The sequence below is a fragment of the Leptolyngbya sp. BC1307 genome (assembly GCF_002286735.1).
Taxonomy (GTDB): Bacteria; Cyanobacteriota; Cyanobacteriia; order Phormidesmidales; family Phormidesmidaceae; genus Phormidesmis.
This window is the reverse complement of record NZ_NRTA01000007.1, coordinates 56,381-144,132: the sequence shown is the minus strand read 5'-3', so window position 1 is coordinate 144,132 and position 87,752 is coordinate 56,381. Positions and strand designations below refer to the sequence as shown.

85 protein-coding genes and 2 tRNA genes (1 of these 87 cut by a window edge) are annotated in these 87,752 nt (G+C 53.1%); 40 read left to right on the top strand and 47 right to left on the bottom strand.

The window, feature by feature from the left end; translation table 11 throughout:
* Positions 1-499 precede the first annotated feature (499 nt).
* The 6 genes from CKL79_RS06645 (at position 500) to CKL79_RS06620 (ending at position 3,935) form a co-directional block, all read left to right on the top strand.
* A complete protein-coding gene (locus tag CKL79_RS06645; protein WP_121968796.1) occupies positions 500-772 on the top strand; it encodes a hypothetical protein in 273 nt (90 codons plus the stop codon).
* A 101-nt stretch (positions 773-873) separates the two neighbouring features.
* Entirely contained in the window at positions 874-1,521 is a 648-nt protein-coding gene (locus tag CKL79_RS06640; protein ID WP_240518718.1) for an ABC transporter ATP-binding protein, read from the top strand.
* 151 nt (positions 1,522-1,672) lie between these two features.
* Complete coding sequence (locus tag CKL79_RS06635) at positions 1,673-2,218, top strand: NYN domain-containing protein (RefSeq protein ID WP_240518717.1); 546 nt, start codon at positions 1,673-1,675, stop codon at positions 2,216-2,218.
* Positions 2,219-2,341: 123 nt separating this feature from the next.
* Positions 2,342-2,413, top strand: a tRNA-Asn gene (locus tag CKL79_RS06630).
* Positions 2,414-2,702: 289 nt separating this feature from the next.
* Complete coding sequence (locus CKL79_RS06625) at positions 2,703-3,434, top strand: response regulator transcription factor (protein WP_121968794.1); 732 nt, start codon at positions 2,703-2,705, stop codon at positions 3,432-3,434.
* Positions 3,435-3,512: 78 nt separating this feature from the next.
* Positions 3,513-3,935, top strand: a complete 423-nt coding sequence (locus tag CKL79_RS06620; RefSeq protein ID WP_121968793.1) for a hypothetical protein — start codon at positions 3,513-3,515, stop codon at positions 3,933-3,935.
* Between the two features lie 17 nt (positions 3,936-3,952).
* On the opposite strand, the gene CKL79_RS06615 is transcribed toward CKL79_RS06620, so the two are convergent.
* The 6 genes from CKL79_RS06615 to CKL79_RS06590 all read right to left on the bottom strand — a co-directional run bounded on the left by CKL79_RS06615 (position 3,953) and on the right by CKL79_RS06590 (position 8,993).
* Positions 3,953-5,278 carry a ribulose bisphosphate carboxylase small subunit gene (locus CKL79_RS06615; RefSeq protein WP_121968792.1) on the bottom strand — a complete coding sequence of 442 codons (1,326 nt, stop codon included), beginning with the start codon at positions 5,276-5,278 and terminating at the stop codon, positions 3,953-3,955.
* 144 nt (positions 5,279-5,422) lie between these two features.
* Positions 5,423-6,013 carry a GDSL-type esterase/lipase family protein gene (locus tag CKL79_RS06610; protein WP_121968791.1) on the bottom strand — a complete coding sequence of 197 codons (591 nt, stop codon included), beginning with the start codon at positions 6,011-6,013 and terminating at the stop codon, positions 5,423-5,425.
* 16 nt (positions 6,014-6,029) lie between these two features.
* A complete protein-coding gene (locus tag CKL79_RS06605) occupies positions 6,030-6,443 on the bottom strand; it encodes a hypothetical protein (protein WP_121968790.1) in 414 nt (137 codons plus the stop codon).
* An 83-nt stretch (positions 6,444-6,526) separates the two neighbouring features.
* Positions 6,527-6,883, bottom strand: a complete 357-nt coding sequence (locus tag CKL79_RS06600) for a ribulose bisphosphate carboxylase small subunit (RefSeq protein WP_121968789.1) — start codon at positions 6,881-6,883, stop codon at positions 6,527-6,529.
* An 81-nt stretch (positions 6,884-6,964) separates the two neighbouring features.
* The gene (locus CKL79_RS06595) at positions 6,965-7,429 is read right to left on the bottom strand and encodes a chaperonin family protein RbcX (protein ID WP_121968788.1); all 465 of its coding nucleotides are present in this window, start codon (positions 7,427-7,429) and stop codon (positions 6,965-6,967) included.
* Between the two features lie 133 nt (positions 7,430-7,562).
* Positions 7,563-8,993: a form I ribulose bisphosphate carboxylase large subunit gene (locus CKL79_RS06590; protein WP_121968787.1), complete on the bottom strand. Its 1,431-nt coding sequence runs from the start codon at positions 8,991-8,993 to the stop codon at positions 7,563-7,565.
* Between the two features lie 566 nt (positions 8,994-9,559).
* On the opposite strand from CKL79_RS06590, the gene CKL79_RS06585 reads away from it, so the two are divergent.
* From CKL79_RS06585 to CKL79_RS06570, 4 genes are all read left to right on the top strand, one after another.
* On the top strand, positions 9,560-10,594 hold the full coding sequence (locus CKL79_RS06585) for a two-component regulator propeller domain-containing protein (protein WP_346427052.1): 1,035 nt from the start codon (positions 9,560-9,562) through the stop codon (positions 10,592-10,594).
* Between the two features lie 104 nt (positions 10,595-10,698).
* Positions 10,699-11,484 (top strand): 3-methyl-2-oxobutanoate hydroxymethyltransferase, encoded by a 786-nt coding sequence (panB, locus tag CKL79_RS06580; RefSeq protein ID WP_121968786.1) that lies wholly within the window; start codon positions 10,699-10,701, stop codon positions 11,482-11,484.
* A 239-nt stretch (positions 11,485-11,723) separates the two neighbouring features.
* A complete protein-coding gene (gene ahcY, locus CKL79_RS06575) occupies positions 11,724-13,139 on the top strand; it encodes an adenosylhomocysteinase (RefSeq protein ID WP_121968785.1) in 1,416 nt (471 codons plus the stop codon).
* Between the two features lie 294 nt (positions 13,140-13,433).
* Entirely contained in the window at positions 13,434-14,063 is a 630-nt protein-coding gene (locus CKL79_RS06570) for an exopolysaccharide biosynthesis protein (protein ID WP_346427051.1), read from the top strand.
* On the opposite strand, the gene CKL79_RS24155 is transcribed toward CKL79_RS06570, so the two are convergent.
* Positions 14,060-14,188 carry a hypothetical protein gene (locus CKL79_RS24155; RefSeq protein WP_276299309.1) on the bottom strand — a complete coding sequence of 43 codons (129 nt, stop codon included), beginning with the start codon at positions 14,186-14,188 and terminating at the stop codon, positions 14,060-14,062. The genes CKL79_RS06570 and CKL79_RS24155 overlap by 4 nt on opposite strands.
* A 133-nt stretch (positions 14,189-14,321) precedes the next feature.
* Between CKL79_RS24155 and CKL79_RS06565 the strand changes: the two genes are divergently transcribed.
* Genes CKL79_RS06565 through CKL79_RS06555 form a run of 3 tightly spaced genes read left to right on the top strand, consistent with a single transcriptional unit; the run spans position 14,322 to position 15,606 of the window.
* Positions 14,322-14,981, top strand: coding sequence for an EcsC family protein (locus CKL79_RS06565; protein ID WP_121968783.1), 660 nt, complete (start codon positions 14,322-14,324; stop codon positions 14,979-14,981).
* A gap of 44 nt (positions 14,982-15,025) precedes the next feature.
* Positions 15,026-15,223 carry a DNA-binding protein gene (locus CKL79_RS06560; protein WP_121968782.1) on the top strand — a complete coding sequence of 66 codons (198 nt, stop codon included), beginning with the start codon at positions 15,026-15,028 and terminating at the stop codon, positions 15,221-15,223.
* Positions 15,220-15,606 carry a type II toxin-antitoxin system death-on-curing family toxin gene (locus tag CKL79_RS06555; RefSeq protein WP_170943992.1) on the top strand — a complete coding sequence of 129 codons (387 nt, stop codon included), beginning with the start codon at positions 15,220-15,222 and terminating at the stop codon, positions 15,604-15,606. The genes CKL79_RS06560 and CKL79_RS06555 overlap by 4 nt, the downstream gene beginning before the upstream one ends.
* Before the next feature lie 84 nt (positions 15,607-15,690).
* Here CKL79_RS06555 and CKL79_RS06550 read toward each other — a convergent pair whose 3' ends face one another.
* Positions 15,691-16,893, bottom strand: a complete 1,203-nt coding sequence (locus CKL79_RS06550; RefSeq protein WP_121968780.1) for a SpoIID/LytB domain-containing protein — start codon at positions 16,891-16,893, stop codon at positions 15,691-15,693.
* 275 nt (positions 16,894-17,168) lie between these two features.
* On the opposite strand from CKL79_RS06550, the gene CKL79_RS06545 reads away from it, so the two are divergent.
* Positions 17,169-18,017 (top strand): SDR family oxidoreductase, encoded by an 849-nt coding sequence (locus tag CKL79_RS06545; protein ID WP_121968779.1) that lies wholly within the window; start codon positions 17,169-17,171, stop codon positions 18,015-18,017.
* A gap of 248 nt (positions 18,018-18,265) precedes the next feature.
* Here the strand turns inward: CKL79_RS06545 and CKL79_RS06540 are convergent, their stop codons facing one another.
* Positions 18,266-20,044, bottom strand: coding sequence for an ABC transporter ATP-binding protein (locus CKL79_RS06540; protein WP_121968810.1), 1,779 nt, complete (start codon positions 20,042-20,044; stop codon positions 18,266-18,268).
* A 160-nt stretch (positions 20,045-20,204) separates the two neighbouring features.
* Entirely contained in the window at positions 20,205-21,275 is a 1,071-nt protein-coding gene (locus CKL79_RS06535; RefSeq protein ID WP_121968778.1) for a mannose-1-phosphate guanylyltransferase, read from the bottom strand.
* A gap of 534 nt (positions 21,276-21,809) precedes the next feature.
* Between CKL79_RS06535 and CKL79_RS06530 the strand changes: the two genes are divergently transcribed.
* A complete protein-coding gene (locus CKL79_RS06530; protein ID WP_121968777.1) occupies positions 21,810-23,342 on the top strand; it encodes an LCP family protein in 1,533 nt (510 codons plus the stop codon).
* A gap of 132 nt (positions 23,343-23,474) precedes the next feature.
* Here the strand turns inward: CKL79_RS06530 and CKL79_RS06525 are convergent, their stop codons facing one another.
* The 3 genes from CKL79_RS06525 to ychF all read right to left on the bottom strand — a co-directional run bounded on the left by CKL79_RS06525 (position 23,475) and on the right by ychF (position 26,841).
* A complete protein-coding gene (locus CKL79_RS06525) occupies positions 23,475-24,695 on the bottom strand; it encodes a 4-hydroxy-3-methylbut-2-enyl diphosphate reductase (RefSeq protein ID WP_121968776.1) in 1,221 nt (406 codons plus the stop codon).
* 83 nt (positions 24,696-24,778) lie between these two features.
* Positions 24,779-25,612: a GDSL-type esterase/lipase family protein gene (locus CKL79_RS06520; RefSeq protein ID WP_240518715.1), complete on the bottom strand. Its 834-nt coding sequence runs from the start codon at positions 25,610-25,612 to the stop codon at positions 24,779-24,781.
* Positions 25,613-25,749: 137 nt separating this feature from the next.
* The gene (gene ychF / locus CKL79_RS06515; RefSeq protein ID WP_121968775.1) at positions 25,750-26,841 is read right to left on the bottom strand and encodes a redox-regulated ATPase YchF; all 1,092 of its coding nucleotides are present in this window, start codon (positions 26,839-26,841) and stop codon (positions 25,750-25,752) included.
* Positions 26,842-26,958: 117 nt separating this feature from the next.
* On the opposite strand from ychF, the gene CKL79_RS06510 reads away from it, so the two are divergent.
* A complete protein-coding gene (locus CKL79_RS06510; protein ID WP_121968774.1) occupies positions 26,959-27,552 on the top strand; it encodes a hypothetical protein in 594 nt (197 codons plus the stop codon).
* A 23-nt stretch (positions 27,553-27,575) separates the two neighbouring features.
* Positions 27,576-28,133 (top strand): thylakoid membrane photosystem I accumulation factor, encoded by a 558-nt coding sequence (locus tag CKL79_RS06505; protein ID WP_121968773.1) that lies wholly within the window; start codon positions 27,576-27,578, stop codon positions 28,131-28,133.
* Positions 28,134-28,341: 208 nt separating this feature from the next.
* On the opposite strand, the gene CKL79_RS06500 is transcribed toward CKL79_RS06505, so the two are convergent.
* The 10 genes from CKL79_RS06500 to nagA all read right to left on the bottom strand — a co-directional run bounded on the left by CKL79_RS06500 (position 28,342) and on the right by nagA (position 35,635).
* A complete protein-coding gene (locus CKL79_RS06500; protein ID WP_121968772.1) occupies positions 28,342-28,686 on the bottom strand; it encodes a HepT-like ribonuclease domain-containing protein in 345 nt (114 codons plus the stop codon).
* Entirely contained in the window at positions 28,673-29,086 is a 414-nt protein-coding gene (locus CKL79_RS06495) for a nucleotidyltransferase domain-containing protein (protein ID WP_240518713.1), read from the bottom strand. Before CKL79_RS06495 ends, CKL79_RS06500 begins: the two co-directional genes overlap by 14 nt.
* 186 nt (positions 29,087-29,272) lie before the next feature.
* Positions 29,273-30,232 (bottom strand): L-histidine N(alpha)-methyltransferase, encoded by a 960-nt coding sequence (egtD, locus tag CKL79_RS06490; RefSeq protein WP_346427050.1) that lies wholly within the window; start codon positions 30,230-30,232, stop codon positions 29,273-29,275.
* A 79-nt stretch (positions 30,233-30,311) separates the two neighbouring features.
* Entirely contained in the window at positions 30,312-31,562 is a 1,251-nt protein-coding gene (locus CKL79_RS06485; RefSeq protein ID WP_121968769.1) for an SUMF1/EgtB/PvdO family nonheme iron enzyme, read from the bottom strand.
* Positions 31,563-31,584: 22 nt separating this feature from the next.
* Positions 31,585-32,382: an ergothioneine biosynthesis protein EgtC gene (gene egtC, locus CKL79_RS06480; RefSeq protein WP_121968768.1), complete on the bottom strand. Its 798-nt coding sequence runs from the start codon at positions 32,380-32,382 to the stop codon at positions 31,585-31,587.
* 78 nt (positions 32,383-32,460) lie between these two features.
* Positions 32,461-32,835 (bottom strand): DUF423 domain-containing protein, encoded by a 375-nt coding sequence (locus CKL79_RS06475; protein ID WP_121968767.1) that lies wholly within the window; start codon positions 32,833-32,835, stop codon positions 32,461-32,463.
* 11 nt (positions 32,836-32,846) lie between these two features.
* Entirely contained in the window at positions 32,847-33,296 is a 450-nt protein-coding gene (locus tag CKL79_RS06470; RefSeq protein WP_121968766.1) for a hypothetical protein, read from the bottom strand.
* A gap of 12 nt (positions 33,297-33,308) precedes the next feature.
* Positions 33,309-34,016: a magnesium protoporphyrin IX methyltransferase gene (gene bchM, locus CKL79_RS06465; RefSeq protein WP_121968765.1), complete on the bottom strand. Its 708-nt coding sequence runs from the start codon at positions 34,014-34,016 to the stop codon at positions 33,309-33,311.
* Positions 34,017-34,104: 88 nt separating this feature from the next.
* The gene (locus CKL79_RS06460; RefSeq protein WP_121968764.1) at positions 34,105-34,422 is read right to left on the bottom strand and encodes a DUF29 domain-containing protein; all 318 of its coding nucleotides are present in this window, start codon (positions 34,420-34,422) and stop codon (positions 34,105-34,107) included.
* A 43-nt stretch (positions 34,423-34,465) separates the two neighbouring features.
* Positions 34,466-35,635, bottom strand: coding sequence for an N-acetylglucosamine-6-phosphate deacetylase (gene nagA / locus CKL79_RS06455; RefSeq protein WP_121968763.1), 1,170 nt, complete (start codon positions 35,633-35,635; stop codon positions 34,466-34,468).
* Positions 35,636-35,660: 25 nt separating this feature from the next.
* On the opposite strand from nagA, the gene purE reads away from it, so the two are divergent.
* The 5 genes from purE to CKL79_RS06430 all read left to right on the top strand — a co-directional run bounded on the left by purE (position 35,661) and on the right by CKL79_RS06430 (position 42,934).
* On the top strand, positions 35,661-36,206 hold the full coding sequence (purE, locus tag CKL79_RS06450; protein ID WP_121968762.1) for a 5-(carboxyamino)imidazole ribonucleotide mutase: 546 nt from the start codon (positions 35,661-35,663) through the stop codon (positions 36,204-36,206).
* Between the two features lie 731 nt (positions 36,207-36,937).
* Positions 36,938-38,335 carry an ammonium transporter gene (locus tag CKL79_RS06445; protein WP_121968761.1) on the top strand — a complete coding sequence of 466 codons (1,398 nt, stop codon included), beginning with the start codon at positions 36,938-36,940 and terminating at the stop codon, positions 38,333-38,335.
* A gap of 294 nt (positions 38,336-38,629) precedes the next feature.
* The gene (locus CKL79_RS06440) at positions 38,630-40,705 is read left to right on the top strand and encodes a DICT sensory domain-containing protein (RefSeq protein ID WP_121968760.1); all 2,076 of its coding nucleotides are present in this window, start codon (positions 38,630-38,632) and stop codon (positions 40,703-40,705) included.
* A gap of 117 nt (positions 40,706-40,822) precedes the next feature.
* The gene (locus CKL79_RS06435) at positions 40,823-41,290 is read left to right on the top strand and encodes a photosystem I reaction center subunit II PsaD (RefSeq protein ID WP_121968759.1); all 468 of its coding nucleotides are present in this window, start codon (positions 40,823-40,825) and stop codon (positions 41,288-41,290) included.
* 114 nt (positions 41,291-41,404) lie between these two features.
* Positions 41,405-42,934 carry an anthranilate synthase component I family protein gene (locus tag CKL79_RS06430; protein ID WP_121968758.1) on the top strand — a complete coding sequence of 510 codons (1,530 nt, stop codon included), beginning with the start codon at positions 41,405-41,407 and terminating at the stop codon, positions 42,932-42,934.
* 21 nt (positions 42,935-42,955) lie between these two features.
* Here the strand turns inward: CKL79_RS06430 and mutY are convergent, their stop codons facing one another.
* The 4 genes from mutY to CKL79_RS06410 form a co-directional block, all read right to left on the bottom strand.
* Positions 42,956-44,167: an A/G-specific adenine glycosylase gene (mutY, locus tag CKL79_RS06425; RefSeq protein ID WP_240518711.1), complete on the bottom strand. Its 1,212-nt coding sequence runs from the start codon at positions 44,165-44,167 to the stop codon at positions 42,956-42,958.
* Positions 44,151-44,492, bottom strand: coding sequence for a DUF760 domain-containing protein (locus CKL79_RS06420; RefSeq protein ID WP_121968756.1), 342 nt, complete (start codon positions 44,490-44,492; stop codon positions 44,151-44,153). Before CKL79_RS06420 ends, mutY begins: the two co-directional genes overlap by 17 nt.
* A gap of 185 nt (positions 44,493-44,677) precedes the next feature.
* Positions 44,678-44,920, bottom strand: coding sequence for a 2Fe-2S iron-sulfur cluster-binding protein (locus CKL79_RS06415; RefSeq protein WP_121968808.1), 243 nt, complete (start codon positions 44,918-44,920; stop codon positions 44,678-44,680).
* Between the two features lie 54 nt (positions 44,921-44,974).
* Positions 44,975-45,280 (bottom strand): DUF2470 domain-containing protein, encoded by a 306-nt coding sequence (locus CKL79_RS06410; RefSeq protein WP_121968755.1) that lies wholly within the window; start codon positions 45,278-45,280, stop codon positions 44,975-44,977.
* A gap of 70 nt (positions 45,281-45,350) precedes the next feature.
* Here CKL79_RS06410 and CKL79_RS06405 point away from each other — a divergent pair, with 70 nt between their 5' ends.
* The gene (locus CKL79_RS06405) at positions 45,351-45,698 is read left to right on the top strand and encodes a hypothetical protein (protein WP_121968754.1); all 348 of its coding nucleotides are present in this window, start codon (positions 45,351-45,353) and stop codon (positions 45,696-45,698) included.
* 33 nt (positions 45,699-45,731) lie between these two features.
* Here the strand turns inward: CKL79_RS06405 and CKL79_RS06400 are convergent, their stop codons facing one another.
* On the bottom strand, positions 45,732-46,241 hold the full coding sequence (locus CKL79_RS06400) for a pentapeptide repeat-containing protein (protein WP_170943989.1): 510 nt from the start codon (positions 46,239-46,241) through the stop codon (positions 45,732-45,734).
* A 451-nt stretch (positions 46,242-46,692) separates the two neighbouring features.
* Here CKL79_RS06400 and CKL79_RS06390 point away from each other — a divergent pair, with 451 nt between their 5' ends.
* On the top strand, positions 46,693-47,979 hold the full coding sequence (locus tag CKL79_RS06390; protein WP_121968807.1) for a DUF3747 domain-containing protein: 1,287 nt from the start codon (positions 46,693-46,695) through the stop codon (positions 47,977-47,979).
* A 163-nt stretch (positions 47,980-48,142) separates the two neighbouring features.
* Here the strand turns inward: CKL79_RS06390 and CKL79_RS06385 are convergent, their stop codons facing one another.
* A complete protein-coding gene (locus tag CKL79_RS06385) occupies positions 48,143-49,021 on the bottom strand; it encodes a methyltransferase domain-containing protein (RefSeq protein WP_170943991.1) in 879 nt (292 codons plus the stop codon).
* Between the two features lie 191 nt (positions 49,022-49,212).
* Between CKL79_RS06385 and CKL79_RS06380 the strand changes: the two genes are divergently transcribed.
* Positions 49,213-50,547: a TrkH family potassium uptake protein gene (locus CKL79_RS06380; RefSeq protein ID WP_121968750.1), complete on the top strand. Its 1,335-nt coding sequence runs from the start codon at positions 49,213-49,215 to the stop codon at positions 50,545-50,547.
* A 30-nt stretch (positions 50,548-50,577) separates the two neighbouring features.
* On the opposite strand, the gene CKL79_RS06375 is transcribed toward CKL79_RS06380, so the two are convergent.
* The 3 genes from CKL79_RS06375 to gyrB all read right to left on the bottom strand — a co-directional run bounded on the left by CKL79_RS06375 (position 50,578) and on the right by gyrB (position 54,277).
* Positions 50,578-51,120, bottom strand: coding sequence for an NADPH-dependent FMN reductase (locus tag CKL79_RS06375; RefSeq protein ID WP_121968749.1), 543 nt, complete (start codon positions 51,118-51,120; stop codon positions 50,578-50,580).
* A gap of 189 nt (positions 51,121-51,309) precedes the next feature.
* Positions 51,310-52,026 carry a heme oxygenase (biliverdin-producing) gene (locus CKL79_RS06370; RefSeq protein WP_121968748.1) on the bottom strand — a complete coding sequence of 239 codons (717 nt, stop codon included), beginning with the start codon at positions 52,024-52,026 and terminating at the stop codon, positions 51,310-51,312.
* A 313-nt stretch (positions 52,027-52,339) separates the two neighbouring features.
* Entirely contained in the window at positions 52,340-54,277 is a 1,938-nt protein-coding gene (gyrB, locus tag CKL79_RS06365; protein WP_121968747.1) for a DNA topoisomerase (ATP-hydrolyzing) subunit B, read from the bottom strand.
* Between the two features lie 342 nt (positions 54,278-54,619).
* Here gyrB and miaA point away from each other — a divergent pair, with 342 nt between their 5' ends.
* Complete coding sequence (miaA, locus tag CKL79_RS06360) at positions 54,620-55,531, top strand: tRNA (adenosine(37)-N6)-dimethylallyltransferase MiaA (RefSeq protein ID WP_346427049.1); 912 nt, start codon at positions 54,620-54,622, stop codon at positions 55,529-55,531.
* Here the strand turns inward: miaA and CKL79_RS06355 are convergent.
* The gene (locus tag CKL79_RS06355) at positions 55,509-56,960 is read right to left on the bottom strand and encodes a DUF697 domain-containing protein (RefSeq protein WP_170943988.1); all 1,452 of its coding nucleotides are present in this window, start codon (positions 56,958-56,960) and stop codon (positions 55,509-55,511) included. The two genes, miaA and CKL79_RS06355, sit on opposite strands and share 23 nt — an antisense overlap.
* A gap of 322 nt (positions 56,961-57,282) precedes the next feature.
* On the opposite strand from CKL79_RS06355, the gene CKL79_RS06350 reads away from it, so the two are divergent.
* Positions 57,283-57,729, top strand: coding sequence for a YbjN domain-containing protein (locus CKL79_RS06350; protein ID WP_121968804.1), 447 nt, complete (start codon positions 57,283-57,285; stop codon positions 57,727-57,729).
* A 136-nt stretch (positions 57,730-57,865) separates the two neighbouring features.
* Here CKL79_RS06350 and CKL79_RS06345 read toward each other — a convergent pair whose 3' ends face one another.
* The 3 genes from CKL79_RS06345 to lepA form a co-directional block, all read right to left on the bottom strand.
* On the bottom strand, positions 57,866-59,251 hold the full coding sequence (locus tag CKL79_RS06345) for a UDP-glucose/GDP-mannose dehydrogenase family protein (RefSeq protein ID WP_121968746.1): 1,386 nt from the start codon (positions 59,249-59,251) through the stop codon (positions 57,866-57,868).
* A gap of 67 nt (positions 59,252-59,318) precedes the next feature.
* Positions 59,319-60,296, bottom strand: coding sequence for a UDP-glucuronic acid decarboxylase family protein (locus CKL79_RS06340; RefSeq protein ID WP_121968745.1), 978 nt, complete (start codon positions 60,294-60,296; stop codon positions 59,319-59,321).
* A gap of 532 nt (positions 60,297-60,828) precedes the next feature.
* Positions 60,829-62,643 (bottom strand): translation elongation factor 4, encoded by a 1,815-nt coding sequence (lepA, locus tag CKL79_RS06335; RefSeq protein ID WP_121968744.1) that lies wholly within the window; start codon positions 62,641-62,643, stop codon positions 60,829-60,831.
* A gap of 503 nt (positions 62,644-63,146) precedes the next feature.
* Here lepA and CKL79_RS06330 point away from each other — a divergent pair.
* The gene (locus CKL79_RS06330) at positions 63,147-64,973 is read left to right on the top strand and encodes an ATP-binding protein (RefSeq protein ID WP_121968743.1); all 1,827 of its coding nucleotides are present in this window, start codon (positions 63,147-63,149) and stop codon (positions 64,971-64,973) included.
* Between the two features lie 40 nt (positions 64,974-65,013).
* Here the strand turns inward: CKL79_RS06330 and CKL79_RS06325 are convergent, their stop codons facing one another.
* Positions 65,014-65,856, bottom strand: a complete 843-nt coding sequence (locus CKL79_RS06325; RefSeq protein WP_121968742.1) for a prephenate/arogenate dehydrogenase — start codon at positions 65,854-65,856, stop codon at positions 65,014-65,016.
* A gap of 246 nt (positions 65,857-66,102) precedes the next feature.
* Here CKL79_RS06325 and CKL79_RS06320 point away from each other — a divergent pair, with 246 nt between their 5' ends.
* From CKL79_RS06320 to xseB, 5 genes are all read left to right on the top strand, one after another.
* The gene (locus tag CKL79_RS06320; protein ID WP_240518708.1) at positions 66,103-67,623 is read left to right on the top strand and encodes a helicase C-terminal domain-containing protein; all 1,521 of its coding nucleotides are present in this window, start codon (positions 66,103-66,105) and stop codon (positions 67,621-67,623) included.
* A 225-nt stretch (positions 67,624-67,848) separates the two neighbouring features.
* On the top strand, positions 67,849-68,064 hold the full coding sequence (locus tag CKL79_RS06315; protein ID WP_121968740.1) for a DUF2839 domain-containing protein: 216 nt from the start codon (positions 67,849-67,851) through the stop codon (positions 68,062-68,064).
* Positions 68,065-68,676: 612 nt separating this feature from the next.
* Positions 68,677-69,021 carry a DUF1815 family protein gene (locus CKL79_RS06305; RefSeq protein WP_121968738.1) on the top strand — a complete coding sequence of 115 codons (345 nt, stop codon included), beginning with the start codon at positions 68,677-68,679 and terminating at the stop codon, positions 69,019-69,021.
* A 350-nt stretch (positions 69,022-69,371) separates the two neighbouring features.
* Positions 69,372-70,604, top strand: a complete 1,233-nt coding sequence (gene xseA, locus CKL79_RS06300; RefSeq protein WP_121968803.1) for an exodeoxyribonuclease VII large subunit — start codon at positions 69,372-69,374, stop codon at positions 70,602-70,604.
* Between the two features lie 15 nt (positions 70,605-70,619).
* Positions 70,620-70,856 (top strand): exodeoxyribonuclease VII small subunit, encoded by a 237-nt coding sequence (gene xseB, locus CKL79_RS06295; RefSeq protein ID WP_121968737.1) that lies wholly within the window; start codon positions 70,620-70,622, stop codon positions 70,854-70,856.
* Between the two features lie 7 nt (positions 70,857-70,863).
* Here xseB and CKL79_RS06290 read toward each other — a convergent pair whose 3' ends face one another.
* The 3 genes from CKL79_RS06290 to CKL79_RS06280 all read right to left on the bottom strand — a co-directional run bounded on the left by CKL79_RS06290 (position 70,864) and on the right by CKL79_RS06280 (position 74,663).
* Positions 70,864-72,465, bottom strand: a complete 1,602-nt coding sequence (locus CKL79_RS06290; RefSeq protein WP_121968736.1) for an ATP-binding protein — start codon at positions 72,463-72,465, stop codon at positions 70,864-70,866.
* 226 nt (positions 72,466-72,691) lie between these two features.
* Complete coding sequence (locus CKL79_RS06285) at positions 72,692-74,206, bottom strand: UDP-N-acetylmuramoyl-L-alanyl-D-glutamate--2,6-diaminopimelate ligase (RefSeq protein WP_121968735.1); 1,515 nt, start codon at positions 74,204-74,206, stop codon at positions 72,692-72,694.
* 193 nt (positions 74,207-74,399) lie between these two features.
* Positions 74,400-74,663 carry a glutaredoxin family protein gene (locus CKL79_RS06280; RefSeq protein ID WP_121968734.1) on the bottom strand — a complete coding sequence of 88 codons (264 nt, stop codon included), beginning with the start codon at positions 74,661-74,663 and terminating at the stop codon, positions 74,400-74,402.
* 354 nt (positions 74,664-75,017) lie between these two features.
* Between CKL79_RS06280 and cysH the strand changes: the two genes are divergently transcribed.
* Positions 75,018-75,707, top strand: coding sequence for a phosphoadenosine phosphosulfate reductase (gene cysH / locus CKL79_RS06275; protein ID WP_346427048.1), 690 nt, complete (start codon positions 75,018-75,020; stop codon positions 75,705-75,707).
* A 56-nt stretch (positions 75,708-75,763) separates the two neighbouring features.
* Positions 75,764-77,224 carry an aminotransferase class I/II-fold pyridoxal phosphate-dependent enzyme gene (locus tag CKL79_RS06270; RefSeq protein WP_121968732.1) on the top strand — a complete coding sequence of 487 codons (1,461 nt, stop codon included), beginning with the start codon at positions 75,764-75,766 and terminating at the stop codon, positions 77,222-77,224.
* A gap of 20 nt (positions 77,225-77,244) precedes the next feature.
* Here CKL79_RS06270 and CKL79_RS06265 read toward each other — a convergent pair whose 3' ends face one another.
* Positions 77,245-77,676 (bottom strand): SufE family protein, encoded by a 432-nt coding sequence (locus CKL79_RS06265; protein ID WP_121968731.1) that lies wholly within the window; start codon positions 77,674-77,676, stop codon positions 77,245-77,247.
* A gap of 151 nt (positions 77,677-77,827) precedes the next feature.
* Complete coding sequence (locus CKL79_RS06260) at positions 77,828-78,121, bottom strand: DUF370 domain-containing protein (RefSeq protein WP_121968802.1); 294 nt, start codon at positions 78,119-78,121, stop codon at positions 77,828-77,830.
* Positions 78,122-78,538: 417 nt separating this feature from the next.
* Between CKL79_RS06260 and CKL79_RS06255 the strand changes: the two genes are divergently transcribed.
* Positions 78,539-80,344 carry an NFACT RNA binding domain-containing protein gene (locus CKL79_RS06255; RefSeq protein WP_121968730.1) on the top strand — a complete coding sequence of 602 codons (1,806 nt, stop codon included), beginning with the start codon at positions 78,539-78,541 and terminating at the stop codon, positions 80,342-80,344.
* Positions 80,345-80,359: 15 nt separating this feature from the next.
* On the top strand, positions 80,360-81,382 hold the full coding sequence (gene dusA / locus CKL79_RS06250; RefSeq protein ID WP_121968729.1) for a tRNA dihydrouridine(20/20a) synthase DusA: 1,023 nt from the start codon (positions 80,360-80,362) through the stop codon (positions 81,380-81,382).
* Between the two features lie 57 nt (positions 81,383-81,439).
* Here the strand turns inward: dusA and CKL79_RS06245 are convergent, their stop codons facing one another.
* Positions 81,440-82,027 carry a CPBP family intramembrane glutamic endopeptidase gene (locus CKL79_RS06245; RefSeq protein WP_121968728.1) on the bottom strand — a complete coding sequence of 196 codons (588 nt, stop codon included), beginning with the start codon at positions 82,025-82,027 and terminating at the stop codon, positions 81,440-81,442.
* Between the two features lie 922 nt (positions 82,028-82,949).
* On the opposite strand from CKL79_RS06245, the gene CKL79_RS06235 reads away from it, so the two are divergent.
* Both CKL79_RS06235 and CKL79_RS06230 read left to right on the top strand, forming a co-directional pair.
* The gene (locus tag CKL79_RS06235; RefSeq protein WP_121968726.1) at positions 82,950-83,228 is read left to right on the top strand and encodes an Npun_R1517 family heterocyst differentiation transcriptional regulator; all 279 of its coding nucleotides are present in this window, start codon (positions 82,950-82,952) and stop codon (positions 83,226-83,228) included.
* Between the two features lie 113 nt (positions 83,229-83,341).
* Positions 83,342-83,414, top strand: a tRNA-Glu gene (locus CKL79_RS06230).
* Positions 83,415-83,593: 179 nt separating this feature from the next.
* On the opposite strand, the gene CKL79_RS06225 is transcribed toward CKL79_RS06230, so the two are convergent.
* Both CKL79_RS06225 and CKL79_RS23115 read right to left on the bottom strand, forming a co-directional pair.
* Positions 83,594-84,199, bottom strand: coding sequence for an SRPBCC family protein (locus tag CKL79_RS06225; protein WP_240518705.1), 606 nt, complete (start codon positions 84,197-84,199; stop codon positions 83,594-83,596).
* A 134-nt stretch (positions 84,200-84,333) separates the two neighbouring features.
* Positions 84,334-84,477 (bottom strand): hypothetical protein, encoded by a 144-nt coding sequence (locus CKL79_RS23115; protein ID WP_170943987.1) that lies wholly within the window; start codon positions 84,475-84,477, stop codon positions 84,334-84,336.
* Between the two features lie 39 nt (positions 84,478-84,516).
* Between CKL79_RS23115 and CKL79_RS06220 the strand changes: the two genes are divergently transcribed.
* Positions 84,517-86,235 carry a DUF87 domain-containing protein gene (locus CKL79_RS06220; RefSeq protein WP_240518704.1) on the top strand — a complete coding sequence of 573 codons (1,719 nt, stop codon included), beginning with the start codon at positions 84,517-84,519 and terminating at the stop codon, positions 86,233-86,235.
* 18 nt (positions 86,236-86,253) lie between these two features.
* On the opposite strand, the gene CKL79_RS06215 is transcribed toward CKL79_RS06220, so the two are convergent.
* Together CKL79_RS06215 and CKL79_RS06210 are read right to left on the bottom strand one after the other, a co-directional pair.
* Positions 86,254-87,231: a hypothetical protein gene (locus CKL79_RS06215; protein ID WP_121968724.1), complete on the bottom strand. Its 978-nt coding sequence runs from the start codon at positions 87,229-87,231 to the stop codon at positions 86,254-86,256.
* Positions 87,232-87,520: 289 nt separating this feature from the next.
* Positions 87,521-87,752 carry the 3' end of a histidine phosphatase family protein gene (locus tag CKL79_RS06210; RefSeq protein ID WP_121968723.1) on the bottom strand. 440 nt of this gene lie beyond the right edge of the window, so 232 of the gene's 672 nt are visible here — the last part of the coding sequence; the start codon falls outside the window, past its right edge; the stop codon is at positions 87,521-87,523.

Sequence of the window (87,752 nt, the reverse complement as noted above, 5' to 3'; positions counted from 1 at the left end):
CCAGCCGATAAAGACAAATCGGTCGCGCTTTAGCCAGTCGTCGAGAACGTCAAACCGTCCCCGCCCGGCGGGCGCTTGTCCCATTGCTATAGTCATTAAGTAGTCTCCAAATTGGATTATCTATATAGGACGGGGTAGAAATTGGCTCACTTATCAGCGGTTAACACTGACTCGTTAATATTAATACAAGTATTTACCAATCTTTACTCCACTTCTCATTATTATAGAGGCATTTTCTCAGAAAAATCTTCCCGCTAGCGGATAAGAATGATCCCTCGAAGGGGGGAAACCATTCTCTCAGAGGATTCTGGCTACTCTAGTTGAGATAAACGAACCTGAGCTGAACGCGCCTTTCTCATATTTGTCACTGATTTAACAGCCGATTGTTACCAATTGTAAAGCGCTAGAGCTTAAGATTAGCGGCCCTTATTCTTAAAATGTTTGCGATACTAGAGGGCGAACTTGACTTAGCAACGCTGGTCTTAGCTAATTGACACCTATGTATATTGTAGAATTTGCGCTGAAGCACACGCCCCTGCCGTTGACCGTGCAAAAAAAGGGGAAAGAAGCCGCAGAAGCGACTTACAAGCAGGCTTTAGACGCGATCGCATCAGGTAATCCGGTCACGTTAGAAATCACTTGTGACGAGGTGGCTGATAAAAAGGTGGCGATCGCCGTCAGTGAGCTAGCTGCCGTTCAGATGTACGACAAATCGGGCAAAGGCGCGTCTGCTGGTCGCCAGCCCGGCTTCTTTGCGTTAGCAGGTGAGTAAGGCTTTTGCCAAAAGATCCGTCAGGCGCTGCCGATAATATAGATGGCCCATTAGATAGCCAGTTAGATGGCCATTTTCCTGAGTCGTCTGCAGAAAGGGCGATCGCCATCCGAAACGTCAGCTTTCACTGGCCGTCGGGGGCGGCGGTCCTGCGCAACTGCTCGCTAACGGTGGGGCAAGGCGAGTTTTGTATGCTGCTGGGCAATAACGGCAGCGGTAAATCTACGCTGCTGCGGCTGTTAGCCGGTCTGCTGGCTCGCCAAACCGGGACGATGGCTACCTACGGCCCGGTTGGATTTGTGTTTCAAAACCCCGATCATCAGCTAGTGATGCCCACCGTTGGCGCAGACGTTGCCTTTGGCCTGGTTAAAGAACGGCTGGCCCTGCCTCAAATTCGGCAGCGGGTAGAGGAGGCGCTATCGGCTGTTAATCTACTGCACTTGCAGCGAAGGCCGATTTACGCGCTCAGTGGGGGGCAGAAGCAGAGGGTAGCGATCGCCGGAGCCATTGCCCAACACTGCCAAATTTTGCTCTTAGATGAACCGACTGCCCTGCTCGATCCGGACAGTCAAATTGACCTGGTTAAACAAGTGCAGGCGCTGGTCAAAAGCCGAGGATTAACGGCCCTATGGGTGACGCATCGCTTAGCTGAATTGGACTATTGTGATCGCGCTTTCCTGCTAGAAAATGGCAACGTCAGCGACCAGGGCGACCCGCAGCGCCTTAAGCACAAGCTGCAAAATAGTTGATGCCAACCCAGTCGTACCCTCTGTGAGTAACAGTGTGAGTAACAGCCAGGAGTAACAGCCAGTTGGGCCTCTGGATTGGAAAAATCAGACGCCCGGAGAAAAATCGCTTACCATTGAGGAAATTTCAGAAAAATTCATACTTGGCCTAATCATGGCAGGCACTCCTCAGGCAATCTTACTGGTCGATGGCTACAACATCATAGGCGCATGGGCGGATTTAGCGGCTCTCAAGCAGACAAAGGGCTTCGAGGCTGCCCGTGACTCGCTGATTGCAGCGCTGGCCAACTACAGCACCTACGAAGGCTATGAAACCTGGGCTGTGTTCGATGCCTACGGACAGCGATCGCCCGCCTCCCAAGAAGCGATTACGCCTTATCTGTCGGTACACTACACCGGCTACGGCCAGACTGCCGACAGCTATATCGAGAGAGCCTGCGCTAAGTTTCGCAACGACGCCCGCAAATTTACCCAGCGGCTAATTGTGGCGACCTCTGACAGCGTTCATCGGCAAACCGCCATCGGCTATGGGGCTGAAGGTATTTCAGCGCAGCAGCTCGAATATGAAGTCACTCAGACCGGTCAGCGGGTCAGGCGGCGACAGCAGACCAACAAACGGCGATCGCGCGGATTATTGACCAATCTGGACCCAGCTGTGCAGGCGCGGCTCGCAAGAATGAGAATGGGCCTGATGGACTAGGGGTTTTTGCCAGGTTTTACGGGAGGGGAGCGATCGCCTGTCGCAAAGTGCCAAGTGACCCATGCCAGATATGAAAATTGCCTTGCCAAATTAACACTGCTTTATGTACTATGAAATACGCATTCCTCAGTAGCTCAGTGGTAGAGCGGTCGACTGTTAATCGATTGGTCGTAGGTTCGAATCCTACCTGGGGAGTTTAATTCAAGTATTTAGCCGCACTGCTGCAGCCTTCAGGCATCGAGTCGCTGAGATTGTGCTTGCTTGCTTGCTTGATCTTCATGACGCTGCTTAATCTTTGTAACGCAATGTTAAGATCGCAATTGTCACCCGTGATTCTCCTGCGCTTACAAGGGGTCATGCGCCCACACAGATAAATGCAGGCGCATGTATTTGTCAGATACGCCCTATGGAAGTGGCAAGCATGTGTACTTGTTACTTCTGATAGAGGTGGTAGTCTTAATTCTATAGCAATACCTTTTTTAACATGCCTCGTATACTCGTCATTGATGATGATCCAGCTATCGTCGAACTGATTTCAATTAACCTTGAGATGGCGGGCTACGACATTAACCAGGCAGGTGACGGGATTAGAGGTCAGGCCCTAGCCGTGCAGATTGTGCCCGATTTGATCATGCTGGATCTGATGCTGCCGAAGGTAGACGGGTTTACGGTCTGTCAGCGACTCCGCCGTGATGACCGGACAGCAGATATTCCAGTGCTCATGCTGACGGCCCTGGGCGAACTCCAAAACAAAGTTGACGGCTTTAATGCTGGCGCAGATGACTATCTAACTAAGCCCTTTGAGCTAGAAGAAATGCTGGCTCGGGTGCGGGCTCTCCTGCGCCGCACTGACCGCATTCCTCAGGCGGCTAAGCACAGCGAGATCTTAAGCTACGGCTCGCTGACGCTGGTACCCGAAAGATTTGAAGCCATCTGGCTAGACAAAACCGTCAAGCTCACTCATCTAGAGTTTGAACTGTTGCACTGCCTGCTACAGCGCCATGGCCAAACAGTCTCACCCAGCGAAATTCTCAAAGAAGTCTGGGGCTACGACCCTAACGATGACATCGAAACTATTCGAGTTCATATCCGGCATCTGCGCACTAAGCTAGAGCCCGATCCCAGGCACCCACGGTATATTAAGACAGTCTACGGCGCAGGCTACTGTCTGGAGCTACCGAGCGCAACTGACCTCCGCTCTGAATTGGCTAGCTGATGCGCTTTCAAGCTGTCTTTTATGGCTGTCAGCTGCGTTAGAGTACTTTCAGATGTAGCGCAGGTTTGAGTAGTTCAGATGTTTGGCACCTATCAGCACAGCGACCTCAGGATAGAGATAGAAGCTAGCGCCGACAAAATCAGTGAAAGTCTCACAGAGCCCGAAAGACTCAAACAGTGGCTGTGGCCCCAGCAGGTCAAATTTTCTAGTGGGAATGGTGAAGTTAACAACTGGTCTGCTAGCAGCACTTCGGTAGGTAAGCTGTCAGTTGGCCAAGAGTTTGAGAGTGCGCTGGGTTTAGCAAAAATCGGGCACCGGGTAGAACAGATTTCGCCTTATGGCGTGCGCTTTTTGCTGAGTGGCAGCATTGATGGCTTTCACGAATGGCAGTGGGGAGACGGCTGGGTGCAGTCTCGCTTAGAAGGAATCTCTTTGCTCCCGCTCAATTTGGGGCAGACGCTCAGCTTACTCCGGCTCAAACAGTATTTGCAACAGTCATAAAGGCTTATGCCCACTTCTCACTGCGGTCTGTGAATAATGGTCTCAGTGACGCGCCGCTTGGTCTGGCGGTCGATGCTGATCAGCCGGACGTAGTGGTCTGGAAACTGTCTGAGGCAGTCTTTTAGGCTATTAGCTGCCGCTGCTTCGTCTGAGCTGTCAAAGGTGTCGTGCGATCGCCATGAGTTCACTCGGAAACGTCGTTTATCAACATGTTCTATTCCTAAGCGATGGCCTTGGGCCAAAATAGCGCTAAGCTGCCGCTGAATGTCTGGGGGAAGCGGATCATCAGCAGCACCGTTAGACTGCGCCTGAGCAGGTGATTTAAGGGGCGGGGTTGAGGGCGAGGGCTTAACATTTTTTTCAGCGGCTCTGGGACTTAAGCTGTACGGTTGTAGCGGGTTGTTTTCGGGCGGTGTGAGCAGCGCTGACTCTCCGTAGCGGCGGGCTTGACTAGGGCGGCCAGGCGTTAGTGCCTGATTGTATTCGCTGACTAATCCCATGGTCCGAACATACTCTTGTTCTTGGACGAGCGTTTTACCTACCGCTATCAGGTGCTCAAGCTGAAAGTTAGGTTTGGCAAAGGAGGGAACTTTTAGCGTATTGACGACGCTGCGAGCAATATTTTCGATGCCGACTGACTGGATAAACTGGGTGATTTGTTCGTCGTAGATTTGCGATCGCACCGCCCCGAAAAAATCAATCGCCTGATCCTTAAAGTGATTCACCAGCTTTTCTACATCGCTGGCAGGCAGGCCGTCTTCAGCAAACATGCCGCCGACAATGCCCAGGCGATCTTCATGGCTCGGCTCCCAATAAAACTTCTGCATTCGCCCATCGCGAATCAGCGGCGCATAGAGCGTGGCAAAGTCATTACCAGTAGCAATAATTGGAATGCGCGGCAGCTCTTTTTCGTCATAGCTGCCCGGCAACTGCACATCAGTCGGGTTGTCCGCAATATTCATCAGCGTGTTGTTCACCAGCTGAGTATTCACGGTGTACTGCGTCATCCGATCAAAACGGCCTGCACCCGCATCCAGGTCATTGATCATCAGCACCGCCATACAGCCGCGCACCCGCACCAATTCAGCCGCCTCCCGATAGCGCAGCCGAACCAGCCTGGCCGGGTCGCCTGCATCTGGGCTTTCGAGTTCGCCCCCAGAAATATGCACCACTTCGACCCCCATTTGCTGAAACACCAGCTCGCACTGAAAGGTCTTGCCTTCCCCCTTGCGCCCATGTATTCCTAAAATCAGCGGAATCTTAACCCGAGGCAGATCCAGGTAATTTTTGGTGATGTGGACAGCCAGCTTATTCAAAAAAAGCGGCGCAATGTAATAGGTCATATGCAGACTGCTAACACTGTATAAATGGCTTTCCCTATCTTAAATTTAGTTTGGTATCAAAGAATACCGTTTTTCATCAAAAAGTATAGACCGACGCATCAGTAAAACAGATGGTTTCGCTGGTCTGTCTCAGGCAAAAGGGCTCTACGCAAACCAATCCTGCCAGGCAGGCCAATCTAGTACCAGTTGAGCGATCGCTTCATAGCCAGCCGCCGCAGGATGAGACCCGTCTCCCGAAGCCACTTCGTTCATCCAAACCTGATTTTGTCTGAGCGGTCGGTAAGTTTCTAAATAGGGAATCGCCAGATGATCGCAGAGCGCAGCATAAGCCATCGAAGTGACTACTGTACGGTCATTAATAGTTTCATCTGCAATGGGCGGCGGGCCAATCAAGAGCGTCGGGTACAGCGCTTTAGCCTGGGTCAAAATCCGGCGAGCGCAATCAATTGACCGCTTTGCATCTACCCGCAAGCGACCGTCTTCAATACAGTTGTCATTGACACCAAACGAGAAGACCAAACGAGGGGCGCAGTTCGGACAGAACCGTAGGGCAGCTTCAGCTTGCCAGCGCGCTTCTATTTGTTCGCTAGTATTGCCTCGAATGCCCAGATTGTAATAAGTCAGATTAGGGTGAGCGATCGCCGCACAGACTCTACCACTCCAACCCAAATAGGCCGGGTCGCCTGTCCCATTCACAAAAGAGTCACCAAAAAAGCATATACGAGTGTCTGTCATGATGAAGGTGGAGGCGCTACTTGCTAGCGGTTCTCACGGACTGAGTGCGTTCTTCAATCTCCGTCAGCGCCTGCATCACCAGATTTTTTGCCTGTAGCTTCCAGCCGCGTCTTTGGATAATAATGGCCGCCGCCCCACCTAGCCCGGTCGCCACAAAGTCTACCGGCTGCGTAAACGAAATGCCGAACAGTAGCCCTAGCCCGGCAATTCCCCAAAAGGGCAGAGACACTGCCTGCCGCTGCTCCAGCAAAATATTGTCAAAGAAATTCCGAGGCAAATCGGCGTCTAACTCTTGCTTTACCTGCTTTTGCTGAGCAGGCGACACCGACAGCGAAATCTTTTGCCGCAGCTTCTCAATCTTTCGCGCGTCGGTACTGTACTCAGTCAGCTGATCTTCAGCCAGCATCACCAAGCGCCCTGTCTGAGACATACTGATTCCTCACGAAAGGCAAAATTCACGAAAAAGGGGAGACAGAGTGCCTCCCCAATCAGATTTAGTTCAATAACTAAATTCTAGTAGCGGTAGCCGCTGCCACTATTGTTGTTGCTGCCGGGCTTGTGAACGATAAAGCTCACTGCTTGGCACTGCTTGACATTGTCAAAGCCAACGACGCGGATGAAGCAGTTGCCGTACTCAGAGCGGCAGGCTTGGATTTCGTCGAGCACCGCGCGAGTGCTGGTTGCGCCAAACAAAGGCAGCTTCCACATCGTCCAGTAGTAAGTCTCAGGGTTCGAATCTTCGTTAAATTCGACGGCGGGAATGTAGCCCATTTGCAGACAGTAGTTGAGCTGCTTTTCAATTTGGCTGTCGGTCAGGGGGGGCAGGTACGAAAGAGTTTCATACCGGCGCTCTTTTGGCAGAGTTTTCATGAGTTTCTTTTAGTCGAAAGGGAAAGTTGATAGCTGAAATATTTTCAATGAACTGGAATCGCAGGCTGAAGAAGCTTGCTATCAGGCGGCTGCATCCGGTGGTTCGGCATCGGTCGCATCAGACCCAGAAAGGTCGGATTCGGGCGGGAGCGACTCAGATTCTGACTCGCTTTTTACCCTATCGACACTGGCTGTTAACTCTTCTGAGGTCATCTGAGTCATGCGCTCTAGCTGCTTTTTGCGATGCCCGATGTTGGCCTGCTGGATATTGCTCGTCACCATTTCAGGGAGAAATTCGGCAATCTCTTCGGCAATATGTTGCCTGACGGTCATAATCCGCAGGGCCAAATCGGGCTGCACTTGCAGCAGACTGGCGATGTAAGCTTCGCCGTCTTGGAGCTTTTCACGACTAGAAAACTCATTGAGCCAATAGAACCGGGGTAGATTGGTTTCTCTGAGCTGGTTTAGCACGGTGCGAACGGCTTGATAGGTGAGGTAGCTGGTGAGTACCTGAGCCGTATCTTTTGCGATTCGCTTGAGATTCATACTGGAGGCACTCTAGAGAGCGCCGATAAATCTTGTGCTGACTATTGTCTCATCTGGGTGCTTAAGAAACCGCTCTACCTGATACCGCTCTGCCAGATGTAGACCTGCCAGACGCTGATGCGTTAGCGGCAGCTTAGATAGTATCGACGGTGTCGAACTCAAACTTGATCTCTTTCCAGAGTTCACAGGCAGCAGCCAGTTCAGGAGACCACTTGCAGGCTTCGCGAATGATGTCGCCACCTTCGCGGGCCAGGTTACGGCCTTCGTTGCGAGCTTGCACGCAGGCTTCGAGAGCCACCCGGTTAGCGGTTGCGCCCGGTGCGTTACCCCAAGGGTGACCCAGGGTGCCGCCGCCGAACTGCAGCACGGAGTCATCACCAAAGATTTCTACCAGTGCAGGCATATGCCATACGTGGATACCACCGGAGGCAACGGCCATCACACCAGGCATCGAAGCCCAGTCTTGGGTGAAGTAGATACCGCGAGACTTGTCTTGCTCGATGTAGTTTTCGCGCAGCAGGTCAACAAAGCCTAAAGTAGCGCCGCGATCGCCTTCCAATTTACCCACAACCGTACCGGTGTGAATGTGGTCACCGCCGGACATCCGCAGACACTTAGCCAGCACGCGGAAGTGCATACCGTGGTTCTTCTGACGGTCAATCACAGCGTGCATAGCGCGGTGAATGTGCAAGAGCACGCCGTTGTCGCGGCACCAGTGAGACAGGGTGGTGTTAGCCGTAAAGCCGGCCGTTAAGAAGTCGTGCATGATGATGGGCATGTCGAGTTCTTTGGCGTACTCGGCCCGCTTGATCATCTCTTCGCAGGTGGAAGCGGTGACGTTGAGGTAGTGACCTTTAATCTCACCGGTTTCGGCCTGTGATTTGCCAATGGCGTCAGCGACAAACAAGAAGCGATCGCGCCAGCGCTGGAAGGGCTGAGAGTTGATGTTCTCGTCGTCTTTAGTGAAGTCAAGACCGCCGCGCAGACACTCATAGACTGCCCGGCCATAGTTCTTAGCAGATAGGCCCAGCTTAGGCTTGATGGTGCAGCCCAGCAGCGGACGACCGTACTTGTTGATGCGATCGCGCTCAACTTGAATACCGTGAGGCGGTCCTTGGAACGTCTTCAGATAGGCCACCGGAATCCGCAGGTCTTCTAAGCGCAGGGCGCGTAGGGCTTTAAAGCCAAAAACGTTACCCACAATAGAGGTGAGCAGGTTAGTGACCGAGCCTTCCTCAAACAAGTCGAGCGGATAGGCCACATAAGCGATGTACTGATTGTCTTCGCCAGGGACGGGCTCAATGTCGTAGCAGCGGCCTCTGTAGCGATCCATATCGGTCAGCAGGTCGGTCCACACGGTCGTCCAGGTACCGGTAGAAGACTCTGCTGCTACTGCAGCTGCGCACTCTTCGGGAGGAACGCCAGGCTGAGGCGTCATCCGGAACGCAGCCAAAATATCTGTATCTCTGGGCGTGTAGTCCGGCGCGTAGTAAGTCAGCCGGTAATCCTGTACACCAGCGCTATAACCAGCGCCAGACTTTGACTGAGTCTGTGAGTAGGACATATTTCCCTATTTTCCTGTCTATTATTCTTGTAAGGCGAACTAGATATTGACTGAACTCCATGTGTCTCATTGAAAAGAGACCGACACCCAACGCCCAAGAAACCCGCCGCCAGCCCGGTTAGGCATTAGCGAACGGCTCAGACGATCTCTGCTTTTGGAAGTTCGAAGCGTTATCAAACAGTCTCTGCCCCAGCTCAAAGGATCCTCTGAGGAAACTGCCCGAGAAACTGTGAAATGACCGCGCCGATAAAGGTTTGGGTGCTTTCAGATAAACCTGCCAGATAAACCTATGCTCTACAGAATACTATCAGCCGTTCAATAAGTTTCCTTTTAGAAGTTCTGTATAGTCTCATAACTAAATATTATGAATATTGATGTAGAAGGATTTCAGAAGATTTCGGCAGTATAAACCAGCGGCATCACTTGTAACATTTCGTAAAGGAAGACGCGGGGCGATCGCAGCCACACTCAAAGTTGACCAGCAAGTTAACCAGCGAAGATTCACGGGTACTTTTGGGCAAGCTATCCCATCAGCTAAGGTCTTACCCCCAGGTATTTTTGTGAGCATTGCTAGAAAAGTGAGTCAAATCGCCGCCGCTGCTTTTCTGTGGAGCGGGGTAGCGATCGCCGCTAGCGCCCAAATGTCAGAGACTGAACCAGCGCCGGTAGTCAATGAATCTCCTCGCCCGCTGTCAGTAGAGCGACGCGCTAACCCAATCGCCCCAGATTATCGCGTGGGCGCACTGCAGGCCGACTATACCGGTAGCCTATGGGTGGGCTCCCATCAAGGGCTAGCCCGAATCAACCCTGAGACCGGTCGAATCCAGGCTCAAGTAGCTGTGCCTAACCGATTCATTGACGCCATGGCTCAAGACAACGTGGGCCGCATCTGGCTGGGCACGCCCGAAGGACTGGTGCGCGTAGAACCTCGAATTAATGAAATCACCGCGCAAAACTTTCGGCTACCTTCTAATCGAGTGTTGTCTACGCTGGTGGATGGACGCGGTTTTTTGTGGGTGGGGACCGACCGAGGGCTAGCCATGATCAGTCCAGACGAAGGGCTGCTAATGACGACCCTGCAAGCGCTGCCGGGGGTGAGTGCCAATGCCCTGACGCTAGCGCCTGATGGCAATCTTTGGGTCGGGACGTTAGAGGGCTTGGTTCGCGTGAATACGGCCTCAGCTTATCTGATGAATCAAGTGACAGATTTACCAGGGCGATCGGTTCAGACGATGGCCGTTGACCCGCATGGCAATCTCTGGGTGGGGACACCGACTGGCCTGTTGGTAGTAGATAGCCGGACGGGGCAGCTACTGCGCTCGGTAACGTCGCTACGGGGGAGAGATGTGGGTGCGATCGCCTTTGATGCCAACCGCAATCTCTGGGTGGGCACCCGCAATGGCCTGCTCAAGCTCAATCCCTACAATGGCGCAGTGGTAAGCCGCGTGCCTAACCTACCTTCGGAGCATATCCTATCTATTTCACCCGATACCGGCAATAAAATTTGGGTAGGCACCACTGAAGGGCTGGCCTGGATCAGTACTACGACCGGACGCGGCACCCCGCATGGCTCAATTGTCAGCGCCGTTGGAGCGCAGTAATCACGACTTAAAGAGCACCGGCTGGTTTTTAGACATCTGGTTTTGATGGGCGGCTTCTCGCTAGAGTAGTCCGGTAGTGTAGCGGATGTAACCAGGAGCCAGTCATGATCGTCAATGTGCATAAGTTTGCGCGGTGGAAGCAGGAAGGGCAAGCGATTGCCATGCTCACCGCCTGGGACTATATCTCCGCGCAAATGGTAGACGCTGCCGGGGTCGATATGGTGCTGGTCGGCGATTCAATGGCGATGACGGTGATGGGACATGAGACCACGCTGCCCCTCACGCTGGACGAAATTATCTACCACGCGAAGATGGTGCGCCGGGGCATTAAAAACACGCTGGTGATTGTCGATCTGCCTTTTTTGACCTACCAGGTGAGCCGAGCAGCGGCGATGCTAGCGGCGGGCCGCGTGCTCAGAGAAACAGGCGCTCAGGCTGTAAAGATGGAAGGTGGCTACCCGGCCATGGCCGAAACGATTGCCGCCGTGGTGCAGGCGGGTGTGCCGGTGATGGGCCACGTTGGGCTGACGCCTCAGTCGGTGTATCAGGTGGGTAATTTTCGTAAGCAGGGTAAATCGGCTGAGGCCGGAGAGCGGATTTTGAACGAGGCGATCGCCCTCGAAAAAGCAGGCGTATTCGCCATTGTCCTGGAGCATATTCCCAGCGACCTCGCCCAAAAAATCAGCCGGGCGCTGACCGTTCCCACCATTGGTATTGGCGCAGGCCCGCACTGCGATGGCCAGGTCTTTATCACTTCAGATTTACTGGGACTGTCCGAATGGCAGCCACCGTTTGCCACGCCCTATGTCAACTTGCGATCGCAGGGCATTGAGGCAGCTAAGCAATTTTGCGAAGATGTGCGTTCACATCAGTTCGGGCAGTCCCCATAGGTAAAACCATTGTTTTTACAAAGCCAAATAGCTAGCTGGCGTCGGCTGGATTCGTCTGCTAGCTACAAATCGAAAGCATCAATACATATACATCAGCGGTATGCATCGCCCAGAGGGGGATTAGACTAACCGCCATAGATTTTTGCAGGTAAGCTAGGCACAGTAGGGCCGGTCGAGAACTGTGCCCTTAACGACACCTTCTACAAATTCCAGACCTGACCAACCGACCCTCAGAACCTATGATTGCCACCAGCACCCGAGTCCCTGATAAAGCGCCAGCCGCATCTAAGGACGACTATAAAGTTGCCGATATCACCCTGGCCGATTGGGGCCGCAAAGAAATTGCCATTGCTGAAGGCGAAATGCCCGCGCTAATGACCATTCGCGCCAAGTATCGTGACAGCAAGCCGCTGGCCGATGCCAAGATCATTGGCTGCATTCACATGACCATTCAGACAGCGGTTTTGATTGAAACCCTGTGTGAGCTAGGGGCGCAAGTGCGCTGGTCTTCTTGCAATATTTTCTCGACTCAAGATCATGCGGCAGCCGCGATCGCCGCTTCTGGCGTCCCCGTCTTTGCCTGGAAAGGCGAGACCGAAGAAGAATACATGTGGTGCCTTGAGCAAACCTGCCGCACCCCCGATGGCAACCTGTGGGATGCCAACATGATTTTAGATGATGGCGGCGACCTCACGGGCTACATCCATGAGACCTACCCGCAGATGCTCAAAGGCATTCACGGCGTCACTGAAGAGACGACTACGGGCGTGCATCGTCTGTACGAAATGCTCGAAAAAGGCACTCTGAAAGTGCCCGCTATCAACGTTAACGACGCCGTTACCAAAACTAAAAACGACAACAAATACGGTTGCCGCCACAGCTTAAACGATGCGATCAAGCGCGGCACTGACCATTTGCTTGCCGGTAAAAAGGCGCTGGTCATTGGCTATGGCGATGTGGGTAAAGGCTCTGTCGCCTCACTGCGTCAGGAAGGCATGATCGTTAAAGTGGCTGAAGTCGATCCGATTTGCGCCATGCAAGCCTGTATGGACGGCTTTGAGCTGGTTTCTCCGTATATTGACGGGAAGAATGACGGCACCGCCAACAGTTTGAACCAGGCGCTGCTGGGCAATCTAGATCTGGTGGTGACCGCTACCGGCAACTACAACGTCTGTGACGCCAACATTTTGGCCAATCTCAAGCGCGGCGCAGTCGTCTGCAATATTGGTCACTTCGACAACGAAATTGACACCGCCTTCATGCGCAAAGAATGGCGTTGGGCAGAGGTCAAGCCTCAAGTGCACCAGGTCTATCGCAGTGACGATCCGCAAGACTTTTTGATCTTGCTGTCTGAAGGTCGCTTGGTGAACTTGGGCAACGCTACTGGCCACCCTTCTCGGATTATGGACGGCTCTTTTGCAAACCAGGTGCTGGCACAGATGCTGCTATATGAGCGCAAATTTGCGGCTCTCTCCGCAGACAAGCAAGCTGAGGCTTTGACCGTAGAAGTGCTGCCTAAGAAGCTAGATGAAGAAGTCGCTCGCTATATGGTGCAGGGCTTTGGCGGTGTCATTACTCAGCTCAGCCAGAAGCAGGCCGACTATATTCATGTGCCGGTAGAAGGCCCCTTCAAGACCGATAGCTACAAGTACTAAGACCGCACTGAAACAAAACCTGGAGCGCTGAGGGAGCGATCAAACTTCCTCAGCGTTTTGCTTGAGCCATTAGGCTGAAAAATTTCGAGACTACATCCACTCATTAAGATCTAGCAAAGAACCCACGCAACTATCCGAATAGAGCAAAGTGCTTGCTGTATATTTCTATAGACCTTGTTTCAGTAGCGGTTTCTCATGGCCAGACTCTCAGTAGAGCTACAGCGGTACTTTTTGTCTAACGATAGGGACATGATGGCGATTCCCTCGGAAGGGGGTGCGATCGCAGCTACTCCCATGCCGCCCGGCCAAAGCTCACAACCTATTAGAAACCCAGCTGATACACGTCAGGTCACCCTCAACGAAATTTTAGAGATTGCCGGGGAGCGTACCTTTGGCTTTTTGTTTGTGCTGCTGTCTCTGCCGTCGGCACTACCGATACCGGCACCGGGGTATTCGGTTCCATTTGGCATCGTCATGCTGCTGTTGGCCTTGCAGCTAATCGCCGGATCAGAGCAGCCCTGGCTACCCGAGAAATTTCGTAAAAAGGGCTTTGAGCGGTCAACGGTTCAGGGCTTTTTGCGCAAGGGAATGCCCTGGCTAAAGCGCATTGAAACGGTAGCGAGGCCCAGGTTGACGCCGGTCTGTACTAGCCGGGTCGGTCGGATGGTGATTGGTTGTGCGATCGCCCTCATGTCCATCTCCATGATGATCCCAATCCCGCTGACCAACACGCTGCCCGCCATCGGCATTTTCGTCACCGGCTTTGGCCTATTAGATGACGACGGCGCAATCAGCCTGGCCGGACTGACCATTTGCGTCATGGGCGCAGCCTTGAGCGGCACCATTCTCTACTGGCTGATCCACTTTGGCGTCGCTGGTATGGAGCAAGGCGTAGAAGCACTTAAAGATGTGGTCAAGCCTTAGACAGAATATGAACTACGGCTAAGACCGACGCCTAGCTGTAGTTCTTCGACAAGAACCATCATCCCAATACTCTTCAACACCACATGATCGTCTTTGCCATAGATCCCCGGTTTTCCTGATGGCATTTTTCTAGCCCTGTATAGAACCCCTCTAGCCTCTTGAGAAGAGACAAAACAGATTTCGTAGAAGGATTACGGTAGCAGTATTCCAGAAGTTAGAGATAGAAAAGATGAGGCAATCTCTAAAAGTCAAAATTCTATGGTTTCAGCTAGCGTAGGCGATGATGACAATTTTATACAGTCAGCTCTCGAATGGATAGTCGATGTCGGAATCAATGGGTTTGGGATTCTACCCCGTCCTGAGAAAGTCGCAGAAGACTATCGCAGTAAAGCAGCTAGTGTTGAAAATGCTATTGATTCACTCATTGCTGATAGAACTAAATATGCTGCTGGCACAGGATTCATTACTGGGTTAGGTGGTATCGCAGTGATGCCCATCACTATTCCTGCCGGTTTAGCCGCATCCTATGCGCTTGGAGCTAATGCTGCTGCTGCAATCGCTTACCTTCGTGGATACGATATTCATTCCGAGCAGGCAAGAACAATGATTCTCTTATGCCTAATCGGTGAAGCAGGAGAAGAGATGCTGAAGACCGCAGGTATCACGGTTAGTACCAAGCTATGTCAAAACGTGATTAAGCAGATACCCGGTAAGGCTTTAATTGAGATCAACAAAAAGATTGGTTTTCGATTAGTCACAAAGGCTGGTGAGAAAGGCGTAGTCAACCTTATGAAGATGGTGCCTTTAGTAGGCGGTGTTGTTGGAGGCACTTTTGATGGTCTGTTCGTGAATGGCTGCGGCAAGACGGCGAGAAAGATCTTTGATCAAGCGGCAGACGCATCGCAGGTTAGTAGTTGAGCAGGTGTTAGACTTTCTTGAAAGATCCCGGAAAGGCAATAGCTATGGCTTCTGTCACTATTGATCTCTCAGATGACCAGCTTCAAGCATTGCAGAATTTAGCAAGCGTACATGGAACTACGCTTGACGTTCTTTTGCGGGCTAGCCTAGAAGACTGGCTAAGTTCTCAGAAAATGGATTTTATTGATGCTGCTGATTATGTACTGGCAAAAAATGCTGAGCTCTATCGACGGTTGGCATAATGCGTTATCTGACGCTAATCGAAGTATTGGAACTGCATCGTAGAATCATTGCGCAGTCTGGTGGAGCAATGGGCATCCGAGATTTTGGAATGTTAGAGTCGGCGATCGCTCAACCGCGAATGGCTTTTGGAGGAGAAGACCTTTACTTAACCCTAATTGAAAAATCAGCAGCCTTAGGCTTTTCCCTGATCATGAATCATCCATTCGTAGACGGGAACAAACGCACCAGTCACGCTGCGGTAGAAGTTTTTCTCATGTTGAATGGGACGGAAATCAATGCCTCTGTAGACGAGCAAGAACGTGCAGTGTTGGCAACGGCCTCGGGTGAGATGAACCGTGATGCGTTTGTAGGCTGGTTACAGCAACATACGACCACCAGATAGCTTTTGCGCTGGTTGCCACCTCCACGCAATTTATCTGCGTTCGTAAATTATTGGAATATCTGACAGATGCGATCGCCCCGCAGCCTATTCCCCGTCCGTCTCTAACCGACCAAGAGCCGTCCCCGGATAGTAGTGGCCCAAAATTTCCATATAGCTGTAGCCCTGGTCGGCCATGTCTCGGGCCCCAAGCTGGCTCATGCCGCTACCGCTGTGAGCGTCGTCAACGATCGCCTGAGAAGCCGCATACAGCGATTCGACAATGCCGCCCTGATGACTGATGAATTCGCCAGCGGTTGCCTGCACAGCTGCCTGAGTGGTGTTAGCTTCGCGAGCAATGCCGGTGTAAGCCTGAAAGCGCGGCGTGTTGTCTAAATCAAAATAGGCTTCGCTGGCCGGGCGAATGTTGTGCGTGAGGGCGTAGGAGCGGGCGGCTATTGCTTGAGCTTTGAGCGCTTCGAGTGACCAGCTAGCAGACATTTCGCTGCCGACGACGCTGTAGAGATAGTCGCCTAAGAGCACATAGTTGACAGCAATCAGACCGCGATCGCGCAAAGCCACCAGCACCCGCCCCCGATACCAGCTATCGCCAATCGCCACATAGCCGCCATTTTCGGGGTAAACCCAAAAGGCCGTGGGCATCGCCGCGCCATCGACCACAATGCCATTGCCAATCTCTGCTAAGGAGGCAGACCCCGCAGTGAGCGACTTGAGCACGTTGCCATCGAGATCAGTGACCACGCCGCTATCTGAAGTCGCAAAGGCGATCGCCTCTACATCTTTAGCAACCGCTACTCGCATCTCTAATACGCTGTCAACCGTCGCCCCCGTAAACGGCGCAGGTGCCACTTTCGGGGCAGGCGGCGCTGCGGCTGTCACCTGTTCTGCCTGACTCGCCGCCTTAGCAGCGTCACTGCTGGCCTGATCAGCTTTTGCATCAGCCTGCTCCGCTGTCGGAGACAAACTAGCAGCCGCAAGCGGCACCTGAGCGAGAGCTTCTGCTTTGCGATAAAAGATTTGGTTGGTTAAAAACAGGTCCCGGGTATTAAGGAAAGTTTCGGCGGCTGGGTCGTTCGGGTAGCTGAGAGGTCGGTTGGCGATCGCCCCTTTGGGCAGCAAGGCCGCCTGTAGCGATGACGGCGCTATTTGGGTGAGGCCAATTCCTGTACCGGCGGCTGCGATGCCTAAGACAGCAGCTACTTTGTTCGTCGGTATAGTCGCAATCCACGATTTTAGATGCTGACTAAACTTCTTGTTAAAGGTCCACTTGAGGAGGGGCTGCTTGAGCATAAGTTAGCGAGGGCGGTAGATTTTTGCCGGATAGAGCGAGGCTGATAGGGGCAGAGAGCGGCTACCTGATCGGCTGAAGTCCACAAATCAAGCTAAACCGATTCTAACGAGCTAAAGGCCGTGCGCGTATCTGCATTAGCCATTCTTTCAACGAGCTTTAAACAAAATCCTGACAGTTACGAATGAGCTAGGGTGCTACCTGTTCTTGGGAGATCTTAAGCGCTATTAGCGTTAAATTAACGAAGGCCACCCTCAGATGATGTACGGATAATAGAATGACTGCCTCGCAGGATACCCCCTCAGACCAAAAAAACGCTCGGGTGCTTGTAGCGGGAGCAACGGGCGGCGTCGGCCAGCTAGCGGTGGCCCAACTGCTGACAGCAGGTTACCCAGTGCGGGTACTGACTCGCAGCGAAGACAAAGCCCAAGCGATGTTTGCCGGTCGGGTAGAAATTGCCGTTGGAGACATTCGTCAGCCCGAAACCTTGAGCGCCGCGACCGCAGGCATTACCCATCTGATTTGCGCGACCGGGACGACGGCGCTGCCCTCTAACCGATGGGACTTTCAGGTGGACATGGGGATCAATCCGCTAGAGCAGGCGGCTAACTGGGCCAAAATTTACGTGGATGCAGAGTTTCGCAATACCCACGCTCGCAATTCGCCAGAAGCCGTAGACGCTATTGGTGTGAGCAACTTGGTACAGGCTGCGCCTGCTGACTTGCAGCGGTTTGTATTTGTCTCGTCTTGCGGGGTTGCCCGGCGCGATCAGTTTCCTTATACGCTGCTCAATGCTTTTGGCGTTTTAGATGCCAAGCTGAAGGGTGAAACGGCCATTCTACGGTCAGGGCTACCCTACACCATCATTCGCCCGGGCCAGCTCACCGATGGGCCTTATACTTCACGAGATTTTAATACGCTGGTGCAGGCCAGTACTGAGGGTAAGCTGGACGTAAAGGTCGCTACGGGCGATACGCTCAACGGCCAGACCAGTCGGATTGATGTGGCCGCCGCCTGCGTTGCCTGTTTGGAGAGTGCAGCCGCTAAAAACAAGGCGTTTGAGATTGTTAATAAAGGCGATCGCCCTGCTGAAATTGACTGGCCAGCACTCTTTGCGACGGCCTAAACGCTGATCAATCTGATCAATCGCAGGTGCGTCACACCAAAAAATTGACCCCTACCCACAGCAGCAGCAGAGAGCCAAAAACGCCGAGCCAAAGCTTAAACCGGATATCCATCGTCAATGTACAGTAATAAAGTTGCCTTTCCAATCCTAGCTATAAACCGCCCCACTTAGGCACAATAAAAGTGTCAAATTGACCGGCAGGTATAGACTTTTCAGAGTCACGGCTAGGTTTTGAGACCGGCTATGGCTCAGGCGGTCGTATAGCTTTCAGCCTGCAGGCGAAACATCTCTTCGTAGCGGCCTGGGTGGGCCATTAGCTGCTCGTGGGTGCCGGTTTCGACGATTTCGCCATTTTCTAACACGACGATGCGGTCAGCCATGCGCACGGTCGAAAAGCGATGGCTGACGAGGAAGGTCATTTTGCCCTGAGTGAGCTGCCGGAAGCGCTCAAACAGGTCATGCTCAGCGATCGCATCTACTGCCGCCGTCGGCTCATCTAAAATCAGCACCTGCGCTGCCGACATAAAGGCCCGGGCCAGGCCAATCTTTTGCCACTGCCCGCCGGAGAGATCGACGCCGCCCGTGAACATTTTGCCCAACACGGTATCGTAGCCGCCGACTAGTCCGGTGATGACATCAGTAGCCCCAGCAGCGATCGCCGCCTGCTCAACCTGGGCGTCATCCGCGCGGCTGGGCAAATTACCGAAGCCAATATTGTCTTTAGCCGTGAGCGCGTAGCGGGCAAAATCTTGAAAGAGCACGCCGATGTTACGCCGCAGATCCCCTAGCTCAAACGCGCTCAGCGACACATCATCAATCGCAATCAGCCCCCGGTCGATGTCGTACAGGCGAGTGAGCAACTTGAGCAGCGTGGTTTTACCAGAGCCATTCAGCCCAACTAAGGCAATGCACTCTTGCGGGCCAACGGTTAGGTTGATATTTTTTAGCGTCGGTGTGTCGCTGCCCGGATAGGTGAAGTAAACGTCTTGCAAGACTAATCCCTGACGAATAGGAACGGGGAAAGGTTTGGATCGGCGAGGACTGATGACCTGAGGGGAAAGGTCTAAAAATTCAAAATATTGAGAAACGTATAGATTGAACTCATAGAGCGTGGCGATGGTCGTCAAGATACCTGCGGTCGCCGTCTGCGCCTGCTGGAAAGTACCTGCGTATAGCGTCAAATCACCAATGGTGACCAGGCCGCGAATAGTTTCCCACAGCACCAGCGCGTAAGCACCATAGAAGCCGACCGCTGAGATGATTTCTAACGTGACTTGCGCGAGCCCTTGCCGCCTGGCTAACACTTGCGATTCCTGATTAAACTCAGCGCGAATGGTGTGGTATTGGCCAACTAAGTAGCCGCCCAGGTTAAATAGGCGAACTTCTTTGACGTAGGCAGGCTCGGTCAAGATTTTGCCGAAGTAATCAGCTAATCTGCGGCTAGGCGTCTGGCGGCGGGTCATCCAAAAGCGCCGCGAAGAAAACCGCACGCCCACCCAAAAGGTCGGCAGGGCGCTCAGCAGCAGCAAAACAAACACCAGTGGATTAAACCGTAGCAGCAGCGCCAATAGACCTGCCAGACGGGTGACCTGACCCAGCAAATTGAGCAGTAGCCGCAGCACCCGCATTGGGTAGTTACTGCCGCTCTGCTGAGCACGCTCTAGAATGTCGTGGAACTCGGGTGATTCGTAGTGGGCCAGGTCTAAACGGGTGGCCTGCTGTAAAAGCTGAGTATTGGCAAAGAGCAAAAAGCGATCGCTCATCACCTGCGTGATATAGCCATCGAGCTGCTGCAAAATCGCCTGCAAGAGCAAAAAGCCAAAGCCAGCGGCCACTAAGGGCAGCAGAGATTGGATCATAAGGGCGATCGCCGCCCCCTCGTTCACCAATTCCACCACCCGATCTACAATCAGCTTACTGATATAGATCTGCGTCGCCGGTATCAGCGAACTGGTCAGCGTCAGCCCAATACTGAGCAGCAGCGCCCCCGGCGTGACCGACCACACCAGTCGAATTAACCGGGGCATATTTTTGAAAATCGCCAGGGAGCGGGTAGCCTTTTGGACAAGGCCCGTCAGTCTAGAGGTAACCAAATGCTAAAAAGAAGCCTGATATAAAGCAGAAGTGCTTCTATTAGCGTAACGTTTTCGCCCAGATAACTGCGTAGCAACCAGCATTGACGATGATCTACAGCAAATGCTTGAACTTTTCTTCTGCCCCTAGCGACTTTACAGCCTGCTTGATTTCTTGAGTACGGTCTTTTTTGACAATCAAGGTAGCATTGCCATCGCGCACGACCACGACATCTTCTAGGCCGATAGTGACAATCACCTCGTCCGGATCAGCGCTGTAGAGAATACTGCCTGTAGTTTCTATGCCCATGTGCTGACACAGCTCCACGTTGTCAGCATCGCCTTTCATCAGTCGCTCGATCGCGTTCCAATCGCCTAAGTCGTCCCAGCCGAAGTCAGCGGGCATGACGTAGGCACGGTCGGTTTTTTCCATCACGGCGTAGTCAATGCTGAGCTTTTCTAACGTCGCGTAGGCGTCTGCGCCTTTTTCCATCAAAGCGCTGGTCATGGCGGGCGCATGGTCTTTTAGCTCACCGATCATGACGGCGGCAGGAAAGATAAAGATGCCGCTATTCCAGCTATAGTTGCCGCTGCGCAGAAAGTCTTCAGCGGTGGCTTTGTCAGGCTTTTCGGTAAAGCGGCTGACTTTATAAGCGCTCAGGTCGGTAACGCAGCCTGCGCTAAAGCTGCCAGCAGTTGGGCCTTGCTCAATGTAGCCATAGCCGGTAGACGGGAACGTGGGGTTGATGCCAAGCGTGGCGATCGCCCCCTGACTCACCGCCAAATCCGCCGCCGCTCGCAGCGTATCGCAGTAGCGGGCTTGGTCAGTGATGTAGTGGTCGGCTGGGAAAAAGCCACAGATCGCCTCATCGCCGTAGCGCTTGGCAATTTCTAGCGTTGCCCAGGCCACTGCCGGAGCCGTATCTCGCCCCTGCGGTTCGACCAGAATATTGGCATCAGGAATATCTGGCAGCTGCTGACGAACGCCCTCCGCTAAATGCGCCGCCGTAATCACAAACAGCGAATCCCAGTCGGCTAGGGGCAGCAGTCGGTCAGCTGTGGCCTGTAGGAGAGAGCGATCGCCCCCATCCAAGCACAGAAACTGCTTAGGGCGCTGCAGCCGGCTCACTGGCCAAAAGCGCTCACCTTTACCACCAGCCAAAATTATCGGGATAAAACGCGGCATACCGTACACTGCCCTATCAAAGATTCCGGTTTATCCTACCCGCTGAGGCGTAGGTCACAAGCTATAATGCCTTAACAATTGATTAACAAAATACACCTTTATGAATCTTGCAAACTTTTTTTAGTTTTCCGGATTTATTGTTTTGCTGTTGTTTGAGAGATAGATTCCTGCAAGTGAGGTGAATCGGGCCCATGATCGCTCAATCATGATCGCTTAGTCGAGCTGAGGGGGTTAGTTTCCCAGCGGCCAGCAGGTTGAGTTGTGAAGGTTGAGTTGAGTACTCGATTATCCGAATTTAGCCGGGCCCATACTTTTCCGGATTAGAGCGTTCACCAAAAGTTGCAAAACTCACCGCCTTTGATAAAGATTATTTATCGAGAATAGGCAAATTTAAGCGCACATCTGTCTTATAGATAGCCAATTGGGCAGTCAACCTTTGCTAAGTTCATAACTTGAGATGGTGTTAGTGCTAAGCTCCCAGCCCGAAGCAGCCACACCCAAGATTGTCAACCTTTACCCGGCCTGTGGCCCCGCATGACTATTCAGCCCCACGATCAAGAGGCCACTCCTCCCGCTGAAGCACCATCGGCCCTTTCAACAGATGCTGACTTAGCTAATCAAGATCTCAAACCGGATCTAGACCCTGCTACTGCCCCGCCGCCCGTTGCCCCCAGTGTTCTCCAAGCCAGTGTCCAAGGTAGTAAGCCCGCCGCACGGCGATTTCATTTGCGTAAGATTTTACAGGGCGCACTTTGGGCGGCAGTGTTTGGCTCTACGGCGCTGGCCGCAGCTGGATTAGGAGCGATCGCTGTCCTTACCTTTCCGCTGCCGCGCCAGGTCAGAGGCGAAACAGTTACACCGCCCTTAGCCGATCTGTGGCGCTCGGGCTTTCGCTATCAGGTCTCTCGTCCGGTCAATATTCTGGTCATGGGGCTCGATGAAGCCCACGATGTCGACGGCGCTAAACCTGACGACCTGGTAGGTCGCACCGATACGATGCTATTAGTTCGCGTCAATCCTGAGAAAAAAACGGTCAACGTGCTGTCGATTCCCCGCGATACCCGCGTAGAAATTCCTGGCTACGGCACTGAGAAAATCAACCAGGCCAACTTTGAAGGGGGCGCTGAGCTAGCGGCACAGACCGTTATGCACAATTTTGAAGATGTCAAAATTGACCGCTACGTGCGAGTTAGTACGGGCGCTTTCAGAGAAATTGTCGATTTGGTGGGCGGCGTTGAAGTGCTGGTGCCCCAACCGATGTACTACGAGGACAAAACCCAGGGGCTGCTGATCGATCTTGAGCAGGGCCAGCAAACGCTCAATGGCGCCGAAGCAGAGCAGTTTGCCCGCTTTCGTCAGGATTCCTACGGTGATATTGGCCGGGTGCAGCGACAGCAGATCTTGATCAAGGCTTTGCGCCAGCGGCTGACCAATCCCACCGTGATTACTAAGCTACCGCAGATCGTTCGCATGCTTCAGCGTCATATTGACACGAACCTATCGCCAGAAGAAATGCTGGCTCTCGCTGGATTTAGCCTCGACTTGGATAGTCAAAATCTACACATGGTGATGCTGCCCGGGCGGTTTAGTTCTCCAGAGGAGTATACGGCTAGCTACTGGATAGCTGACCAGACGGCCAGCAGCGGTCTGATGCGCACTTACTTTGACACGCAGCCATCCGAACTGGTTGCCGATGCCAGCAGCAGCGGCATCAACTACTACGAATCCCCCTCAGATAGAGACCTGAGCGGACTCCGCATCGCGGTACAAAACGCCACCGATGACCAGCAGGCCAGCTACTCAATGGCTGAATACCTGCGAGACCAGGGCTTTTATAATGTGTATGTCATGCGTGACTGGTCGGATGTAGATCGTCAAACGGCGATCGTTGCTCAGCGAGGTGACCTTGGCAGTGCCCGGGCTATTCAGAGTACGCTTGATGTAGGACAGGTTGTCTCTGACTCTACCGGCGATCTCGATTCTGACATTACCATTCGCGTGGGGGAAGATTGGCTGATGCAAACAGACCCCGACCGGGAGCAGTTGCCCGATGACAGCCCTCAATAAATCTAGAGAAGCTGTAAAGATGATGAGTCTGATGTCGGTAGGAATAGCGCTAGGGCTGGCCTGCTGTTGGGTTTTGCTGTTTGCAGCCCCAGTGAGCCCTTACTGATCGCTATCAGCCCAGCCCAAAACTGCTTAGCTGACTGCTGCTGGCACGGCAGCTTTAATCGCAAAGATTCTTTCGATCACCTCTTGGACGGCTTTGTCTGGTGTAGAGGCTCCTGAAGTAATACCGACTGAGATTTTGCCAGCGGGCAGCCAGTCTGTATCCACCGTGAGTTCATCGCTGTTAAGCGGCATGTGCTCAATGCGGTTGCCCGGCCCGATACGAACAGCGCTGTCGACGTGGAATGAAGGGATATCGCGCTCTACGGCAATTTCCTGGAGGTGAGTGGTATTGGATGAGTTGAAGCCACCAATCACGACCATCAGATCAATATCAGCATCGACCAAGCTGAACATGGCGTCTTGTCGCTCCTGGGTGGCATCGCAGATGGTGTTGAAGCTGTGAAAGTGGTCGTTGAGTTCGAGCGGGCCGTACTTTTTCAGCATGGTGCGCTCAAAGAGTTTGCCGATTTGCTCGGTCTCGCCTTTGAGCATGGTGGTTTGGTTAGCGATGCCGATCGCATCCAGGTCGGTGTCAGGGTCAAACCCGGCGGAGTGGGCGTTGGCAAATTTGGCGAGGAATTCATCGCGGCTGCCCCCGTTCAGGATGTAGTCACTGACATACTCAGCTTCTGCCAGGCTAAGCACGACCAGGTACGTCCCGGCAAAAGAGCTGGTCGCAACGGTTTCTTCATGCTTGTATTTGCCGTGGATAATTGAGGTGAATTCTTTTTTCTTGTGCTTTTCTACGGTGTTCCATACTTTGGATACCCACGGGCAGGTCGTGTCCACAATGGTGCAGCCAAGATCGTGAAGATACTTCATTTCTTGCACGCTAGCGCCAAAGGCAGGCAAAATCACCACGTCGCCTGACGCTACGCCAGAAAAGTCTTTAACACCGTCAGTCAGTTCAATAAATTGCACCGACATGGCTTTGAGCTGCTGGTTAACTTCCGGGTTGTGAATAATTTCGTTGGTGATCCAGATGCGCTGGTTGGGAAAGTGCTGCCTCGCCTCGTAAGCCATTGCGACTGCTCGCTCTACGCCCCAGCAAAAGCCAAAGGATTCGGCCAGGTGAATGGTGACATCGCCCTGTACCATCTGATTGTGGCTGGCTCTAAGGGTTTGGATGAGGCTGCTTTCGTACTGCGATCGCATCTCCCCGGCCACGTCTTCTTTTTGGCCAAAGCCCTGATTGCGATAATAGTTTTCCGAGTGATTGAGGGCGCGCTTGAAGGCTTTGGTATCCATAGAGCTAGCGATGACAATTACTACATAGCTAGTCTACTTTAGATGGTCGGCGGTTTTAGATGGTCGGCGGTCAGTGGGGGCGGTTACTGGAGTTCTAGCTGAGCATAGAGTGCGATCGCACTACGCCAGACCAGGTAGCCCTGACGATTAAGGTGCAGGCCATCGGTCGTGAGATCGTCTCTGAGATTGCCGTCGCCCGTGACAAAAATTGGGTAGAGATCCAGATAGTAGGCGTTGTTTTCAGCCGCGATTGTCTTCAGCGTGTCGTTGAGAGCGACAATGCGATCGCCCTGCAGCGCCAGCAGCTTATCTCGACTTTCCCAAGTAGAATTTTCACCGCCGTGCGGCAAAATTGACTGCACCACAATTTGCGCTTTAGGGTGATCTTCTTTCAGCCGCAGCACGATCTTCTGATAGTTCGCCACAATCTCCTCATCCGTCTTGCCCCAGATCAGATCGTTAATACCGATCATGACGAAAATGGCTTCGACATCATTGTCTTTTAGCAAATCCAGACGGTCTAGCACTCCCTGAGTTTTTTCGCCCGAAATGCTCTGGTTGATCCAGACCCGACGGCCCGGCATTAGCTCACCGGGAAACCACAGGCTTAAAGAATCACCCAGCAACACCGTTAGATGCTCAGGACGCTTAGCGACCATAGACCGAGCTTCTTGCGCTAAGACATCTATCCACTGCTGATAGCTGAGCTTGCGCCCGCCAGCAGGACGAGGCAACTCCATCACCATGTCGGTAATAGCCGCATCCGTCACCGAAGCATTGACCAGTGGCTCACTTACCAACCGCTCAGCGGGAGCCGTTTGCTCCTGCCAAACCGATAGCAAACTGCCAAACAACAGCCCATTCATCATGAGGGAAAGAGCCGCCCAGCTGGGAATTTTGATAAACCACTTAACCACAGGAGAACTCAGAAATAAGAGACGGCAGTGCTGACTGGACAGATTTTAATCGGATCTGCTCTTCCTGCCTAGTCCATAACTCAAGGTTCCGTACGAATACGCAGCAGCACAGCAGCGTAGAATACCCTTCGCAGCCGCTATACGTTAAACCGGAAAAGCATCACATCGCCTTCTTTAACGGTATATTCCTTACCTTCGCTGCGTACCAGACCTTTTTCCTTCGCTGCCGCCATCGAACCCGACGTCACCAGGTCTTCGTAGCCGACCGTCTCAGCGCGGATAAAGCCCCGCTCAAAATCGGTATGAATAACGCCAGCTGCCTGAGGCGCGAGCATGCCCGATTTAATCGTCCAAGCACGGGTCTCTTCAGGGCCAGTCGTAAAGTAAGTCCGCAGCCCCAAAAGATCATAAGTAGCGCGAATGAGAGACTGTAATCCTCCCTCACTGACGCCCAGCGCCTCTAAAAAGTCGGCCCGCTCCGCTGCTGGAATCTCCAATAGCTCTGCCTCTACCTGCGCGGACACTACTACGACCTGAGCAGCTTCACCTTCGGCATGAGTGCGGACTGCGTCTACCCAATGGTTACCATCAGCCAAGTCATCTTCTGAGACGTTAGCTGCGTAAATCACCGGCTTGCGAGTGAGCAGACCTAGCGGCTTAATCAGCAGCTCTTCGTCTTCTTCTAAAGTCACCTGGCGGGCAGCTCTGCCTTCATCTAGCACAGGCTGCAGCTTTTCTAGCACTTCTAATTCGGCCTGGGCCTCTTTACTGTTACGCGCCTGTTTACGGATCCGCTCTATGCGCTTATCGAGTTGAGACAGGTCGGAGAGCGCTAGCTCTAGATTGATGACTTCGATATCGCGCAGCGGCCCAATAGAGCCCGAAACGTGGATGATGTCATCGTTTTCAAAACAGCGCACAACGTGAATAATCGCATCGACTTCGCGAATATTAGCCAAAAACTGATTGCCCAGCCCCTCGCCCTGACTAGCCCCTTGCACCAGCCCAGCAATATCGACAAACTCCACCCGTGCTGGCAGGATCTCTTTAGAGCTAGAAATGGTCGCTAACGCCTGAAGCCGAGCATCTGGCACCGCCACTATGCCAACATTCGGCTCAATGGTGCAAAAGGGAAAATTTGCAGCCTGAGCCTTCGCATTGGCCACGACTGCATTAAATAACGTAGATTTTCCAACGTTGGGCAGCCCCACAATTCCGGCTCTGAGCATAGGAGTAAAATCAGCCTGGTTTCTATTACTTCACCCAGCATAAAGGGAATAGGGAATATTTCCCTACCCCATCACCTGCTACACTTTGGCTAAATTTGTCAGGTACTCGTCAAAACGATGCGCCCAAATCGACTTGCCAGTAACCTCACCAAAGGTCTGATGCTCTTTTTGCTGCTAGCGACCGGGCTCAGCGGTTGCATGTTTTTTGGAGGCAGAGACGCCCAAGAGACGCCCAGCGAGGAGCAAATTGCCACCGGCCCGACAGATTTAGAGAACACTGCAACGGGCGCTCAGATCACCGTGCCCGACGGCTGGAGAGTTGCCAGAGAGGGGCTGCGCAAAACCGCCGACATTTACGCAGTCTACCCTTCGAGAGATTTATATGCGAGTGTCCTCTCTGAGCGCGCAGCGGTGCTAAGTCAGTTTGATTTGGAAGATAATGCGACTCAGTATCGACGGCTAATTCGCTCAGAGCTAGACGACTACGAGGGAGAAAACCGACTGGGAACCTCATCTATTGATGGGATGCCAGCTGTTCAGTATGAGATTCGAGGCCGGGTAGGTGGCGTGCCGGTTGTGTATTTACATACCACCATCAAAGGGGCCGATAATTATTATCAAGTCGTAGGCTGGACGACAGAAAACGGCTACGAGGAAAATGAAGAAACGCTCAAGGCGATCGCTCTGAGCTTTCGCAAAACGGAATCGTAGTCAAATTAAGGAAGTGAAAGTTCATGCGGGTTCAACTTTTTCGTAGGCTAGCTCTGATGCTGGCAGTATTGTTGACGGCTGTAGGGCTGTGGGCCCCGCCTGCTTGGGCAGGGCTAGACGATGACAATTACGATGGCAATATTTTTGCGCTGTATGCGGGCAACGGCTCGATTGTGCCGCCCCGGTTTAATTTGGCTCAGTCGCTTAAGCAAGACAAGCCGACATTGTTATTTTTCTACGTGGATGACAGCCGCGATAGCAAGCGGTTTGCTTCTGTGGTGTCTCAGCTACAAGCGCCCTATGGTCGGGCGGCTGTTTTTGTGCCGGTAGCAGCAGACTCAATTCCGGTGAAAGATAGCTATGCCAAGAACGAGGCGGGTTACTACTTTAAAGGGGCAGTGCCCCAGACAGTTATATTCGATGCTGAAGGGGAGGTAGTGCTCAATGAAGTCGGGCAGGTCGCTTACGAAGCGATTGATGACCAGCTGCGAGTGCTGTTTGACCTGCTGCCTCGGGAAGAATCGGTAGCGCTGCGCCGCCGTTCGTTTAATGAAGTCAATACTGAGCTGGTGCCGGAGTAAAAGCTTTCTGACTTTAGCTCCGTATGGGCCTCATCCGGCGGCTACTGTAAGGCTGTTTATAGCGGTTCTCGGGTACATTCGGAAACCGCTATTCACTTTGTCCGTTGTAACATAAGGCTTTCAGCCGGTGTGATGGACCTCAGCAAAGTAACCAATGCTACATGGACCAACCCAGATTCAGTAACGTCAATCGAAGACGCCAATCTGGTCATCCCGACTCCTTTTGAGGCAATAGCGGCTCAATCTTTTCTAGCATTTCAGGAATGCTTTGATGGATGACATTCCAAAGGGTCTTAAAGTTTACCCGGTCGTACTGATGGGCCAAGATATTGCGCATGCCCAGCATTTTGAGCCAAGGGACTTCTGGATGCTCATCTTTAATCTCATCTGAGAGCCGGCTTGTGGCTTCGCCAATGATAATAATTTGGTAAATAATTGCAGACATTCTCATTTCATCTGCTTCTAGTTCCTTTAGGTCAAGTCCGTCTGCAAAAGACAAAACCTTTTCCCCCGCTATTTGAACGTCTAATAGTGAAGCATCATCCCGCAGCATAGATCAGTTTTGCTGTCCCTAAAATTTCTTTTCGCCGAATCCAGTTGCGGCTTTCTTCTATGGAGGCTTTCGTCAAAAAATCTACTTTGCGCTCGAATATTGTCTCTAAGGCCTCTTTCATGTCCACAATTTCAAATCCCCAACGAGTATCGGGAGCAAACTGCACCATGATATCGACATCGCTACTAGCGTGAAAATCGTCCCGCAGCACTGAGCCGAATAGGTAGAATTCTTTGATTTTCCAGCGCTCGCAAAATTCAATAATCGCAGCTTCAGGTAGGGCGATCGCCGTCTTGCATTGATGAAATCCTGTCTTCGTTTCCTGCGTCACCATCCCTTTTCGTCCTTCGGCAGCGTTCTCTGCTTGTCTAAACTTCGGATAGCGAAGATAGTCCAGCACTTCTACTCATAGGGGATCGGTAATATCCTCTAGCGCCTTCTTAACTGCCATTAGGCCCTCTTGAACTAACCTATTTCTGACTTGCTCATGATATCGCTGATGCTTGCCTTCCTTATAAAATCTCATCAGAGAAAATACACAGCCCAACATTAGCAGACTGCCATTTGTGGGATTGCCCGATTATTTCTAGCAACGGTCAGGCGATCGCTGACAGAGCAAAAGCCCGAACCAGCGGTTTTGATCAGTAAAGGTTGTGACCACCGGTAGATGACGGGCTGCTAATGTCTGCGCTGTTTTCTCCAAGTCAAACTTTCGGGAGATTTCGCTGAGCAGCCGCTCACCCGAGGCAAAACGGACGGTGAGTCCCAACGCTTTTAGCTGGACGGTCTGCGCTTTCAGGCTCTCCAGGTGCATCTCTATCTGATGGCTCTCCTGGTTGTAGCAGGCGACATGGGCAAAGCAGTCAACGTCAAAATCACCGTCAAAACGATAGTTGAGATGACGCAGCATGTTGAGATTAAAGGCGGCGGTGATGCCCCGACTGTCGTTGTAGGCAGCTTCTAAAACAGAGACTTCTTTTTGCAGGTCTATTCCCAGTAGAAAATAGTCTTTGGGCCTGAGCGATCGCGCCATCCGATCAAGAAATGCACTGTATTCATGCGGCTGAAGATTGCCGATAGTGCTGCCGATGAAGCAGATCATCCGGGCAGGTAGCTGCGCAGCGGGCAGCTTTGCCAGGGCGGGTTCATAAGTGCTGATCAGGCCGTGTATGGTCAGAGCTGAATACTCTAGAAGCAGCTGCTTGGAACTCTCAACCAATGCTGTCTCGCTCACGTCAATCGGTAGATAGCGTAGCGGATGGCCTGCCGACTGATAGGCATTAAGTAAAAATCGGGTTTTGGTGGCGCTACCGCTGCCGAGTTCGACGATTTCACAGGGGCCGGTGGTTTGGGCGATCGCTCCCCCAAATTCTTTCAAAATTGCCGTCTCGGTCCGCGTTGGGTAATACTCTGGCAATTCGCAGATCTGGTCGAATAGCTGCGACCCCCGCTGGTCGTAAAAGTACTTGGGTGGCAGAAACTTAGGCTGAGACGAGAGCCCCTCAATCACGTCCTGCCCGTCTACAGCATCCGATCTATTCTCAATATCGCTTAAATCGTGAACTGTAAGCCGCTGACTATCGACCTTGAGAATACCTGTCAAAACGTTCTCCTAACTTTTAGCACTATCGTTCTTTGGCCGCACAGCGAAAGCCCGCAAACGCTTCTCGCCGATGCGGATGATACCAGTTGCGAAAGCTGTTGCGCAAAGCCCAACGCGGGGTCGCCCAACTGCCGCCGCGCAGCACCCGATGCGCCTGATCAAAATACACCTGAGAATAGCCCGCATAGGGAAACGGTCTGAAACCGGGGTAGCCAGCAAACCAGGTGTCGGTCCATTCCCAAACGTTGCCTAGCATGTCTTTGCAGCCATAGGGACTGGTGTGAACAAACTGACCAACCTGGGTGGTCGCGCCGGTTTGCTGACCATAATTACATTCGTCCCGGAGCGAATCGCCCCAAGGGTAGAGGCGAGACTGGCCAATGAGCGCATCCCACCCAGCAGCTTTAGCCCACTCTGCTTCGGTGGGCAGCCGTTTACCGACAAATCGAGCATAGGCCTCGGCCTCGTACCAGCTCACACCACAGACTGGATGCTGGTCAAAAGTACTGGCATTTGTCCAATAGAGCGGCGCTTTAACCTGGGCGGCCTGCTGCCACTGCCAGCCTTCAGGCGTCCACCATTGAGCCTGCTGATAGCCACCTGCTTCAATAAACTGGCGGTATTGTTCGCAAGTCACAGGGGTGCGATCAATCCAGTACCCAGCTAGCGATACTGAGTGAGCCGGGCGTTCGTTATCAATTGCCGCTGGTAGATTGCTGCCCTGAACTGACTCACCACCGCTGACGTAGACCATATCGCTGTCCGGAGGTGGCGACTGAGGCGATCGCCCAAGAATACTCGCTTCTTCAAGTCGATGTAGCGCCAGCACCATGGCCATGGTCTCGGCATGCTGGCTCTCGTGCTGGAGCAGCCAGTGCCAGAGCGAGGCGTAGGCTAGCAGATCGGTGGTAGATAGAGCTTTGAGAGTTTGCGATCGCACTTCCCCCAAATAAGCCAAAATCTCCAACAAATCCGGTAGGTTCTCCCGCTCCGCTTTCGGCAATCCATCCGCCGCAAACAGCCGTAGATAGTTCGCATGACCAGCGCGATCTGCCAAATGCTCCGCCGTCCAGAGCGATTCGGTATAGGCAATATGTCCCAGATGCCAACTAACCGGGCTGAAGTCCGCATGGGCCTGTCGCTTGAGAAGTTCAGGCTGAACGTCAGCAACCAAGTTCAGGGTCAACTGACGACAATCAGCTAGGGCCTGTTGAAAATAAGCGCGAAGAGAGACTGCCGGTGAAGATCGAGAGCCAGTACATTGAAGAGACATTATGAAAGCGTTAAAAGCGACTTCACGCGACGGTCGCGTAGGTTTGAATATCCAAATTTGCTCCGATACTCATGAGTGCAGACTGAGGATACGGCTGCCAATCGTCTTCAAACAGCGGTTCGGAGGCAAGAATGACAGAATTGGGGAAGCGCAGCGAATCTTTGAGTAGATAAAAAGAGGGCGCTTTTTGCTGGTTGTCAAAACGTAGCGCCACCAGCCGCCGCCCTGTACTTAAAACAATATTGGCAGAGACATGTACACCGGCTATGTTAGCCATCTGCGCGATTTGCTGAATAGTTTGCAAAAGTGCCTCCGCTAAGTCGATGCCAGGCTGCGTCTCCAGGTAGTGAACTAGCAAAGCAAAAATATGTTCTGAATCGGTCAAGCCATAGATGCTGTTGTATGCCACATCACACAGCATTTCACGAATGGGGCGATAAAGCGTCTGCCGAAAGTTTTCGATTAAACCGTTATGAGAAAACAAAATCTGCCGGTGAGAGAACGGCTGACAGTTGCTCATATCGACAGGCATCCTGGCGCTAGCGCTGCGCAAATTGACAACCAGGCTGCTTGTTTGCGCGTAGCGGCACAGGTCAGGCAAGTTTTGATCGTTCCACAGCGGCAGCGTATTGCGATAGAGAAATGGCGGCATTGTAGCTGGGTCGTCGCCATACCAGCCCAGGCCAAAGCCATCACCGTTGAGAATGGCAGATTTCAGCTCGCGCGGCTGATAGCTCTGAACGAGCATGGAGTGATCTGGCTTAAAGATGAGCTGGTCGAGCGAGATTCTCGCGCCTAAGTAGCCCAAAATTCGACACATAGTTTTTCAGGAGCAAAAGCCTTCTTATTTTGCCCTACGCAGCGAATAACGTGTGAGGTCCATACTTAGAAAGCTTACTTAGAAAGCTTTGGCGCTCGCTAGCATCAGGCAAACCCAACCGGCAATAAAAGCGACGCCGCCTAATGGCGTGACTGGGCCAAAGGCTTTGATTCCCGCCAGGCTCAAGCCGTACAGACTGCCTGAGAAGAGGACGATGCCGGCAATGAAGCACCCGCCTGCGATCACCAGCACAGTCACCTCAGGATTTTGTTTGAGCAGTAGCGCGACCACCAGCAGCGCCAGCGCATGATACATCTGATAGCGAATGCCGGTTTCAAAGCTGTTTAGGGCATTTTCTGTGAGCTGACCTTTTAGTGCGTGGGCTCCAAAAGCGCCGCCTGCCACCGAGAGGGCTCCCAAAAACGCAGCAACAGCAAAAAACAAGCGAGCCATAAGTCACCAGGCTAAGTTTCCGAGAGATCGAAGCAGTACATCACCACACCCGTCTCATCGACTTGAGAAGTGGCATTTAGCGGGCCAGCCCAGGCGTCTAGACAGATCTGAGCTTCAATCAGAGAAATTTCACCGAGCATAGCGAACTGAATCGGGTTAATTCTGCCGCTGTTGGCTTTGAGCACCTTGTAAAAAAGCGACTGTAGCCGCTGAGAATGGGCTAGCTGGCGCTGACGGAGCCGCTCCTGCGATCCCCGCTCTAAATCTATAAACAGCCACAGCGCCCCTAAGGTAACCGGAATGCCCACCGATAACCCCACTGTCATCGTTTCTCGCTTGTTGAGACGAGTGGCATCTGGGGCCAAAGCGGTCTCTACCGCTCTCCCCACGCAAAGGAAACCTAGCAACAGACCAAAGGTAGAGAGCCCAACGCCAGCCGTATATTTTGCAGCAGTCATCATGTGCTTGGCGGGTTAACCCTGAGTACGAGTAGCTTCTAACAGGCGAGAAAAGTAAAAGGGAGCTTTGTTCAGCGATCGCCGCTCAATCGTCCAGCCATTTGCTTCTAACGCCTTCACAACATCCGACTCTCTATGTAAATAGGCGCGGGTCGCTTTGCTAGGGCCAGGGAAAAAGTCACCCACCTTCTTGAGCGTGGCATAAAAGCAGGTCTTTGGCGCAAAGCTCAAAATCACTCGGTCAGTCGCCAGCGAACTGAGATGCTTAATCATGTCATCCGCTTTGTCCTGCGGGTAGTGAATCAGCACATCCAAGCAGACGACCGTATGATAGCTGCCCTCAATTTTCTCTAGATCTAGCGCCTGAAACTGAGGCATTTTTTCTGTGCTCAGATCCCCTAATTCGTCCCCAGCTCGCCTTTTGGCCTCATCAACCATTTTTTCTGAGATGTCGCTGGCAAAGACCTGCGCCCCCATCTTCGCCAGGGGAATGCTCAAACTGCCGACGCCGCAGCCTGCGTCACAGACGGTCATGGCAGAGAGGTCGCCCTCTTCAGCAAACCATTCCAGCACATTATCAATCGTCTTTTGGTGGCCCGTGCGAATGTTGGCCTGCACCTTGTTGACTTCACCATCACCGTAGATGCGCTGCCAACGATCAAACCCCGTCGCGTTGAAATAGTCACGAACTATCGTCTTGTCGTCGAGGGTCGAGTTGGTCATAGCCGAGAAATCTATAGATACTGGTGTGAAAGCCCATGTGGTAAAGATTCTAGTACGTTTCGGCGCAGGCTATGAAGCATATTAACGACTACTCAGGTCTAGCAGTCGGGAAAAAGTTCGTTTCTAAGATGTCTGCTAGTAAATAGGGACAGTTTTCTGAGAAGGTCTCTTCTGCTAGCTGCGTTTCTTTCATGGCGAGAGCCGTGCCTAACTCATAGGCGTCTGGCAAAGCTTCCTGCAAATAGGGCTTAAGACTAGGGCTGTCTTTGAGCAAAAGGTTGATTTGCTTTCGCTGCTCGCGAATAGTGCCGCGCCAGCTGTTACTCCACCGTCCTAAAGCAATTAGCTCAGCCTGTTCTTGAGTCCAAGCGTAGAAATCAGTTTCATACAGGGATGACTTTTTCACAATTGCTTTGCCGGGTCATAAGATAATGCCATCTTAGTTTTCTTCAGGCCAAATTCAGCCGCTGCCAGATAAGCTGCTGGGTTGTCTGATCGTGATGCCAGCGCAATAGTTGGGCTGGACTTCCAGGGGAAAGAGCGGGCATCCTGAGGGCTTGGCGAGGGACTTGGGCGACTAGCGCGATCGCCTCATCCACACTACAAATCCCCCACTTCACTAAGTTCTTAGCCCCCTCTATCAGCGGCAGCGTCGTCCCGGCTAGTGTGCCATCGGCCAAACGCGCCGTGCCGCTAACCACCGCAATCTGGCGAGTGTCCCAGGAATAAGTGCCATCGGGCAGACCCAGAGGAGAGAGCGCATCGCTGACTAAAAACAGACCGCCCATCGGCGCATCCAAGCTGCCCCGGCCTGAGCGCACCAGCCAGTCAAGCATAGTCGGGCAGATATGCTCACCATCGGCAATGAAGCCACAAAATACCCGAGGATCGGTAAGGGCTGCCCCTAGTAAACCCGGTTCTCGGTGATGTAGGCCCGGCATTGCGTTAAAAGCATGGGTGACCATTGTCGCGCCCTGAGCAAAAGCGCGGTTGGCTTGCTCGGCAGTCGCGCGAGAATGTCCCAGGCTGACGGTGATCTGGTGATCGCCCAGCCACTCAACCACACCCTCATCTGCCGCTAGCTCAGGGGCAAGCGTGATTATCTTGACGCTCTCTGCAAACTCGCCGATCAGCGCCTTGACCGCCTCTAATGAGGGCGGCTGCAAATATTCTATAGGGTGAGCCCCTCGCTTGGCCGGGTTGAGAAACGGGCCTTCTAAATGAACGCCCAGAATCTTGGCGCTGCCTGAATCTGACGATTGCTGTTTGAATCGAGCGATCGCCGCCAAACTACCGTGAAAATTCTCTAGAGAAGTGGTCACCAAAGTCGGGCAAAACCCATCCACACCCTGCTGCCAGAGCAATTTGCAAATAGACTGCAGCTTTTCGTAGTGCGCCGCTCTCATATCGGGGAAAGCCAGCCCTAGCGCCCCGTTAATTTGCAGATCTACCACGCCTGGAGAAATCCAGTCGCCCGCTACATCCAGTGTCTGAGCCGTCCTATGCTGAGCCGCTGCCATCGGCTGAATCGACTGCACTAAGTTGCCGACCATCACAATCTGATACAGACCCGGCTGTTGGGGCAGGCGAGCGTTGAGAATGACAGTACTATCAGACATGAATTCTTAAAAGTGAACTGAGGTTATGGCAACTCCACAGGCAGACACAGCGGTTGAGGTTGGGATCATTATGGGTAGCGACTCAGACCTGCCGACGATGATGGGGGCGATCGCCATCTGCGAAGAATTTGGCATTCCCCATGAAGTCGCTATTGTCTCGGCCCACCGCACGCCACAGCGGATGGTCACCTACGCCGAAACGGCTCACACTCGCGGACTTAAAGTCATTATTGCAGGTGCTGGGGGGGCCGCTCACTTGCCCGGCATGGTCGCAGCCATTACCCCCCTGCCAGTGATTGGTGTCCCTGTTAAAACCAGCACCCTCTCTGGCGTAGATTCGCTTTACTCTATTGTACAAATGCCCAGCGGCATTCCAGTTGCCACCGTCGCCATCGGCAATGCTAAAAACGCGGGACTGCTAGCCGTGCAAATGCTGGCCGCCTACGATAGCGACCTCTTAGATAAAGTGCTCACCTATCGCCAGCAGCTCAAAACCCTGGTTAGCGATAAGCAAAGCCAGCTCACCGCTCTCGGAGCCCGCCAATATCTCAAGCACATGATCAATACCTGAGCTGGTCTCTACTGCCTCTTTGTAGCTACACGTTTATAGCTAGACGTTTGTAGCTACACGGATGGAGACAACGGCAGCAAAACCTGCCGCGAACAATCATAGCGGCCAACGATAATAGCGAACTTTATTCCTATTATTCAGATGACATAAAAACCGGCTCAAATTAAGAAAACTCAATGTTGCAGCCACGATACGAAGCCGACTGCAACCGGACAAAACAGAGACAATTGCATACTTTTTCGATAACTGGCTTGAAAAAGAACGTCAAGTGTACCCACTCCTACTCGAAAAGTATCAAAGAATACAGAACGACTTGCTCAGAATTGATGGAATGAAGTCCATCAGTTTGACAGGTGAATGACGGGTGAGCGCCAATCTTTGACTGCTCACAGGGATCTAAAACGGTGCCAAGAAATCCATTTCCTAAATGGCAATTAATTTGAGCACCAGCGGTAAAGCACTCGAAGGAGCAAGGCTAGAGACTTATTTCTTTTGCTTTTCTTAACTGGCCATATCTCAAAGCCTTGAAGTTTTAAGCTTCTATCTTCTGTCGCTTTTATCCATCTCCCTAGTGGCTGATCTATCAAGAGGCGACTCCATAAGGCCATGGATTACTGTCTAAATCGCGTTAGGAACGCCCGATCAAAATGTCTAATTTTATGTTGAGAAAGAGAGCGCAGGCCAGGCACGGCTCATCGCCTTGGTCTGCTAATGTTCCCCCCTTTACAGAAATGGCCCAGCGCACCCTTAGCCGTGCGTTTGGTCGTTCATACGCCTGGGGCTGGCTCGCGTGCATTCCCCTGGCCTTCGTGATCGTAGCCACCTGGGGATTTGCCGCCCACGCCCAAGATGAAGTCGTCGCTAGCGACGTTCAGATCATTTTGGACAACATCTGGATTGTGATTGCCGCAATCCTGGTAATTTTCATGAATGCTGGCTTTGGCATGTTGGAGACGGGCTTCTGCCGTCAAAAAAATGCCGTCAACATTCTGGCGAAAAACCTGATTGTATTCGCTCTGGCAACCGTCTCCTTCTGGGCGCTCGGGTTTGCTTTGGCCTTTGGTGAAGGTACCCCGTTTTTTGGCCTCTCAGGCTTCTTCCTGGCAGGTACGGATCCTGCTGAACCGGTCTATGGCACGCTGACGACGCCGGTATTCTTCCTATTCCAGGCAGCGTTTGCAGGAACTGCTGCAACGATCGTATCTGGTGCGGTTGCTGAGCGAGTTAAGTTCACTAGTTTTATCGTCTTTAGCGTACTGCTGACGGCTATTTCCTACCCGATCACGGCTCACTGGGTTTGGGGTGGCGGCTGGCTGTCTGACATGAGCTTTTTGGGCGAGGGTGTTGCCTTCAGCGACTTTGCCGGTTCAACTGTGGTTCACTCTGTTGGCGGCTGGGCAGCCCTGATGGGTGCTATTTTCCTCGGCCCTCGGATTGGCAAGTACCAGAACGGCGGCATCAATGCCATTCCGGGTCACAACATGAGTATTGCAACGCTAGGTTGCTTGATCTTGTGGATTGGCTGGTTTGGATTTAATCCTGGTTCTGAGCTAGCAGCTAGTTTGAACGTTCCTCAAATTGCTTTGGTGACTAACCTGGCGGCGGCGGCTGGCGGCATTGCCGCAACTTTCACAGCCTGGGGTCTAAGCGGTAAGCCTGACCTATCGATGATAATCAACGGCATCCTGGCTGGTTTGGTTGGCATCACGGCTGGATGTGGCAGTATTGGCTACTGGGGCGCGATTATTGTCGGCGCGATCGCTGGCGTCATCGTCGTATTCTCAGTCGGCTTCTTCGACAGCATCAAGATTGACGACCCGGTCGGTGCCACCTCGGTTCACCTGGTATGCGGCATCTGGGGCACCCTAGCGGTTGGTCTGTTTGACCAGACAGCCGGTCTGTTTTACGGCGGCGGCATCACTCAGCTGATCGCTCAGATCATCGGCATTGTGGCCATTGGTCTGTTTACCGTGATTTTGACCTCTGTGCTGTGGGTGGTCATCAAGTCTCTAATCAGCCTGCGGGTTTCCTCCGAAGAAGAGCTCAAGGGCTTGGACATCGGCGAGCACGGCATGGAAGCCTACAGCGGGTTCCTTAAGGACACCAGCGACATGGGCGGCATTATCTAAGCGGCTTACGATGGAGACTTGCTTTAGAAGATAAAAGACCTGATTAAATAAAAGCGGTACCGGAAGCTCTTGCTAGCTCCGATACCGCTTTTTTGCTGCTGGCCGCTGAGCAGCTGATTTTGATTAGGCTCACTGCTTTTAACTCATTGCTTTTAATTAACTTCTCCGCATTCCTGCCTAAATCGCCTGCTATTCTAACGGTACTTAATTAAGACACTATAGAAAGCTGGCTGGTCACAGCGAGAGATCGACTTTTCTGACAAGTCCGCCCAGAACCAGGACAGCAAACTTCGCATGGGTAATCCGGCTTCCATTGTGGAAGAAATGTTTGAGGCGCTGCCAACCCTGCGGTCTCAAATGTATTTCAAAACATCGCTGACAGCGCTCTCCCATGCCATGGAAGATCAGGTATTGGCTGGGTCAGAGCGGCAGCCTTTGATCATTGCTAGCTTCCAGCAAGAAAGGTTTTACCGGCAAGAGGCGCATCGCTATGCTCGCATCGGCAAGCTGAGCGACCAGGTGTACGTGCTCTCAGCGGTAGAGACTCAGTTTTGCGATGCGGTTGACGACTACGAAAAAATAGATTTTGACGAAGCCGATGCCCTGACGGAAGAATGGCATCTGGTGGTGGTTGGGGACTCTTACAGTGCTGCTTTGATCTGCCGTGAGCATCAGCCAGTGGTATCTAAACCCACGCGAACGGTCGGTGGGCCCGAGCCTCACTTAGATCAAACCCGGCGGTTTGAGGGCATCTGGACACTAGACCGGCAGGTTAGTTTGCGAGCGGCAAGTCTGTTGCTGGACCGCATTCAAAAGTACCGGCCAGATTTGAAAAAAAAAATTAAGCGGGCCCGGACACGCTTTATTCCTAAAGTGCTAGGCGATGCATTAGAAGTCGGTGCCGATCCGTTTGCGCAGCGGCTAATTACTTATCTGCAGGCCGGTCAGTACAAGCAGCTAAAAGCTTACCGAGCGATCGCCCTGCAAGAGAAAAGAGCCCGCCTGATCAATTCGATTACAGCTGCCATCCGGCGATCGCTCAATCCCTCAGAGATCTTTATGATCGCAGCCAACGAATTGGGCAGTGTGCTCGCTGTCGGTCGCTGTATTATCTATCGCTGCGCCCCAGATGATCTAGATGCCACTATTCAACACGAGTATCGTCAGACCCATCTAAATTCGCTAGCGGGCGCGACCTGGCCGCTCAAGAACAATCCGCTCTATCAGTGGGTCAAAGCACATCACAGCACGCTGGCCATTGACGACATTTCAGGAGAAATTGCTGAAGGTATTGATCTGAGCGCCGCCCTCCCCCGGCTGCAGCGTTGGCAGGTGCAAGGCTGTCTGCTGGTGCCGCTAGTCCATAAAAATCGTCTGCTAGGGATGGTCGAGCTGCACCTCGACAGCAGCAGTTGTCACCACTGGGACGACGACGAAATTATGCTGACCGAGGCGATCGCCAACCAGCTCAGCGTTGCCCTCATTCAAGCCGAAGCCTACGCCAACCTGGAAGATCTCAACCAGCAGCTCGCCGATTTAGAGCGCACCCGCAGCAATCTAATTGCGATTACCGGACACGAGCTGCGTACGCCGCTCTCCACCATTCGAGTGTGTTTAGAGAGCCTGCTGACCGAACCCGACATGTCGCCCGACATGCGGCAGATCATGCTAGATACCGCCCTCACGGACGCCGAGCGCATGCGCAAGCTCGTACAGGACTTTCTTACCCTCTCCCGGCTAGAGAGTCGCCGGGTGGAATGGAACCTGGAATCGCTCTCCCTTCAAGAATGCGTCGATTTAGCGCTCAGCAGCCTACGCTGGCAAAATTCATCTATGTCAGCTCCGTCTGTGCGCATTGAGACTGACCTGCCAGAGGCACTGCCCTTCGTGCGAGCCGATGGAGAATGGATTGTAGAAGTGCTCTCTAAGCTGCTCGACAACGCCTGCAAATTTACCGAAGCCAACGGCCAAATTACCATCAGCGCTCAAGTCGCGGGCCCCGCTGTCGAGGTCACCGTCACCGACACCGGACGCGGGATTGAGGCCGACCGCCTGAAGACCGTATTCGAGCGATTCTATCAAGAAGAAGGTGCTCTGCGTCGGTCGGTTGGGGGGACTGGGCTGGGGCTGGCTATCTGCCAACAAGTTGTTGAGGGGCTAGGCGGCAAAATTTGGGCGACCTCTGCGGGTAAAGACCAGGGCACTCAAATCCATTTCACCCTGCCAGCAGTCGGGGAACCCATTCGTCCGGAAAAAGGGCAGCACCTTAATCGAGGCCAATCAGCCAGCAAAAAGACTGCCCAGGCTGTTACACCCGAAACGGCTGCCGACCGGCTTTCAGCGAAAAAGGCTAGACATCGCACTCGTTAAAGTGACGATCAATCCGCAACCAGGATAAAGAACTATTACGCTTCCTCTCAAAATTGTTAAAGTGTCCGCTTAGCGATGATACGATTCCAAACAGCTAAGCTTGAGAGAGATTCATTCATGGCAGAAAGTTTGACTGGTTCAATGCCCAAATTCGGAGGCAGCACCGGCGGTCTCCTAACCAAGGCTGAAGTTGAAGAAAAATATGCAATTACTTGGACAGCTCCTAAAGAGCAGGTCTTTGAAATGCCGACAGGTGGGGCTGCCATCATGAATGAAGGCGAGAACCTACTGTACTTGTCTCGTAAAGAGCAGTGCCTGGCCCTGGGGGCTCAGCTGAGAAGCAAGTTCAAGCCTAAGATTACCGACTATAAAATCTATCGTGTCCTACCCAGCGGTGAGACTATCTATCTGCATCCTGCAGACGGCGTCTTCCCTGAGAAGGTCAACGAAGGCCGGGGTTATAGCGGTAAAAAAGAGCGTCGCATCGGCGAGAACCCCAACCCAGCGGCTATCAAATTCAGCGGCGAAACTACCTTTGGTACAGACAAGAAAAAGGCCGATGTTGACACCTACCCTCTGGGCTAACTAGCCCCCGACGGTTAAATTCGACGGTTAAATTCGACAGCGAAAGGGTAGCTCTAGTGGCTGCCCTTTTGCATTTGTCTTGATATCACACCCCTTGCGTGCTCGCCAGCAGATATGATTTTTCCGGACTTTAAAACCTTTTGCGATCTTGCCAAGCAGGGAAACTTTGTGCCGGTGTACCAGGAGTGGGTCGCTGACCTGGATACTCCGGTATCGGCCTGGTATAAAGTCTGTGCCGGACAGCCCTACAGCTTTTTGTTGGAGTCAGTGGAGAGTGGCGAAACGCTAGGGCGCTACAGCTTTTTAGGATGCGATCCGCTGTGGGTGCTGGAGTCTAAAGGAGCAAGCACCACGCAAACTTTTCGCGATGCCACCCAGCAGGTGCTAACGGGTAATCCGTTCGATATTCTGCAAGATTGTTTGGCTCCTTTAAAGCCGGTTCGACTGCCACAGCTACCGCCTGGAATTGGCGGCCTGTTTGGCTTTTGGGGCTATGAGCTGATCAACTGGATCGAGCCGACGGTAACCACCTATGAGCGCCGTCCAGATGATTTGCCTGATGGATTATGGATGCAGATGGACAATCTGCTGATCTTCGATCAGGTGAAGCGGAAGGTCTGGGCGATCGCCTACGCTGACCTGCGTGACCCAGCAATAGACCTGCGAGCAGCTTATGATGCGGCGTGCGATCGCGTCACCAACTTAGTTCACAAACTGCGCCTTCCGCTCTCCACCGACACGCTGCTGCCCTGGAGCTCCCCTGAAGCCAGCACCGCGCCGCCGCTATCCTATGCCAGCAACCGCACCCGCGAAGAATTTTGCGAATGCGTAGAGAAAGCCAAAGCATACATTCGAGCGGGCGACATTTTTCAGGTAGTCGCCTCCCAGCGGTTGCAGGCGAGCTACAGCGGCGCACCGTTCGATCTCTATCGTTCTCTGCGTCTGGTCAATCCCTCGCCCTATATGTGCTACTTCAACTTCAATGGCTGGCAGCTCATCGGCTCTAGCCCCGAAGTGATGGTCAAAGCCACCCAAACTGGGCCAGATACGCCCATGGAAGCAACGCTGCGGCCCATCGCGGGCACCCGCCCCCGGGGCAAAAACTCCACCGAAGACGCTCAGTATGCCGCCGACCTGCTAGCTGACCCCAAAGAAGTTGCGGAGCACGTCATGCTAGTGGACTTAGGTCGCAACGACTTAGGCCGCGTCTGCGTCAACGGTAGTGTGGTCGTCAATGAGCTGATGGTGATTGAAAATTACTCGCACGTGATGCACATTGTCAGCAACGTCGTGGGCGATCTGGCACCCGACAAAACCGCCTGGGATTTGCTGAAAGCCAGCTTTCCAGCGGGTACCGTTAGCGGCGCGCCCAAAATTCGTGCGATGCAAATTATTAATGAGCTGGAGCGCGATCGCCGTGGCCCTTACTCCGGCGTCTACGGCTACTACGACTTTGAAGGACAGCTCAATAGCGCCATCACCATTCGCACAATGGTGGTGCAATCTGCTGAGAATGGTAATCAAACCATCAGCGTGCAGGCGGGTGCTGGCTTAGTCGCAGATTCCGTACCGGAAAGTGAGTATCAAGAAACGCTCAACAAAGCTAAAGGCATGTTAGAAGCGGTGCGTTGCCTGAAAGGGTAAGTTCGTCCCTATAGCGTTGCGTTACTTCAGCTTTTTGGCCTGTTCTTTTATCGCTTCAATAATTTGACTGTTGGCCTTGGGAAATGGGTACTGGTCAATTTCTTCAAGGGTGACCCATTTTACTTCGTCGCTTTCGAGGGGTTGGGGGTCGCCGCTGAGGTGCTTACAGTTAAATACATTGAGCGTCACCTTGAAGTGGGTGTAGGCGTGCTCAATGGTGACCAGGCGATCGCCCACCTCAATTTCAATATCTAGCTCCTCTTTGATCTCTCGCTTGACGCACTCTTCTACCGTTTCGTCAGGTTCAATTTTGCCGCCCGGAAATTCCCACAGTCCGCCCAACAGACCCTCTTGCTTGCGTCGGTCAATTAAGATATTGCCCTGATTATCAGTGATGACGGCGACGCCAATCCGCTTGTGAGGGACAGGGGGGCGAGATTCAGTCATAGGAAAGTCCGACACGGCATTTTGATTGTACGCTGCGCAGTGAGGTTGCCAGGGGCACAGCAGGCAGGCTGGGTTATGGCGAGTACAGAGCGTCGCGCCCAGATCCATGATGGCCTGGTTGAAGTCTCTAGGCTGCTGCAGATCTAAAACTTGTTCTGAAACTGCCCAAAGGTGGTTTAAAGCTTTATTGGGCGGGGCAGGTAAGGCCGTCAGCCGGGCCAAAACTCGTTTGACGTTGCCATCTAGAATCGCTACAGGCTGGTTAAAGGCAGCGCTGAGGATGCCGCCTGCGGTGGTGCGACCGATGCCCTTAAGCGCGATCGCTCCTGCCAAATCCCGAGGGAAATTTCCCCCATGAGCCGCTACGACTTGCTGAGCTGCCTGGTGCAAATTTCTGGCCCTAGCATAGTAGCCCAGCCCCTCCCAAAGCTTCAGCACCGTTTGCTGATCCGCCGCCGCCAACTCCTTTACGGTAGGAAATCTAGCTAGCCAGCGCTCGTAGTAAGGAATCACCGTCTTCACCTGAGTCTGCTGCAGCATCACTTCCGAAATCCAGATGGCATACGGATCGCGGATCTGTCGCCAGGGCAGGTCTCGGCCCTGGCTCGCGTACCAGGAGAGCAGCGATCGCCTCAGCTCACAGACGACCTGTTCAGATAGCACAAAGCTCGACAGACGGGTGCCTGCCGAGCTTGAAGCCAGTGACTTACCCAACTGTGGTGAGGCGTCTAGCTGTGAAGAGAAGGGTTGCGATCGCACCATAAGCGATCTACGACTGAGCCCCATCCTCTAAGGAGGTACTAAACTGCTCTTCAAATGCCAGTCGCTGCTCAGCGCCACGCAAAAAGTAGCCGCTCATCATGGCTGAGGCTAACAGTCTTCCTAAGTTTTCGCGGTTGGTCGTGACCGTTACGTCAAAATGCTGAGAGGGCAGGCCACCTAAAAGGCCAATTACGTTGTGCTCCATCACCTGCATCACCTCAGAAGAGGCCGGGCGCGACAGCTGAGTGATAGTCTCCGGCTCCATCGTCTTTACATACCGAAGTAAAGCATTTTCTTTAGCAGATTTAGACTCTGCAAATTCTGGAATTCTTCCGGTTACATCATCCATGCGAGATACCTTCTTTGAACGGGTAGAACGCGATTCTTTAGCTACGCTCTTGGTTTGCTTATTAGTAATGTAACAATTCGGTTTATGTTCGCCTATGGGTTGAAACCGAATGACAACCGAACCAGCCTGTCAGCGCTGCACGGTAGAAAGAGCTAGAAAAGTCAGTGGTAGAGTCCACCTGGATGCTACCAAGTGGGGTCATCTAGCAGCTCAACCTTTATAGCGTCTAAGTCGGGAGGGATTGCCTTCAAACAGGCCAAAACAGGCTCCTCTTCGCCGGTCATGCTGACTTCGCAAGCATGGCACGACCCCATCAGACAGCCTGTAGAGATGTATACCCCAGCGCGGGCGGCAACTGCTAACAAGGGTTCCCCAACCGTGGCTGTCGTAGTGACATCGTCCGGCAAAAAACGAATTTTTACAGTCACCATTTACACAGTCTTCTACACAATTTGTAGCGATGTTTGTAGCGATGCGGGGCGTTAGGCGTTCGCATCGGCTGGGGCGGGCAGCGCTCTGAGCATGGCCACCAGCGTATGGTGAGCGTCGGCAGCGTCCGTTAGCTCATGGTCAAAAGCAATGCGCAGAGGGAGCGATTCGCCGTTAACGCCTGCTTTGAGATCCATACCCTGATTATCTATAGCAGTGAGGGTGGCCGTTGTAGCCGATGGTTGATGGCCATAGCGCTGAGCGTAGGTGAGTACGGCCTCGGCGTGGTCTTTGTTCATGTGTTTGCAGATGCGATCACTCACCTGACTGGTAATCTGCTCCGACTTCCCTTCTGACATAGCTCCCCTTTAACACTACAATTCCAGCAGCCACCCTTGGCTTTTCACATCATAGATAATTAAGTCATCCATGAACGCCGGTTCTCCTACCTTAGCCCGCTATTTGAGCCATCCCTGGCCGACCGACCATATTTTTGAAAGCCCTGGCGCACACCTGACTTATCGTGTCGTGGGCCCCTGCTGCCGTCTATACGACCGGGAGCAGCTGCCCTGGCCCTGCTGCCGTTTGCAATGGCGCAGCAAAGAACCTAGCTGGCGGCGGATCGGTCGTAGGCTAATCGCCGATTTGGCTACCCGCACACATCCTTCGTACTGCGTTGAAATAGTCGGTCAGAGCTATCGCAGCACGCCGATAGTGATGACGCTTTACACGGTCAAGCTGTCAGCTGAAAAACAGCGCTGGTGGCATACCAAATAGCGATCGCCCTGTTATTCCTACTACCTGCTATTCCTAATATTTGTCGTCAATGTCTTCGGGAACCGCGACATCACAACCCCGGCGATATTCAGTCCCGGCCCAGGTTAGCGCCCCACACAGGCTAGCCCGAGAAAAATCAGCATTTAAAAACAGCGTGTCGCTCATATCAGCGCCGTTTAAAAGTGCGCCCGTAAAATTAGCCTTGTCTATGTAAGATTCACGCAGGTCAGTGTCGATCAGCACCGCGCCCGTGAGGTCGGTGCGGTGGAAGATGGCATAGCGCAAGTCAGAGCCATTAAACAGCGTGCCCCGAGCGCTGGCATAGCCCAAATTAACATCAATCAGATTGGCATCGGTGAGCTGGGCACCATCCAGATTGGCATAGTAAAAGTTGGCTCCTTCCAGGTCAGCGCCGGTCAGGTCGGCCCCGGAGAGATCGAGTCGCCGCAGGTCAGCTTCGTGCAGGTCACAGCCCGCACACTCGTTGGTTTCGATCAGTCTTAGAATAGCTGCTTCCTCGGCAGCTAGAGCGCTCTGAGTCATGGCAGGGCTAATAGCCACGGGCCCACAGAGAAGTGTGCCGACTGCGAAAGCGACCCTTTTGTGACCGCACTTACGAATTAAATCAACTATCTCTGTATACATGACGTGGGGCGAGCTCCAAGACTTTCTCCTATGGTGTCAGACACCTGAGGAGAGTGGCAAGAGGCTCAAGAAAACTACTGACAAACTACTTAGTTTTCCCATTCTTTATGGAGAAACTATTAAGTCTTCTGAAACGCTGCTCACACAGACGTTTTACGGACGTAACAAACGCTTAGTTTTAGGCTAATTCAACCTGTTTCACAGGTATTCTGTGAGTTAGTCAGAGAAGGAAAGTTCACACTGCTGGCAAAATCTACACGCTATCAACTTGAAAAATTTTCTCTGCATCAGGTACATGCCCACGCTGACGCAAATCACCGCGAAATCTACTTATAAGGACATTCAGAAGATGAAATCACTCCGTTTAACGATTGCGGCGCTGGCGACAGCGGCGATCGCCATCACCGCTAGCAACCTACCCACCGCATTCGCACAGACTCCCGCAGGGGGAACGCCCATAGAAGTTCAGGCCGACCAGACTGCTCAGTTTGGCATGCAAGAAACCGACCAGACACCCTTTATTCTGGTGGCTCAGCCAACCAGTCGGCTCGGCGGCACACAGCGCTACGGTCTGATGATCATCGAGCAAAAGCGCCCCGATCCGCTTTGCTACAGCACAACTGGCACAAACCCGACTCAGGTGAATGTGCTGCTGCTCAACTTTGATTTCACCGGTATTTGTGGCAAAGCGACCGACACCAACGGCTACATCGTTCGGACAGCCGGTGCAGACATCGCCTACGACCCGGTCGTCGAAGTAGAGAACGGCGTTCTGGTGCTCTACGGCAAGCCCCGTCGCTCCGCTGGTCAAAACGCGCAGCCGATTATCATCGGTCAAACCGATGGGATTGCGGCCAACGGGTTTACGAAGATCTTTTTGAGACCCGGCTGGCGGCTAGCCCGACAAACCTTTAACAACAGCGTTACCGGGCGCACCTATCTGGCTAATGACAAGACGCTCGCTCAGCTCGTAGTAGAGTCTGGCGGTGCCGTAGTCACACCGCCTGCCAACCCCAACCCCAATCCGACGCCTCCCGGCGGAGGGTCACCGGCACCGTCAGTCAGCTTTTCTGATGTCCGGGGCGATATCTACGCGGAGGCCATTAACCGGGCAGTGCAGCTAGGCTTCATCTCCGGTTTTCCTGAAGATAATACCTTCCGCCCGAGAGCTTCTCTCACTCGTGAACAGCTAGTTTCTATCGTCGTTGAAGGGCTAGACGTTCCGGCTCAAACCGCAGTCTCTGCCAATCCTTATCCTGATGTGCCTGCCAATCGCTGGAGCGCAGCTAAAATTCAGCAGGCTAAAACCTTAGGGTTGATTAGCGGCTACCAGAATGGCACCTTCCGCCCTACCCAGCCGGTCACTAGAGCTGAGCTATTGGCGGTCATGCGCCGAGCGGCTGAGTATAAGAGCGGCGGCACCCAGCTAACTGCGAACCAACCTGGGCGCACTTTCAGCGATATTCAGGGCCACTGGGCACAGTCGGTTATCTCTAGTATGTCTAGCTACTGTGGTGTATCCACACCGCTGAATGAGACCGGCAGCAGCTTTGCGCCTAATACCTCGGCTCAGCGTAACTACGCGGCAGCAGCAATGGTACGTCTGCTCGACTGCTCCCAAACGGCTGACCGGTAGATCAGCCAGGATAGCTGATGTTCCCGGACTAAAAGTTCAATCTAAAAGTTCAATAAATCCTCTTGCAACAAAGCTCTCGGCTGGCCTGTGCTCAGTCGGGAGCTTTTTGTAGTTTGGTCGGATGTTGCGTTCAGAGAATTGCGTTCAGAGATTGCGATCGCTCTCATTTAGTGCCGCATAGCAGCCCGTAGCGGATGAGTCCTCGGCTGAATCCGGTGGTCATCAGGGCGATCGCCGCCGTCCCCCGAATGGTTTCTGAACCGGCTTGTAAAATACCTGCCAGCACCTTGGGGCTAAGCGCCGAGCGCACCACATCTTGCCAGAAAAATTCTACCTGCGGCGACCAGTCTGCCATCTTCAGGTCTGTAAACCCAATGTCTGTGGCTAATTCGCCATAGGTCGGCAGCGAAATTACATAGGGCAAATGATAGAGGCTGTAAAGCCAGTCAAGGTGCTGCTGCTCGCTGCGGGTAAGTGCGCCCGCTAGCGTATGGGTAGGCCGGTGGCACCAGGTCGCCATCAAGAACGTGCCGCCTGGCTTGAGCTGCCGGTAGCACTCTTGCAAAAAGGCTTGCTTGTCTGGCATATGCTCACCGCTCTCCATCGACCAGATAAAGTCGAAGGCGCTGTCCGGGAAAGGCGTCGCCAGTGCATCGGCCACCTGAAAACTCACGGCTGGAGCCGCTGCTTCGTTGAGATGTTCCCAAGGCTGTAGCGCCATCCCCTGTTCGGGGGCTCGTTGGCTGGCTCGCTGGGCCTGTACCGGGCTCAAGGTGATCCCTATAGCTTGAGCGGTAAACTTTTGGGCTAAATAGAGCGTGCTGCCACCAATGCCGCAGCCGACATCGAGAATGGTTTGTGCCGACTGGACGTTAGCCCACTTCAGCAGTTCTTCGATTAGATCAATCTGGGCCTGACGGCGGTCTTTTTTATGCTGACCGTTAGCGCCGTAGTAGCCGTGGTGCATATGCTCACCCCAGGTGCGCTCCCACAGTGGCGAAGAGGTGTCGTAAAATTTCTGAATTCTCTGGGTTAGCGGTATCGTCATGGTGCCTTTATCTGCCCTGCGTTTGGCGCTATGGAGTAGGTTGCTTAATTAGGGTAGAGTATGCGGCATTACCCGTCATGATGGAACATGCAGACCCACGTCGGCATATCCTCTGTCGTCTTCGGCATCATCTTCCGAGCCTGATGCAGTCCTTTCGTTACTGATCGCCTCTACAGCTACTCATCATGACGGTTCCTAGAACAATTTGCATTGGCTTTTTGACTTTAATTGTGATTGGTACGCTGCTGTTGATGCTGCCACTAGCGACTGCCACCGGTGAATGGAATCAGCCGCTAGTTGCTCTATTTACGGCGACTTCAGCAGTCTGTGTGACCGGGCTGATTGTGGTGGATACGGGCACCTATTTTTCGCCGTTTGGTCAGGGTATTGTGCTGCTGCTGATTCAGCTCGGGGGATTGGGCTATATGACAGCGACCACATTGCTGCTGCTGCTGATCGGTCGCCGGTTGGGACTTAAAGATCGGCTGGCAATTCAGCAGGCGATGGAAACCTCTGAGCTATCGAATGTAAAAGTCCTTTTGATTTCTATTATTTCGATGACGCTGATTTTTGAGCTGACAGGGGCATTTTGTCTGCTGCTGACTTTTACTAAGCAGTTTAGCTTCGGGCAAGCGCTGTGGCTCGCTATTTTTCACAGCGTTAGCGCTTTCAACAATGCTGGATTTAGCCTATTTTCTGACAGTCTGGTGCAGTATGCCGAAGATGCCTGGCCAATAGCGGTGATTTCGGTGCTGGTGATTGTCGGGGGGATTGGCTACCAGGTGATTATGGAGGCGTTTATGTGGGTACGCGATCGCCTGCGTCTGCGTCAAGATCGCACTGTCTTTTCGCTGCATTTCAAAATTGTCACCAGTACGACGCTATTCTTGCTGCTGCTGGGCACGGTCGCCTTTTTACTCATCGAGTTTGACAATCCCGATACGCTAGCAGGCGAAAGCTTTGGGACTCAGATTCTGCTAGCGGGTTTTCAGTCGGTGATTACCCGCACCGCCGGGTTTAATTCGATTGATATTGGCAAGATGGAAGCGAGTTCTTTATTTATGGCGATCGCTCTAATGTTCGTCGGGGCCAGCCCGGGCAGTACTGGCGGCGGCATCAAAACCACCACCTTACGCATTCTGCTCGTCTGCACCCGCACGGCTCTCAGAGGCAAGGAAGAAGTCAACTGCTATCAGCGTCAGATCCCGATGCTGCGAGTTCTAAAAGCGCTGTCGGTTGTCGTGGCTTCGGTCATGAGCGTTGTGATCATTACGACCTGTATCTCCGTTACCGATCCCACCGTATCTTTCATCAACCTTCTGTTTGAGTCAGTGTCAGCCTTTGCGACAGTCGGCCTTTCAACGGGTATTACCGCCGACTTGTCTACGCTCGGTCAGCTATTTCTCATCGTCACGATGTACATTGGCCGGGTGGGCATTCTGCTGCTGATGGCCGCCATTTTAGGTGACCCCAGCCCCAGCGCCATTCACTATCCAGAAGAAGACCTGCTCACCGGCTAACGTGTCAGACAGCCGCCTAGCCCAATGACGCTACAGATCCTTTAGCTTCTTTGTATTCTCTACCAGGCTTTTAGCAAACTCGTCGAACCGCTGCGAGAGCTTTTCGTCTTTTAGCTGCCCTTCACTATCAAAAGCATTCCAGGCTTGGCCAATGGCGATCTGCTCAGGAATCGACCAGGCGTGAACCCACCGCATAATCACTCTCATATCGTTGAGCGCATTGCTGTTAGGCTGCCCCCCGAGCACGCTGATAAAGCCAGTGACTTTACCGCTGAGCTGCTCAAAGCTCATCAGATCCAGCGCATTTTTAATCACGCCGCTAACGCTGCCGTGGTACTCAGGAGTCGATAAAAGCAGCGCGTCCGCTGCTTTGACTGCCGTTTGTAAGACTTCTACATCCGGATAGTCCGGGTAGTCACTGCCGCCATCGCAAAAAGGCAGGTTCATTTCCTTCAAGTCTAAAACTTCAACCGCTGCTCCCAAATCTTTTGCCCGCTCAGCGGCAATATGCAGCGCCTGCATGCTGTAGGAGTCCGTTCTCAGGCTACCGCCAATGCCTACAATCTTCACCATGCTTTCACCTTACGTTTTAGTGCAGTCGTCATCTTAGGGCCTGTCGCACTAGGCTTTCAATCAGTCGATAGACCCGTCTTAAGAGACTGGTTCTACAGGCTGATAAAAAAAGAGGTCACCCACTATAGGCAACCTCAATACATAGATAATCGGAGACACTCAGGAATAGATAATTGTGCAGGGCAGAGACTAGCCCTCGGTAGCCAGCTCAGTGCTACCCCGACGACGACCGCCCGTGAGGCTATTAAACAGCATGACGCCGATTGCCTTCACCAGATTGCCTTCTAGCTCCTGGAACAGCTCCATATTCAGACCGAAGGCGTCGTTAGCCTCTTCGACAATAGCGTCTGCGGTAGCATCGTCCACAGGGGCCTCGCTGAGAGAAGCCCGGTACTGATCTTTAAAGGCTTTCTCATCTTCGATGGTCGGAAACTCATAAAAGGCAACGCCATCGCTACCCGATAGGTTCATCGCTCTTTGAGAAATCGTCTTAAGAATTTGGCCACCGGAGAGATCGCCCAGATAGCGAGTGTAGGAGTGCCCCACTAGCAGCTCTGGCTGAGTCGCTGAAATTTCGCGGATGCGGTCTACATACTTGCGTCCGCCCTTTGACAAGGCGATCTGTTCGCGCCAGCCGCTGCCGTAGTAAAAGCCCAGATCCTCTTCTAGACTAGCTTTGCGGTTCAGCTCAGGAAAGTACACCTTGCTGACGATGGGATGGTTCTTGTGCTTCTCTAGCTCCTCTTCCATAGCACAGTAGATAAAGTAAAAGTTACCCACTAGCTTGCGGTAGGACTTCTTCTCGACCACACCACGCAAAAAGCATCGAACAAATCCGACGTTTTCGGCCATAGTGTGGGCTTTTTTAGTGCCCTCACGGAGCTGGGTCGCTAAATTATTGCTCATGTTCTTAAAATATCTCTAACTTAGGAAAAACTAGAATTTGTCCACTGCTCAAGTGGCCTCTCTCTCTCAAAACGCTGCTACAGCGGGCCTACAGTATGGGCACAGAGCTGGAGAGCAAGCGCCGAGTGATGTCGTCTGATTTAAAGCTTAGAGGGCTAGCTCTACCGAGAGAAAGATGTCGCAACATTTTTTTATGTTGGGCTAGCACTGATGACAGCAAAACTCCTCTCACTGAGTCAGTAAAAGGCTGAGTCAGTAAGAGGAGTCGGTGAAATTTGGATATCTGAGAGCGCCGATGGCTGAGAAAGGCTGCTTAGATGTCCAGATCGGCCATATTGAGCCGGGGGCCGTAGGTTTCGATGAATTCACGACGGGGGGCAACGCGATCGCCCATCAGCACCGTAAAGATCCGATCAGCTTCTGCCGCATCTTCAATCTCTATCCGCTTCAGCGTGCGCGAATCCGGGTTCATCGTCGTATCCCACAGCTGCTGCGGCATCATCTCGCCTAAGCCCTTAAAGCGCTGTATGTTGTACTTGGCGTTGGCAGGCATGGCCGCAATCCCGTCTTGCAGCTCGCGCTCGCTGTAGCAGTAGGTGTGGTTACGGCCTCGCTCTAGCTTGTACAGCGGTGGGCAGGCGATGTAGATATAGCCCTGGTCAACGAGATCGCGCTGATAGCGATAGAAAAAGGTCAGCAGCAGCGTACGGATGTGCGAGCCATCTACATCGGCATCGGTCATTAGACAAATGCGGTGATAGCGCAGATTGGCCGGGTCAAACTCTTCGCCCTTGATGCCGAGGCCCAGCGCCGTGATCAGCGACTGCACTTCGTTGTTTTTGTAGATTTTGGAGTCGTCGGTTTTCTCAATGTTGAGAATTTTGCCTCGCAGCGGCAAGATGGCTTGAAAGCGGCGATCGCGCCCCTGCTTCGCACTACCGCCAGCAGAGTCGCCCTCAACGATGAAGATCTCCGATTCACTCGGATCGCGCGAGCTGCAGTCAGCTAGCTTGCCCGGCAGAGTAGAAGACTCTAATACCGACTTACGGCGCACCAGATCACGCGCTTTCTTTGCCGCTTCTGCCGCATTAAACGCCTGAATGGCCTTTTCTAAAATGGCATCGGCTACGCTGGGGTTAAAGTCCAAATACTCAGAGAGCGCTTCGCCGACTAGAGAGTCAACGATACCCCGCACTTCGGTATTGCCCAGTTTGGTCTTGGTCTGGCCCTCAAATTCTGGGTCGGGCACCTTCACCGACACCACTGCCGTCAGGCCCTCGCGAATATTCTCCCCGGCCATATTTGACTCGGTGTCTTTACGCTTCTTACGCTTGCGGGCAAATACGTTCAGCGTGCGGGTGAGCACGGCCTTAAGCCCTTCTAAGTGAGTGCCACCATCAACCGTGCGAATATTGTTGGCAAAGCCCAGGAGATTATCGGAAAAGGCATCGCTACACCACTGCAAAGCCGCCTCAACCTGCACGCCGTTTTTATCAGAATTAACGTAGATAACGTCGGGGTGCAGCGGCTCTTTGCCACTGTTGATGTATTCAACGTATTCTTTAATGCCACCTTCGTAGCAGTAGCTAGAGACTCGGGGCTGCTTGGCCTTGATCAGCTCCAGGCGGAAATCAGTAAAAGTGATATCTACGCCCGCATTCAGGTAGGCTAGCTCCCGCAGGCGGCTAGCGAGCGTATCGTAATCAAACTCGACGGTGTGAGTAAAAATGGTAGCGTCGGGTTTGAAGACGACTTGGGTACCCGTGCGGCTGTTGCCCTTCTCGGTCTTGAGGCTGCCAATGGGGTTGCCTTGTTCAAACCGCTGCGTATGGATATTGCCCTCGCGCCAGACGGTGACCTCTACCCACTCAGAGAGGGCATTGACTACCGAGACGCCGACACCGTGCAGGCCGCCCGACACCTTGTAGCCGCTATCGCCGCCAAACTTACCGCCTGCGTGCAGCACCGTCAGTACCGTTTCTAACGCTGACTTGCCGGTAGACGGGTGAATATCGGTGGGAATGCCGCGCCCGTCATCAATGACAGTGACCGAACCGTCTGCGTTCAGCGAGGCGGTGATGTGCTTACAGTGGCCCGCCAAGGCTTCATCGACGGCATTGTCAACAACTTCGTACACCAGATGATGCAGCCCTCTAGGCCCTGTGCTGCCGATGTACATTCCTGGCCGCTTGCGAACAGGTTCGAGCCCTTCTAAAACCTGAATCTGCTGAGCGCCGTAGCTATTTGCCATACAATCTTCTCCTGAGGTCAGTGGTGACCGCTCTTCTTTAGCCTGTCGTCTGGCTGAGGTTTACTTTTTGAGCCTGCTGCTCGGGTCGCTTTTGGGCTGATTGAGAAAAGCTCTACAAGGCCGTTCTGAGCCGACTAAATGATATCTTGCCTACGGATTCTAGCATAAAGGCGTTGAAAGCGATTTTAGAGCGGTTTCAGCGAGCTTCCTAAAATGGGTTCATAGTCGCCTTTTTGACTCCGTAGCAATCACCCCCGTCTCCACCCTCGGCTACCTTCTCTTATATATTAGGTGAATTATTGCTGTGACCGCTTGCTAAATAGTTCCTTTGTACCATCTTTAATTATAGTCGTCGGGCCGACGGCTGTGGGTAAGTCTGGGCTGGCTATGGCCCTTGCACATCAGTGGCCCGCCGCTATTCTCAGCGCCGATTCCCGGCAGGTTTACCGGGAGTTTGACATTGGCACAGCTAAGCCATCACTGCAGGATCGCCAGCAGGTGCCTCACTATTTTGTCGATGTCTGTGACCCGACGGAGACGCTGACGGTCGCTGGCTATCAGCAGCAGGCTCAAGGGGTAATAGCACAAATGCATCAGCGGGGCGATCGCCTCCCCCTCTTAGTCGGCGGTACAGGGCTGTATGTAGACGCGATCGCCAAAGGACTAAAAATACCCCGAGTACCGCCTGATTTGGGTCTGAGATCGCAGCTGACCAACCTCGGCCAGTCCCACTGTCATGCCCTTTTACATCAGGTAGATCCGGTTGCGAGCGATCGCATTCACCCAAACGACTCGGTGCGAACGCTGAGAGCGCTGGAAGTTTACTACGTCACCGGGCAAACGATCTCTAGCCAGCAGGGGGAAGACCCACCGAGCTATCCGGTCTTATACATCGGACTGAGCTGCGAGCCGGATGTATTGCGATCGCGTATCGTCACCCGCACTCGCCAGATGGTGGCAGCAGGGCTAGTCGATGAAGTTGCCTGGCTGATTGAAAAATACGGATCGGCATTGCCCCTACTAAAAACCTTGGGCTACGCAGAGTTGCAGCAGCATCTAGCCGGCGATATCTCACTGGATGCGGCCATTGAGCAGATAGTGCAGCACACCTGCCAATTTGCCAAACGTCAGCGCACCTGGTTTCGCAAAGATCCGCGCATTGAGTGGTTTGCTGCTGATGGCCCCGCCTTAAAAGAACAGGTGTTGCAGCGCGTCGATCAGTTTGTTCAATCTACCGCTGCCAGTGGGCTTTAAGGTCGAGCCGGGCGGTGAGTTCGCTGCGAATTTGGCTCATGATCGAGTCTTCGTCCAAGTCGCTGAGAATATCGGCGACGACGGCTTTAGGGCTGCCCGTTCCCCAGGTCGCGCCGTTAGCCAGGTAAGTTTTGGTGACCTGGGCGATCGCATAGGTAGACACCCCCGAAACCGCCGCTTGGGTCAGTGCCACCGAAACATAGGGCGTCGCCGTCAGCCCGCCAGTCGGTAGAGCCGCCGCTGCCAAAACGCTCTTTAGCCCGCTCAGCCCAAAGCTAATCACCAGTTCGCTAGCGGTCAGCCCACCCATCGCCAGGGCAATTTTCTGCAAAAGCTGAGCCGCGCCCTGCTGGGTCATCTGGAGGCCATAGAGCCGGGCCAGCGCCATAATCAAGGCAATGTCAATCGCCGCGCCGCTGAGCAGATCGATCACGGTGATCGGATTGAGCGCAACGGCAATGGATTTGGTAATCACCGTTTTCCAAATCGTGTCATCGGCAGCGCGATCGCGCACCGCCAACTTTTCAGCCACTACCTGCTGGTTAATCTCATCGGCATACAGCAGAGTGTTCAACGCGACCAACGCTTTTCCCTCGCGCTGCAAGATCTCTAATATCTTTAGCTTCAGGGCGCTGACATCGGGCGTACCGCGCTCGGTTTGCGTGGTGAGGGTGCCGTCGGCAGCGCGGGCAGCTTGCGTGATCAGGGGGGCGGCAGCAGCAGCCACCAGATTGCCAGACGGCAGCAGGTCGGCTAAGCGGTCTTGCCGCAACGTCGTCAAAATTTGCTCGCGGTCAAAGGCAGGATACTGATCGACCTTATTCAAAACCAGCAGAATCGGCTTCCCGGCTCGTCGCAGTTCGCTGAGCGCCGTATATTCAAGCTGAGTGAGATCGCCTGCAATCACAAAGAGGATGAGGTCGGCTTGATGAGCGATTTTTTGAGCGATCGCCTGTCGCGCCTCCCCATCGACTTCATCAATGCCCGGCGTATCGATCAGCTCCACTCGTGAAGCCTGCTGGCTAGAGAGCACCGCCCGATACACATCAGACGCCAGATCATCTGCCTCAGCCGCCCAGGCCACACTTTCGGCCTGCTGAGTCACGCCATGAAGCGGCCCCGTCTGGAAAATAGGCTGACCGACCAGCGCATTAAGCAAAGACGATTTGCCCCGGCCCACCATGCCAAATACGGCAATGTGAACCACCTGATTTTCCAGCTTGTGGAGCACGCTGTGGAGATGGTGGATTTCAGTTTCCAAACTAGCCTGCTCGCGGGGGGAGAGATCTAGCTTGTTGATTAGCGTAGTGACGGCGGCGATCGCCTGCTGATAATGCAAGTCACTGGTAATCTGGCCAAATTCTTCCAGCCCTTGAGAGCGCTGTGAACTCGTTTCAGTATTTGACGGCTGCGAAGATAGATCGCCCATAAGAATTGAGAAAAAATGCGGCTGTTTGATCAGCCCAACGACTGAGCAAAAGATCTCACCCATACAAGCATAGTCATCCACCCGCGGATTGGGTGGCGATAGTGAAAAAACCGCGCCGGGCCTAATCTTTAGCCGCGCTCAAGCCAAACAAAACCAAAGCTTTTGCAAAAGCTACGCAGAAAAACGCTGCTAGACCGTGATAAATCTTTAAAGGTATGTTTCAAGTTCGCGCTAATCCTTCAAGCATAGTGGCAGCGACAGCCAGGGGATACCATTAATTAGTGAGAGAATAAAAGTGGTTCATTATAATTTTTCGGTGCTGATGGAATTTGAAAGTAACGCGCAGCGGGCCTGCTACCAAAGAATTGTGCCCTGGATTAAAGATCTCTTCGGCGAAGCGACGGTGGTATTTGAAGACGAGCCGCTGTTTATCGTTACGATTGGTTCTGCCGTTGCTTCTACGCGGGTAGTGCCCTGGGGCGATAATGACGCCCTGATCACCACTCGCTCTTTTGTCGTGACCGATATTAACGTCACCCCGGAGCTGAGCTACTATCTGCTGCGTGCCAATAACGGCATACACTTTGGCCGCTTTGCCCTGGATGGCGAAAACGACATCGTCTTTGAACACAGCCTGGTCGGATCTACCTGTGACCAGATTGAGCTGAGTCATTCGGTCGCGACCGTCATTCGCATCGCCGATGACTATGATGACGAAATCGTCGCCCGCTGGGGCGGACAGAGGGCGCTGGAGCGCTGGTCATCGTAGGTTTCGTCTTATAAAAACTGATTTTATAGAGACTCATCTCAAAAGATATAGACGAAGCCCCCAGCTCTTCAGATTACAGAGAAGCTGGGGGCTTTCCATTAGGCAGGTCATTGAGCCGAGTTAGGCTAACCGATGCTTAGCGGCCAATGCCGAGGTAGCGGAAGCCTGCTTTTTCTAGCTTGGCCTGATCGAGGAAGTTGCGACCGTCAATCATCACCGGGGCGTTCATCAAGCTGGCCATTTTGACGTAGTCAAGCTCTCTAAAGTTAGCCCAGTCGGTGACCAGTACTAACGCGTCGCAACCATCGGCTAACCGCTCAGGATCGGTTTCTACAATGACGCCAGAGAGCCCATTGCGGATGCCGCTCTGAGAGACAATCGGGTCGTAGGCTTTGACCTTTGCGCCCAGCCGGTTGAGGCTCTCGATCATGATTAGCGAAGGGGCATCGCGCATATCGTCGGTATCTGGCTTAAAGGTCAGACCCAGCAGGCCCACGGTCTTGCCCTTCAAAATTTTCAGCACCTGCTGCAGTTTTTCGACGGTGAGCAGTCGCTGACGATCATTTACTCGAATCGTAGACTTTAGCAGCTCTGCTTCGTAGCCGTAGTCATCAGCAGTGTGTACCAGTGCCGAAACGTCTTTAGGAAAGCAAGATCCGCCCCAGCCGATGCCCGCCTGCAAAAACTTACTGCCAATACGAGAGTCTAAACCGATGCCCTGAGCGACTTGGGTCACGTCTGCGCCGACGCGATCGCAAATATTCGCCACCTCATTAATAAAGCTGATCTTGGTTGCCAGAAAAGCGTTAGAGGCATACTTCACCATCTCTGCTGAGCTGAGGTCGGTGACGACTACCGGGACATTCGGTAGGCTAGCGTCTTCAGCAAACTTGCGCTCTACGATAGGGGTGTAGAGTTCTTTCATCATGGCGATCGCCTGCTCGCTGCCGCTGCCCAGCACGATCCGGTCGGGGTTAAAGGTGTCGTGTACAGCCGAACCTTCGCGCAAAAATTCAGGGTTGCTGACCACATCAAAGGCCGCTGCTGCCTCTGGCTTGCTGCCCCCACCGACGCCTGCAGCTACTGGCACTTTTTGCCGCTCAGCAATGCCGTCTAAAACAATCATGCGCACCCAGTCGCCCGAGCCAATGGGCACCGTAGACTTGTTGACAATCACCTTATAGCCACCGTTCAGGTGCTCACCAATACCGCGAGCTACCGCCTCAACATAGCGAGTATCGCTTTCGCCAGTCGGCAGCGCCGGTGTCCCTACGGCAATAAACAGAATATCGCCGTGACTGACACCTGCGCCCAGATCAGCCGTAAATTCCAGATTGCCAGAAGCCATAGAAGACTTCATCAAATCAGACAAACCCGGCTCATAAATCGGAGACTGGCCCGATTTCATCAGCTGCACTTTTTCTTCGTTGTTGTCAACACAGATAACGTGGTGACCAATATGAGATAGACACACTCCAGTTACTAGGCCAACGTAACCAGTTCCAATGACACAAACACGCATGATGGTAAAGCTCTCTAAATGATGAACAATTCAATAGCGAATCAAAGTATCTCTCAGATGCCAGTCGCTAAGACGCGGTTACCGTCGTCCCGCTCAAGTCTTGGCTCACGGTACCGTTAGCTGTCATGCGATCGCGAAAGTCAGCAATCGTTCTTTCGAGCCCAGGGCGCAGCTCCACCGTTGGCTGCCAGCCCAAGAGCTGCGCCGCTTTCGTAATATCCGGCTGGCGGCGGCGAGGATCGTCCTGAGGCAAAGGCCGATACTGCACCTCTACGTTGGGATTAACCATCTGCTGAATGGTTTGAGCCAGCTGCAAAATGGTGTATTCCCCAGGGTTGCCGATATTGATCGGCCCTGTCTGGTTGCTGTTCATCAGGCGGATGAACCCCTCCACTAAATCTGAGACATAGCAAAAGCTGCGGGTCTGAGAGCCATCACCATAGACAGTCAAGGGCTGACCACTGAGGGCCTGAACGATAAAATTGCTGACGACCCGACCATCGTTTTCTAACATGCGCGGGCCGTAGGTATTAAAAATTCGCACTACCCGAATGTCTACATCGTTTTGCCGATGATAGTCAAAGGCCAGTGTTTCAGCCATCCGCTTTCCTTCGTCGTAGCAACTGCGAATGCCAATAGGGTTAACGCTGCCGCGATATTCTTCTGGCTGAGGATGAACTTCTGGATCGCCGTAAACCTCTGAGGTAGACGCCAGGAAAAACCGAGCTTTCACCCGCTTGGCTAGACCCAGCATATTCAGCGTACCCAGGACGTTGGTCTTAACTGTTTTCACCGGGTTGTACTGATAGTGCACTGGCGAAGCAGGACAGGCCAAATGATAAATCTGATCGACCTCCAGGCGAATCGGCTCAGTGATATCGTGACGAATCAGTTCGAAATAAGGGTGATCCATCCAGCGCAAAATATTGCGCTTGTGCCCGGTATAAAAATTATCTAAACAGATAACCTCGTGGTTAGCTTCCATTAGCCGATCAATCAGATGGGAGCCGATAAAACCAGCGCCCCCGGTGACTAAAATTTTCATAGAGAATTGTCTGATAGGACATTTAACAGTGGACTTGCAGCAGGGGCCAAAGCCTCAGCGAGCGCCTTAACTCAATCGGCAACCCTGTGCCCGATGCTGCCTTAGCTGGTATAAATGCTCCGGCTGGCAATACTCCACCTAAGTTTTGCGGCAGGCCGTCTTTCGCCCGTCAGAATGATCCGTTAGTGGGGCACCTAGCGACCCTGGAGCAATTTACCTAGAAGTTAGACGTACATCGAGGAAAAATGGCCCAAAAAGTGACTGCGGCAAACCCTAGCGAGCACTCACGACCGCCCGAAACTGTCTAAAAATGTAGCAAAGTTTTTCTAATTCGAATAACCCAGTCGCTCGGTTTCACCAAAACTTCAACCGTTTTTATCAATACCCAAAATGTTCGATTCTTTATCAAGAATTCACTGACTTTCTCCGTGCTTCTATGTAGTAGAAGGGTCAGCTCACCTGATTTGCGGCCTAGAGAGGCAGCTCATATGAACTGCCTGAAGGGGTTCTATTGACTTAACTTCTTATTGACTTAACTGCTAGGCGTTAGCTTGAGTACAGCCATAAAAGCTTCTTGAGGCACATCTACTGTGCCAATCGACTTCAGTCGCTTTTTGCCTTTTGCCTGCTTCTTGAGCAGCTTTTTCTTACGGGAGATATCGCCGCCGTAGCACTTGGCTAGCACGTCCTTACGCAGAGCCGGAATGCTTTCACTAGCAATAATCCGGCTGCCAATGGAAGCCTGAACGGGAATTTTGAACTGGTGCCGGGGAATCAGCTCTTTGAGTTTTTCGGTGAGGGCGCGGCCCACGTAATAGGCTTTATCTCTGTGGACAATCGCCGCTAGCGGGTCAACTTTATCCCCATTGATCATCACATCGAGCTTGACTAAGGGATTGGCCCGGTAGCCCATAAGCTGATATTCCATGCTGGCATAGCCCCGGCTGCGCGACTTCATCTGGTCAAAAAAGTCGGTGACGACTTCTGCCAAAGGAATTTCGTACATCAGCGTGGTGCGCCCCGGCGTCAGATATTTCATATTTTGAAAATCGCCCCGGCGGCTCTGGCACAGCTCCATCAGGGTGCCAACAAATTCTTCTGGGGTAATGATGTCAACTTTGACGTAGGGCTCTTCAATTTTTTCGCGGTACTGCGGGTCTGGTAGCAGGCTTGGGTTATCGATTTCGATCACGTCACCCTTGATATCGGTCACCCGGTAGATCACTGAGGGCGCAGTCGTAATCAGGTCCAAGTCGTACTCTCGCTCTAGACGCTCTTGCACGATTTCCATATGGAGCAGTCCCAGAAAGCCACAGCGAAAGCCAAAGCCCATGGCACTAGAAGTCTCAGGTTCATACTGCAAAGCGGCATCGTTGAGGCGGAGTTTATCCAGGGCTTCGCGCAGGTCTTCGTACTGGTCGGAGTCGGTAGGGAACAGGCCGCAAAAGACCATCGGCTTGGCTTTGACATAGCCTGCAAGCGGTTCGACGGCGGGTGCTTTCACCAGCGTGATTGTATCGCCGACCCTGGCATCTTCGACCGATTTGATCGAGGCGGCAATATAGCCGACTTCGCCAGCGTGCAGTTCATCAACCTGTACCTGATTGGGCGAGAGTACACCAAGTTCGTCGATGTCGTACTCTTTGCCGGAGGCCATCAGGCGAATGCGATCGCGCTTATTAACCACCCCATCGGTCACCCGAAAATAGATAATTACGCCTCGATAGCTGTCGTAATAGCTATCGAAAATCAGCGCCCGCATCGGGTTGGCGGTCGTATCAGCTGGGGGCGGCACTAGGTAGACAATCGACTCTAAAATCTCGTTAATGCCGATACCTTCTTTGGCTGACGCTAAGATGGCACCGCTGCAGTCAAGACCAACGACTTCTTCGATTTCCTGCCGGACCCGTTCGGGCTCAGCCCCCGGCAGGTCTACTTTGTTCAGTACCGGAATGATTTCTAAGTCATTGTCGATGGCCAGGTAGACATTAGCCAGGGTTTGGGCTTCGACGCCCTGAGAGGCATCGACTACCAGTAGCGCCCCTTCGCAAGCCGCTAGCGACCGGGATACTTCGTAAGTGAAGTCCACATGGCCGGGTGTGTCGATCAGATTCAGCACATACACTTCGCCGTCTTTAGCGGTGTAATTCATCCGAGCAGCCTGAAGCTTGATGGTGATGCCGCGCTCCCGCTCAATATCCATAGAGTCGAGGAACTGGGCTTTCATGTCGCGATCACTCACCGTACCCGTCGTCTGCAAAAGCCGGTCAGCCAGCGTTGACTTACCGTGATCAATATGGGCAATGATAGAGAAATTACGCAGGCGCGAAACGGGTACATCGGTCATGAAGAGGCCGCTGAAACAATGGACTACAAGAAATGCAGAACCTAAGCTTAATACTAAATCCTAGGGTGAGGATCTGAGTGCGCAAGTGGGTTCTGTAAAAAGAGAGGAGAAAAGAACAGCAGGCCATTAGCGCTGGAAAGGGACTACCTATTTCCCGCGATCTTAGCCAATAAGCGATAGTCTTGATGAAAGGATGCTAGAAAAGCGTTCAGATATGAAGGTAACTGCTTTTTCTGCAAATGTCCTTCCAGAGCCCGGCTCCTCGGCCTCATAGCTGATTAATGCGAGTGCTGTAGGGCCATCCGTCAGGCGGATGGCAGATCGCGCTTTGACCCAGTCATCTACTTAAAATGCTTAAATGTGGCTAGCCTTTAAGCATTCGCTCAGGTTTTCAGGGTTAGCAGCTCTGAAGCATACTCTGGTCTGAGAGCTTGCGCTGCTCCCCATCTGCTGCCGCCTGATGCCTGCCCTGGCTATGCGTATAAGCCGTTAATTTTAGAGCGATGTCTCGTTCTGCCCATCCTTTTTCCTCCAGCGAACCGACGTCAGTGTCCCATGAAGGCACTGACCCAGGTGCGCTATTGATGGCTCCTGAGCCTGCTGACGTGCTTGTAGTCGCCCATACTGCTCAGGGCGAAATTTTGTCGTTGCACTGGCCTCAGACCGACGACTGTAAAGGCTGTGAAGACCTCGTCGGTCAGCCAGTGGTGGCGCTGTTTGGCCCGGTCGCGGTGGGCCCTTATCTGCAGCGAGTGCAGCGGGTGCTAGAAAATCAAAAGCCTGAAGCCTTTCAATGTGTAGTGCGCTGCGGTCACCGGCCGGTGAGCTTCGAGTTTGTGCTCAGTCCGCTGCCTGCCAATTCAGCAGAAGCTGCTTTAGCTCAGAGCGAGGAGCCGACGGAGTCGGTCGTGGGGGTAGGCCGCCGGATCGTCCCGGAGATTGCACAGCTCTCGGAAGTGCGGCTGTCAAATGGCAACGGATCGAGTGGCAATAGCTACTACTATGCGCTGCTCTCTGGCGTAGCCTCTAATATTCGAAAGACTCTCGATCTCAATACGATCTGGCAGCAAACGGTGAGCGGGTTGGGCAATATGCTGAGCTTAGATCGCTGTCTGGTCTGCGACTACTCTGAGGCTATGCAGACGGTCACCGTGGTGGCTGAGCATCACCATGCAGATGTTCATCCCTGCCTGGGGAAGACGTTTGATCTGGCGCTCAAAACCGACTTTTCCAACACGCTGCAAAGCTTGGAGCCGGTGATCTCCGATTTTGAGCGCGGCGAAGACGACCGGCCCTATACGGTGCTCACCGTTGCGACTTGCTACCGGCATCGGCCTAACAGCATTTTAGTGCTGCAGCAGCCGCCCTACCGGCCCTGGCAGCCGTTTGAGATTGAGCTTATCCAGGAGCTGACCGACCAGGTGGGGACGGCGATCGCCCATGCCAAACTCTTCAGTGAAAGTCAGAACATCACCCAGGAGCTGCGCAAAAAGTCTCAGGCTCTGCACCAGACTAACGACCAGCTCATCCGCAAGCACGACGAGCTAGAAGAAGCCAGACGCCAGGCAGAAGAGGCTTCGCGGCTGAAGAGCGCCTTTTTGGCCAACACCTCTCACGAACTGAGAACGCCGCTGAACGGCATGATCGGCTTTTTGCGGCTGGTGCTCGACGATATGGCTGATAGCGATGAGGAGAAAATTGAATTTATTCAAGAATCTCACAACTCAGCCATTCATCTGCTGAACCTAATCAATGACGTTCTTGATATTGCCAAAATTGAAGCGGGCAAGATGGATTTGCCCATGAGCGCCATCAGCCTGAGGGAGCTGCTCTTTGAAGTTGAAAATTCTTTGCGGCCTCTGATCGAGCGAAGCGGTCTTGAATTTACCGTGGTGATGCCAGCGACCCTGGATGAGGTCAAGCTCTATGGCAACTATCAGCGCCTCAAGCAAGTTTTGCTGAACTTGGTCGGCAATGCCAATAAGTTCACGCATGAGGGCGGCATTACCATCAGCGCTGAGATTAAGCCTAAGCTGGTTGAATTTGACCACCAAGCCTGGCCTGGCCTGGTGAAATTTAGCGTGGCTGATACGGGGATTGGCGTGTCTTTAGAAAAGCAAGACCGGCTGTTTCAAACCTTTAGCCAGGTGGACAGTGCCCGCACCCGCCAATATGAAGGAACCGGGTTAGGGCTGGCAATCTCACAGCGGCTGGTAGAGGCAATGGGCGGCAAGGTGCAGTTTATCAGTATGGGCGAGGGCTTGGGTTCGACCGTGACGTTTACGGCGATTCTGTACCAGGAGCCGGTGATGGAACTGGGGACAGGCTAGTCCATTTACCTGCCTGTCCATCTGGGTGTCAGCGCTTGTGTCAGTCGGGGACGAAGTGAGGTCGGGCTTGGTGAGCGGCCTGGAGCTGCTGAGATAGGGCGGGCCAGTCTTGGGCTTCGATTTGGGTAAGGGTAGTGGCGATCGCCTGCTGATATTGTCTGAGCGATCGCAGCACCGCATCCCGGTTGTACTGCGCCATCATCAGCCCTAGCTCCGGATTGCCGCCGCCAACTCGACTGGTATCTCGAAACCCAGAGCTAGCGAGCTGCTGTGCTAATGTCAGCACCGCTGGGTCCGGTTCTTGCAGAGCAGCGCTGATCAAGCTGGCGCTGACCATGACCGGTAGGTGAGAAATCCAGGCCACCGCCCGATCGTGGGCTGCTGGAGAACAACGGTAAAGCTGGGAACCCAGCTGCTGAGCTAGCTGCTCTACTGTTTTGATTGCGGTGGGGTCAGTTTGGGGAAGCGGAGTAATCACATAGGGGCGATCGCGAAAAATACCGGGTTCGGCTGCCTCCAGACCCGCTTCGCTTTTACCACTCATCGGATGGCCGCCGACAAATTGAGGCCAGTGTCGTGTCGCCTTGTCAACGACGGCGGCCTTGACTGAGCCCACATCGGTGACGATGGTTCCCGGCGCAAGCACCTGAGCTAGATCAGCCACCACCGGCACCAGCGTGGCGATCGGCGTGCAGATAAATACCACCTCGCAGGGTCTGAGCGCGGCAAAGTCTGAGCTGGCCGTATCTACCATCTGACGGCTGAGTGCCTGAGTGCAGGTTTCTGACCGACGAGCAACCCCATAGACGCGGTGCCCGAGCGCTTTAAAGTCTAGCCCCAAGCAGCCGCCAATCAGCCCTAATCCAACAATCCCAATATCCATCAACCGTCTCTCACTATCCGCTATTCTTGTTTGATTCCTGACATTGGCCCTGATCTTTCCTACGGGAGCAGCGAGATGGATGTGTCACAATGAAAGCCATCATTAAGGACACTTCACCCAGACCAACCTACGCCTACGCCAGTGATCGAAGCAGAAGTTCATCAGCGCCTTCGGGCTTATCTTAGAGAACAAGGGCATACCCAGTGGCCTCACCATCTGACGATGGCCAGGCTGGTCGCAAGAGCCATGCGAATAGGCCGTAGTGCGCTGATGCAGCCAGATAGTCTGGCCGCTTACCAGGGCAGCTACCGACTGAGCTATTTGATTCCGGCGCTGCTGTGGCCAGAGCCCGCTGTGCTCGCCTTGCCAGAAGACATACTCAAGAGCGTGCTTCAGCAAGATATTCCAAATTTGCAGCAAGGGCTACCTGTGGTCAAGCCCGTACAGACCGGCGATCGCTGGCCCGGTGAAGATTTTCGGGGGCTGCTAGTGACCTCTGCTCAGGGCTGGCTGCGCGATCGCCTGACGACCTCGCTAACCCCTTCCCCCTCTACTGATAGCCACTCAGCTGGCCCGCTCAGCCGGTTTCCCGCTGGAGTTTTCACGCTCATAGACGGGGCTAGCGACTTAGAACGGTGGGCCCGCCAGCAGCTGAGCGTCGTCTTATTGCCGCAGCACTGGGAAGGGCTAATGCTGGCCTATCCTAGTCAGCGCACCTTCATTCGAGACATGCGCGTCCGCATCACCCATGCCATTTTTCAGCATCCGGCCAATCCCTACGGCTGTCATCTCATAGAAGAACCGGAAAAGACCCTGCTGTACGAGCTATACGAGCTGCTTCAAGCATACGGCGATCGCGGTAGACTGCCGCCTGTGTGGCAGCAGTTTTGGCAGCGGTTTTCGCAGATGGAGCGGTTAGCCTGGAGTAGCGTTAACCGTAAATTGGGCAGTGTAGCGCTGCACTGTGGCCCGATTGATCTCCAAGAAAGCCTAGCGCCAGTCTGGGCGCAGCAGCCAGTCGTGTTGATTGGCGCAGCCTTAGATACGGACTCCAAAGCAGAGCGGTATCGCGATCGCCTCGGCCTCGGCGAAATGACCTGTCTGCGCTTCGGCCCCGACCGACACAGCGATTTGATACAGCTTTATCTGCCAGATCGCCTACCTATGCCTAATACCAGCCACTATCAGGGAGCCGTACGGCAAGAAATCTGCTCACTGATTGGCGCTAAAAGTCTCGGCGGCAGCAGCGTTCAGACAGCAGATAGCAGGTTGGGTGCTGGCCCGACCGTCATCATTGTCGGAGATATGCCGCTCAAAGCGCAGTTAGCTACTATCTTGGCTGCTGAATATGGCTCACGGGTACGGGTAGAAGTACCGATAGACAGTCAGGGCATTTTGATCACCGGTTGGGAGTATTGGCGGACTCACCAGGCAGAGTCAGTCATTCCAGATCTGCTGATTATCACGACTTTGCCCATCCCATCACTCGAAGATCCGCTAGTGGCAGGCCGAGTAGCCGCCTACAAGCGTCGCCGCCAGGACTGGTTCAAAGCGTATTTGCTGCCTACTGCTTTGAATGAGCTACAGCATGCCGTGGCCCCTGTGCGATCGCGCCAAGGGGTAGTCGCACTGCTAGATAACCGAGTCAACTATCGCAGCTATGGCGCTCAGATTATGTCGGCCCTAAGCCCCGCAGCCCGCAGTAGCTATCTCGATCTCACTTGGTTCATCGCTGAAAGCACTTCGCCTGAGTCAATAGCTGACTAGCCCGACCGGCCAGCACAAATGCTCGCTATCTCCCTGTACAGATATTCTCTAAACAAATGCTAATTTAGCCGGGGCACTGCCAGAGTTTTCTCATGCTCAATCGCTCGCTATGCTCAATCGCTCGCTATGATGGATTAGGATGCGGGCTCAGTGAGAAAACTAGCCGCCAGCACACATTTAATCTTGACGCTTTCGTCATCAGAAATCACTAGCTTGGTAGCGCCCATGGGAGAATCTAAACGTCGGCAAGAGGCATTGGGTGAAAACTACGGCAAACCTAAGCCAGTCATTCCAGGCGTACCCATCAGTAAAGAGACCGCTACTAAGTTTGTTTCCTGGTCAACTAAGGGTGCTTGGGCTGGCATTATTTTGATGATTGCTGCGTGGCTCACTATTCGTTTTATCGGTCCTGGGTTTGGCTGGTGGACGCTGACTAATTAGTGGGCTTTGCCTGGACACTGGGCTTTGCCTGGACACTGGGCTTTGCCTGGACACTGGGCTTTGCCTGGACACTGGGCTTTGACTAACTGCGACTATTAACTTCTAGCCTTTTCACTGAACCGCTGTCGCTACCGGTAGTGTCTTACAGAACTGCCCTATTCCTAACAATGTATTTCTCTAGGCATACTTATCTAAGTAGTTATGTCAACTTTTGTCATATTTATTTTCCTGAGAGGTAAGACCCCGTCATTTTTCTTTCGGTTGCGCTAGAACAAGGGGAATGGTGGGATTGATATATACACAGGTGCCGAGCTTTTACTCCATATCACTGTGGATCTCAGGCACTGACCAAGCTAGATAAATTCGCTACAGTTTCATCTTGAGCGGATTGGTAGCTTTGAATTTGATTTTTTTAAAAATTCTGGATATCTTTACGTCACCTAGCACAACAAAATTGTTGCAAAAAGTTACAATATGTGGGTACTGTAGTGGGTACGAAAACATGACACACCTGGACAGTGTTATGGAGTCTGGGGTATTTTTGTACGAAGGTTATTAAAAAAGAATTAAGTAAATTACATAGAGCCAATAAATGGTGTAGAGGAAAAGACAATGTTTGTCAGACTTGCCGATCAGCACCGTCAGTTTGTTCAAGATCTCGTTCTGAACCTGAAAGCGCTGGCGGTTGTATTAGAGAAAAGAGGATATTTGGCCTCTTGCTATACCTGCGGGGAGGAGCTTAATAGCGCTTCCTTTATGGTGAGCTTGGGCGGAGACCATTTGATTCGGTTTCTGGTCTCCGACTATGGGATCACCTGGACAGAGATGCGCGATGACCGTGAGCTCATGAAGTTAGAGGGAGCTGAAGCGATCAATCAGCTTCAGGAATTGGCCAACTTGATCAAGTATCAGGTGAGTCCGGCTGAGCAGGAAGTAGCGGCTTACTCTGGCGGTTAAGGTTTGCTGCTGATTCGCCATACAGAATCACGAAGGATCAGTCATCCGTCCGGCGGATGCCATGAGGGCTCGGATAGTTTTCGATTATTTGACTATCCGAACCCCTCAAAATATAAGCTTTTGGCCGACCGTCCCTTCCCCCCTTCAATGAAGAATGGCGCAGAGAACCGGTCTAGAAAATTCGGGTGAGCAGCGCTGCTCTCGCTAAGAGAGCGCCGACGAGCTAGCGGTAGCTACCCTTTTAACCCACAGATAACTCACAGAAGTTTTAACTCACAAAAATATTTGAGAATGCCGCCATCATTGCGCCGCAGATGGCTCAAACTAGAAAGGCAGATAAGTATTTTTTGATGATAAATATTGCGTCTGAGCAAACTGCCGAACTGGCAGTCGGCGTAGCGGGGCTGACAGACTACCTAAAGCTGCTGTTAGAGGAGAATCCGCAGCTGCGAAAAATTTGGGTGGTTGGAGAGGTGTCTAGCACCCACAATCATCGCCAGGGCTGCTTTTTTACCCTACAAGAACCCGATGGCTCTGCGGCGGTGAACTGCGTGGTGTGGCGATCGCAGCTTCCCCGCCTAACCACGCTACCGGCAGCAGGCGAGCAGGTAACTGTGCTCGGGCAAATTCGGCTGTATCCTAAGCGCGGATCTTATCAGCTCACGGTATGGCAGGTGTTACCCGCAGGCGAAGGGCTGCAAGCATTGCGCTACCGGCAGCTGCGATCGCGCCTGGCTGCCGAAGGTCTTTTTGATGCCGCTCGCAAGCGTCCGCTACCGGCTTATCCGCAGACGCTGGCGGTCGTCACCTCCGTCGAAGCGGCTGCTTGGGGAGATATTCAGCGTACGCTCAGTCAGCGCAGCCCCGGCGTGCGCATTTTACTGTCTCCGGCCACCGTACAGGGGCTACAGGCACCCGCTTCCGTTGCAGCGGCGATCGCCCGCGTTGCCCAAGATGGCCGAGCCGACGTGCTGCTATTGGCGAGGGGGGGCGGGGCTAGTGAAGATCTGGCCTGTTTTGACGATGAGCGGGTGGTGCTAGCGATCGCCCAATCACCGATCCCAGTAATCACCGGGATTGGTCACGAGCGCGACCAGTCCCTTGCCGACCTGGTCGCCGACGTTTGTGCTCATACGCCCACCGCTGCCGCCGAGCAAGTGATCCCGAGCCTGGATGATCTCTATAGTGAGCAGGTGCAGTATTTACAGCGACTGGGGCAACTATTGTCTAGTCGTCTGCAAACAGCTCAGCAGCAGGTGCGATCGCTACAGTCGCGGTTACAGCGTCTCCAGCTAGATCGTCAGGTTGTCCAGCGACAGCGTGACCTCGGCTGGCAGCGGCAACAACTGACTACCCTGCTTACCCAGCGGCTACAGCAAGCTCAATATCAACATCAGCTGCTGCAAGAAAAATTAGCCGCCCTCGATCCAGCCGCCGTACTCAAACGAGGCTACGCGCTGGTCAAAGCAGAAGAACAAATCGTCACCCACGCCGATCAGCTACCGCCCGGTACATCTCTAGAGATTCAGCTTAGCCAGGGCACGGTAAAAGCAACTGTCACAGACAACTCTCCTACTTCCTAACTCCTCAACCCAATCATGGCTCGCCCAAAAAAGACACCTGCCCTTCCTGACGACTGGAGCTACGAAGCAACGCTCCATCGTATCGAAACCCTCACCACTCAGATAGAGACCGGCGAACTGCCCCTAGCGGAAGTATTTGAGCAATTTTCAGAAGCAGTGGGCGCGCTGCAGCAGTGCGATCAGTTTCTACAGCAAAAGCAGCAGCAGGCTTCACTGCTCGTAGAGACCCTAGTCAGCGAAGAAGCGGACTAAAAAGTTGCTATTGATGTCGCGTTTCGACACCGGTGAGCGCAGCGGAGCGGTGGTCAGCGCTAAGTGCCGGCGATTGGGCTTCGGTCTTGCTGTTGACGCAACTGGCAGCAGTAGCCTGAAGAACCGGTAGCAAAACTCTAAACGTCGTGCCCCGGTCCGGAGTGCTTTCGACCGCAATACTGCCGCCCATGCGTCTGACCAACTGCTGCACCAGCGTCAGGCCGAGACCGGCTCCAAGACTGCTATCGCCGTAGGTAGGCCCCCTATAAAATGCGTCAAATAGTCTGACAGCTTCAGCTTTAGCAATGCCCGCCCCGGAATCTTGCACCGTCAGGGCGACAAAACTGCTGTCATGAGGCGAGGCAGCCACCCAAACATGGCCGCCTGGGGGGGTCATTTGAATGCCGTTTCTAACCAGATGAATGACGACCTGTTTGAGTTCTGATTCGACGGCTAATATCTTTGTAAGATCAGACGGCACAGTGCAAGCCAGCCCAATCCCCCGTTCTTCGGCAATCGGCTGATAGGTACTGACAATGCCAGGAATTATAGTTGCCAGCTGCAGCGTTTGGGGCGGCAAAGTCGCGGTCGCTTGTATCTGTAGCAAACCGATAACGCTAGTAATCAGAGATTTTTGGCGATCGCACTGAGCCGCAATCATCTCCAGGTAGCGCTGCCGCTGAGCAGATTTCAAAGCTGGTGATCCCAACAGAGTTAGCGCCGTTTTGATAGTGGTCAGGGGCGACTGCAGTTCTTGGCTGGCCTGACTGAGAAAGTCGGGAGTCATCATCTGCGAGGCGCTATTGAGATCGGCCTTGGCTGAATGACGATAGGCGACTAGCTGCGATCGCATCTCTTCTTGAAACTGTAGCTGCCAGGTTAAAAAAGCATCCGTTAGCGGCAGCGCCCTCTGATTCAGAAGATCCGCCGGAAAACAGCGATCCCACTGACTGAGAACGGCTTGACCAGCGATCGCGCGCTGATGGTTTGGACTAGCGGCCATCTGCTCCCCGGCGTTCGAGGGGGAGGCTAGGTCTAATGGCTGCTCTAGTCTGTCTATCCCGCTAACCGGTAGGGCACCGGGCACACTGTCCAACGGGCTATCGACAGCTCGAAAGGTCGGCAGGCTCTGCTCAATAATGGCTTTAATCCCCGTTGAAAGCGCTGCCACGGTATGCCCAGACGTAGAGCAGTAGAGTTTGAGCGATCGCTTATCGGGCACTGGGGATCTGGGTACGATTCGAGCGGCTAGGAGAGCCCCGACAAAATTATCAGCAACAGCCAGGCACAGATATTCTCGTTTGAGGTCGGCATCTTGCTCGATTGGGATTGGGCAGAGGTTGGCGGCTAGGTCATCAGGCGGGCGACCGATTTGCTCACCCAGGGTATAGAGAGTACAGCCCGCGCTCTTTTGTCCGTACTGCCAGACATCTGTCCACCAAGCCTCTTCTTTAGGCAGCTTGAGCCACAGAGTCGCCTGGATTTGATGGGCTATCAAAAACTGGATTAGCGACTGCAGGGCCGCTTTAAACCCGCGCGGATCACACAAGACAGCAGACAGCTGAGGCTGAGAACTGGCCCAATGAGTCTGTAGAGATAGAGACGACATAGCGTACGACTTACTAAATAACCGACTAGACCAGCACGCCCAGCCAGCAGCAAAGCGGTAGCAGGTGGCTCAGACATTATTGAGAGCTACCGCCCTCCCAGTTTTGGAAAGTCGGTGAGCTAATCTACTTAAATATGCCTACAGGGTGCCCTGAAGTTAGCTGAAATATATCATTAGTTCGGCGTTTTCTCCCTTATCGTAAGCAAGTTTCTGGTATTGCGCGACATTACACAGCGGCTAACCGCTCGCTAAGCGCTGCTCTAGACTGCTCACGATCATCAAAATGAATCTTCTCGGTGCCTAAGATCTGATAGTCTTCGTGGCCTTTGCCCGCAATCACAATACCATCGCCGGGCTGGGCCTGAAGAATAGCCCTGCGAATAGCCTCGGCGCGATCGCAGATCACCTGGTCCGCATCGAGCGGTTCGTCAATACCGGCGACCACGTCTTCTAAAATACGCTCAGGGTCTTCAGTGCGAGGGTTGTCGGAGGTAACAATGGCCCGGTCGGATTGGGCATAGGCGATTCGACCCATCTGCGGGCGTTTGGTGCGATCGCGATCGCCGCCACAGCCAAAGACACAAATCAGTCGCCCAGTGATAAAAGGCCGCGCCGCCTTCAGCGCATTCTCCAGGCTGTCTGGTGTGTGGGCGTAGTCTACAATCACACTGATATCCTGCGCGCCCTCTACCTGAACGCGCTCCATCCGGCCCGGTACACCCGTAAACTGCGGGAGGGCGGCAACAATTTGTGCCAGAGAAACGCCCAAGTGCAAAGCTGACCCAGTAGCTGCCAGCAGGTTTTCTAGGTTAAACTGACCGACCAATGGCGAGGCAAAGGCTTGCTTACCGGCAGGCGTACAGAGCGTACCGCTGACACCTGTCGGCCCGTAGGCAAGGTCTTCTGTATATAAATCCGCGCTCGAATCAGTAGTGCTGTAGGTCCATACCTGAGCGCGGTCTAATTGGCCAATCAGCTTTTGACCGTAGGGATCGGTTTGATTAATAATCGCCCGCCCTTTCAGATAATCAGGGCTAAACAGCAGCGCTTTAGCCGCGAAATAGTCTTCGAGATCTTTGTGATAGTCCAGATGGTCTTGTGTGAGGTTGGTAAAGACACTGACTTCAAACGGAATGCCCCAAGGCCGATGCTGAGCTAGCGCGTGAGAGCTAATTTCCATCACGGCGTTTTGACAGTTGGCCTGATGGGCACTAGCCAGCTCGCTTTGCAGATCGATAGGGAAAGGGGTGGTGTGAACGGCGGTCTTTTCGTAGCCGGGCCAGCGGGTGTAGAGCGTACCTAAAATAGCGGTTTTCTGCTGAGCCTGGTTGAGGAAATATTCAATCAAATGGGTAGTCGTGGTTTTTCCATTGGTGCCAGTCACACCGACCATGGTCATTGCCTGAGCTGGCTGACCGTAGAAGATTGCAGCTAGCTCAGCGCAGATTTGAGGAATGGGGGTGGCAGTCAAGACTAGGTCGCCGCTCTTGGTCTCGGGTTTGGCTTGGAGCGCCTCGGGCGTGATCAGTGCCGCGATCGCCCCTTTCTCTAGAGCCCCCTGCCAAAACTGACCGCCATCTACCCGCGTACCGGGCATGCCGATAAAAAGATTGCCTGGGGCGATCGCCTGAGAATTGGCGCAGAGACCAGTGACTTCCTGAGTCCAGTGAGGATGATTGACCCGCGTCTCAGGCACCGTTATCGCCTGCGTTAATTGAGCAAACAGTTCTTTTAGCAGCATGGTTCTCCCCTTCGCTGATAAGTTAGACAGCTTAAGTTAAGTTAGATAGCCCAGAGTTAGATAGCCCAGAGTTAGATAGCCCAGAGTTAGATAGCCCAGAGTTAGATAGCCCAGAGTTAGATATCTCACAGACAGCCAAGTTTAGACACGCCTACAGATCCGCGCAGACGACTGTCGTCAGCGCTGGCTGAGATTATGCCTCAAAGGGGCCTATATGTGTCTGTATCATTCGTGCCACCTGCTCAGCAGAGGCGCGAGGCGATGGGCGCGGTAGGGGCTGTTCTGCCACATCGACTAGCTGAGTGAGCACCGGTACTTCGTACTGATACTTCTGGAACCACTGTTGGTTTTGAGTGATATCGCGCACTTCCAGCTGAATAGGCAGCGTCTCCAGCTTCTCCTGCAAGCCTTCACACAAATGACAACCGGGCTTGCTGTATAAAATGAGCGTTTTCATCAGATATGTGGCTCTAGGTAGATATATAGTTAACTGAATTTTGGCGAAAAGACCCGGCAAATCAGCTCGTCATGACGCTTTCATCAAAAAGTTCGGTTGCCTGGACTTTTTAATGGCCGGTATCCCGGTCGGAATAGGGGTCTTTATGGAGTAGGATTGTCAATGTACTTGAGAGCGATGGTCTTTTCAAGCCATCCGTCACCGACACAAACGCTTTCCCGTACCCCTTCTCAGTCAGTATCTCCGGCCTATTATCCGGCAACTACTATGGTCCAGTGCATGGAAGCCCCAACAGTCACGGCTTTGACCAAACAGGTTGAGGGCAAACAAACCAATGGCTCCAGCGACCCGCTGATGGCACAGTTCGATCTAGACGCGCTTAATCAGCAGTTTGAGCAGGCCACGCCTCAAGAAATTTTAGCCTGGTGCGTTCACCACATTCCTCAAGGATTAGCGCAGACCACCTCGTTTAGTATGCTGGCCGTCACTCACATGCTCTACAAAGAGTTGGCCCAGCCGGTGCCGGTAATTTTTCTAGATACGTTTCACCTGTTCCCCGAAACGTTAGAAACCGCTCGTCAGGCCCAAGCCATTTACAACTTAGATCTGCATACCTACCGGGCACTGGGCATCAGCAGTCGTGAAGCCTTTGCCAGGCGCTATGGTGACCGGCTCTGGGAGCGCGATGTTGATAGTTTTTATGACATTACGAAGGTAGAGCCTTTGCAGCGATCGCTAGACGAACTCCAGATCAAAGCCTGGATCACGGGCCGTCGTCGCGACCAGTCTGACACCCGCCAGAATCTGCCTGTTTTTGAATGGGACGCCGCCGGGCGGCTAAAGATCAATCCGCTAGCACACTGGAGCAATCAGCAAATTTGGGACTATACCTTTGAGCATGACGTGCTCTACAACCCGCTTTACGACCAGGGCTATACCAGCATTGGCGATCAGCCTCTGACGACGCCCACTGCCGCCGGAGAAGAAGAGCGGGCAGGCCGCTGGCGGGGCACCGAAAAAACCGAATGTGGAATTCATTGGTAGCGCCGCTCCGTGAAGAAAATGATCGCTAGCAATTTAGCTGCCTTCCCAGTCGTGGCATGCCTGTGAGTATCCTGCCGGACACCGCTTTTATCGATCCGACTGGCGGCAATCGCGCTGAGGTTGAGGCACTGCTGCATCAGGTGGTGACGCTCTTAGTCGATGAAATGACCGGGGCGATCGCGCGATCGCCCCTACCCGACCCGATCGCCACAGACCAGCTAGCGCAGTGGGCGCAAATTCCGCAGCAGCCCGTTGAGATAGAGGTGCTGCTAGGGCAAATGCGATCGCATCTGCACCAGGCAATGAACGCGGCCCATCCTGGCTATATCGGCCATATGGACTCAATCCCGACGACGATGTCGGTGATTGGCGATCTGCTAGCTGCCGCCTTAAATAACAACATGCTCAGCGTGGAGATGTCGCCTGTCTTCTCGCGGCTAGAAGTATTAGTGCTGCAGCAAATCGCGGCCCGGTTTGGCCTGGGCCCAGCAGCAGGTGGGGTGATGGTCAGCGGTGGCAGCCTGGCCAATTTGCAGGCGCTGACGGTAGCTCGCAATCTGGCGTTTGACGCGGTCAAAACCGGGGTGGTTGGCATCGAGCGACAGCCGGTCTTTTTTGTCTCAGAGGCCGCTCATACGTCCTTGCAAAAGGCGGCAATGGTAATGGGATTAGGGGCAGAGGCTGCGATCGCCGTTCGCACCAACGCCAATTCTCAAATTGATTTGCAAGATCTGTCAGACAAAATTTCCCAGGCACAGCAGTCCGGGCAGCAGCCCTTTGCCCTAGTAGCAACCGCCGGTACAACCGTCACAGGTAATATCGACCCGATTGAAGACATGGCCCGCTTGGCCCAAGCCCACCGCCTCTGGTTTCATGTCGATGCGGCCTATGGCGGCGCGGTGATCTTTTCGCCCGAGCAGCGATCGCAGCTAACTGGCATTGACCAGGCCGATTCGGTCACCTTCAACCCGCAAAAATGGCTCTACATCACCAAAACCTGTGCCACGCTGCTGTTCAAAGACTTTGGGGTACTCAAGCGCTCTTTTCGCATTCCGGCTCCCTACATGAGCGACGACAGCCAGTGGCCTAATCTGGGCGAACTCACCATCCAAGGCACCCGCCACCCAGATATTTTGAAGCTGTGGCTGTCTCTTCAGCATTTGGGCGCTGCTGGCTACGCTGATATTATTCGCCATAGCTATCAGCTGACGGAGCAGTTCGGCCGTGCTGTGCAGGCGCGGCCTGAGCTTCAGCTCGCGAGCCAGCCAGAGATGAATCTTGTGTGCTTTCGGCTCGCCCCCGACCAGATTGACCCTAGCCACTGGGATGCGCTTAACGCCCAGCTACAGCGTTACCTGTTATCACCTCCAGACCGCACTGCGGTGTTTCTCTCACTGCCCACTTACCGCCGCCAGCGCTGGCTCAAAGCCGTATTGTTAAATCCTTACACCTGTTGCGAGACGATTGAGCAGCTGTTTGCCAAGATTGACCGGTTCATTGCTGACAATACCGGCTGAATGAGGTCTGAGCTACTTCCTTAGGTCATCTCACCGGCTAGCAGCAGCACCTTCTTCTGCATCGTTTTGAAGATGTTGTAAAATCCGTTGGCCCGCGACGGCGTCAAGCTTACGTCTAGCTGAGTCTCTTTGATAAAGTCAGGCGTAAGCTGAAGAATCTCTGCGGGTGAGAGCCCGCTGAGAGCTTCGATCAGCATTGCCAGCAAACCTTTGGTAATTTGGGCATCAGAATCGCCCTTATAGGCGACTTTGCCGTCATCTAGGCTAGCGGTGATGTAAACCTGAGAGACGCAGCCCGGCACTTTATTTTCAGCTGTTTTATCTTCATCCGGAAAGGCATCGAGCCGTTTGGCGTACCACAGCAGCTGCTCGTAGCGACGCTTGGGCTCGCTGATGCGGGCAAATCTTTTGACGAGTTTGTCGAGCTGAGCGGGGCGAGAGGAGGCTGTCATGCAGAGATTGGGTTAGATGGGGCTGAGCCATACGGCGCGTCTGCTTTCACCATAGCGTTAAGAGCCCGTCATGGACTATCTCCATAACGGGCTATCAAATCTTTTGACGAGTACTTTAGCTGGGCTTTTGCCTGATATCTCTAATCGTCGTTTAATGGCCGTTGATAGGATCTTTGACGGCAACGTCTTTGCTTGCGCCATCTTTTTGAACGACAAAGCGATGGGCAACCGTTTCTGGCTGAATGGCCGAGAGCACGACATGTCCTGAGTCGGTAATCATCACGGCCCGAGTCCGCCGACCATAGGTGGCATCAACTAGCTGGCCGCGATCGCGCGCTTCCGAAATGATGCGCTTGATCGGGGCAGACTCAGGACTCACAATGGCAACGACTCGGTTTGCAGAAACGATGTTTCCAAATCCGATATTAATAAGCTTCATGTCTATTGAACTACAGTTAAAGTAAGGTAAGTCTAAGAGGACTTGTTTAACAGTCTCTCTCAAGGAAAAACTGGCAAGGAAAGATCTGTCAGTGTTCTTTGAGCCCTATCTTTTAAACTTGCACGCTTCGAGTACAGCAAATCAAAAGCAGAGTGATTCAAATTGGCCCTTTAAAAATTGACTAGCGGTAGGAATATAACGTACCAAACTAAGTCAATGGTTAGGCTTTCTAATGTTAGCGAAAAAAGAACAGTTGTGTGATGTTTTAAACAGATGTCATTTTCAGTCTAAAGAAGTGATAATTCATACCCTGAGCTAGATAATTTCCTGCAGGAATTTCTAATTTTTATCCGTTAGTTACTCTAACCTAACTTTTCTTGTTTTAGCTTGAGTTCCAAATAGTTTTGCTTCGAGAGGTTTTCTGTGCAACCGGTCGATTTTACGACTTTGATGGCAGTGAGTGCCGATTTGCGATCGCACTGGCTACCGGCCCGCTGTGAACAGGTCTACCAGCGCGATCGCTACACCCTATTTATTGCCCTGCGCACGCTTGAAGAGCGGGGCTGGCTAGCGGTTTCCTGGCACCCGCAGGCAGCGCGGATGCATATGGCTGCGCCCCCGCCCAAGCAACCCGACACGTTTACCTTTTCCCAGCAGCTTAAGCATCAGCTCGGCGGCCTGGCCCTGACCGGCATAGTTCCCCTATCGCCCTGGGAGAGAGTGCTTGACTTACAGTTTGCCCGCCGCCCCGATGAACCGGCACTCTGGCATCTCTATGTAGAAGTCATGGGCAAATACAGCAATGTGATTTTGACGACCGCAGCTGGCCAAATTGTCACTGCGGCTCATCAGGTAAGCGAGCAGCAGTCAAGCGTGCGCCCGATCCAAACGGGACAGCCTTACGCGCCGCCGCCCGCTATTCGAGGAAAGCTGCCAGCACTGGATGAAGGGATTGCAGATTGGCGCGATCGCATCGCGTTGATTCCTGGCAAGCTGAAAAAAATGGTGGTCAAAGCCTACAGCGGCGTGAGTTCATCCGTGGCCAGTCAGCTCATACTAGCTGCCGAGCTACCGGCTGACGTGACCACTAGCGATTTGACCGATGCCGACTGGCACAGGCTGTTTGAAAGCTGGCGCAGTTGGCTGCACTGCTTGGCAACAGAAAGCTTCACCCCAGGTTGGCTAGATCAAACGGCGGGAGGCTATACCGTTCTGGGTATTGGCATCGCGAAACCAGCCGCTAGCGTGCAAACTCTGCTGGATGAGTATTACCAGCATCAGTTTAACCAGGAGGAGTTTCGCCGCCTCCATCACCAGCTCAGTCAGCGGCTCAAAACGCTGCTAGCTAAGCTGCGTCGTAAGGCCGATACCTTCGCCCAGCGCTTGCAGCAGTCTGACCAAGCTGAGCAGTACCGCCAACAGGCTGACTTACTCATGGCCCATCTGCATCAGTGGCAGCCAGGTATGACGCAAATTGAGCTGGCAGACTTTGAAACCGGTGAACCGGTAAAACTCACGCTCAATCCTGAAAAAAACGCCGTACAGAATGCGCAGGGACTCTACAAGCGGCACCAAAAGCTGAAGCGATCGCGCGCCGCCGTTATGCCCCTACTGACAGCGGTCAAAGCCGAAATTCACTATCTAGAACAGGTCGAAGATAGTCTACTGCAGGTGCCCGCCTATAGGACGGAGGCTGATTTGCGATCGCTCGAAGAAGTTCGCACCGAGCTGATCGCCCAGACCTACCTGCGAGACGCCACCGGCTATCAGTCAGGCAACCGCGCTGGCAAATCTGGCCGTAGCCAGGAGCAAGACCTATCCGGATTTCGCCGCTACACCACGCCCCAAGGCTTCGAGCTGCTGATTGGCCGTAACAACCATCAAAACGAACAGCTCACCTTTAAGCAGGCCAGCGATTATGACCTTTGGCTGCATGCCCAAGAGATTCCAGGTAGCCATGTACTCCTGCGGCTCGATGCGGGCACCGTGCCAGGCGACGAGACCTTGCAGTTGGCCGCTAGTCTGGCAGCCTATTACAGCCGGGCGCGGCAGTCTGATCAAGTACCCGTTGTCTACACCGAGCCCAAAAATGTATATAAGCCCAAAGGAGCCCTGCCCGGTATGGTGATTTACAAGCATGAGCGAGTGCTATGGGGCCAGCCGCAGCGGGCACTCGCTTTCATAGACGCTGTAGATAGCTCAACTAATAGTTCGTCCGACCGCCTTTAGCAGGAGAAAACAACGATGCTGCCGCTGAGTATCGCGCCCATGATGGATCGCACCGACCGCCACTATCGCTATTTCATGCGGCAGATCACGCGGCGCACGCTGCTCTATACAGAAATGGTCACCAGCATGGCCATCCGCCACGGCGACCCAGAGAAACTGTTGGGCTTCACCGCTGATGAAAACCCGCTGGTGCTCCAGGTCGGTGGTGACGACCCACAGATGCTAGCTCACTGCGCCCGGGTCGCCTCAGAGTTTGGCTACAGCGAGATTAACTTAAATGTGGGCTGTCCAAGCGATCGCGTCCAGACCGGCAACTTTGGCGCTTGCCTGATGGCCCAACCCGAGCGCGTCGCCGACTGCATCGCCGCCATGAGGGCCGCTACGCCACTGCCCGTCAGCGTCAAGCACCGCATCGGCATTGACGACCTTGACCGCTACGAAGACATGGCCCATTTTGTCAGCGTGGTCTCGGCAACTGGGTGTCAGCGCTTTAGCGTTCACGCGCGCAAAGCCTGGCTGCAAGGGCTCAGCCCCAAAGACAACCGCACCGTACCGCCACTGCGCTACAGCGATGTTCACCGCCTCAAGCAAGATTTTCCCCATCTACAGATCGAAATCAATGGTGGCTTTAAAACCCTTGAGCAGGTCAAAACGCAGCTATCTTCCGTAGACGCTGTGATGGTGGGTCGCGCCGCCTATGACAATCCCTACTTATTTGCTCATGCTGACCGAGAATTTTTTGGCGACGATACCGTACCCCCGACCCGCCACCAGATTGTGCAGGCCATGCTGCCCTACATCGACCACTGGACCAGCCGGGGGCTCAAGCTCAACAGCATCACTCGCCATATGATGCACCTCTTTCACGGTCGGCCCGGCAGCCGCATCTGGAAGCGCTACATTACTGAGCGGGCCTCTCAGACAGGAGCAGGGGCCGAGGTCGTTGCTGCAGCGCTCGACCAAGTGACCGAAGCTGCCGCCGTTGTTTTGCAACGTCAGCAAACAGCTGATCATCACGCTAGTCCGGTAGCGCTGTAAGCAAAGTGGTGCTGCCGATTAAATCGACTGGCTAAATCGACTGGCTAAATCGACTGACTAAATCGACCGCCGCCGATACATCTGCCACAAAAAACTAGAGATAAAATTAGTCACGATATGCGCCACCATGGGCACCAGCAGATTACCCGTCACCAGCGCACTGCCGCCCAACATCAAACCGACCAGGGTTGCCCAGATAGCATATGACCATTGCTGCCGGTTAGACATATGCAGCACGCCAAAACACAGACTAGAGACCACCAGCCCCGTCGCATTTAGTCCGATTGCAGGCAGCATAACGCCGCGAAACAAAAGCTCTTCACTCATTCCCGGCAAGAGCCCTACCCAGATAGAGTCGGTGGGCAATAGCGGCGCTAAGACAAACGACAGATAGAAATCAGCGCTCTGACGGTAGGCAGGCCACAGCCGATAAACCAGCATACTGACCGCCGAGATACCTAAGCCCAACCCAACCCCAATGCTCGCATCCTGCCAATTCAGCGCGATCGGGAAAAGGAACGGCTCAAAAAATAGCCACACGCGCGCAATTAGCAGCAAGATCAGCGCGGTTGCTGCCATTGCAGCTAGCAGTTGAGGTCTGCTCAAGGGCTCTATCTGTGGCCGCTCAGGAGAATATTTTGGCAAGAATTACCCCATCCGCTCTGCAATTTCTGCTAACGCTCATCATTCTATTCGAAAAACCAGCCATCAGATGACGCCACGACTAGCTGATAACGACAGCAAAACAATCAGTGCGACCATCAATTTACCTATAAAAGCGGTCAGTTGCCAATATTTGAGATAGGGGCTCTTACCTATCTGGAGGCCACATAGAACAGCAAAAATCGTGCCTGGGGCCTTTGAAAAAGTACAGGCTGCCTCAGTCATCGGCTGGCTATCTGCATAAGAATTTTAAAGTAGAAAAGTAGAGAAGTCAGCCAGAAAAAGCGCTTGAGTGGATTTTCGGAAAGATTGCAGCTTGGCTTCACACAAAAAGCTGTTCCATGTACGTATTCACAAACAGTGTTCATAGGTTCAACTTAATACTTTGAACGAAGCAATCCCCAAGGTGCAGGTATTATTGCCCGATTGAAAGTAAATTTACTGCCTATGTCTGCGTCCGGATTATTCAGGCTGTATTCAATCCCACCGATAAATCAGAGAATATCTGTACAATCATTGGCTTAAACGTTACATTGCGCTAATCACCGAGAAAGAAAGACAACCTTTTTATTGACTTCAAATTACTATCTAGAGTCAACCCAGATCGCTGAAAACCTATCCGTACATCTCTAAAAATAGTCAGTATAAAAACGTTGGCAAAACGGATTTTGATACGCTCCCTTTTTCTCCATCTATCGAGCAGTATTGATTCTATGAAGAGATGAGAAAGCCTATCATATCAACTTCTCAAGGTGTTATCTCGGCGGAGATCAAGGGAATTCAATAGTTACTCAGACAGTCTGATCTTGGAAAGCTTTATATTGCCAATCAAGCATTCAGACAGCTGAATTACAGTCTGCCGAATTCTTCGAATCATATAGTCTGCGGAACTCAACTTTAAGACATGGAAAGTTCAACGAATCAAATTCTACCTGATAGTGATATTGGCATCTACGAATGCGAGGTGCGTCTCAAGTTTCGTATCATCGAAGAGCAGTTAACCATGGCAAATCGCGAAGAGCTGGTAGAGACCCTTGTAGATGCCTTTGCCTACGGCAGCGATGAATATCTAGAAACGTTGGATAGTCAGGTCGCCATTCAGCAGCTGCATGATGTTGGCCAGGCTTCTCCGGCGATGCGGCGTCAGCTCATTCGCCTACGCAACTCCCATCGTCTGGCTTAGGTAGGCTGCTCGCTACCCTGGGTTGCCTCAGGGTAGCGCTAGCTCGAAAGCGATATTTCGGGTTTGACACAATGTGCAAATAGCAGGTATCTTAATAAAGGTCTGAAACATACGCCCCCATCGTCTAGAGGCCTAGGACACCTCCCTTTCACGGAGGCGACGGGGATTCGAATTCCCCTGGGGGTATGTAAAAAAGCTTCAGTAAAAAAGCTCCAAGTAAAAGGTTCCACAGCGTCTTTTGATGCTTGGAACTTTTTTTGGTTCTGGCTTGATTAAAGCTAAAAAACCGCACAGCTAAAACCGCTCCTGGGCGATCGCCTAGAAGCGGTTTATCGACCTGAACGGCCTACCTTAAATGAGACCTGTCAGATTGCAAGTTCTAACGTGCGCTGCCGAATTGCTAGCAGGTTGGCAGTGATGTTGTGGCGAATGTGACGCTCGATAATGGCGACTGGCATTGCCCGAGGCGGCTTCACTAACAAATCGTAAGACAGATGAGTGCCCTGTGAGTCGGCAGTCGGTCGCAGTTGCCAAACCCCATCAAAGTGCTGAAAGTCGCCCTCTTTCATGGCGAAGCCCAGCTCGTGAGGAAAGTTTTCGGTCATCTCTAGCACGACCCGGGCGCAGAACTTGACCTTGAGAAAGCACTGAGCGCCAATCTGCTCTAGACGAATGCGCCCCTCTGTGTTGGGCAGCAGCCTGCTAGCGGTTAGATTGGGCACAAAGTCAGCTAGGTGCTCATAGTCAGTAATTACCTGCCACACCTGTTCAACGGGCTGAGGAATGATGACCGATGCTAAAATGCGCCGCTCTCTAGCCGAACGCTTCTCGGTAGAGACTTCGATATGGGCCGCATCCATCTCCTTGCCGTCGGAAGCAAGGCCATTGACGCGGGCAGCTTCTTTGAGCTCAGCTGCTAACTGAGCGTCTGGATCAACGGGCTCTTGGTAGGGAGATAGCGAGTTGTACACAGGTATGTCCAAAATCTCAAAAAGTCTGCGGTACGAGGCGAAAAGGACCTTAGCTTAGAATAGCAAGCTTTCTTATCAAAGCGAATAGCTATAGACAGTTTTTACAAGTTTGAGCAGCAGGTTTGTTCGTCTGTTTATTTTAACGGCGGGCTATAGCTGTTTTCCATCCGCGATCGCACCGGATCAGGACTACCAGCAGCCTCCTGCACCAGAGCAATTGCGCCAATCGGATTGAGACTGGATAAAGACCGAATAGTAAATTTGTATGGGTGAGCCAAGCGAAGCCGGGCAGGAACTGCTATAAACGTCAGTGAGATGTGTGTAGCTCAACGGTAACGGTCAAAGTGGTTAAAGCCTCAGCAAATGCTCAGCCCTGCGTCATTGGCACGGTCAAAGGGCCAGGGGAGAACGGCAATCAGTACGTATTTATCACTGCGAACAACCGCCAGGTCAAGATTGGCGAATTTGTTTACTATCAGGTGGCTGAGCCGGGCGGAGAGAAGGCGCTGCAAATTTTGGGCAAAATCTCTGACCGTCGCCTGAGTGACCATCTGCCCGACCGCATTTTTGCCGATACCGAAATCAGCCCCGAGACGATTGCCGCCCTGATCGGGTTTTCTCACCCCAACCCAGAAATTTATGAGGTAACGGTAGATGTGATTGGGTATTTTCACCCAGCGCTAGGCTTTATCAACCCTCGCCTGACGCCAGACCCAGGCGCAAAGGTCTGCATCACCGACGATCAGACCCTGCTGCAAGTGGTGAATAAGAAGCAGCCAGGTGAAGTGGGATCAGCTCAAGTAGGCTCACTGTTGCTGCGGCCAGACGGCGCGGTGCCAGTGGCGCTAGATGTAAAGGAGCTGGTCAGTACGCATATGGCGATTTTGGCGGGCACCGGGTCGGGTAAAAGCTATACCGCCGGGGTGCTGATTGAAGAATTTTTGCAGCCTTACAACCGGGCGGCGGTGCTGATTTTTGACCCGCATGGGGAGTATGGCACCCTGGCAGAGCTGCGCGGACACCCAGACTTTCGGGGTGACGATGGCTACGCGCCCGTAGTGAAAATCTTGACGCCAGACGATATCACCATTCGGATTTCGTCGCTAGATTATCACGATATACTGACGCTACTCCCAGAGATGAGTGATCGCCAGCAGTCTATCCTCAGCAAAGCTTTTAGAAAGCTTAAAAAACATAACCGAGGAGGAGAATATCGCTGGAATATGGATGATTTAATCGCATCAGTCTACGAGTCAGACACCTCGGAAGACGAAGAAGGCGCTCCTAAAATAGGGTCTTCTGCCCCAGCGATTGAGTGGAAACTGGAGCGCTTAGCTAATTCTCAATATTTCCATCAGACTCATCACCTAGCTCCTAAAGATTTATTTGAGCCGGGGCAGGTGACCGTGCTGCAAATGAACGAGATTAGCCAGGATGAGCAGCAGGTAATCTGCGCAGCGGTACTGAGACAGAGCTATCTAGCCCGGATCAACACCGAAAAGGACAAAATCGGTGAGGAGGACGAAAATTACCTGCCTTATCCGGTTTTTACTCTGATTGAAGAAGCCCATCGTTTTGCCCCAGCTAAAGAGCCCTCGCGGTGCAAAGCCGTTTTGCGCACTATTCTCAGTGAGGGCCGCAAGTTTGGGCTTGGGGTCGGTTTGATCACGCAGCGACCCGGCAAGCTTGACTCAGATGTGCTCTCTCAGTGCATGAGTCAATTTTTGATGCGGATTGTCAATCCGGTCGATCAGGAAAGCCTGAAGTATGGGGTAGAGGCAGCGGGGCGGGATTTGCTGAAGGAGCTGCCCGCTCTGACTAAGGGACAGGTGATTATCTCAGGGGCCTGCGTGAACACGCCCGTTTTGTGCCAGGTGCGCAAAAGGCTGACTCAGCATGGCGGCGAGACGCTCAACGCGCCGACTGAATGGCAAAAGTACTTTCAAACTCACCGGGTGCGATCGCAGACGATTGATCGCTCTCCAGTCGCTGCCAAAGTCAAGGCCAAAACCTTTCGCGGTGTCAGCATTGAGTGATGGCCACTTGAGGTAAACCTATCGTTCTTGGGCAGCGGTCGCTTGCCGCAGCGCCGCCTGGCTGTTGGTTTGGTAGGTCTGAATGCGGTCTTGAGCAATATCGTATTCTGCGCTGCTTTCTGGAATCTCGCTCATCAGGTCGGAGGCTTGTTGCCAGCGAGCAGCCAGATCTAGCCAGTCGTTAGCAGTGGTCGCTCGCTGACCTTCGATAGCAGCCTGCTCAGCGATGCGGACGGCTTCGGCAAAGGCGTCGGGAGCGGGGCTATCAGCCTCCTCAGCAACGACCTCTGAATCTGAGGAGTCAGCGTCTGAGAGGTCAGCGTCTGAGGGGTCAGCATTATTAAAGGCATCCTCATCTGACGCCTGACTGACGGTATCGGCAGCGGCGTCATCTAAATCATCAGCACCCGCCGGTTCAACCCTGCTCTCAGGGCTAGCAGGTACGACGACAACAGGGTCGGCATTCGCGCCGCCTAGATCCCTGTGCAAAAACCAACCAGCGGCTAGCAACAGCAGCAACAGTCCTATCCCTCCGAAAATGCGGAGCGGCAGAGCAAACTTACTTGGCTCAGGTTCACGGATGTCTTTGAAGACAGGGCCAGCGGGTTTGAGATTGCGATCGCGAATCCAGCGCTCAATAAAAAACGGTCGTTTGAGCACAATCACCTCAGACCACAGCAGCGCCTTAGCCGGGTCGCGATTGATTTCTTCAATCCACAGCAGCTGATCTTCTTTGACGATGCGACTGTTAATTTTGACCTTCTTTATCCGCTGCGGGCTAATCGTCTCTAGCGTATGGCGCACCTGCTCAATCAAGGGGTCCTTCTCTAGCTGCTCAACGGTTGCCGCTTCACAGAGAATTTGCAGCATGCCATCTGAGACCACCGCCCGAGTGCGAATGCCTGTGCTGATCAGCCGGTCATTTAAGATGTGAATGATGGCGGCCACACTGCCCTGGCGGGCTTGACCAAAGGTATCTCTGGCTGGCTGGGTCATGTTAGCGGCTCCTCACGTTTGGCCTACGGCAGCAATCGGGGGATCAATTGAGACAGATTCGGTACTTGTCTCTGTACTTGGCTCTATAGATGCTGTTTGCTCTATTTTATGAATGCCCAGCAAATGCCCGATAGACCTAAGCCCCGATAGACCTAAGCATATAGAGGATACCTGCAATTGGGGCAGACCATTTAGCAGTGTAGCAAAAGTGGGACGGCGCAGAACTGTGCCCTTAAGTAATGCGAGTAATGCGAAAGGAGCCGACCTCCTAGTGGCTAGTGACTAGGGGCTAGCGATCGCTCAGGTGCGTACAGTCGTTAAAGCGATGAAGCCGCCAATACTCTGGGTTATAGCGGTCGTGGGTTAGCCTTTGCCATTGGGTGTCAGCCAGCCAGAATTCGAAGATAGCAGTGTGAGCAATCGGTATCTTCCAGGTGCGATCGCAACCCATCACCACCGAGATTAGCTGCTGCATCAGCCCTTCATGAGAAACGGTCCAGATCACATCGCCCGGCTGGTGA

Coding starts and splice junctions, on each gene's coding strand:
- CKL79_RS06340 (WP_121968745.1), bottom strand. CDS start 60,296: ATGAAAATTTTAGTCACCGGGGGCGCTGGTTTTATCGGCTCCCATCTG.
- CKL79_RS06405 (WP_121968754.1), top strand. CDS start 45,351: ATGAACGCCGGTTCTCCTACCTTAGCCCGCTATTTGAGCCATCCCTGG.
- CKL79_RS06410 (WP_121968755.1), bottom strand. CDS start 45,280: ATGTCAGAAGGGAAGTCGGAGCAGATTACCAGTCAGGTGAGTGATCGC.
- CKL79_RS06445 (WP_121968761.1), top strand. CDS start 36,938: ATGGCCCAGCGCACCCTTAGCCGTGCGTTTGGTCGTTCATACGCCTGG.
- egtC (WP_121968768.1), bottom strand. CDS start 32,382: ATGTGTCGAATTTTGGGCTACTTAGGCGCGAGAATCTCGCTCGACCAG.
- CKL79_RS06525 (WP_121968776.1), bottom strand. CDS start 24,695: ATGGATACCAAAGCCTTCAAGCGCGCCCTCAATCACTCGGAAAACTAT.
- CKL79_RS06325 (WP_121968742.1), bottom strand. CDS start 65,856: ATGGATATTGGGATTGTTGGATTAGGGCTGATTGGCGGCTGCTTGGGG.
- CKL79_RS06370 (WP_121968748.1), bottom strand. CDS start 52,026: ATGAGCAATAATTTAGCGACCCAGCTCCGTGAGGGCACTAAAAAAGCC.
- CKL79_RS06590 (WP_121968787.1), bottom strand. CDS start 8,993: ATGTCCTACTCACAGACTCAGTCAAAGTCTGGCGCTGGTTATAGCGCT.
- CKL79_RS06505 (WP_121968773.1), top strand. CDS start 27,576: ATGCGGGTTCAACTTTTTCGTAGGCTAGCTCTGATGCTGGCAGTATTG.
- CKL79_RS06215 (WP_121968724.1), bottom strand. CDS start 87,231: ATGACCCAGCCAGCCAGAGATACCTTTGGTCAAGCCCGCCAGGGCAGT.
- CKL79_RS06560 (WP_121968782.1), top strand. CDS start 15,026: ATGGCTTCTGTCACTATTGATCTCTCAGATGACCAGCTTCAAGCATTG.
- CKL79_RS06345 (WP_121968746.1), bottom strand. CDS start 59,251: ATGCGTGTTTGTGTCATTGGAACTGGTTACGTTGGCCTAGTAACTGGA.
- cysH (WP_346427048.1), top strand. CDS start 75,018: ATGGCACAGTTCGATCTAGACGCGCTTAATCAGCAGTTTGAGCAGGCC.
- CKL79_RS06615 (WP_121968792.1), bottom strand. CDS start 5,278: ATGACCTATTACATTGCGCCGCTTTTTTTGAATAAGCTGGCTGTCCAC.
- CKL79_RS06635 (WP_240518717.1), top strand. CDS start 1,673: ATGGCAGGCACTCCTCAGGCAATCTTACTGGTCGATGGCTACAACATC.
- CKL79_RS06285 (WP_121968735.1), bottom strand. CDS start 74,206: ATGCTGCTAAAAGAACTGTTTGCTCAATTAACGCAGGCGATAACGGTG.
- CKL79_RS06320 (WP_240518708.1), top strand. CDS start 66,103: ATGCGAATAGGCCGTAGTGCGCTGATGCAGCCAGATAGTCTGGCCGCT.
- CKL79_RS06305 (WP_121968738.1), top strand. CDS start 68,677: ATGTTTGTCAGACTTGCCGATCAGCACCGTCAGTTTGTTCAAGATCTC.
- CKL79_RS06600 (WP_121968789.1), bottom strand. CDS start 6,883: ATGAAAACTCTGCCAAAAGAGCGCCGGTATGAAACTCTTTCGTACCTG.
- CKL79_RS06350 (WP_121968804.1), top strand. CDS start 57,283: ATGGAATTTGAAAGTAACGCGCAGCGGGCCTGCTACCAAAGAATTGTG.
- CKL79_RS06420 (WP_121968756.1), bottom strand. CDS start 44,492: ATGGATGATGTAACCGGAAGAATTCCAGAATTTGCAGAGTCTAAATCT.
- dusA (WP_121968729.1), top strand. CDS start 80,360: ATGCTGCCGCTGAGTATCGCGCCCATGATGGATCGCACCGACCGCCAC.
- CKL79_RS06620 (WP_121968793.1), top strand. CDS start 3,513: ATGTTTGGCACCTATCAGCACAGCGACCTCAGGATAGAGATAGAAGCT.
- CKL79_RS06530 (WP_121968777.1), top strand. CDS start 21,810: ATGACTATTCAGCCCCACGATCAAGAGGCCACTCCTCCCGCTGAAGCA.
- CKL79_RS06540 (WP_121968810.1), bottom strand. CDS start 20,044: ATGCCCCGGTTAATTCGACTGGTGTGGTCGGTCACGCCGGGGGCGCTG.
- CKL79_RS06435 (WP_121968759.1), top strand. CDS start 40,823: ATGGCAGAAAGTTTGACTGGTTCAATGCCCAAATTCGGAGGCAGCACC.
- CKL79_RS06645 (WP_121968796.1), top strand. CDS start 500: ATGTATATTGTAGAATTTGCGCTGAAGCACACGCCCCTGCCGTTGACC.
- panB (WP_121968786.1), top strand. CDS start 10,699: ATGATCGTCAATGTGCATAAGTTTGCGCGGTGGAAGCAGGAAGGGCAA.
- CKL79_RS06315 (WP_121968740.1), top strand. CDS start 67,849: ATGGGAGAATCTAAACGTCGGCAAGAGGCATTGGGTGAAAACTACGGC.
- ychF (WP_121968775.1), bottom strand. CDS start 26,841: ATGCTCAGAGCCGGAATTGTGGGGCTGCCCAACGTTGGAAAATCTACG.
- CKL79_RS06265 (WP_121968731.1), bottom strand. CDS start 77,676: ATGACAGCCTCCTCTCGCCCCGCTCAGCTCGACAAACTCGTCAAAAGA.
- CKL79_RS06355 (WP_170943988.1), bottom strand. CDS start 56,960: ATGGGCGATCTATCTTCGCAGCCGTCAAATACTGAAACGAGTTCACAG.
- CKL79_RS06470 (WP_121968766.1), bottom strand. CDS start 33,296: ATGATGACTGCTGCAAAATATACGGCTGGCGTTGGGCTCTCTACCTTT.
- CKL79_RS06400 (WP_170943989.1), bottom strand. CDS start 46,241: ATGACTCAGAGCGCTCTAGCTGCCGAGGAAGCAGCTATTCTAAGACTG.
- CKL79_RS06500 (WP_121968772.1), bottom strand. CDS start 28,686: ATGCTGCGGGATGATGCTTCACTATTAGACGTTCAAATAGCGGGGGAA.
- xseA (WP_121968803.1), top strand. CDS start 69,372: ATGATAAATATTGCGTCTGAGCAAACTGCCGAACTGGCAGTCGGCGTA.
- CKL79_RS06375 (WP_121968749.1), bottom strand. CDS start 51,120: ATGGTGAAGATTGTAGGCATTGGCGGTAGCCTGAGAACGGACTCCTAC.
- CKL79_RS06270 (WP_121968732.1), top strand. CDS start 75,764: ATGCCTGTGAGTATCCTGCCGGACACCGCTTTTATCGATCCGACTGGC.
- nagA (WP_121968763.1), bottom strand. CDS start 35,635: ATGTCTGATAGTACTGTCATTCTCAACGCTCGCCTGCCCCAACAGCCG.
- CKL79_RS06610 (WP_121968791.1), bottom strand. CDS start 6,013: ATGACAGACACTCGTATATGCTTTTTTGGTGACTCTTTTGTGAATGGG.
- CKL79_RS06440 (WP_121968760.1), top strand. CDS start 38,630: ATGGGTAATCCGGCTTCCATTGTGGAAGAAATGTTTGAGGCGCTGCCA.
- CKL79_RS06290 (WP_121968736.1), bottom strand. CDS start 72,465: ATGTCGTCTCTATCTCTACAGACTCATTGGGCCAGTTCTCAGCCTCAG.
- CKL79_RS24155 (WP_276299309.1), bottom strand. CDS start 14,188: ATGCCATCAGGAAAACCGGGGATCTATGGCAAAGACGATCATGTGGTG.
- CKL79_RS06380 (WP_121968750.1), top strand. CDS start 49,213: ATGACGGTTCCTAGAACAATTTGCATTGGCTTTTTGACTTTAATTGTG.
- CKL79_RS06595 (WP_121968788.1), bottom strand. CDS start 7,429: ATGAATCTCAAGCGAATCGCAAAAGATACGGCTCAGGTACTCACCAGC.
- CKL79_RS06390 (WP_121968807.1), top strand. CDS start 46,693: ATGAAATCACTCCGTTTAACGATTGCGGCGCTGGCGACAGCGGCGATC.
- CKL79_RS06545 (WP_121968779.1), top strand. CDS start 17,169: ATGACTGCCTCGCAGGATACCCCCTCAGACCAAAAAAACGCTCGGGTG.
- CKL79_RS06510 (WP_121968774.1), top strand. CDS start 26,959: ATGCGCCCAAATCGACTTGCCAGTAACCTCACCAAAGGTCTGATGCTC.
- CKL79_RS06475 (WP_121968767.1), bottom strand. CDS start 32,835: ATGGCTCGCTTGTTTTTTGCTGTTGCTGCGTTTTTGGGAGCCCTCTCG.
- purE (WP_121968762.1), top strand. CDS start 35,661: ATGGCAACTCCACAGGCAGACACAGCGGTTGAGGTTGGGATCATTATG.
- xseB (WP_121968737.1), top strand. CDS start 70,620: ATGGCTCGCCCAAAAAAGACACCTGCCCTTCCTGACGACTGGAGCTAC.
- ahcY (WP_121968785.1), top strand. CDS start 11,724: ATGATTGCCACCAGCACCCGAGTCCCTGATAAAGCGCCAGCCGCATCT.
- CKL79_RS06330 (WP_121968743.1), top strand. CDS start 63,147: ATGTCTCGTTCTGCCCATCCTTTTTCCTCCAGCGAACCGACGTCAGTG.
- CKL79_RS06280 (WP_121968734.1), bottom strand. CDS start 74,663: ATGAAAACGCTCATTTTATACAGCAAGCCCGGTTGTCATTTGTGTGAA.
- CKL79_RS06605 (WP_121968790.1), bottom strand. CDS start 6,443: ATGTCTCAGACAGGGCGCTTGGTGATGCTGGCTGAAGATCAGCTGACT.
- CKL79_RS06430 (WP_121968758.1), top strand. CDS start 41,405: ATGATTTTTCCGGACTTTAAAACCTTTTGCGATCTTGCCAAGCAGGGA.
- bchM (WP_121968765.1), bottom strand. CDS start 34,016: ATGACCAACTCGACCCTCGACGACAAGACGATAGTTCGTGACTATTTC.
- mutY (WP_240518711.1), bottom strand. CDS start 44,167: ATGGGGCTCAGTCGTAGATCGCTTATGGTGCGATCGCAACCCTTCTCT.
- CKL79_RS06565 (WP_121968783.1), top strand. CDS start 14,322: ATGGTTTCAGCTAGCGTAGGCGATGATGACAATTTTATACAGTCAGCT.
- gyrB (WP_121968747.1), bottom strand. CDS start 54,277: ATGGCAAATAGCTACGGCGCTCAGCAGATTCAGGTTTTAGAAGGGCTC.
- CKL79_RS06535 (WP_121968778.1), bottom strand. CDS start 21,275: ATGCCGCGTTTTATCCCGATAATTTTGGCTGGTGGTAAAGGTGAGCGC.
- CKL79_RS06235 (WP_121968726.1), top strand. CDS start 82,950: ATGGAAAGTTCAACGAATCAAATTCTACCTGATAGTGATATTGGCATC.
- CKL79_RS06485 (WP_121968769.1), bottom strand. CDS start 31,562: ATGTCTCTTCAATGTACTGGCTCTCGATCTTCACCGGCAGTCTCTCTT.
- CKL79_RS06550 (WP_121968780.1), bottom strand. CDS start 16,893: ATGCTCAAGCAGCCCCTCCTCAAGTGGACCTTTAACAAGAAGTTTAGT.
- CKL79_RS06625 (WP_121968794.1), top strand. CDS start 2,703: ATGCCTCGTATACTCGTCATTGATGATGATCCAGCTATCGTCGAACTG.
- CKL79_RS06570 (WP_346427051.1), top strand. CDS start 13,434: ATGCCGCCCGGCCAAAGCTCACAACCTATTAGAAACCCAGCTGATACA.
- lepA (WP_121968744.1), bottom strand. CDS start 62,643: ATGACCGATGTACCCGTTTCGCGCCTGCGTAATTTCTCTATCATTGCC.